Annotated in this window: 93 protein-coding genes, 8 tRNA genes and 2 pseudogenes (1 of these 103 running past the window's edge); 45 read left to right on the forward strand and 58 right to left on the reverse strand. The window is 59.4% G+C overall.

From position 1 onward, the window contains the following. From SNL23_RS03180 to SNL23_RS03190, 3 genes are all read left to right on the forward strand, one after another. Window positions 1-185 carry the final stretch of an asparaginase gene (locus tag SNL23_RS03180; RefSeq protein ID WP_076014615.1) on the forward strand. The gene continues 904 nt to the left of window position 1, outside the view, so 185 of the gene's 1,089 nt are visible here — the last part of the coding sequence; its start codon lies beyond the left edge, outside the window; the stop codon is at window positions 183-185. A gap of 228 nt (window positions 186-413) precedes the next feature. Next, a complete protein-coding gene (locus SNL23_RS03185; RefSeq protein ID WP_008438695.1) occupies window positions 414-665 on the forward strand; it encodes a DUF1654 domain-containing protein in 252 nt (83 codons plus the stop codon). 4 nt (window positions 666-669) lie between these two features. Further along, window positions 670-1,359 (forward strand): endonuclease, encoded by a 690-nt coding sequence (locus SNL23_RS03190; protein WP_076014616.1) that lies wholly within the window; start codon window positions 670-672, stop codon window positions 1,357-1,359. A 42-nt stretch (window positions 1,360-1,401) separates the two neighbouring features. Here SNL23_RS03190 and SNL23_RS03195 read toward each other — a convergent pair whose 3' ends face one another. Beyond that, window positions 1,402-1,794 (reverse strand): penicillin-binding protein activator LpoB, encoded by a 393-nt coding sequence (locus SNL23_RS03195; protein ID WP_076014617.1) that lies wholly within the window; start codon window positions 1,792-1,794, stop codon window positions 1,402-1,404. A 248-nt stretch (window positions 1,795-2,042) separates the two neighbouring features. Here SNL23_RS03195 and csrA point away from each other — a divergent pair, with 248 nt between their 5' ends. Continuing rightward, window positions 2,043-2,237, forward strand: a complete 195-nt coding sequence (gene csrA, locus SNL23_RS03200; protein WP_003192511.1) for a carbon storage regulator CsrA — start codon at window positions 2,043-2,045, stop codon at window positions 2,235-2,237. 119 nt (window positions 2,238-2,356) lie between these two features. Here the strand turns inward: csrA and SNL23_RS03205 are convergent, their stop codons facing one another. Further along, a complete protein-coding gene (locus SNL23_RS03205) occupies window positions 2,357-2,815 on the reverse strand; it encodes a DUF2214 family protein (RefSeq protein WP_318301587.1) in 459 nt (152 codons plus the stop codon). A gap of 169 nt (window positions 2,816-2,984) precedes the next feature. Between SNL23_RS03205 and SNL23_RS03210 the strand changes: the two genes are divergently transcribed. Further along, window positions 2,985-3,245: a hypothetical protein gene (locus SNL23_RS03210; RefSeq protein ID WP_076014619.1), complete on the forward strand. Its 261-nt coding sequence runs from the start codon at window positions 2,985-2,987 to the stop codon at window positions 3,243-3,245. 60 nt (window positions 3,246-3,305) lie between these two features. Here the strand turns inward: SNL23_RS03210 and SNL23_RS03215 are convergent, their stop codons facing one another. Beyond that, window positions 3,306-3,980, reverse strand: coding sequence for an HAD family hydrolase (locus SNL23_RS03215; protein ID WP_167665155.1), 675 nt, complete (start codon window positions 3,978-3,980; stop codon window positions 3,306-3,308). 243 nt (window positions 3,981-4,223) lie between these two features. Between SNL23_RS03215 and SNL23_RS03220 the strand changes: the two genes are divergently transcribed. From SNL23_RS03220 to SNL23_RS03240, 5 genes are all read left to right on the forward strand, one after another. Continuing rightward, window positions 4,224-4,436, forward strand: a complete 213-nt coding sequence (locus SNL23_RS03220; RefSeq protein ID WP_318301588.1) for a phage infection protein — start codon at window positions 4,224-4,226, stop codon at window positions 4,434-4,436. A 161-nt stretch (window positions 4,437-4,597) separates the two neighbouring features. Beyond that, window positions 4,598-5,368 (forward strand): alpha/beta fold hydrolase, encoded by a 771-nt coding sequence (locus SNL23_RS03225; protein WP_318301589.1) that lies wholly within the window; start codon window positions 4,598-4,600, stop codon window positions 5,366-5,368. Between the two features lie 111 nt (window positions 5,369-5,479). After that, on the forward strand, window positions 5,480-5,737 hold the full coding sequence (locus SNL23_RS03230) for a DUF2790 domain-containing protein (protein WP_169387664.1): 258 nt from the start codon (window positions 5,480-5,482) through the stop codon (window positions 5,735-5,737). Between the two features lie 51 nt (window positions 5,738-5,788). Further along, on the forward strand, window positions 5,789-6,460 hold the full coding sequence (locus SNL23_RS03235; protein ID WP_063031680.1) for a heavy metal response regulator transcription factor: 672 nt from the start codon (window positions 5,789-5,791) through the stop codon (window positions 6,458-6,460). After that, window positions 6,457-7,869: a heavy metal sensor histidine kinase gene (locus SNL23_RS03240; RefSeq protein WP_167665159.1), complete on the forward strand. Its 1,413-nt coding sequence runs from the start codon at window positions 6,457-6,459 to the stop codon at window positions 7,867-7,869. The genes SNL23_RS03235 and SNL23_RS03240 overlap by 4 nt, the downstream gene beginning before the upstream one ends. Here the strand turns inward: SNL23_RS03240 and pcp are convergent. The 3 genes from pcp to SNL23_RS03255 are packed head-to-tail and all read right to left on the reverse strand — an operon-like array spanning window position 7,862 to window position 10,177. After that, window positions 7,862-8,509 carry a pyroglutamyl-peptidase I gene (gene pcp / locus SNL23_RS03245; protein ID WP_167665160.1) on the reverse strand — a complete coding sequence of 216 codons (648 nt, stop codon included), beginning with the start codon at window positions 8,507-8,509 and terminating at the stop codon, window positions 7,862-7,864. The two genes, SNL23_RS03240 and pcp, sit on opposite strands and share 8 nt — an antisense overlap. Window positions 8,510-8,516: 7 nt before the next feature. Continuing rightward, entirely contained in the window at window positions 8,517-9,467 is a 951-nt protein-coding gene (locus tag SNL23_RS03250) for a DUF979 domain-containing protein (RefSeq protein WP_063031687.1), read from the reverse strand. Continuing rightward, window positions 9,464-10,177: a DUF969 domain-containing protein gene (locus tag SNL23_RS03255; RefSeq protein ID WP_076014627.1), complete on the reverse strand. Its 714-nt coding sequence runs from the start codon at window positions 10,175-10,177 to the stop codon at window positions 9,464-9,466. Before SNL23_RS03255 ends, SNL23_RS03250 begins: the two co-directional genes overlap by 4 nt. 332 nt (window positions 10,178-10,509) lie before the next feature. Here SNL23_RS03255 and SNL23_RS03260 point away from each other — a divergent pair, with 332 nt between their 5' ends. Continuing rightward, on the forward strand, window positions 10,510-11,055 hold the full coding sequence (locus tag SNL23_RS03260) for a DUF4410 domain-containing protein (RefSeq protein WP_076014629.1): 546 nt from the start codon (window positions 10,510-10,512) through the stop codon (window positions 11,053-11,055). 103 nt (window positions 11,056-11,158) lie between these two features. Then, a complete protein-coding gene (locus tag SNL23_RS03265; RefSeq protein ID WP_318301590.1) occupies window positions 11,159-11,662 on the forward strand; it encodes an SPOR domain-containing protein in 504 nt (167 codons plus the stop codon). 3 nt (window positions 11,663-11,665) lie between these two features. Here the strand turns inward: SNL23_RS03265 and SNL23_RS03270 are convergent, their stop codons facing one another. The 3 genes from SNL23_RS03270 to SNL23_RS03280 all read right to left on the reverse strand — a co-directional run bounded on the left by SNL23_RS03270 (window position 11,666) and on the right by SNL23_RS03280 (window position 13,483). Continuing rightward, window positions 11,666-12,091 carry a GNAT family N-acetyltransferase gene (locus SNL23_RS03270; RefSeq protein WP_318301591.1) on the reverse strand — a complete coding sequence of 142 codons (426 nt, stop codon included), beginning with the start codon at window positions 12,089-12,091 and terminating at the stop codon, window positions 11,666-11,668. A gap of 63 nt (window positions 12,092-12,154) precedes the next feature. Next, the gene (locus SNL23_RS03275) at window positions 12,155-12,673 is read right to left on the reverse strand and encodes a hypothetical protein (protein ID WP_318301592.1); all 519 of its coding nucleotides are present in this window, start codon (window positions 12,671-12,673) and stop codon (window positions 12,155-12,157) included. Between the two features lie 33 nt (window positions 12,674-12,706). Beyond that, a complete protein-coding gene (locus tag SNL23_RS03280) occupies window positions 12,707-13,483 on the reverse strand; it encodes an AraC family transcriptional regulator (protein ID WP_318301593.1) in 777 nt (258 codons plus the stop codon). Window positions 13,484-13,694: 211 nt separating this feature from the next. Between SNL23_RS03280 and SNL23_RS03285 the strand changes: the two genes are divergently transcribed. The 5 genes from SNL23_RS03285 to SNL23_RS03305 all read left to right on the forward strand — a co-directional run bounded on the left by SNL23_RS03285 (window position 13,695) and on the right by SNL23_RS03305 (window position 20,267). Next, the gene (locus tag SNL23_RS03285; RefSeq protein WP_318301594.1) at window positions 13,695-15,311 is read left to right on the forward strand and encodes an APC family permease; all 1,617 of its coding nucleotides are present in this window, start codon (window positions 13,695-13,697) and stop codon (window positions 15,309-15,311) included. 30 nt (window positions 15,312-15,341) lie between these two features. Next, window positions 15,342-16,268, forward strand: a complete 927-nt coding sequence (locus tag SNL23_RS03290; protein WP_318301595.1) for a 4-hydroxyproline epimerase — start codon at window positions 15,342-15,344, stop codon at window positions 16,266-16,268. 38 nt (window positions 16,269-16,306) lie between these two features. After that, window positions 16,307-17,254: a dihydrodipicolinate synthase family protein gene (locus tag SNL23_RS03295; protein WP_167665164.1), complete on the forward strand. Its 948-nt coding sequence runs from the start codon at window positions 16,307-16,309 to the stop codon at window positions 17,252-17,254. A 178-nt stretch (window positions 17,255-17,432) separates the two neighbouring features. Further along, window positions 17,433-19,004 (forward strand): aldehyde dehydrogenase (NADP(+)), encoded by a 1,572-nt coding sequence (locus SNL23_RS03300; RefSeq protein ID WP_318301596.1) that lies wholly within the window; start codon window positions 17,433-17,435, stop codon window positions 19,002-19,004. Between the two features lie 3 nt (window positions 19,005-19,007). Continuing rightward, the gene (locus tag SNL23_RS03305; RefSeq protein ID WP_318301597.1) at window positions 19,008-20,267 is read left to right on the forward strand and encodes an NAD(P)/FAD-dependent oxidoreductase; all 1,260 of its coding nucleotides are present in this window, start codon (window positions 19,008-19,010) and stop codon (window positions 20,265-20,267) included. A gap of 45 nt (window positions 20,268-20,312) precedes the next feature. Here the strand turns inward: SNL23_RS03305 and SNL23_RS03310 are convergent, their stop codons facing one another. After that, the gene (locus SNL23_RS03310) at window positions 20,313-21,404 is read right to left on the reverse strand and encodes an NADH:flavin oxidoreductase/NADH oxidase (RefSeq protein ID WP_258344694.1); all 1,092 of its coding nucleotides are present in this window, start codon (window positions 21,402-21,404) and stop codon (window positions 20,313-20,315) included. Window positions 21,405-21,462: 58 nt separating this feature from the next. On the opposite strand from SNL23_RS03310, the gene SNL23_RS03315 reads away from it, so the two are divergent. The 3 genes from SNL23_RS03315 (at window position 21,463) to SNL23_RS03325 (ending at window position 24,028) form a co-directional block, all read left to right on the forward strand. Further along, window positions 21,463-21,798 (forward strand): ArsR/SmtB family transcription factor, encoded by a 336-nt coding sequence (locus SNL23_RS03315; protein ID WP_010175700.1) that lies wholly within the window; start codon window positions 21,463-21,465, stop codon window positions 21,796-21,798. 175 nt (window positions 21,799-21,973) lie between these two features. Next, complete coding sequence (locus SNL23_RS03320; RefSeq protein WP_412104150.1) at window positions 21,974-23,146, forward strand: alpha/beta hydrolase; 1,173 nt, start codon at window positions 21,974-21,976, stop codon at window positions 23,144-23,146. 408 nt (window positions 23,147-23,554) lie between these two features. After that, complete coding sequence (locus SNL23_RS03325; RefSeq protein WP_318301598.1) at window positions 23,555-24,028, forward strand: hypothetical protein; 474 nt, start codon at window positions 23,555-23,557, stop codon at window positions 24,026-24,028. Window positions 24,029-24,164: 136 nt separating this feature from the next. Here SNL23_RS03325 and SNL23_RS03330 read toward each other — a convergent pair whose 3' ends face one another. Beyond that, window positions 24,165-24,968 (reverse strand): short-chain dehydrogenase, encoded by an 804-nt coding sequence (locus tag SNL23_RS03330; RefSeq protein WP_318301599.1) that lies wholly within the window; start codon window positions 24,966-24,968, stop codon window positions 24,165-24,167. Between the two features lie 203 nt (window positions 24,969-25,171). Between SNL23_RS03330 and SNL23_RS03335 the strand changes: the two genes are divergently transcribed. Beyond that, the gene (locus SNL23_RS03335; RefSeq protein ID WP_318301600.1) at window positions 25,172-25,690 is read left to right on the forward strand and encodes a hypothetical protein; all 519 of its coding nucleotides are present in this window, start codon (window positions 25,172-25,174) and stop codon (window positions 25,688-25,690) included. Between the two features lie 242 nt (window positions 25,691-25,932). On the opposite strand, the gene SNL23_RS03340 is transcribed toward SNL23_RS03335, so the two are convergent. The 4 genes from SNL23_RS03340 to SNL23_RS03355 all read right to left on the reverse strand — a co-directional run bounded on the left by SNL23_RS03340 (window position 25,933) and on the right by SNL23_RS03355 (window position 28,030). After that, window positions 25,933-26,514 carry a DUF4326 domain-containing protein gene (locus SNL23_RS03340; RefSeq protein WP_318301601.1) on the reverse strand — a complete coding sequence of 194 codons (582 nt, stop codon included), beginning with the start codon at window positions 26,512-26,514 and terminating at the stop codon, window positions 25,933-25,935. Continuing rightward, window positions 26,511-26,954 carry a DUF488 domain-containing protein gene (locus SNL23_RS03345; protein ID WP_318301602.1) on the reverse strand — a complete coding sequence of 148 codons (444 nt, stop codon included), beginning with the start codon at window positions 26,952-26,954 and terminating at the stop codon, window positions 26,511-26,513. Before SNL23_RS03345 ends, SNL23_RS03340 begins: the two co-directional genes overlap by 4 nt. A 15-nt stretch (window positions 26,955-26,969) precedes the next feature. Continuing rightward, entirely contained in the window at window positions 26,970-27,629 is a 660-nt protein-coding gene (locus SNL23_RS03350; RefSeq protein WP_318301603.1) for a dual OB domain-containing protein, read from the reverse strand. A 324-nt stretch (window positions 27,630-27,953) separates the two neighbouring features. Then, a tRNA-Val gene (locus tag SNL23_RS03355) sits at window positions 27,954-28,030 on the reverse strand. A 184-nt stretch (window positions 28,031-28,214) separates the two neighbouring features. On the opposite strand from SNL23_RS03355, the gene SNL23_RS03360 reads away from it, so the two are divergent. Further along, window positions 28,215-29,498, forward strand: coding sequence for an NAD(P)/FAD-dependent oxidoreductase (locus tag SNL23_RS03360; protein WP_318301604.1), 1,284 nt, complete (start codon window positions 28,215-28,217; stop codon window positions 29,496-29,498). A 164-nt stretch (window positions 29,499-29,662) separates the two neighbouring features. Here SNL23_RS03360 and SNL23_RS03365 read toward each other — a convergent pair. The 17 genes from SNL23_RS03365 to SNL23_RS03445 all read right to left on the reverse strand — a co-directional run bounded on the left by SNL23_RS03365 (window position 29,663) and on the right by SNL23_RS03445 (window position 46,597). After that, a tRNA-Asp gene (locus SNL23_RS03365) sits at window positions 29,663-29,739 on the reverse strand. Window positions 29,740-29,844: 105 nt separating this feature from the next. Continuing rightward, window positions 29,845-29,921, reverse strand: a tRNA-Asp gene (locus tag SNL23_RS03370). Between the two features lie 55 nt (window positions 29,922-29,976). Beyond that, window positions 29,977-30,052 (reverse strand) — tRNA-Val (locus tag SNL23_RS03375). Between the two features lie 107 nt (window positions 30,053-30,159). Then, window positions 30,160-30,924 carry an SDR family oxidoreductase gene (locus tag SNL23_RS03380; RefSeq protein ID WP_083676665.1) on the reverse strand — a complete coding sequence of 255 codons (765 nt, stop codon included), beginning with the start codon at window positions 30,922-30,924 and terminating at the stop codon, window positions 30,160-30,162. An 11-nt stretch (window positions 30,925-30,935) separates the two neighbouring features. Next, entirely contained in the window at window positions 30,936-32,147 is a 1,212-nt protein-coding gene (locus SNL23_RS03385) for an O-succinylhomoserine sulfhydrylase (RefSeq protein WP_076014696.1), read from the reverse strand. 186 nt (window positions 32,148-32,333) lie between these two features. Beyond that, window positions 32,334-33,839 (reverse strand): amidophosphoribosyltransferase, encoded by a 1,506-nt coding sequence (gene purF, locus SNL23_RS03390; protein WP_017478807.1) that lies wholly within the window; start codon window positions 33,837-33,839, stop codon window positions 32,334-32,336. Window positions 33,840-33,880: 41 nt separating this feature from the next. Next, window positions 33,881-34,438 carry a CvpA family protein gene (locus tag SNL23_RS03395; protein WP_003212681.1) on the reverse strand — a complete coding sequence of 186 codons (558 nt, stop codon included), beginning with the start codon at window positions 34,436-34,438 and terminating at the stop codon, window positions 33,881-33,883. 260 nt (window positions 34,439-34,698) lie between these two features. Then, the gene (locus SNL23_RS03400; RefSeq protein WP_201142511.1) at window positions 34,699-35,370 is read right to left on the reverse strand and encodes an SPOR domain-containing protein; all 672 of its coding nucleotides are present in this window, start codon (window positions 35,368-35,370) and stop codon (window positions 34,699-34,701) included. Next, window positions 35,354-36,661, reverse strand: coding sequence for a bifunctional tetrahydrofolate synthase/dihydrofolate synthase (folC, locus tag SNL23_RS03405; protein ID WP_076014698.1), 1,308 nt, complete (start codon window positions 36,659-36,661; stop codon window positions 35,354-35,356). The genes SNL23_RS03400 and folC overlap by 17 nt, the downstream gene beginning before the upstream one ends. Then, window positions 36,658-37,578 carry an acetyl-CoA carboxylase, carboxyltransferase subunit beta gene (accD, locus tag SNL23_RS03410; RefSeq protein WP_076014699.1) on the reverse strand — a complete coding sequence of 307 codons (921 nt, stop codon included), beginning with the start codon at window positions 37,576-37,578 and terminating at the stop codon, window positions 36,658-36,660. The genes folC and accD overlap by 4 nt, the downstream gene beginning before the upstream one ends. Before the next feature lie 243 nt (window positions 37,579-37,821). Beyond that, a complete protein-coding gene (locus SNL23_RS03415) occupies window positions 37,822-38,454 on the reverse strand; it encodes a phosphoribosylanthranilate isomerase (protein ID WP_318301605.1) in 633 nt (210 codons plus the stop codon). Between the two features lie 63 nt (window positions 38,455-38,517). Then, a complete protein-coding gene (gene truA, locus SNL23_RS03420; protein WP_017478802.1) occupies window positions 38,518-39,342 on the reverse strand; it encodes a tRNA pseudouridine(38-40) synthase TruA in 825 nt (274 codons plus the stop codon). A 208-nt stretch (window positions 39,343-39,550) separates the two neighbouring features. After that, a complete protein-coding gene (locus SNL23_RS03425) occupies window positions 39,551-42,100 on the reverse strand; it encodes a FimV/HubP family polar landmark protein (protein WP_318301606.1) in 2,550 nt (849 codons plus the stop codon). A 160-nt stretch (window positions 42,101-42,260) separates the two neighbouring features. Then, entirely contained in the window at window positions 42,261-43,271 is a 1,011-nt protein-coding gene (locus SNL23_RS03430) for an aspartate-semialdehyde dehydrogenase (protein ID WP_318301607.1), read from the reverse strand. 248 nt (window positions 43,272-43,519) lie between these two features. Continuing rightward, window positions 43,520-44,632 (reverse strand): aspartate-semialdehyde dehydrogenase, encoded by a 1,113-nt coding sequence (gene asd / locus SNL23_RS03435; RefSeq protein WP_010175747.1) that lies wholly within the window; start codon window positions 44,630-44,632, stop codon window positions 43,520-43,522. 64 nt (window positions 44,633-44,696) lie between these two features. Next, window positions 44,697-45,779, reverse strand: a complete 1,083-nt coding sequence (gene leuB, locus SNL23_RS03440) for a 3-isopropylmalate dehydrogenase (RefSeq protein WP_076014703.1) — start codon at window positions 45,777-45,779, stop codon at window positions 44,697-44,699. 53 nt (window positions 45,780-45,832) lie between these two features. Then, a complete protein-coding gene (locus SNL23_RS03445) occupies window positions 45,833-46,597 on the reverse strand; it encodes a class I SAM-dependent methyltransferase (RefSeq protein WP_318301608.1) in 765 nt (254 codons plus the stop codon). Window positions 46,598-46,636: 39 nt separating this feature from the next. Here SNL23_RS03445 and SNL23_RS03450 point away from each other — a divergent pair. Beyond that, window positions 46,637-46,726: pseudogene (locus SNL23_RS03450) on the forward strand (outer membrane lipoprotein carrier protein LolA); the annotation flags it as partial. Window positions 46,727-46,728: 2 nt separating this feature from the next. Here SNL23_RS03450 and leuD read toward each other — a convergent pair. Both leuD and leuC read right to left on the reverse strand, forming a co-directional pair. Beyond that, the gene (gene leuD, locus SNL23_RS03455) at window positions 46,729-47,373 is read right to left on the reverse strand and encodes a 3-isopropylmalate dehydratase small subunit (RefSeq protein ID WP_076014705.1); all 645 of its coding nucleotides are present in this window, start codon (window positions 47,371-47,373) and stop codon (window positions 46,729-46,731) included. A 10-nt stretch (window positions 47,374-47,383) separates the two neighbouring features. Then, window positions 47,384-48,802, reverse strand: coding sequence for a 3-isopropylmalate dehydratase large subunit (leuC, locus tag SNL23_RS03460; protein WP_076014706.1), 1,419 nt, complete (start codon window positions 48,800-48,802; stop codon window positions 47,384-47,386). 145 nt (window positions 48,803-48,947) lie between these two features. Here leuC and SNL23_RS03465 point away from each other — a divergent pair, with 145 nt between their 5' ends. Both SNL23_RS03465 and SNL23_RS03470 read left to right on the forward strand, forming a co-directional pair. Then, window positions 48,948-49,838 carry a LysR family transcriptional regulator gene (locus SNL23_RS03465; RefSeq protein WP_318301609.1) on the forward strand — a complete coding sequence of 297 codons (891 nt, stop codon included), beginning with the start codon at window positions 48,948-48,950 and terminating at the stop codon, window positions 49,836-49,838. Between the two features lie 63 nt (window positions 49,839-49,901). Continuing rightward, window positions 49,902-53,210, forward strand: a complete 3,309-nt coding sequence (locus SNL23_RS03470) for an EAL domain-containing protein (RefSeq protein WP_076014708.1) — start codon at window positions 49,902-49,904, stop codon at window positions 53,208-53,210. Here the strand turns inward: SNL23_RS03470 and SNL23_RS03475 are convergent. The 12 genes from SNL23_RS03475 to gltX all read right to left on the reverse strand — a co-directional run bounded on the left by SNL23_RS03475 (window position 53,196) and on the right by gltX (window position 63,858). Further along, a complete protein-coding gene (locus tag SNL23_RS03475; protein ID WP_318301610.1) occupies window positions 53,196-55,094 on the reverse strand; it encodes a hypothetical protein in 1,899 nt (632 codons plus the stop codon). The two genes, SNL23_RS03470 and SNL23_RS03475, sit on opposite strands and share 15 nt — an antisense overlap. Before the next feature lie 58 nt (window positions 55,095-55,152). Then, window positions 55,153-55,962, reverse strand: a complete 810-nt coding sequence (locus SNL23_RS03480) for a hypothetical protein (RefSeq protein ID WP_318301611.1) — start codon at window positions 55,960-55,962, stop codon at window positions 55,153-55,155. 260 nt (window positions 55,963-56,222) lie between these two features. Further along, window positions 56,223-58,046, reverse strand: coding sequence for a hypothetical protein (locus SNL23_RS03485; RefSeq protein ID WP_318301612.1), 1,824 nt, complete (start codon window positions 58,044-58,046; stop codon window positions 56,223-56,225). A gap of 566 nt (window positions 58,047-58,612) precedes the next feature. Continuing rightward, window positions 58,613-59,590, reverse strand: coding sequence for a tRNA dihydrouridine synthase (locus tag SNL23_RS03490; RefSeq protein WP_167662432.1), 978 nt, complete (start codon window positions 59,588-59,590; stop codon window positions 58,613-58,615). 40 nt (window positions 59,591-59,630) lie between these two features. Next, window positions 59,631-60,080, reverse strand: a complete 450-nt coding sequence (locus SNL23_RS03495; protein WP_076016080.1) for an acyl-CoA thioesterase — start codon at window positions 60,078-60,080, stop codon at window positions 59,631-59,633. Between the two features lie 50 nt (window positions 60,081-60,130). Next, on the reverse strand, window positions 60,131-60,964 hold the full coding sequence (locus SNL23_RS03500) for an alpha/beta hydrolase (protein WP_318301613.1): 834 nt from the start codon (window positions 60,962-60,964) through the stop codon (window positions 60,131-60,133). A 29-nt stretch (window positions 60,965-60,993) separates the two neighbouring features. Continuing rightward, window positions 60,994-61,533 (reverse strand): TetR/AcrR family transcriptional regulator, encoded by a 540-nt coding sequence (locus SNL23_RS03505; RefSeq protein WP_076016082.1) that lies wholly within the window; start codon window positions 61,531-61,533, stop codon window positions 60,994-60,996. 182 nt (window positions 61,534-61,715) lie between these two features. After that, a tRNA-Glu gene (locus tag SNL23_RS03510) sits at window positions 61,716-61,791 on the reverse strand. Between the two features lie 80 nt (window positions 61,792-61,871). Further along, window positions 61,872-61,947 (reverse strand) — tRNA-Ala (locus SNL23_RS03515). A 50-nt stretch (window positions 61,948-61,997) separates the two neighbouring features. Further along, window positions 61,998-62,073 (reverse strand) — tRNA-Glu (locus tag SNL23_RS03520). A gap of 80 nt (window positions 62,074-62,153) precedes the next feature. Further along, window positions 62,154-62,229, reverse strand: a tRNA-Ala gene (locus SNL23_RS03525). 147 nt (window positions 62,230-62,376) lie between these two features. Then, window positions 62,377-63,858, reverse strand: coding sequence for a glutamate--tRNA ligase (gene gltX / locus SNL23_RS03530; RefSeq protein ID WP_167662435.1), 1,482 nt, complete (start codon window positions 63,856-63,858; stop codon window positions 62,377-62,379). Between the two features lie 196 nt (window positions 63,859-64,054). On the opposite strand from gltX, the gene SNL23_RS03535 reads away from it, so the two are divergent. Both SNL23_RS03535 and SNL23_RS03540 read left to right on the forward strand, forming a co-directional pair. Beyond that, on the forward strand, window positions 64,055-65,101 hold the full coding sequence (locus SNL23_RS03535; RefSeq protein WP_318301614.1) for an HlyD family secretion protein: 1,047 nt from the start codon (window positions 64,055-64,057) through the stop codon (window positions 65,099-65,101). After that, entirely contained in the window at window positions 65,091-66,641 is a 1,551-nt protein-coding gene (locus tag SNL23_RS03540) for an MDR family MFS transporter (RefSeq protein ID WP_318301615.1), read from the forward strand. Before SNL23_RS03535 ends, SNL23_RS03540 begins: the two co-directional genes overlap by 11 nt. A gap of 276 nt (window positions 66,642-66,917) precedes the next feature. On the opposite strand, the gene uvrB is transcribed toward SNL23_RS03540, so the two are convergent. After that, window positions 66,918-68,933 carry an excinuclease ABC subunit UvrB gene (gene uvrB / locus SNL23_RS03545; RefSeq protein ID WP_076016086.1) on the reverse strand — a complete coding sequence of 672 codons (2,016 nt, stop codon included), beginning with the start codon at window positions 68,931-68,933 and terminating at the stop codon, window positions 66,918-66,920. Between the two features lie 343 nt (window positions 68,934-69,276). Here uvrB and SNL23_RS03550 point away from each other — a divergent pair, with 343 nt between their 5' ends. After that, window positions 69,277-70,473, forward strand: coding sequence for an amino acid aminotransferase (locus SNL23_RS03550; RefSeq protein ID WP_318301616.1), 1,197 nt, complete (start codon window positions 69,277-69,279; stop codon window positions 70,471-70,473). A 305-nt stretch (window positions 70,474-70,778) separates the two neighbouring features. Then, the gene (locus SNL23_RS03555) at window positions 70,779-70,988 is read left to right on the forward strand and encodes a hypothetical protein (protein ID WP_167662439.1); all 210 of its coding nucleotides are present in this window, start codon (window positions 70,779-70,781) and stop codon (window positions 70,986-70,988) included. A gap of 526 nt (window positions 70,989-71,514) precedes the next feature. Here SNL23_RS03555 and ptrR read toward each other — a convergent pair. Continuing rightward, window positions 71,515-72,390 (reverse strand): putrescine utilization regulator PtrR, encoded by an 876-nt coding sequence (ptrR, locus tag SNL23_RS03560; protein ID WP_076016088.1) that lies wholly within the window; start codon window positions 72,388-72,390, stop codon window positions 71,515-71,517. A 104-nt stretch (window positions 72,391-72,494) separates the two neighbouring features. Here ptrR and SNL23_RS03565 point away from each other — a divergent pair, with 104 nt between their 5' ends. Next, complete coding sequence (locus SNL23_RS03565; RefSeq protein ID WP_318301617.1) at window positions 72,495-73,886, forward strand: aldehyde dehydrogenase family protein; 1,392 nt, start codon at window positions 72,495-72,497, stop codon at window positions 73,884-73,886. A gap of 34 nt (window positions 73,887-73,920) precedes the next feature. On the opposite strand, the pseudogene SNL23_RS03570 reads toward SNL23_RS03565, so the two are convergent. After that, window positions 73,921-74,559: pseudogene (locus SNL23_RS03570) on the reverse strand (TetR family transcriptional regulator). A 129-nt stretch (window positions 74,560-74,688) separates the two neighbouring features. Here SNL23_RS03570 and SNL23_RS03575 point away from each other — a divergent pair. The 4 genes from SNL23_RS03575 to SNL23_RS03590 all read left to right on the forward strand — a co-directional run bounded on the left by SNL23_RS03575 (window position 74,689) and on the right by SNL23_RS03590 (window position 77,695). After that, entirely contained in the window at window positions 74,689-75,345 is a 657-nt protein-coding gene (locus SNL23_RS03575) for an O-methyltransferase (RefSeq protein WP_318301618.1), read from the forward strand. A gap of 97 nt (window positions 75,346-75,442) precedes the next feature. Beyond that, a complete protein-coding gene (locus SNL23_RS03580; protein WP_318301619.1) occupies window positions 75,443-76,654 on the forward strand; it encodes a YeeE/YedE family protein in 1,212 nt (403 codons plus the stop codon). Between the two features lie 76 nt (window positions 76,655-76,730). Beyond that, window positions 76,731-77,384, forward strand: coding sequence for a hypothetical protein (locus SNL23_RS03585; protein ID WP_318301620.1), 654 nt, complete (start codon window positions 76,731-76,733; stop codon window positions 77,382-77,384). Continuing rightward, entirely contained in the window at window positions 77,357-77,695 is a 339-nt protein-coding gene (locus tag SNL23_RS03590) for a hypothetical protein (protein ID WP_318301621.1), read from the forward strand. The genes SNL23_RS03585 and SNL23_RS03590 overlap by 28 nt, the downstream gene beginning before the upstream one ends. 116 nt (window positions 77,696-77,811) lie before the next feature. On the opposite strand, the gene SNL23_RS03595 is transcribed toward SNL23_RS03590, so the two are convergent. Beyond that, window positions 77,812-78,159, reverse strand: a complete 348-nt coding sequence (locus SNL23_RS03595) for a c-type cytochrome (protein WP_412104151.1) — start codon at window positions 78,157-78,159, stop codon at window positions 77,812-77,814. 144 nt (window positions 78,160-78,303) lie between these two features. Here SNL23_RS03595 and SNL23_RS03600 point away from each other — a divergent pair, with 144 nt between their 5' ends. Further along, window positions 78,304-78,840: a hypothetical protein gene (locus tag SNL23_RS03600; protein ID WP_167662446.1), complete on the forward strand. Its 537-nt coding sequence runs from the start codon at window positions 78,304-78,306 to the stop codon at window positions 78,838-78,840. On the opposite strand, the gene SNL23_RS03605 is transcribed toward SNL23_RS03600, so the two are convergent. The 3 genes from SNL23_RS03605 to SNL23_RS03615 all read right to left on the reverse strand — a co-directional run bounded on the left by SNL23_RS03605 (window position 78,837) and on the right by SNL23_RS03615 (window position 81,396). After that, window positions 78,837-79,730 carry an alpha/beta hydrolase fold domain-containing protein gene (locus SNL23_RS03605; RefSeq protein ID WP_318301639.1) on the reverse strand — a complete coding sequence of 298 codons (894 nt, stop codon included), beginning with the start codon at window positions 79,728-79,730 and terminating at the stop codon, window positions 78,837-78,839. The genes SNL23_RS03600 and SNL23_RS03605 overlap by 4 nt on opposite strands. A 146-nt stretch (window positions 79,731-79,876) precedes the next feature. Further along, window positions 79,877-80,317, reverse strand: a complete 441-nt coding sequence (gene tspO / locus SNL23_RS03610; protein ID WP_063034020.1) for a tryptophan-rich sensory protein TspO — start codon at window positions 80,315-80,317, stop codon at window positions 79,877-79,879. Window positions 80,318-80,694: 377 nt separating this feature from the next. Further along, the gene (locus SNL23_RS03615) at window positions 80,695-81,396 is read right to left on the reverse strand and encodes a hypothetical protein (RefSeq protein ID WP_318301622.1); all 702 of its coding nucleotides are present in this window, start codon (window positions 81,394-81,396) and stop codon (window positions 80,695-80,697) included. 131 nt (window positions 81,397-81,527) lie between these two features. On the opposite strand from SNL23_RS03615, the gene SNL23_RS03620 reads away from it, so the two are divergent. The 3 genes from SNL23_RS03620 to SNL23_RS03630 all read left to right on the forward strand — a co-directional run bounded on the left by SNL23_RS03620 (window position 81,528) and on the right by SNL23_RS03630 (window position 82,861). After that, window positions 81,528-81,800, forward strand: a complete 273-nt coding sequence (locus SNL23_RS03620; protein ID WP_318301623.1) for a DUF3630 family protein — start codon at window positions 81,528-81,530, stop codon at window positions 81,798-81,800. Between the two features lie 320 nt (window positions 81,801-82,120). Beyond that, on the forward strand, window positions 82,121-82,453 hold the full coding sequence (locus SNL23_RS03625) for a DUF6124 family protein (RefSeq protein WP_318301624.1): 333 nt from the start codon (window positions 82,121-82,123) through the stop codon (window positions 82,451-82,453). 171 nt (window positions 82,454-82,624) lie between these two features. Beyond that, complete coding sequence (locus SNL23_RS03630; protein ID WP_318301625.1) at window positions 82,625-82,861, forward strand: hypothetical protein; 237 nt, start codon at window positions 82,625-82,627, stop codon at window positions 82,859-82,861. A 122-nt stretch (window positions 82,862-82,983) separates the two neighbouring features. On the opposite strand, the gene SNL23_RS03635 is transcribed toward SNL23_RS03630, so the two are convergent. Continuing rightward, complete coding sequence (locus SNL23_RS03635) at window positions 82,984-83,217, reverse strand: hypothetical protein (RefSeq protein ID WP_318301626.1); 234 nt, start codon at window positions 83,215-83,217, stop codon at window positions 82,984-82,986. A 554-nt stretch (window positions 83,218-83,771) separates the two neighbouring features. Here SNL23_RS03635 and SNL23_RS03640 point away from each other — a divergent pair. The 4 genes from SNL23_RS03640 (at window position 83,772) to SNL23_RS03655 (ending at window position 87,607) form a co-directional block, all read left to right on the forward strand. After that, window positions 83,772-84,845 carry an HD domain-containing protein gene (locus SNL23_RS03640; protein ID WP_318301627.1) on the forward strand — a complete coding sequence of 358 codons (1,074 nt, stop codon included), beginning with the start codon at window positions 83,772-83,774 and terminating at the stop codon, window positions 84,843-84,845. Then, window positions 84,835-85,830, forward strand: a complete 996-nt coding sequence (locus SNL23_RS03645) for a nucleotidyltransferase domain-containing protein (protein WP_318301628.1) — start codon at window positions 84,835-84,837, stop codon at window positions 85,828-85,830. The genes SNL23_RS03640 and SNL23_RS03645 overlap by 11 nt, the downstream gene beginning before the upstream one ends. 14 nt (window positions 85,831-85,844) lie before the next feature. Then, window positions 85,845-86,390 carry a histidine phosphatase family protein gene (locus SNL23_RS03650; protein ID WP_318301629.1) on the forward strand — a complete coding sequence of 182 codons (546 nt, stop codon included), beginning with the start codon at window positions 85,845-85,847 and terminating at the stop codon, window positions 86,388-86,390. A gap of 272 nt (window positions 86,391-86,662) precedes the next feature. After that, window positions 86,663-87,607, forward strand: a complete 945-nt coding sequence (locus SNL23_RS03655) for a DMT family transporter (RefSeq protein ID WP_318301630.1) — start codon at window positions 86,663-86,665, stop codon at window positions 87,605-87,607. A gap of 139 nt (window positions 87,608-87,746) precedes the next feature. On the opposite strand, the gene SNL23_RS03660 is transcribed toward SNL23_RS03655, so the two are convergent. The 4 genes from SNL23_RS03660 to SNL23_RS03675 form a co-directional block, all read right to left on the reverse strand. Continuing rightward, window positions 87,747-88,211: a GNAT family N-acetyltransferase gene (locus tag SNL23_RS03660; RefSeq protein WP_318301631.1), complete on the reverse strand. Its 465-nt coding sequence runs from the start codon at window positions 88,209-88,211 to the stop codon at window positions 87,747-87,749. Between the two features lie 184 nt (window positions 88,212-88,395). Continuing rightward, on the reverse strand, window positions 88,396-88,917 hold the full coding sequence (locus tag SNL23_RS03665) for a DUF2846 domain-containing protein (protein ID WP_318301632.1): 522 nt from the start codon (window positions 88,915-88,917) through the stop codon (window positions 88,396-88,398). Window positions 88,918-88,982: 65 nt separating this feature from the next. After that, the gene (locus tag SNL23_RS03670; protein WP_017478760.1) at window positions 88,983-89,582 is read right to left on the reverse strand and encodes a hypothetical protein; all 600 of its coding nucleotides are present in this window, start codon (window positions 89,580-89,582) and stop codon (window positions 88,983-88,985) included. A 424-nt stretch (window positions 89,583-90,006) separates the two neighbouring features. Continuing rightward, the gene (locus SNL23_RS03675) at window positions 90,007-90,570 is read right to left on the reverse strand and encodes an NADAR family protein (RefSeq protein WP_318301633.1); all 564 of its coding nucleotides are present in this window, start codon (window positions 90,568-90,570) and stop codon (window positions 90,007-90,009) included. Between the two features lie 342 nt (window positions 90,571-90,912). On the opposite strand from SNL23_RS03675, the gene SNL23_RS03680 reads away from it, so the two are divergent. From SNL23_RS03680 to SNL23_RS03690, 3 genes are read left to right on the forward strand one after another with little or no spacing between them, the layout of a single operon-like run. Continuing rightward, complete coding sequence (locus SNL23_RS03680; protein ID WP_167662456.1) at window positions 90,913-91,365, forward strand: (2Fe-2S)-binding protein; 453 nt, start codon at window positions 90,913-90,915, stop codon at window positions 91,363-91,365. Then, window positions 91,365-93,617, forward strand: coding sequence for a xanthine dehydrogenase family protein molybdopterin-binding subunit (locus SNL23_RS03685; protein ID WP_318301634.1), 2,253 nt, complete (start codon window positions 91,365-91,367; stop codon window positions 93,615-93,617). The genes SNL23_RS03680 and SNL23_RS03685 overlap by 1 nt, the downstream gene beginning before the upstream one ends. 17 nt (window positions 93,618-93,634) lie before the next feature. Continuing rightward, entirely contained in the window at window positions 93,635-94,978 is a 1,344-nt protein-coding gene (locus SNL23_RS03690; RefSeq protein WP_318301635.1) for a c-type cytochrome, read from the forward strand. Window positions 94,979-95,077: the final 99 nt, after the last annotated feature.

Raw genomic sequence — 95,077 nt, forward strand, 5'->3', positions numbered from 1 at the left:
TCATTCGCTCTTCCCACGTAAATGCCGGCGGTTTCGTTCTGCGTAACGCCGAACAGCCTGACGACAAATACGACTGGGTCGTTGCCCATGATCTGAACCCGCAGAAAGCCCGCATCCTGGCCATGGTCGCCCTGACCAAGACTCAGGACAGCAAGGAACTGCAACGGATGTTCTGGGAATATTGATCGATCCCAGGCCTGACCATTAACGGTTGGGCCATCCCGCTCGTGGCGCACCGCGAGCGGTTGCAATTCACCCCGCTTTACCCCCGCGCAAAAAACCCTTGAAAAACAAAGCCCTCCTACACCAAATCGGCAAAACCATTGTCAGAAGAACTTCTTGGATTTTAAGCAGTTGCGAAATTGCCCACAGTTAAATACTGTATGCACGTACAGCCTAATAAGGAATACTCCGTGGCAAAGCCCTCTTCCGCAGCACCAGCAGCGCCTGACGCCTATCAACGCCTGGCCGTTCGTGTGCAAAAAATCATCAATTCCACCAACGCTCAAAAAAACAAGGCGGCGTTGATCTTCCGTTTGCCTGAGGAACCGGAAGACGAGTGGGCACGACTACTTGAGGAAATCGCAGAAAACGACAACGTCACCCTCGCTTATCGCGATGACGGTGGCGTGCAGATTTTCTGGGTAGTGCCGAAGGAAGATTGAGTCAATGAGTGTCCGTTTTATCAGCCTGTTGTGTGTATTTTTTGCTGTCACCGCTCAAGCCCAAGCCCCCAAGACGTTCAGCGAAGCCAAGAAAATCGCCTGGAAGCTGTATGAACCGCAATCCACGGAGTTCTATTGCGGCTGCAAATACAACGGTAACCGGGTTGACCTGAAAGCCTGCGGCTATGTCCCGCGCAAGAACGCCAACCGGGCGGCGCGTATTGAATGGGAACACATTGTTCCGGCCTGGCAGATCGGTCATCAGCGCCAGTGCTGGCAGGACGGCGGACGCAAGAACTGCACCCGCAAGGATGCGGTGTACAAACGCGCTGAAGCCGACCTGCACAACCTGGTGCCGAGTATCGGCGAGGTCAATGGCGACCGAAACAATTTCAGTTTTGGCTGGCTGCCGGTACAAAGCGGTCAATATGGATCGTGCCTGACCCAGGTGGACTTCAAGGCCAAGAAAGTCATGCCCCGCCCGTCCATTCGCGGCATGATCGCCCGTACGTACTTTTATATGAGCAAGCAGTATGGCCTGCGCTTGTCGAAGCAGGACCGCCAGTTGTACGAAGCCTGGAACAAGACCTACCCGGTACAATCCTGGGAGCGCCAGCGCAATCAAACCGTGGCGTGCGTGATGGGGCGCGGCAATGAATTTGTCGGCCCGGTGAACTTGAAAGCCTGCGGCTGAACGTAAAAACGGGAGCCTCATGGACTCCCGCTTGCCGGTCCTTTACTGCGCAACCTTGTGTTCGATGACCTCGGACACGGTGTCATTTTTCTTCGCAGTGGCCAGTTTCTCGGTCAACTGCACCTGCTTGGCCTCGGCCTCGGCCTTGGTGCTGAACGGCCCCAGCAGTACCTGGTCCTTACCGTCTTCCTTCGTCAGATAGAAACTGAAACCGTGTTCCAGCAACCACGCGGTCAGGTCAGTTATCGCTTGCAGCTTGTGATCCGGCGGCCCCACCCATACATCCCACTCTTGAGAGGCGATCGCACCGACCGCTGGTTGGGCCTGGGCGGGCGCCTCGGCAGCGGCGGGCCTGGCCTTGGGCGCATCGACACTTTTACCTTCACCGCAACCGGCCAATGCCAACACCGCAATTGCCATCGCTACTTTACGCACTACCCTGCTCCTTAGAGGATCAAAGAGGCGACTTTATCATTCACTGTCTATTCTGGCCGTCATAAACGTTGGCTTAAACAATGCGAATCATGTATCGCAGACCTGTATGATGGCGCCATGGGAATTAATGCCGCCTCTATGCGTCCTAAAAGAGGCAGCCACAGGGAAGCGCTTCGCAGTAAGCTACACACATCCGACATCTGCCCTGTCTGAAACATGTGTCCTTCAAAGCAATCAAGGAGAAGTCCATGCTGATACTCACCCGCAAAGTCGGTGAAAGCATAAACATCGGTGATGACATTACTATCACCATCCTGGGCGTTAGCGGCCAGCAAGTAAGAATCGGCATCAATGCTCCAAAGGACGTTGCCGTGCATCGCGAGGAGATCTACCAACGTATCCAGGCGGGCCTGACGGCTCCGGATAAAAACCAGACACCTTGAAGCGCCTCCAGTAGCCAGCCCTTTCGTTCACTGTAACGGCTGGCGAAAACCTCCTTTAGCCTGCTCGCGGCTTCCCGCGTCCAGCGCGTCCTATTCCCTATTCCAACGCCAGGCCAGCGTCACCCCAAGCTGACGCCGCGTGCCATACCACTTGCCGCAATCATCATCAGCACAACCAGCAACGCTTGCAGGTGGCTGATGCGCGCAAAAAGACCTGCCTGGTGAAAATCGAGGTGCGTGCCGCGCGCCAAGGCGATGCGCCATTTGATAAAGCGGATCATCGGCGCGAGCTCCAGTAACAAAATTAATACCAGCAGCGTCATCTTCACGTGAAACAACGGCTGGTGCAGGTAATAATCACCGCCTTTTTCATAGCCGCCAAAGGCTCGCAGGCCACCGGTTACCAACAACACCAGGGCGCTAACTCCCCAGATGTTGTCCGTGATCAATACGCGGCGCACGGTGGATGGTTCACTCTCCACCAGGCAGCGCAACGCCTTGCCCCGGGCGAGCACGGCCGACAACGCCATAGCGAATGCCAGTAAATGGACGGCTGCAAGTAACCACTGAACGAACATAAGGCGTACTCCCTTTGCGTGACGGACGGCAGGAACACTTCACAGTAATAGCCGCTGGCTGCCCTCTACGCATGAAACAGCTTGCATACAAATGGAACTTGTTGAGTATTCCAGAGCCGAAACTCGTGACAAATCCCCTACAGTCTGCAGCGCGCCGAGGAGCACGTTGATGAGGCGTCCTGTTAAACAGCCTTACTTATCCAAGTCCTGGGTGATCGCCGGGCTGATCGCCGTGGTTTTTTTCGGGTTGGAGTATGCCGTGCGGTACGAAATGGAAGGCATCTCCGAGAATGCTTACACCTGGCTGGACCTGACGCTGTTCCTGGGCGCGTACTTGTTTGTCTTCTGTCTCCAGCCGATTCAGGCAGCCATTCATCGAAAACTGTGTCGGCGAACCCATCGCAGTGATCGCCGGAAAGCCTCGTCCTGACCGTCTGTAGAGCCGTCCGTTTATGAAGAAGGCCGATCCGGTTAACCGGATCGGCCTTTTTTACCTCAGGCGCTGCAGGTGCAACATCCCGGCTTCGTCCCGCAAAACCTGTAAATGCTCGTACCCGGCAATCGAGGGGTGTTCCGTGACCATAGGCGTATGGTGCGTCGAGGTCACTACCATCACATCGGCCCCCGCCGCCTCTCCGGCACGAATCCCGACGCTGGCATCTTCAAACACCAGGCAGTCCTGCACCGGCACTCCCAGGCGTTGCGCACCGAGCACATAACAGGCCGGATCCGGCTTGCCACTGGCGACATCCTCCGCGGTGACCAACACCGCCGGCGGGTTGATCCCGGCCGCCTGCATACGGCGCAGAGCCAATGCCTTGGGTGCGGACGTGACCAGCGCCCATTGATCGCCGGGCAGCGCGTTGAGAAATTCCACCGCGCCGGCAATCGCCACCACCCCTTCTACATCCTCGAGTTCAGCCTCGGTAATCCATTGCGCCTGCGCCTGCGCGTCAACCCCGGGCAATGCCTGGCGGGTGATGGTATCGATGGCCCGGGCGCCATGAATGGTCTTCAGAAAGGCCGCGACATCCAGCCCGTGGCGTTCAGCCCAGGTCGCCCATACCCGTTCGGCAGCGGCAATGGAGTTCAGGAGCGTGCCATCCATATCGAACAGGAAGGCGCGGTAACGGTTGGCGAATACAGCTGAATCACGGGTGGACACTGCTCGGCTTCCTCATGTTTTCGTCACCCGGTCTTGGGTGCTGACGAACCACTTGCCCGATGCAATCTACGGATCGCCCCAAACGCTGTAAACCTTCCCGTGGTTTGTATCGGACTGTATGGAAAGCCTGCCTGGATACGCGAACCTGCATTTCGCCACGCCCGGGCACACATGGCGGATACACCCTGGGGATTAACTACGACCACCAGCCAATCCGGCTGACTCACTCGTAGGAGCCTCATCATGTTCAATCTCTCGAAAGCTTCGTCCCTGGTATTCGGCCTCGCTGTCGTCGCGGGCCTCGGGCTGTCATCCATGGCGTCGGCCGACACCCACACCGCCGTGGTCAAGGACCAGACATCCCACCTGCTCGCCGAGGGCGGCGCCGACCGCCTGCACGAACGCGGCCTGGCGGAAGGTGGCGCTGAACGCCTGCAGGCAGCCCGTACGGTCTGATGAATCTTCGCCCAACAAGGGCAGCTCCGGGCTGCCCATTGCATTACAAACTTGTCATGAAGCTGTCAGTGTTGCCAGCACCCTCACTTCATACAGTGAAGTCGTCAGTCACCCACAGCGGGTGACCCAACTTCCCACTGAAAAAGAAGCGAGCCCGCCCGATGAAACCTGTAAGCAAACTCTGCCTGATCGCCGCCAGCCTGTTGATGCTGGGCACCGGCACCGCCATGGCCGGCCCGATTGCCCCGGTGAAAGCCAACAACGTGGTACTGGTGCACGGCTCCTGGGCTGACGGTTCCAGTTGGTCCGAAGTGATCACCCGCCTGCAGGCCGCCGGCTTGCATGTAACCGCCGTGCAAAACCCGCTGACCTCGGTGGCGGATGACGTCGCCGCCACCAATCGTGTACTCGATCAACAAGACGGTCCTACCGTGCTGGTCGGCCATTCCTACGCCGGCACCGTGGTCAGCGACGCCGGGGTCAACCCCAGGGTCAGCTCTCTGGTGTACGTCGCCGCCCGCGCTCCGGACGCCAACGAAGACTTCGTCGCCCTGTCCGCCAAGTACCCGAGCACACCCGTACGTGCCGGTGTGGTGGAGCACGACGGCTACCTGACCCTGAACCAGGACGCCTTCCTCAAGTACTTCGCCGCCGACGTGCCCCACGCCAAGGCCATGGAGCTGTACGCCGTACAACAACCGATCGCCAAAACCCTGTTCAGCGGTCGCACCGTCAACGCCGCCTGGCACACCAAGCCGTCCTGGTATGCGGTGTCCAGCAACGACCAGACCATCAACCCGGACCTGGAACGCTTCCTCGCGAAACGCATGAACGCCACCACCATCGAGGTGCCGTCGAGCCACTTGTCGCTGGTTTCCCACGCCAAGGAAATCACCGACCTGATCCTCGAAGCTTCCGGTCGCCAGCCTTAAGCCCTTCATTACAACCTTGTCATCATCCTGTTGGTTGGCTGTTTGTGTCGCCTGGTTACTGTGAACTCACTGCCGGATACCGGCAGCCAACCCTTAAAGAGAGATACCGCCATGAAACTGTTTATCCTCGGCTTTGCTGCCCTCCTCGCCACCGGTTCGGCTTTTGCCGGCACCACTGCCGCTACCTCGGTGATCCATGACACGCCCGGCTTCTTCATGCACATGGACGTGGCCAAAGTGCTGTCGAGCACCGACACCTACGGCCAGTGCGGCATCGTCCCCGCCCGCCTCGACTACCTCGACAGCCAGGGCCGCGAACACGTGCTGGACTATCAGGTACAGGGCATCGGCTGCCCCAATGACAATTGATCGGGCTACACTTGCGCCACGAAACACCGGCACATCATCAGGGCAACTCCCATGAATATCCTCGTAGTCGAAGACGAGCCCAAGGCGGGCAACTACCTGCTTAACGGTCTGCAGGAACTGGGCTACTCCGTGAGCCTCGCCCGCGACGGTGTGGACGGTTTGCACCAGGCCCTGGAAACCCCGTTCGACGTGATCGTGCTGGACGTGATGATGCCGAAAATGGACGGCTGGGAAGTGTTGCGTCGCCTGCGCAAGGAGGCCGACACCCCGGTGCTGTTCCTCACCGCCCGGGACGACATTGCCGACCGCATCAAGGGCCTGGAACTGGGCGCCGACGATTACCTGATCAAGCCGTTTTCCTTCGCCGAACTGGTGGCGCGCCTGCGCACCCTGACCCGGCGCGGGCCAAGTCGTGAAGAAGAACAACTGCAGATCGCCGACCTGCAGATCGACGTGCTCAAGCGCCGCGTCACCCGCGGCGGCGTGCGCATCACCCTGACCAACAAGGAGTTCGCCTTGTTGCACTTATTTGCCACCCACCAGGACCAGGTGCTGTCGCGCTCGCTGATCGCCTCGCGGGTGTGGGACATGAATTTCGACAGCGACACCAATGTGGTCGACGTGGCCGTGCGCCGCCTGCGCCTGAAAATCGACGACCCGTTCCAGCTCAAGCTGATCCACAGCGTGCGCGGCATCGGCTACCGCTTCGATACGCAGCCATGAGCAAGCCTCGGCATTACTCCCTGACACTGCGCCTGGCGCTGATCTTTGCCTTGCTGGCGTTCGCCCTGCTGGCGACCCTCGGCGTGGCGCTGTACCGCGAGCTTGAGCGCGAACTGATCCGCCGCGATGACGCCGCGTTGATTTACCGCGTCGACCAACTGCGCAATCTGCTGAACGACAGCAACACCCTGGACCTGATCAAGACCAAGCCAGAGCTGTTCCAGAACATGCTGGGCAATCGCGAATCGGTGCTGAGCATCGCCGCGCCGGGGCAGAAGCCGTTGCTGGAGGTGAACCCCGGCAACATCGATATGCCCGCCGTGACACCGGTGCCCCGGAACCATGCCCTGGACTTCTCCGATGTGCAGCATTTGCCTGGCGTCAACGGAGTGCCCTTCTCCATGCTGGCTGCCACCATCGATTCCGGCGACCTGGGCAGCCTGCAAGTCACCACCGGGCGCCTGATGACCGAGCGCACCGCCGTGCTCGCCAGCTACCGGCTGAGTGTCTATATCCTCGCCAGCATCGCCGCGTTGGTACTGGCGGTGGTCGGTTACCTGATGGTGCATCGCGGCTTGCTGCCGTTGCGGCGCCTGGCGGTGCATGCCCAGGGCATCGGTGTCGGCAACCTCGCCGCGCGCCTCGACAGCCAGGGCGCACCGAAAGAACTGCTGCCGATGATTGACTCGTTCAACACCATGCTCGAACGCCTGGCCAAGGGTTTTGTGCAACTGGGGCAGGTCTCCACCGACATGGCCCACGAACTGCGCACGCCCATCAATAACTTGCTGGGGGAAACCCAGGTGGCGTTGCAACAACACCGCAGCGTCGAGGCCTATCAGCAACTGCTGGCCTCCAATGTCGAAGAGCTTGAACGCCTGGCGCGCATGCTCGACAACATGCTGTTCCTGGCCCGTACCGACCCCGCCAGCGCCCTGCGCCAACGCCAGGAACTGAATGCCGCCGATGAAGTGGAGCGCATGGCCGACTACTTCGAAGGCCTCGCGGGCGATGTCGACATCCACATCCTTGCCCAGGGCGAAGGCGTGATCTGGGCCGAACCGATGCTGTTGCGCCGTGCCCTGGCCAACCTGTGCGCCAACGCCATCAAATATGGTGCGCCAAGTTCTGAACTGCTGATCCAGGCCACACCCAGCGCCGAAGGCATCAGCCTGACAGTGACCAACCAAGGGGCAACCATCCCGGCGGAGCACTTACCGAGGTTGTTCGAGAGGTTTTATCGGGTGGATGAATCCCGGGAGCGATCGGCGCATTCCAACGGGTTGGGGCTGTCCATCGTCGCGACCATCATGCAGTTGCACAACGGGCGCTACAGCGTCAGCAGCGAGGACGGTGTGACGTGCTTCGCGTTGTTTTTCCCGGGACGCGAAGCCGAAAACCTCAGCTGACTTGCCCACCCGCTTCAGCGATATCCACCTGGGTATTCCAGGCGGTCAGCAGCGCAATCCGCAAGCCCTCAACCTGCATCGGCAATGCCATCGAGGCCGGCTCGGGCACGCGGCCCGCCACCTGTTCAGGCAGCCACGGCACATGGATGAAACCGCTGCGTACCGCTGACCCGGCGAGCGCGTGCTGCAAGAGATAGAACACCTGATTGCACACGAAAGTACCGGCGGTTTGCGACACGCAGGCCCCAATGCCGGCCTCGCGCACGGCCTTCACCATGGCCTTGCTCGGTAAGGTACCGAAGTAGGCCGCAGGGCCGCCGGGCACCACCTCCGTATCGATAGGCTGCGCGCCCAGGTTGTCCGGAATCCGCGCGTCGTTGAGATTGATCGCGACCCGCTCGATGGAAATATCACTGCGCCCGGGGCCCAGCCCGACAGCAATGACCATCTGCGGGCGATGTTCGGCCAACAGCTGAGCCAGACGCTCGCCCGCCGTGGCAAAGGCGCAGGGTAACTGCCGCGTGACAATCCGCACATCAGCGCCCAACTGCACACCCTCCAACAGGCGTACCGCCTCCCAGGACGGGTTGATAAGGTCGTGGTCAAACGGTTCGAAACCCGTCAGCAATACAGTGCGCATTACAGCCTCACATCAGCAGGTAGAGCAGGACAATATTCACCACCAGCATCATCAATGCGGTCGGCATCTGTGCCTTGATGACCGCGTTTTTATCCGGCAGCTCCAGCAACGCCGCCGGGACAATATTGAAGTTGGCCGCCATCGGTGTCATCAGCGTACCGCAGTAACCGGAGAACATGCCGATGGCAGCCATCACCGCCGGGTTGCCGCCGTAGATGCCCACCAGCACCGGCACACCCACGCCGCCGGTCATCACCGGGAAGGCCGCAAAACCATTGCCCATGATCACGGTAAACAGTGCCATGCCCAGCACATACACCATCACCGCAACCAGCTTGTAATCCAGGTTGATGTAGGTGGTGGTGATGTGCGCAACCGCCGTGCCCACGCCCGCTTCGTTGAACAACAGCCCGAGCATCGCCAGCATCTGCGGCAGCACCATCGCCCAGCCCAGCGCTTCGGTGAGGCGCCGGGATTCGCGAAGGGCTTGCACCGGGGTGTCCCGCGTCAGCCAGCAGGCCAGCGCCAGTGCAATCAGGCAGCCGATGCCCAGGGAAACAAAGGTGGTGTTCTTCGGGTCCAGCAGCGGCACGCCGCCGATCTCGGTGTGTTTGAGTAATACCGAGCCGATCACCGTGGTCAACGGAATGGCCAATGCAGGGATAAACAATTTATGCCCCAGGCGACCAGCGCTGGCCCGTGCGGCCTTGTCATGCAACTGGGCATGCGCGCCGCGGCCTACGCCGCCCAGGCCCGCGATGAGCGCCATCACCACCACGCCCACGCCGACCACCACCGAGGGCAGACGCTCCCCCACCAGGAACGGAATGGCAAACAGCAGCCAGAACAACGAACTCGACCAGCGCTTGGGGTGGGTGCGATCCATCAGGATCATCCCGGAGGTGATCACCAGCAGAATGCCGGCCAGCCAGTACAGGTATTCAATGGAAATGATCATTGCGCCGCCTCCGCTTTGTTGGCCGGTGACAGCTCTCGGGTCAGCATTCGGTCAAAGCGGTGCAAGCGGATGGCGTGAATGATGAAGGCGCAGATCGCCGTCGGGATGCCCCAGACCGCAATGTGCAGAGGCTCGACATCAATCCCCGACCCCAGCAGGAAGGTATGCATCAGCGCAATCGCACCAAAGGCGACGAAGATATCCTCGCCAAAAAACAGCCCTACGTTGTCGGTCGCGGCACACATGGCCAGGACCTTGTGGCGAAGCTTGTCGGGAAGTTTGCCATAGCGTTTTTCCGCCGCGCCTTCCGCCATCGGCGCCAGCAACGGGCGCACCATCTGCGGGTGCCCGCCCAGGCTCGTCAGGCCCATGGCCGCAGTGGATTCACGCACAAACAGATAGATGATCAGCAAACGCCCGACCGTGGCCCGCTCAAAGCGCGCGATCCAGTTTTGCGCATGCAGGCGCAAGCCATGGCGCTCCAGCAAGCCGATGACGGCCAGGGGCAACAACAGGATCAATTGCAAGGCGCGAGTCTGGAGGAAGCCGTCGCCCATGGTGGCGAGGATCTTTTCCAGCGGGAAGTGGGCGGCAAACCCGGTGGCAATCGCTGCCGCCGTGACGACCAACAGCGGATTGAAGCGCAACACAAAGCCGACCACGATGACGAGTACGCCAATCAGCGGCCATAGGTTCACAACAGTTTGCATGGTGGTGAGGTCCTTAAGTGCGCGCTGCGGCGCCAGTAAAGCAGGTAGTGAACAAAGGGTTCACTGCAAGAAAACGGCGTGCAGCCCGGCTCGATTTTTTATTGTTGACCTGGAAGGTCGAGCGTCAGTGGCGGCATCTTTGCTGCTTGGGGAGGGAGGTGTCCAACAAGAAAAATTGTTGCTGCAATCCAATAAAGTTTGTGGGTGTTTGAAGCGTTAGAGGGCATTTGGCAGTCATCGCTTGCCAGACGGCGGGAGGTTCAAGCATCGTAGCCGCCCCATCCGATGCGGTGGCCTCCCCCTTTCTCAATTGTTGTGGATACGGAAATTCAATGAAAACCTCCAAGGCGCTTTACGCCCTGTCGTTCGCTGTTGCCCTCTCGATGCTGGGTGGCTGCGCAGCCAAGGTAAAAAGCGGTGGTGCAGACACCCTGGCCATCCCGGAATCGGCTAAACAAAACCTGGTCGTGAGCTTCAAGGGCAACACCACTGTCGAGCAAAACCAGGACTGGCCACTGCTCAAGCAACAATGGGGCGCGGCCCTGCAAACCGAGGCGCAACAGGCCGGTTATAGCCTCAAGGAAACACCCACCATCAACACCGGCAGTGCCGACGGGGTTGGCATCACCATTAACGTCAGCAAGTTTCGCTACCTGACGGCTGGCAGCCGCTACGCTGCTGGGGCATTGGTGGGTAATGCCTGGGTGTTCTCGAAAGCTGACTTTTGCGACTTGAAATCCGGCGCACCGCTGGGCGCACGGACTTATGAAACCGAGTCATCAGCGTGGGAAGGCGTGGCGTCGGCCATGACGCAGAAGCAGGTCCAGGCGATTGCCAAGCAGGTGATTGCGGACATCAAGAACGCCAAGGCGCAGTAAGCACCTGGCGGCATCCATGTTGTTCGCGCTGCCGATGGCGACGCGGGGCTGAGCAGGCTCAGCGCCGCCATCGCTCCTGCTAAATCAAGACAAGGACGTGCACATGAGCATTTACCTTTCCCTATGGCTGGCACTCACCGTTGTGACTGCCTACCTGGCCAGTCAGCGCGGCAGGTCAGGGCCAAGATGGTTTGCGATTGGGCTGTTCGTGCCGGTGATCCCCCTGATCGCCCTCCTGCTGATGCCGCGCGTTCCCAAGACCGGTGTGGACGCCCTGGTACACGAAGACCTGCGCCCGTGCCCCGCGTGTGAAAGCCCGATCAAAGCAACCGCCGCGCAATGCAAACACTGTGGCGCCGAGGTGGAACCTATCGCCCTGAAATATCGCAGCGGCTGGGTGGTGCGCCTTACCGCCGATACCGACATAGCGTTCGGCGAACTGGTTGCGCAACTGCAGGCGCTCGATGTGCCCACCGTGCTCGATGAGCCGCCTCATGCCTTTGTCGGCCCGTTTGAAGAGAAGGCCCAGGCGCAGAACGTGCTCAGGTACTTGAAGTCCGATCAGGGGCTGGACGGCTTGGTCACGTGGCGGTCGGTGACCCGCTAGCCCTCAAGCCAGGTGCTTCTGGAAAAAGTGCCGTTTGTGTCCTGGCGGGTACTCGGCAATATGCCCGAACTCGCTGAAGCCCAGCTTCCGATAGAACCCGGGTGCCTGAAAGCTGAAGGTATCCAGCCAGATCCCCGCACACCCTTTCTCCCGTGCCAGCTCCTCAGCCGCGTGCATCAGCCGCGAGCCCATGCCTTGAGTGCGCATTGACTCAGGCACGCTCAACAGCTCAACGAACATCCAGCCATAGGAAATTTTCCCGTAGAGGCCGCCCACCACTTCCTGGCTGGCGGAATCACGCAGTAACAGCCCAAAGGTTTCGAACGGGTTCTCGCCGCATTGGCTGATGTTGTATGCCCGGAGCGGCTGAAGGATGGCCTGGCGCTCTTGCTCGGTAATGTCGAAAGATAACTCTATCCCTGATTCCATCTCGCTGAACTCCTGATAGTTTGAAGACGCCCACGTTTAAAGACGGGCACGCAGCTCATCTAGTCAAGGCGAACACCCACCCACGACCGCTTCTCTTCTGAACGAATCAGGCGAGCGCCCGGTAGTTTTGTCGGTGATATCCGCCACACAGCCACTCACCGGCACGGACTGGATAACTTGATAAGTCGCGCCAACGGCAGGGATAAAACTGACCAGGTTTGCGCAACTGCGAAGAGCGTTGGCGCCCTCCTTGTTGGCGCCACCGCTGCTCATGACATTTACGTAGATCCGTCGATCGGGGATCAGTAAAAACCGCTCGCTGACCTCGCCTTTGCGAGTGCCGAGCACGCCGGTTTCTGCCGTGTCGTTGCAACCCGGATCATAGTAGGCCCAGTACATTTGGACGCCGCCGTTCAACAGTGTGTTAGGTCCCTGGATGGCTTCGAGCGTTGCGTGGGGCGCAGTGGCGGCAGGTTGTTGATAGAAACCTATACAACCGGCACTCAAGCTGCAGCACAGCGCCAATAAGATCTTTTTCAAAGAAAAACCTCCCTGTAAAACAGCCCGGCCGACGTTGGCCATGGGCGATTGTACCCAGACAATATCAATTAGACATCACCGCACACTGGTCGCCTGCCGATACTGGCGCGGCGTAAACCCGGTCAACGCCTTGAACTGCCGAGTAAACGCGCTGTGGTCGGTATATCCACACTGCAACGCCACGTCAGTGATCGGCAGCTCGGTATGCAGCAGCCGGTGCGCATGCTCAAGGCGCACCTTCTGGATCATCTGGCGCGGCGTGAGGTGGAACACGCGCTTGCAGTAGCGCTCCAGTTGCGCCACTGAAATCCCGGCAATCCGCGTCAATTCACCCAGGGTGACACGCCGATTGAAATGCGCCCGGATGTGCTCGTCCACCGCCGCCAGCCGTTGATAGGCCGGGTGAGTTTCACTGGCCGTTTGCAGGTCGACCGAGATGCCCGCCAGGCCGATGATCGCACCGTCACGGCTGTACAGCGGCCATTTGTGGGTCAGGCACCAGCCCGGCTCGCGGGTGCCGTAGAGGTGCAATTCCAGCTGGTCCTCCAGGACAAATCCCTGCTCCAGCACCCGTCGATCCTGTTCGGTATAGCCAGGCCCCAACTGCGCGGGAAAGACCTCGGCGCTGGTTTTCCCCAGCAGCGGTTGCAAGTGCTTCAACCCGCACCGTTGCACCAAGGTGCGGTTGGCCAATACGTAGCGCGCCTGCACGTCCTTGATAAAAATCGCGGCATTCGGAATCACGTCCAGCATCGGCAACAACAGCCCTACGCTGGCCAGTAATTCTTCGATGGTGTGCGGGCGGTTGGCCTCGCTCCCTTGGCAAAGGGTCGCGAACGCGCTCTGCATCATGACGCTTTCTCCTGCTTTCAGCGGACAGGCCAGGCGCCCGGCGGGCGGTGCCTGGCGAGCAGATTGCCCCATGGGCGCCGGCATGTCGAGCGCTCGAAACTGTGCTGATTTCGTCATATCAGCCTGCGCAAAACATCAATCGCGGCGCCGGTGATGAGTTCACTGTAGGGCCACTGCATGCCTATCCAATAACCCACAAGAAGGCGCCGCCATGTCAGCCCAAGGCAAGTTCAAGAAACAGCTTTCATTGATCGACCTCACCTTTATCGGACTGGGAGCGATCTTCGGTTCGGGCTGGTTGTTCGCGGCCAGTCACGTCTCAGCCATTGCCGGGCCGGCGGGGATTTTTTCCTGGTTGCTGGGCGGGTTTTCCGTGCTGCTGCTGGGCATTGTGTATTGCGAACTGGGAGCGGCATTGCCCCGCGCCGGCGGCGTGGTGCGCTATCCGGTCTACTCCCATGGCCCGCTGCTGGGCTACCTGATGGGCTTTATCACGCTGATCGCGTTTTCGAGCCTGGTGGCGATCGAAGTGGTCGCCTCGCGCCAATACGCCGCAGCCTGGTTTCCCGAGCTGACGCAGGCGGGTTCCAGCAACCCCACCGTCCTAGGCTGGTTCGTGCAGTTTGCGCTGCTCTCGCTGTTTTTCGCCCTCAACTACCGCAGCGTGAAGACCTTCGCCATGGCCAATAACCTGGTCAGCGTGTTCAAGTTCATCGTGCCATTGCTGGTGATCGGCGTGCTGTTCACCTTCTTCAAACCGGAAAATTTTCACGCCCAGGGCTTCGCGCCGTTCGGGCTGTCGGGCATTGAAATGGCCGTGTCCGCCGGCGGGGTGATTTTCGCGTACCTGGGCCTGACGCCGATCATCTCGGTGGCCAGCGAAGTGAAAAACCCGCAACGCACCATTCCGATTGCGCTGATCCTGTCGGTGCTGCTCTCTACCGCAATCTACGTGTTGTTGCAGACCGCATTCCTAGGCGGCATTCCCACCGAAATGCTCGCCAACGGCTGGGCCGGCGTCGCCAAGGAACTGGCCCTGCCGTACCGCGATATCGCCCTCGCCCTGGGTGTGGGCTGGCTGGCTTACCTGGTGGTGGCCGACGCGGTGATCTCCCCCAGCGGTTGCGGCAACATCTACATGAACGCCACGCCGCGGGTGATCTACGGCTGGGCGCAAACCGGGACCTTCTTCAAGATCTTCACGCGCATCGATGAAAAGTCCGGCATCCCGCGCCCGGCGCTGTGGCTGACCTTTGGCCTGTCGGTGTTCTGGACCCTGCCCTTCCCGTCGTGGGAAGCGCTGATCAACGTGGTATCCGCCGCACTGGTGTTGAGCTACGCCGTGGCGCCGGTGTCCGTGGCCGCACTGCGCCGCAATGCGCCTGACCTGCCGCGCCCGTTCCGGGTCAAGTGGATGGGTTTGCTCGGCCCACTGTCGTTCATCATCGCCGCGCTGATCGTCTACTGGTCTGGCTGGAGCACTGTGTCGTGGCTGCTCGGCCTGCAAATCCTGATGTTCGTGGTGTACCTGCTGTGCGGCCGTTTTGTGCCGACCCTGCACCTCAGCCTCGGCCGCCAGGTTCGCTCCTCTGCGTGGCTGATCGGCTTCTACGCCGTGACCATCATCCTGTCGAAGCTCGGCAGCTTTGGTGGCCTGGGCATCCTCAGCCATCCGTTCGACACCGTGGTCGTCGCCGCTTGTGCACTGGGGATTTATTACTGGGGCGTGGCCACCGGCGTGCCGGCGCATCTGGTTCGCCTGGAAACCGAAGATGACGAAAGTGAAGTGCCTGAGCCCGACATCGGCCGCGTGCAGTTGGCTTCCTGAGCCTCAGCCCACCCCTGAATGGACACTGTTATGAAACGAGTTCACATCATCGATTCTCACACCGGCGGCGAACCCACGCGCCTGGTGATGACAGGTTTCCCCACGCTTGCCGGCGAGAGCATGGTCGACAAGCTCGACGACCTGCGCACCCAGCATGACCAATGGCGCAGGGCGTGCCTGCTGGAGCCCCGTGGCAACGATGTACTGGTGGGCGCGCTGTATTGCGCGCCGGTCTCGGCCGATGCCACCTGCGGCGTGATTTTCTTCAACAACGCCGGCTACCTCGGCATGTGCGGCCACGGCACCATCGGCCTGGTTGCCTCGTTGCATCACCTGGGGCGGATCGCGCCGGGCGTGCACAAGATCGACACGCCGGTGGGCCCGGTCAGCGCCACGTTGCACGCCGACGGCGCGGTGACGTTGCGCAATGTGCCTGCCTACCGCTATCGCCAGCAGGTGCCAGTGGACGTACCTGGGCATGGCCGGGTCTACGGCGATATTGCCTGGGGCGGCAACTGGTTCTTCCTGGTTTCCGAGCACGGGCAAGCGCTGCAAATGGACAACGTCGAAGCCCTGACCGATTACACCTGGGCGATGCTCAAAGCCCTTGAGGCCCAGGGCATCCACGGTGAAGACGGTGCCCTGATCGACCATATCGAACTGTTCGCCGACGACGACCAGGCCGACAGCCGCAACTTCGTCATGTGCCCGGGCAAAGCCTACGACCGCTCGCCCTGCGGCACCGGCACCAGCGCCAAACTGGCGTGCCTGGCGGCCGACGGCAAACTCGCCGCCGGTGAGCCGTGGGTACAGGCCAGCATCACCGGCAGCCAATTCGAAGGCAGCTACGAATGGGAAGGCGAACGTGTGCGCCCTTCCATCACCGGCCGCGCCTACATGACCGCCGACAGCACCTTGCTGATCGACGAACAGGATCCCTTCGCGTGGGGCATCTGAACCGCCCCCGCCCCTACAATCAAACTGGAGCTGAAACCATGAACACCAACATCTTCACCGGCTGCATCCCCGCCCTGATGACCCCGTGCACTACCGAGCGCAAACCGGACTTTGACGCACTGGTCGCCAAGGGCCGCGAACTGATCGATATCGGCATGAGCGCGGTGGTGTACTGCGGCTCCATGGGCGACTGGCCGTTGCTCACGGAAGCCGAGCGCCAGGAAGGCGTGGCGCGCCTGGTGGCTGCCGGCGTACCGACCATCGTCGGCACCGGCGCGGTCAACAGTCGTGAAGCGGTGGCCCACGCGGCGCATGCGGCGAAAGTCGGCGCCCATGGCTTGATGGTCATCCCGCGTGTGCTGTCCCGTGGCGCCTCGGCGACGGCGCAGAAGGATCACTTTGCGGCCATCCTCAAGGCGGCGCCGAACCTGCCGGCGGTGATCTACAACAGCCCTTACTACGGCTTCGCCACCCGCGCCGATCTGTTCTTTGAGCTGCGTCGCGAGTACCCGAACCTGATCGGCTTCAAGGAATTCGGCGGCGCGGCAGACCTGCGTTACGCGGCCGAACACATCACGTCCAAGGACGATGACGTGACCCTGATGGTGGGCGTGGACACCCAGGTGGTCCACGGTTTCGTCAACTGCAACGCCACCGGCGCGATCACCGGCATCGGCAACGCGCTGCCACGGGAAGTCCTGCAACTGGTGGCCCTGAGCAAGAAAGCCGCCAAGGGCGACGCCACCGCGCGACGCCAGGCGCGGGAGTTGGAGTCGGCGCTGGCGGTGTTGTCGTCCTTCGACGAAGGCTGCGACCTGGTGCTGTTCTATAAACATCTGATGGTGCTCAACGGCGACAAGGAATACACCCTGCACTTCAACGAGACCGATGCCCTCAGCGATGCCCAACGTCGGTATGCCGAGAACCAGTACGCGCTGTTCCGCCAGTGGTACGCCAACTGGTCGGCCGAGCAGAACGTCGCCTAACACTATTCAAGGCAGCAAAGATAAATGTGGGAGCTGTCGAGCCCCGGCGAGGCTGCGATGGGATCATCGCGGTGTACCTCCCAGAGCACAGTGCCTGCATCGCAGCCTCGCTCTGGCTCGACAGCTCCTGCAGTAGATTCTCTTTGTCTGCCTCTCTTTACTTTCTCAGGACTACGCCATGACTCTGACGGGCACCATGCTGATTGGTCAGCATTCCATTCCAGGCAGCCGCGAGGCAATCCGGGCGATCAATCCTGCCACCGATATTGCGCTGGAACCTGCCTATGCCGGCGGCACCGCCGAGCATGTCGAACAAGCCTGTGCGTTGGCATGGCGCGCCTTCGATACCTACCGCGAAACGCCGTTGGCCGCTCGCGCCGAATTCCTTGAAAGCATTGCCAATGAAATTGAAGCCCTGGGCGATGAGCTGATTGAACGGGCGATGGCCGAGACCGGCCTGCCCCGCCCACGTATCCAGGGCGAGCGCGGGCGCACCTGTCACCAATTACGCACCTTCGCCCGCACGGTGCGCGCGGGCGAATGGCTGGATGTGCGGGTTGATTCCGCTCAGCCGGATCGCCAGCCCCTGCCCCGCGCTGACCTGCGTCAGCGCCAGGTACCTTTGGGGCCGGTGGCGGTGTTCGGCGCGAGTAATTTTCCTTTGGCATTTTCAGTGGCAGGCGGAGATACCGCTTCGGCACTGGCGGCCGGTTGCCCGGTGATCGTGAAGGCACACAGTGCGCATCCTGGCACCAGCGAACTGGTGGGCCGCGCGGTGGCCAAGGCCGTTCAGCAATGTGGTCTGCCTGACGGTGTGTTTTCGCTGTTGTACGGCTCGGGCCGCGAAGTCGGGATCGCGCTGGTGTGCGATTCACGCATCAAGGCCGTGGGTTTCACCGGTTCGCGCAGCGGCGGCATCGCATTGTGCCAGGCAGCCCAGGCACGTCCCGAGCCGATTCCGGTGTATGCGGAGATGAGTTCAATCAATCCGGTCTACCTGTTTCCCGCCGCATTGAACGCGCGCGGTGAAGCATTGGCCCAGGGGTTTGTCGCATCCCTGACCCAGGGCGCCGGCCAGTTCTGCACCAATCCCGGACTGGTGATTGCCGTTGCGGGGCAGGCGCTGGACCACTTCATCGACAACGCCGCCAATCTGCTTCAGCGCAGCGCTGCCCAGGTCATGCTTACACCGGGAATCTTCAAGGCTTATGACGACGGCGTCAGCGCCCTGGCCAAGCAGGCTCATGTCGCAGGCAAAGGGTTGGCGGCACAAGGCCCGAACCAGGGCCAGGCCCACCTGTTCGTGACCCACGCACAAGATTTTCTCGCCAACCACAGCTTGCAGGCCGAGATATTCGGCGCCGCCTCCTTGATCGTGCAATGTGCCAATGCCGATGAGGTCCGCCAAGTCAGTGAGCACCTGGAAGGCCAGTTGACCGCCACCTTGCATCTGGATGACGACGATCTGGAAACCGCCCGCGCGCTGCTGCCGACCCTGGAACGCAAGGCCGGTCGCCTGCTCGTCAACGGCTGGCCGACCGGCGTGGAAGTCTGTGATGCGATGGTGCATGGCGGGCCTTTCCCGGCAACGTCAGACTCGCGCACCACCTCGGTGGGCACGGCCGCGATCCTGCGATTCCTGCGGCCGGTGTGCTACCAGGACTTCCCGGATGGCCTGCTGCCGACGGCGCTGCAACACGGCAATCCATTGCTGCTGCGGCGCCTGCTCGACGGTCAGAGAGAAGCCTAGGCCATGACCGACAACGTCATTCCAGACATCGCCGTGGTCGGAGCCGGGATCATCGGCGTCGCCTGCGCGCTGCAACTGGCACGCCAGGGGCGGCGAGTGGTGGTCATCGACCAACAGCAACCCGGCCACGGGGCTTCGTTCGGCAACGCCGGTCACCTGGCGACCGAGCAAGTGTTTCCCATCGCGGATGCGTCGATCCTTGGCCGCTTGCCGGCCATGCTCATGGACCCGATGGGCCCGCTACGCCTGGACTGGAAATACCTGCCGCGCGCCCTGCCATGGTTTACCCGGCTGCTGTTGAACCTGCGCCCGGCGCCATTCCAGCGCACCGTCGCCGGGATCCGCGCGCTGAATGAAAGCAGCCTGGGGGCCTGGCATCGTCTGCTGGAGAGTATCGACCGTACCGAACTGATGCGCGAAGACGGCTCATTGCTGATCTTCGAGCGCCCCGACTCACGTCAGGCCATCGACGCCTTGCAGGCACGCATGCGCCAGCAAGCAGTGCCGGTGCATTACTGGCAGGCCAGTGCGGTACAGGAGGTGGCGCCGCAACTCAGCGAAGGAATTCAGGGCGGGTTGTTCTTTCCGCGCACCGGGCATTTTCTCGATCCCTACCGGGTGGTTTGCGAACTGGTGGAAGCGGCCAAGGCCTGTGGGGTGCAATTTCTCGAGCAACCGGTTTTGGGTGGGAAGCTGGGCGAGCACGGGGTTTCGCTGAGGACTGACCAAGGCGTGGTCGCGGCGCGTCAGGTGTTGATCGCCTGCGGTGCGCATTCGGCCAAATTGACCGCCGAACTGACCGGCAAAAAGGTCCCGCTGGATACAGAGCGCGGCTATCACTTGATGCTGCCCAATGAGCATGGGCGGCTGCCGTTCGCCGTCACGTCGCTGGAGCGCAAGTTCATCATGACGCCCATGGATGGAGGATTGCGCCTGGCAGGTACCGTCGAGTTTGCCGGCCTCGATCGCCCGCCGAACATGGAGCGCGCGTGGCAGTTGCACCGGCTGAGTCAGGGGCTGTTTCGTCGTGATTTGAGTGCTGAAGATGCGACGCCGTGGATGGGGTTTCGCCCTTCCCTGCCAGACTCGCTGCCGATTATCGACAAGGTGTGCGATGGCAAGGTCTTGCTTGCGTTTGGGCACCAGCATCTGGGGCTGACGCAGGCGGCGGTGACGGCGGAGTTGATTGGCCAACTGGTGCCGCCGGGACCCTACAGCCACGGCTTGCCGGCGCTGGAACCCTATCGGCTGAGTCGTTTCTGACCGGAGCGGCACCCAAATTCGGGGCCGCCCGTCTGTTGGTGCTACTTAGCGATAACGTTCCAGCCAGTGCGCGTAGGGCGCGGGCAAGGTCCAGGACGACTTATCGACCCCCAGTTCCTTGGCCGCAAAGTACGCCCAATGTGGATCGGCCAAATGGGCGCGCCCTACCGATACCAGGTCAAGTTGCCCGGCCTGCAACGCACCTTCTGCCAGTTGCGGCGTACCAAAGCCCCAGGCGGAAGTCACCGGCAAACCGGCCTCGCGACGCACACGCTCGGCGATCGGCCCCATAAATGCCGGGCCCCACGGAATGTTGGCATCGGGCGTGGAGAAACCGACGCTGACGCTCAGCAAGTCCAGGCCACCGGCCTTGAAACGACGGGCAAGCTCGATGGATTCCGTCAGGGTCTGCTCGTCGCGACCGTCATATTCGATCACGCCAAAACGTGCGGTCAGTGGCAGGTTTTCTGGCCATACCTCGCGCACTGCGGCAAGGGTTTCCAACAGGAAACGGCTGCGGTTATCGAAGCTGCCACCGTAGGCATCGGTGCGTTGGTTGGAATGCTCGGAGAAAAAGCTCTGGCCCAGGTAACCGTGGGCGAAATGCAGTTCGATCCATTCAAAACCGGCGTCACGGGCACGGCGAGCAGCATCGACGAAGTCCTGGCGAACCCGTGCGATGTCTTCCAGGGTCATGGCGCGTGGGACATTCGGCAGGTGTGCGCCAAAAGGGATGGCCGAGGGTGCAATGGTCTGCCAGGACCGGGCATCGGAAGCCGGGATATGGTCATCCCCTTCCCACGGACGATTGGAACTGGCCTTACGACCGGCGTGACCAATCTGGATGCCCGGGACCGAACCTGCGGCCTTGATGGCGTTGACCATGGGCACGAAGGCTTGCGCATGCGCGTCGCTCCAGATCCCCGCACAGCCAGGTGTGATGCGCCCTTCAGGCGCTACAGCGGTCGCCTCGACCACCAGCAGACCCGCGCCGCCACGGGCCATACTGGCGAGGTGCACGTGGTGCCAGTCGTTGACCATGCCGTCGTCAGCCATGTACTGGCACATCGGCGGGATAGCGATCCGGTTGCGCAACGTCACGTCTTTCAGCTTGTAGGGTTCGAATAATGCAGCCATGAAAAGTCTCCTGAAGCGAAGGTGGGGTAGCTTTCGATTGTTCGATGTTAATCGAACTATGGTGTTAAGCGATAGCCCTGTTATCATTCGCTTCATGCGAGCCTTCAAACACCCCAATGCCGAAGACCTGATTCTCGAACGCGTGCTCTACGCGTTAAGTGACCCTGTTCGGCTTGAAATCGTTCGCTGCCTGGCGGGAGTTACCGAGGCCACCTGCGGCGAGCTGGACGGCGGACGGCCGAAATCCAGCGTCTCCCATCACTTCCGGGTATTAAGGGATGCGGGGCTTGTACACACCCGCAGTGTGGGCACGACCCATATGAACTCGTTGCGCACTGATGTAATGGACAGCCGGTTTCCAGGGCTGGTCCAGGCGATCCTTTCCCAGCAGTGAGCATGCCCGCTGCGGTGGCGCCTTTTACGGCGCCGGCCAGCGCTACAGGCGAAATGTCTTGCGACTGTTTTGCACTACCAGCAGCGGCAGCCCGGTGATTATCGTGCATGACTTTACGGTTACGCGACGCCGGGAACCCGCCTTGAACAACACCCACTCCTTTTCCATGCGCACGATGCTGCGAAGCGCCGCCTTTGCGATCATTGCCCTTCTATTTGCCAATAGCGCCATCGCCGAATCGGCCATGCCTTTGGGCCAGAAATCGTTCGAGTCATATCGCCTCGATACCTTGCAATGGCTGCGGGAGCATCGCGACTTCCAGGGCACCGACAGGGAAGCCGAACTCAACTGGAACGCGCCGCAGGAATGGCGCCCGGCGGGAACAGCCAAACGCGGGATCATTCTCGTGCACGGCCTGGGCGACTCTCCGTGGTCGTTCCACGATATCGGCAGCGCACTGGCTGCCCGCGGCTTCCTGGTGAGGACCGTGCTGCTTCCCGGCCACGGCACACAACCGGCCGACATGCTGCAAGTACGTATGGAAGACTGGCGCCGGGTGGTGGACGAACAGGCCGCGATACTTCGCGCGGAAGTGGGCGAGATTTACCTCGGTGGCTTCTCCACCGGCGCCAACCTGGTTCTTGACTACGCTTACCAACACGACGACGTCGCCGGTCTGCTGCTGTTCTCCCCCGCTTTCCAGTCCAGCATGACCTACGACTGGCTGACGCCGCTGATCAGCTGGGCACGCCCGTGGCTGCTGGCGCCAGACGCAAGCCGGCCACAACAGAGCCTGGTGCGCTACATGACCGTCCCCACCAATGGCTTCGCCCAGTTCTACCGCAGCAGCCGGCTGGCCCGCCAGGACCTGGAGCGTCGTCCCTACGATAAGCCGGTGTTCATTGCCGTCGCAGCCCACGACTCAGTGCTCGATACGAACTATGTGCTGGAGACCTTCCAACAGCGCTTCAGTAACCCCCACAGCCGCTTGGCCTGGTACGGAACACTGCCGGAGAGCGCCTGGGACACACAGCGGGTAAAAGCGCGCACCGACTACGTGCCGGAACTGCGGATCAGCCAGTTCTCGCACATGGGGTTGCTGTTCTCACCCGACAACGCGCTCTACGGCGAACAGGGCAGCCTGCGGTTTTGCTGGAACGGCCAGACGGAAGACGCCACCCGCGCCTGCGAGCAAGGGTCAGAGGTGTGGTATTCGGACTGGGGTTATCGCGAGCCGGGCAAGATGCACGCGCGGTTGACGTTCAATCCGTACTTCAACTGGCAGCTTGGGCTGATTGATGAGGTGCTGGGTAACCTGGCTCTGGCGAGCGAGAGCGTTGGACGCTGAAACCCTTTCACATTCCTTTCACAGATGAACACCTATGGTTTGCCTGCTCCTGGTGAAACCCTAAAGCCCGCGCCCCCATCGCGGGCTTTTCTTTGCCTGTGATTTTAGTCAGGCAGCGCCAAAGCGGTACGCCTTCATAAATGGCATGCAACGGCGTTACCCTGACTGCTTTGCGCCCAGGCTAAAGATCAGCGCCAACATGCGAATTCAAAGACCTCCTGCCGTGGACCATCTGGATATCTCCCTGCGACAACTGGAGCGATCAGATATTCCTGCGTGGTATGCCCTCAAGAGCACGACCCTCGCGGCGCGGATTTGAGAATTCACTTGGGAAATGCCCTCCTACCTAGACAGCTTTCGTATCAATCTGCCACCATCGCTCCCTCTAATTATTTCAAGGATTGAATCATGGCGGGAAGCAGAACCATCGGGATCGTTCTAGCAGTGGGCTTGGGTGGACTCGTGCTTAAAGGGATGCTCGACGCACCTGCAACGCCCACATCTTCATCTGCCTCTCAGCATTCATACTCCAGCACCCCAGCAGCTCCAACCTACCCAGATAGCTCCATCAGCTACGCACAAGCCAACGCAGAAGTAGGGTGCAAAAGCACCTACAGCGACCAGAAGAAAGACGACATTTTTAACGCAAAGTACAAAGACCACTGGATGACATGGAGCGGCCAAGTCGTGCTGCTGGAGTCCGACGAAGTTTCATTGAACGTAGATCACGTAGGGACGCAAGACTTGCAGGTTCAATTTGCAGACAAACAGGCTGGATACAACCTCTCCAAAGGCAAAGAGCTGAAAGTCCGATTCCTGATGAAGAGTGGAGGCGGGTGCTTCCTGCCATTCGGCGGGCGAGAGGCAACGGTTATTCGATAGCCCATCGGCGCCTCTGGCTGCTCACCGATTACTTTGGACGTAGCAACCGAAGATTGTTCCTAGAGTGCGACCCTGCTATGGCGGCAGTGGTGATTTTCCGCCATAAACGCCTATTTGGGCAGCACTCGACTTCGATCTACTTTTCAGCACCCGCTTTGCTGACGAGACCGTGAATAGCCTTTTTTGCCTGCTCTAACTTTTGCTGCTTTGCCTTGGCCGCTAATTGCTCGTCAAGCACTAATTCGATCCCCATTTTGAGGATAGGGAACGCTGACAGGCATTCTTTTTCAGTCAACTCATGCAAGCCTTGGCTGAGAATCTTGTACATCGAACGATTTTCCACAAGGAAGTCAGGGAGGTGCCCTGCAAGCAGTTTTATCCGATCAGCCATACGCCCGTTGAGGTACGCATCATCATCCCAGCCATCTTCTTTTTTCGCGTTTTGGTACGCAGCATCGACAAGATTCTCAAAAATTCGTCTTAAGTAAACAAACGAGCCGACGCCCACGCCATGAGCAGCCAAACCAATGGCTTTAGTGAATTCTCTGAAATCCTCTGTGGATAGCACAGCAGCGTACTGACGCACATCGAACGTATTGAGATCGGCAAGGGACGGATACTGCCCGATCTTCTGCACATTCCTGCCCTCCACGTCGAACAGAAAGAACAGCTTGTGATCCGCGTCCCTAGAGCATTTCAGTATGACGGCATAACGCTTGCTCCCCACCCATCCTGCGGAATAACCGGGAATGTCGGCAAGGTTATTCTGATGGAAAATGCTGTGTGCGTTACATCCTGGGCAGTACGTGTCGATTGGCTCTTGGGAAAAGAATACGTTCCACCCTTCTTGGTCATGCTCCTCAGCAAACGTGAATTCTTCATAGAGGGGGTAGTCGATGCAAAACTCTTTCTTCGTTGGTGGTGCGTTGTTTGCGGTCATGCGGGCTGGCTCTGAGTGGCTGAAAGGCCATCATAGTATATCGGCGCCATCAGACTACGAGGGCACCACAAGCGAGCGATTGGAGTTAAGTCCAATCCGTCTGACGGCAGCACGATCTACATCCCACGCCAAACGTATGACTTACGTCTGCTGGGCAGCGATTCGGATTAAACTGGGTCGAGACAACTTGTTAGGGAATGAATATGAGTGAAGCGTGGAACCTGCAAGCGTTACGGGCACAGGTCAAGATTCGCCTGCCTGACACAAGCGACAGGCTTGTTCAGGTCATCAATTCCCTTGGTCGATCACGTGGTATCTTTGAGTACCATAAGTGCCTCGCCCGCGATGCGTTCACTGCATTCAACGTCGAAAATGACCCGCACGGATTAAAGTTTGCAGAGCGAATATTCGGGTGCAAGGACGATGATGGTGTCGTTCATAACGCTGGCCTAATCAGTGAAGCCAACCTAATAGCCTGCGTTGCAATCACCTGCAATTCGTACGATAGCTTTGGGCAATTACTGAATGCCGTTGTGGTGCCCGTGCCCCTCACAGGCAATTTCTACATCCACAACGTCAGAGACGCCCTTCCGGCTGGAAAGCTTAGAGATCGCCTGAATGACGCCCTCACGTCAGAGTGGTTTGGATACACACACGCCTTCATGAACATGGTCAAGTATTATCAATTGATTGTTCACAATGTCGATCTCACTCATAGATGATAACAGTGGCGGCAGGTCCAGGGCTTTAAGCACAAGAAGAAAGACTACCCTGCGTGCTGGGTTCGAGAGGCGCTAGAGGGAACCGTAGAGTTTCAGAATTCGTTAGGTAACTGCGGTTTAATGCCGAATCGTCTCTACCTCGGAGAAAGCTCTACAGAAACTGGGATTGGTATGTAGAACCGGCTTAACGATTGATGCAAATCACTACAGCAGGGCTGGACACTGAAAGTTAGCCGTCGGGACTACTTTCCGTCATCCCAAGAGTTGAGATATGCAGCAATGACATCGCCATGGCACGCTGCAGGTTTACAATGGCAGGCAATCACCTTGCCCCGAACGATATCAAGGTTTTTCTCAAGATCGTTGGATGCTTTGAGCATTCCGTTCTCAAAGTCATATTTAAACTTTCGGATGACTTCATCCCTGTCGCCGTCCACCCCCATCTGATAGGGATTTCCCCAGATGGTTCCTCTGCCGATGTATACCTCGTATTTGTCGCCTCGGTCCTTGTTCACTACTAATGTCAAGTCCAAAACGATAGTACGGTATGGTATACCAAGATCAAACACCCGTTGCTTCATCGTAAAATAGGAATCACGATCTTCGAAGAATACTGCGTGTGTCGACTCCTCTATCGCGTGTTCTGCTTTATCAAAAAACTGTGCGATGAATCCATGTGTCTCGCAGAACTTTGAAATATATCCATTCACATCTTCGTTGTACGCAACGCGAAACTCCCGACTTTCAAGAATGCGACCAAGCTTTCTTTCGAACTTGGCGTAGCAGAGAAACTCAGCTGGATATACGATGAAGACTGTTTTCACGTTAGATGCTTCACTTCAAATTTCAGATTCGGCCACTGTGACTGCAAGTACTCAACTACTAACCTTCTGTGGCATTGATGAGGCAGATGCTCGCTGCACAACAAGCATGTCCCGTCCAATGATTCCGGCGTCAGGATTTTTTCGATTTTCCTTTTTGCCATAAGTTCCATAAATTGGTCAGCATATTTATCCCAAGTGATCTCTTTCTGCTGATATGGTTTCAACATCTGTTTGGTGGGTGCGAGATCAGGCTCGTGCCTGTAGTCGACATTGCAGATTTCTGAAAGAAAATATTTCAAATCTTCTTTTTTTGCAAACCCAGCCAACTGGGAAACGTTGTTGAGTCTAACATCAATCAGCTGCCTGCAATGCGAAAGCTGGATAAGAGAAAAGAAGGTTGCAGCCTTCTTTTCGGTAAATCCAATAGTGGATATTTTCATTTTGCCCTCGCCAACTCAGAATACTGCCGCAATAAGTTTGTACGCGTAGCCTTCGAAGGCTTCGCCTAGACTTATTGTTAGGAAGTCGGTGCTAATATCATATGTGCCCGCCTTATCGAAATGCTGCTCAAACTTCGGATCAGTGATCTTCAGTTTATACTTCCCGTCATTGTAGACGAATTCGCCCCGAACCTTGCGCTTTTCGTCAATGAACTCGACGTGCGTAATGAGTTTGGTAACGGGAATCAGGTAAAGGGAGTCATCTTGTTGGGGCAGTTTCGCTACAGACACTCGGTCATTCAGTCCTTTGGATGAGGCTAAGCATGTATTCGTCCAAAGACTGGCGGGCGTATCAACTAACTTAGCCAGAATCTCCTTGGGCTGCTTCTCTTTTCCCGCAAGCTTCCAGTGGCTGGGTTGCAAGATCAGATGATTTTCTGATTGGAATCCACCTGTTTCTTGCCCTGTGAACTCAGCCGTAACGTAGTCCAAAACCACAGCACTGTACCCGTCAGGGTATTTGCGTTGTTCGTTGGTGATCGCCGAATGATCTCCCGGCGTAACCGGTCTGATCCAGTCTCCGAATGTGCCGTTGATCAACTCCTTTCCGGCGACACAGCGACCATCAGGTTTGCGAGAACAAGCCAGACAGATGAATGTCTTCGAATACGACATGGGAACCTTCCTTGGAATGATGGCAAATAGACTTCACTTGTACCCTCGAAAGGGTCACAACATCAAGCAGTCAATGAGTCAGAAATGCGAGAAATAGCCGCCATCACATCACGCGCCCACCAAGACCTCTCGACAACACAACGCCCCATTCCCTCCTGTGATATATAGAAAAATCACAGCTCAGAACAGGTCTTGTAGCCGTTCACATTGCCCAGTGTGAACGAACCCGATATTTTGTGAACGTTCTGATGAAATCCAAGACAACAAAAAAGGGCCCACCTTTCGGTGAGCCCTTCTAGACCGCCCAGCAGAGCGGATTTTGTTTGGTAGGCGCGATTGGACTCGAACCAACGACCCCCACCATGTCAAGGTGGTGCTCTAACCAACTGAGCTACGTGCCTGCTGTGAGGCGGCATTCTACGGAATTCCCGAGGGGTGTCAACACCTTTTTTGCAGCTAAGCCTATGAATATGCGAATTTTTTATTTGTGCGCGGCACGACAGTATTTTTCCGGTGGCTGGCAGCGGATTTTCAACTCAGGTAGGATCGGCGCACTCGTAAAAAATATAAAACAGAGGTTCCAGGATGGCGAACACCCCCTACCCCCAGTCGTATTACGCCGCGTCTGCGAATGCGGTACCTCCTCGCCCTGAGTTGCAAGGTGAAGTCGAAACCGATGTGTGTGTGATTGGTGCTGGCTATACCGGTCTTTCCAGCGCGCTGTTCCTGCTGGAGAACGGTTTTCGCGTAACGGTGCTGGAAGCCGCCAAGGTGGGGTTTGGCGCGTCGGGCCGCAACGGTGGGCAGATCGTCAACAGTTACAGCCGTGATATCGATGTGATTGAGCGCAGTGTCGGCCCCAAGCAGGCGCAGTTGCTGGGCGCGATGGCGTTTGAAGGCAGCAAAATCATTCGGGAGCGTGTGGCCAAGTATCAGATCCAGTGCGACTTGAAGGACGGCGGTGTGTTCGCAGCCCTGAACAGCAAGCACATGGGCCACCTGGAGTCGCAAAAGCGCCTGTGGGAGCGTTACGGGCACACCCAACTGGAGTTGCTGGATGAGCGCCGCATTCGCGAAGTGGTCGCCTGTGACAACTATGTAGGCGGCCTGCTGGACATGAGCGGCGGGCACATTCACCCGCTGAACCTGGCGCTGGGCGAAGCGGCGGCGGTGGAATCCCTCGGCGGCACGATCTACGAGCAGTCGGCGGCGATTCGCATTGAACGCGGCGCTAATCCGGTGGTGCATACAGCCCACGGCAAGGTCAGGGCCAAGTTCATTATTGTCGCGGGCAATGCTTACCTCGGGAACCTGGTACCGGAGCTGGCAGCCAAGTCGATGCCGTGCGGTACGCAAGTCATCACGACCGCGCCACTGGGCGATGAGCTGGCGAAGACGCTGCTGCCGCAGGATTACTGCGTCGAGGACTGTAATTACTTGCTGGACTACTACCGCCTGACCAGCGACAAGCGCCTGATTTTCGGCGGTGGCGTGGTGTATGGCGCGCGGGACCCGGCGAATATCGAAGCGATCATCCGGCCGAAGATGCTCAAGGCGTTCCCGCAGCTCAAGGACGTGAAGATCGACTACGCCTGGACCGGCAATTTCCTGCTGACCCTGTCGCGTCTGCCGCAGGTCGGTCGCCTGGGGGATAACATCTACTATTCCCAGGGCTGTAGCGGCCATGGCGTGACCTACACCCACTTGGCGGGCAAGGTGCTGGCGGAAGCACTGAGAGGCCAGGCTGAGCGTTTTGATGCGTTTGCCGACCTGCCACACTACCCGTTCCCGGGCGGGCAACTGTTGCGCACGCCGTTTGCGGCGCTGGGGGCCTGGTACTACGGGCTGCGGGACAAGCTGGGGTTCTAATCCCGGATCGCAGGGCTGCCTTGCCGGCCCTGCACACCATGCTCCTAGCCAAATCGCGGACACAAAAAACCCCGGTCTTTCGACCAGGGTCTTTGCTATCGATCCAACCAAGCCAGCGGCTTGCTTTGGCGTCTCAGGGCGTTCAGTGGGCCCTGGAACAGATATGGCGCAGCGGACGGGACTCGAACCCGCGACCCCCGGCGTGACAGGCCGGTATTCTAACCGACTGAACTACCGCTGCGTATCGCTCAGACTGCTGAAGTGTCACCTTCAACCGTCTTCAAACATCTGACTGATCAGCCTTGGCTGTTCAATCTCAAATCTGAAACATCAGACCTGGAAAATATGGCGCAGCGGACGGGACTCGAACCCGCGACCCCCGGCGTGACAGGCCGGTATTCTAACCGACTGAACTACCGCTGCGCGTCGGTGCAACCTTTAACGTTGCGTCTTGCCCGAAGGCAAAACTCTCAAGAAGTGGTGGGTGATGACGGGATCGAACCGCCGACCCTCTGCTTGTAAGGCAGATGCTCTCCCAGCTGAGCTAATCACCCTTTGCTTCGTTGAGGCCGCGAAATTTACGCAGGTAGCGGACCTAAGTCAATAGCCTGCTTGAAGTTTTTCTGAAAAAGACAAAATCACTTCAAGACCGTGACCCACCCTACTCGCTGTAAATCATCTTCTTGCTCATGCCACCGTCGACCACGAACTCCTGCCCCGTGACAAACCCGGCATTGCGCGACAGCAACCATGCCACCATCGCCGCCACGTCTTCCACAGTGCCTACCCTGCCCGCCGGGTGCTGGGCGTGATCGGCATCCGTCAGGGGCTCGGCACGGCGTGCAGCCGGGTCACGGGCATCGATCCATCCCGGGCTGACGGCATTGACCCGCACTTCCGGCCCAAGGCTCATGGCCAGCGCATGGGTCAGGGCCAGCAAACCACCCTTGCTCGCCGCGTAAGCCTCCGTATCCGGCTCCGACTGACGGGCCCGGGTCGACGCCAGGTTAACGATGGCACCACCATGGGCCCGCAGATACGGCGCACAGTGCTTGGCCAGCAGCATCGGCCCGCTGAGGTTGACCGCCATTACGCGGTTCCAGTAAGCCAGGTCGAGACTTTCCAGGGTGATGTTGCGTGGATCGGCCACCGCCGCATTGCACACCAGCGCATCCAGGCGCCCGAACTGGCCGAGCACCTCGGCCACGCCCAGGGCAACCTGCCGCTCATCCGCCACGTCCATGGTGATAAACCAGGCGTTGTCGCCCAGCACCTTGGACACCTTGGAACCGCGCTCGCGGTCCAGGTCGGTAAGCACCACCTGCCAGCCTTCGCTGATCAGCCAGGCGGCAATCCCCAAACCGATGCCCCGCGCCGCGCCAGTCACCAATGCGACGCGCCCGTTACTCGCGCCCGCCGCCTCCATGGACCACTCGATCACAGGGCAGCCAACCCACGGGCCAGATCGGCCTGCAAGTCAGTCACGTCTTCCAGGCCCACGGCAATGCGGATCAGGCTGTCGCGGATACCGGCCGCTTCACGCTCCTGCGGCGCCAGACGCCCGTGGGACGTGGTGCTTGGGTGCGTGATGGTGGTCTTGCTGTCACCCAGGTTGGCGGTGATGGAAATCAGGCGGGTTGCATCGATAAAGCGCCACGCGCCCTCTTTGCCGCCCTTGACTTCGAAACTCACCACCGCGCCAAAACCTCGCTGCTGGCGCTGGGCCAACGCGTGTTGCGGGTGGCTCTTGAGGCCAGCGTAGTGGACTTTCTCGATGCCGTCCTGCTGTTCCAGCCACTCGGCCAGGGCCTGGGCGTTGGCGCAATGGGCCTTCATCCGCAGGCTCAGGGTTTCCAGGCCTTTGAGGAAGATCCAGGCATTGAACGGGCTCAGGGTCGGGCCGGCGGTGCGCAAGAAGCCCACCACTTCCTTCATCTGCTCGCTGCGACCGGCAACCACGCCGCCCATGCAACGACCCTGGCCGTCGATGAACTTGGTAGCCGAATGCACAACGATGTCCGCACCCAGCTTCAGCGGCTGTTGCAGCGCCGGGGTGCAGAAACAGTTGTCGACGATCAGCATCGCGCCCTTGGCGTGGGCCACTTCGGACAATGCGGCAATATCCACCAGCTCAGCCAAAGGATTGGACGGCGACTCGACGAACAGCAATTTGGTGTTGGCCTTGATGGCCGCATCCCAGCCGGACAGGTCCGCCAACGGCACGTAGTCGACTTCAATGCCAAAGCGCTTGAAGTACTTCTCGAACAGGCTGATGGTGGAACCAAACACGCTGCGCGACACCAAGACGTGATCGCCGGCGCTGCACAGGCTCATGACCACCGCGAGAATCGCGGCCATGCCGGTGGCAGTGGCGACAGCTTGCTCGGCGCCTTCCAGAGCGGCGATACGCTCTTCGAACGCACGCACGGTAGGATTGGTGTAGCGCGAATACACGTTGCCCGGCACTTCACCGGCAAAACGCGCAGCGGCGTCGGCGGCAGTGCGGAACACGTAGCTGGAGGTAAAGAACATCGGGTCACCGTGCTCACCTTCCGGGGTGCGGTGCTGGCCGGCGCGCACAGCCAGGGTATCGAAAGCTACGCCATCGAGGTCGCTGTCCAAGCGACCGGCATCCCATTCCTGACTCATGCTCTACTCCTCAACTCGAATGCTTTAACGATTCAAACGCCCCAGGGATAACCTGTAGGAGCGAGCTTGCTCGCGAAGAGTTCAAGGATAACGCGCTCATTCAGAATGCCCGCGTTATCGTTGATGACCTTCGCGAGCAAGCTCGCTCCTACATTATCAGCCACCGGTATCAGGGCCAGTGTCTACTCAGTTGTTGTACAGATCGATGATCGCACTGACCGCCTGGGTCTTGATCTTCGAGGAATCGTTACGGGCCTGCTCGATCTTGTTCAGGTAGGCCTCGTCGACATCGCCGGTGACGTACTTGCCGTCGAACACCGCGCAGTCGAACTCATCAATCTTGATCTTGCCACCACCGACGGCCTCGATCAGGTCCGGCAGGTCCTGGTAGATCAGCCAGTCGGCGCCAATCAGGTCCGCAACGTCCTGGGTTGAACGATTGTGGGCGATCAGTTCGTGGGCGCTCGGCATGTCGATGCCGTACACGTTCGGGTAACGCACGGCAGGCGCGGCAGAACAGAAGTAAACGTTCTTCGCACCGGCTTCACGGGCCATCTGGATGATCTGCTTGCAGGTGGTGCCGCGCACGATGGAGTCATCCACCAGCATCACGTTCTTGCCGCGGAATTCCAGCTCGATCGCATTGAGCTTCTGGCGCACCGACTTCTTGCGAGCGGCCTGGCCGGGCATGATGAAGGTACGGCCGATGTAGCGGTTCTTGACGAAGCCTTCGCGGAACTTCACGCCCAGGTGGTTCGCCAGCTCCAGCGCTGCGGTGCGGCTGGTATCCGGAATCGGGATAACCACGTCGATGTCGTGATCAGGACGCTCGCGCAGGATCTTGTCCGCCAGCTTCTCGCCCATGCGCAGACGCGCCTTGTACACCGAAACACCGTCGATGATCGAATCCGGACGCGCCAGGTAGACGTGTTCGAAGATGCACGGGGTGAGTTTCGGGTTCAGCGCGCACTGACGGGTGTGCAGCTTGCCGTCTTCAGTGATGTAGACCGCTTCGCCTGGCGCCAGGTCGCGGATCAGGGTGAAGCCCAGCACGTCCAGGGACACGCTTTCGGAGGCGATCATGTACTCGACGCCTTCGTCGGTGTGACGCTGGCCGAACACGATTGGACGGATGCCGTGGGGGTCGCGGAAACCGACGATGCCGTAGCCGGTCACCATCGCTACGACGGCATAACCACCGACGCAACGGTTGTGCACGTCAGTCACGGCAGCGAACACGTCTTCTTCGGTCGGCTGCAGCTTGCCGCGCTGGGCCAGCTCGTGAGCGAACACGTTCAGCAGGACTTCGGAGTCCGAGTTGGTGTTGACGTGGCGCAGGTCAGATTCGTAAATCTCCTTGGCCAGCTGTTCAACGTTGGTCAGGTTGCCGTTGTGCGCCAGGGTGATGCCATACGGCGAGTTGACGTAGAACGGCTGGGCTTCGGCCGAGGTCGAGCTGCCCGCTGTCGGGTAGCGCACGTGGCCAATGCCCATGTGCCCGACCAGGCGCTGCATGTGGCGCTGATGGAACACGTCACGCACCAGACCATTGTCCTTGCGCAGGAATAACCGGCCGTCGTGGCTGGTCACAATACCGGCAGCATCCTGGCCGCGGTGCTGGAGGACGGTTAGCGCGTCATACAGCGCCTGATTCACGTTCGACTTACCGACGATACCGACGATGCCACACATGCGACGCAACCCCTACTTAATGAATCTTGACTGAACACAACTTACTGAGGCGTTTTGGCCGGCAAGAGGTGTTCCTTGAACGGAAGATCAGCGGGTACGCTGATCCCGCTGGCCAGCCACTGACTGCTCCACCCCAAAATGAGGTTTTTGGACCAATCTGCAACCAATAGAAATTTTGGCACGAGTACAGACTCCTGCCACCACGAATCCTGCTGTACCGGCCCCAGGCTCAACAGCCCGACCGCCACAACCACCAGCAAGCCGCCACGCGCGGCGCCGAAGGCCATGCCGAGAAATCGATCGGTCCCGGAGAGGCCGGTGACGCGTATCAATTCGCCGATAAGATAATTGACCATTGCCCCCACCAACAATGTGGCGATGAACATGATGGCGCAGCCCGCGATGACGCGAGCCGAAGGTGTTTCGATGTATCCGGCCAGGTAGACGGACAATGAACCGCCGAACATCCAGGCTACAACCCCTGCGATGATCCATGTCAGCAGCGACAATGCTTCTTTAACGAAGCCGCGGCTCAGACTGATCAAAGCGGAGATGGCGACGATTGCAACGATCGCCCAATCAACCCAGGTAAATGGCACAGTTCAGCCTACAGACGGATAAGGCGGCGCATTTTAGCAGAGCGCCGGGCTATCGGTAAGCTGTGATTGGCTGTGCATTTGAAATCAATGAGTTATAGGGGAATGGAAACCGACCTGTCGCGGCACACCCAAAACACCTGTGGGAGCGGGCTTGCTCGCGAAGGCGGTGGGCCAGCCAATAAATCTGCTGACTGATTCACCGCATTCGCGAGCAAGCCCGCTCCCACATTGACCGCACTCCAGCTTGAATCCTTGCAGCCTTAGCCTTTTTCAGGCTGGAAGCGAACCACAAAACCCTTGAGTTTTTGCTGGCGATCCAGCGAGTCACGCAGGCGATCCGCCTCGGCGCGCTCGATCAGCGGTCCGACAAATACCCGGTTCTTGCCGTCAGCACTGCGGATATAGGCGTTGTAACCCTGGCTGCGCAGGGTTTTCTGCAACGCTTCGGCGCTTTCGCGATTAGCCAGGCTGGCCAGCTGGATCGACCAACTGATCGGCAGGCCATTCGGATCAATGCGGCTTTGACCGACGTCTGGCTTGCCCGGTGCAGCCGGTTGCGGCGCCACAGGTTTTGGCGCTGGTGCCGGCGCAGCAGGCTTGGCCGCGACTGCCGGAGCAGCCGGTGCAGCCGGTGCAGGCTTCACCACCGGCACGCTCGGCTGAATCGGCATCGACGGCGCCTGCTGCGCAGCCACTTCGTCATCGGTCGGCACCGGCTCTTCTTCCGGCAGCGCCTGCGGCTCGGGAACCACCACCGGCTCAACCTGAACCTGAGGCACCGCGGGCGCCTGGGGCGCAGCGGGGGCCTCGACGGTCACCTGGCGCTGCTCGTCCTGGCGGGAAAACAGCATCGGCAGAAAAATCACCGCCAACGCCACCAGAACCAGGGCTCCAACCATTCGCTGCTTGTATGCGCTATCCAGTAATGCCATGTGCAGCTTCCTCCGTGGAGCGCCGGGCCAACCACTCGAGTGCCTCGGCAACACAATAAAATGATCCGAACAACAGAATCTCATCCTCAGGCGTCGCAACCGCACACTGGGCTTCCAGGGCGGCTGTCACGCTTGCATGGGACGTCACCGACGCGCCAAGGTTCTGCAACGCAACCTGCAACTCGACAGCGGGACGACTGCGGGACGTATCCAGCGGTGCAACCGCCCAGGCCTGGATGTCACCCAGCAATGGCGCAACCACACCGTTCAGGTCCTTGTCAGACAGCAACCCGAACACCGCGAGGCGGCGACCGACGGGCGGCGTACGTGCCAGGCGCTTGGCCAGGTATTCGGCGGCGTGAGGGTTATGCCCCACATCCAGCAGCAGGTTCAGGCGCTTGCCCTTCCAGTCGAAGCTGCGCCGATCAAGACGCCCCACCACACGAGTAGCCTGCAACGTAGCGGCAATCTGCTCCGCATGCCAGGGCAAATCCAGCAACAAATAGGCTTGCAGCGCGAGCGCGGCGTTTTCCATTGGCAGGTTCAGCAGCGGCAGGTTGCGCAATTCAACGGTTTGGCCGCGCGCATCGAGCCCGCGCCATTGCCAATGCAGGTCGCCAATCTCGAGATTGAAATCACGTCCACGCAGGAAGAACGGACAGTCCAGCTCGCGCACCTTGTCCAGCAAGGTATGCGGCGGATCCAGGTCACCGCACAGTGCAGGCTTGCCCTGGCGGAAAATCCCGGCCTTTTCATAGGCCACGGACTCACGGGTGTTACCCAGATAGTCGGCGTGGTCGACACCAATGCTGGTGATCAGCGCAAGGTCAGCATCTACCACGTTGACCGTGTCCAGACGCCCGCCCAGGCCGACTTCCAGCACCACCACATCGAGTTGCGCACGCTCGAACAGCCAGAACGCCGCCAGGGTGCCCATCTCGAAATAAGTCAGGGAAATCTCGCCACGCCCGGCATCGAGTGCGGCGAAGGCTTCGCAGAGTTGCTCGTCAGTGGCTTCGACACCATTGAGTTGCACCCGCTCGTTGTAGCGCAGCAGGTGCGGCGAGTTGTACACGCCGACCTTCAGGCCCTGAGCTTGCAGCAAGGCCGCGACAAAGGCACAGGTGGAGCCCTTGCCGTTGGTGCCGGTCACCGTGATCACGCGCGGCGCCGGCCGGCCCAACCCGAGGCGGGCCGCTACCTGTTGCGAGCGCTCCAGGCCCATGTCGATGGCTGACGGATGCAACTGCTCAAGGTAGGCGAGCCATTCGCCCAGGGTACGTTGGGTCATATGTTTGCAGGCACCGGCGGCACGATGATCGGCTCGATTTTAGGCGCAACGTACACAGGCGTCGGCAGGCCCATCATCTGGGCAAGCAGGTTGCCCAGGCGTGGACGCAGCTCGGAACGGGCAATGATCATGTCGATCGCGCCGTGCTCCAGCAGGAACTCGCTGCGCTGGAAACCTTCCGGCAGTTTTTCGCGAACGGTTTGCTCGATAACACGTGGGCCGGCGAAACCGATCAGGGCTTTTGGCTCACCGACGATCACGTCACCCAACATGGCCAGGCTGGCGGAAACGCCGCCGTAGACCGGGTCGGTCAGCACGGAGATGAACGGAATACCTTCTTCACGCAGACGCGCCAGTACCGCGGAGGTCTTGGCCATTTGCATCAGGGAGATCAGCGCTTCCTGCATCCGCGCGCCGCCGGAGGCTGCGAAGCAGATCATCGGGCAGCGGTTTTCCAGGGCGTAGTTGGCGGCACGTACAAAACGCTCACCGACGATGGCGCCCATGGAACCACCCATGAAGGAGAATTCGAAGGCCGAAACCACCACGGGCATGCCCAGCAGCTTGCCGCTGACGGAAATCAGCGCGTCCTTCTCACCGGTCTGCTTCTGGGCAGCGGTCAGGCGGTCTTTGTACTTCTTGCCGTCGCGGAATTTCAGACGGTCAACCGGCTCCAGGTCAGCGCCCAGTTCAGCGCGACCATCGGCGTCGAGGAAGATATCAATGCGGGCGCGGGCGCCGATACGCATGTGGTGGTTGCACTTGGGGCAAACGTCCAGGGTCTTTTCCAGCTCCGGGCGATACAACACCGCGTCGCAGGATGGGCACTTGTGCCAAAGACCTTCAGGAACCGAGCTTTTCTTCACCTCGGAACGCATGATCGAGGGGATCAGTTTGTCTACTAACCAGTTGCTCATGCTTTCTTTCTCCAGTACCGGTGGCTTGAACACAGCCCCGCGTATGCCCTTGAGCTAAATTCATATGTGGCGATGACACAAACTGGACGGGGTCAGACGTTCGACCTGCCATTTCCTGCCTGTGCCCTCAGCCTTCCAGACAACCTGCAGTGCAGGGTTGCCACTTCATTTCCGGGCCTCCCACAGGCGGCGCCGGGCTGTTTTACACAGTGGTAGTTATGGACGGCGGCAGACTGCCAGCCGTCACATCGTGCCACTGCTGTCGCGCACGGCCTGCATGAATGCGCGAATCTTTGCGTGATCCTTGATGCCTTTGGCCTGCTCTACCCCACCGCTGACGTCAACGGCGTAAGGCCGAACCTGCTGGATGGCGCTGGCGACATTGCCCGGATTCAGGCCGCCCGCCAGGATGATCGGCTTGCTCAGGCCTTCGGGAATCAGCGACCAGTCAAACGCCTCACCGGTGCCACCGGGAACACCTTCGACGTAGGTGTCGAGAAGAATCCCGCGCGCCCCGGTGTAGGCAGCGCATGCCGCAGCGATATCGTCGCCGGCTTTGACCCGCAACGCCTTGATATACGGACGCTGATAGCTCTCGCACTCATCAGGGCTTTCATCGCCATGGAACTGCAGCATGTCCAGCTGCACCGCATCGAGGGTTTCATTGAGTTCGCAACGGCTGGCGTTGACGAACAAGCCGACAGTGGTCACGAACGGCGGTAACGCGGCAATGATCGCCCGCGCCTGCAACACATTCACCGCCCGCGGGCTTTTGGCATAAAACACGAAACCGATGGCATCGGCCCCCGCCTCGACCGCCGCCAACGCGTCTTCTATGCGGGTAATCCCGCAAATCTTGCTGCGAACGGCAGACATGTCGATTAAACCTCAGGGCGTGTCCGAGAAAGTCCCGGATGGTAACAAATGCTTTTGAGGGCGTCAGCCGCCAAGTTCGCTGAAACCTGTGAGGAAGTGTGGCCCGATGAACCGCTGCGGCAACTCAAACTCGTCGCGGTACTCCACATCCACCAGGTACAGGCCGAACGGATGCGCCGTGACGCCGCCGGTGCGACGAATCCGGCTTTCCAGCACTTCCTTGGCCCACTCCACCGGACGCTCGCCGGTACCGATGGTCATCAGCACCCCGGCGATATTGCGCACCATATGGTGCAGGAAGGCACCGGCGCGAATATCCAGCACGATCATCTTGCCGTGGCGCGTCACCCGCAGATGATGGACTTCCTTGATCGGCGACTTGGCTTGGCACTGGCCGGCACGAAACGCGCTGAAATCGTGGATACCCACCAGATGCTGGGCGGCCTCAGCCATGCGCTCGGCGTCCAGGGGGCGGTGGTTCCAGGTAATTTCTTCGTTGAGATGGGCCGGACGGATCTGATCGTTGTAGATCACATAGCGATAACGCCGGGCAATGGCCTTGAAGCGCGCATGAAAATCCGCCGGCATCACCTTGGCCCAACTGACGCTGACGTCGTGGGGCAAGTTGATATTGGCGCCCATCACCCACGCCTTCATCGAGCGCTCGGCCTGGGTATCGAAGTGCACCACTTGCCCGCAGGCATGCACGCCGGCGTCGGTACGCCCGGCGCACATCAGCGACACCGGTGAGTCGGCGACTTTCGACAGGGCCTTCTCCAGGGTTTCCTGCACCGTCGGCACGCCGGAGGCCTGGCGCTGCCAGCCGCGATAGCGTGAGCCTTTGTATTCCACGCCCAGGGCGATTCTGAAAAAGCCTGCGGCCGCCATTTCGGCGGCCGCGTTATCTATATTTGCCAAGAACTGAGAGCCTGATGAGTTGCGCAAAGGCGGCCATTATAAGGCCGCGCGCCGAGCTTGGGGCTTTTTGTAGGAGCGAGCTTGCTCGCGAAGGTCGTTAACGATAACGCGCCCATCCTGGATGAACGCGGTGCCTGGGAGTTCTTCGCGAGCAAGCTCGCTCCTACAGGGGAAGGGATCAAGCCAGCCGGCTGAGCATTTCCTTGGCTTCGCCTTTTTGACCGTCGTCGCCTTCCTTAAGCACTTCGCCAAGAATGTCCCGCGCGCCATCGGCATCGCCCATGTCGATGTAGGCCTGGGCCAGGTCAAGCTTGGTCGCCACTTCATCGGTGCCGGAGAGGAAGTCGAATTCCGGCTCATCGCCACCCAATGCTGCGTCTGCCTCGGTGAAGGACGGCTCGATGGGCGGATGCTCCAGGCTTTGCGACAGGCGATCCAGCTCGGCGTTGACGTCGTCAAGTTCCGAGGCGAATGCATCCGGCTTGGCCGCGGCAGGTGCCTCGGGTTCGTCGGCCAGGGACAGGTCGAAATCTTCCGGCAGCTCGAGGTCGTCCAGGTCGGCTGGTGTCAGGGTCGGCGGCTCTACCGGTGGCTGGCCCTTCATCTGGTCTTCGAGACCGGAGAGGAACTCGTCGTCGGACTGGGTCGACGATGGCGGGTCGAGCTGCAGGTCCAGGTCGAAGTCCGAGAGGTCTTCCTCGCTGGCCTTGGCCTCGGTCTGCTGTTGCAGCACCGACTCAAAGCTCAGGTCGTCCGACGCTGGCTTGACCACGGCCGGGGAAGCGGCTTCCAGATCGTCCAGGCTCAGGTCGAAGTCGGTATCAAACGCGTCAGGTTCCGGCGCAGGAGCAGGCGGCGCAGGTTCGTCCTTGAGCAGGTCCTTGACGTATTGGGCGTCGAGGGCGGCCGCAGCAACGGCAGCGCTGACGCCAGCCGCGAGCACGGCCATGGCCGGGAAGCGACTTTTCAGCTGTTCAACCTGGGCATGGTTGTCGCCATTGGCGACCAATTGGCGCTCCTGGGTGACAAACCCACCCTTGTTGCCCTGCAAACCGTGGACTTCCATCAGTTTGAGGCGCAGGTCGCTGCGGGCTGGCTCTTGCTTGATCGCATCTTCCAGTACTTCAGCGGCCTGGTTCAGGTGGCCACGGTCGATGTGCGACTGGGCTTGAGCCAGGGCGTCGGCCGGGCGCTCAGCAGCAACAGGAGCGACAACCGGTGCAATCACCGGAGCAACCACTGCTGCCGGAGCTGGAGCTGGAGCCAGCTTGACGTTCGGCGGCGGCACATCAAGGCCTTCGAAACTGTCGGATGGCAGATCGTGATCAATGTTCGGCGCAAATTCCGGCTCTTCAGCCAGGGCCCGCGCCATGCGCAGGTGCTTTTCTTCTTCAAGGCGCGCATTGCGATGACGCGCCCACAGCAGCAGAAGCAACAGCACCAGCAAACCCGCCGCGCCGCCGATCACGCCGAGCACAATCGGGTTGGTCAGCAGGTCGTTGAATTTACCTTCGGTGGTAGCAGGCACCGCGTCAGCCTTGATCGGCGTCTCGACCGGCGCAGCCGCGGGGGTTGCCGCCGGGGTTGCCGCAGCCGGCGCGGCCGGTTGTGCAGCCACTTCAGCCAGTATCGCGGCCGTGGCAGCAGGCTGCGCCGCAGCGCCACCTGGGGTCTGCAGCTTGGCCAATTGATTGTTCTTGAGCTCGATCAGCCGCTGCAGTTTGTCCAGCTGACTTTGCAGGTCAGCCATGCGGCTTTTCAGTTCTTCATTCTCGCGACGGGTCGAATCCAGGCTTTCCTGGGTCACCGCCAGCTTGTTGTTCAAGGCCCGGCTATCACCAGCCCCGCCCTTCACGCCTTTCTTGGCGGCTTCGGCGGAAACCAGGCTCAAGTTGTCCTTGGTATTGGTCTGCGCAGGTGCGTTACCGGCCTGGGTACGCTTGGTGGCGTCGAGTTGCGCCTTGCCGGCGGGCTGATTGGCGCCGCGACGCCCCTCGCGCCACGCCGCATTTTGCGCAGTCACTTCAGCAACCGCCTGGGGCTGCGGCAGGCTGGTGCTTTGCCCAGAATCTGGCAGGCGCAGGACATGGCCGGTTTTCATGCGGTTGATGTTGCCGCCGACAAAGGCATCAGGGTTCAGTGCCTGAATGGCCAGCATGGTTTGCTGCACCGAGGCGCCGTTACGGTTCTTCGCGGCGATTTCCCACAAGGTGTCGTGGGAAGTTGTGGTGAGTTCCTTGGGCTTGGTGACTGGCGGAGCCGACGTCACAGGCGACGTCAGGCGCGGTGCAGGTGCAGGCGCGCCGGCCGTCGGGGTCGACTGGTCGAACTTGGCCGGGTCCAGCAACACGCTGTAGTCGCGCATCAGGCGGCCGTTGGGCCATTGCACCTGCAACAGGAAACGCACATAGGAATCAGGCAACGGCTGGCTGGAGGTGACACGCACCACACTGCGGCCGTTCGGGTTGACCACCGGGGTGAAGGTCAAGTCATTCAGGAAAGCCTGGCGATCAACGCCCGCATCCACAAAGGCCTGGGACGAAGCGAGGCTGGGGGTGATCTCGGAGGCGGTCAGGCCACCGACGTCAAGCAACTCGATCTCCACCGACAGCGGCTGGTTCAGCTTCGACTTGAGAGTCATCTCCCCAAGTTGCAGTGCTTGCGCCATACCGGAGGACAGCGCCGAGGCGGCCGCTATTGCTAACACCAGTTTGCGAACTTGAACCATAGCCTCATCCTTTTTGAACACTCCCCGGCCTGCGAGAAGGGTGGTAACCGCTGCCATAAGGCATGGCGAGCCGATAGGTCACCGACGCGCAATCTTTCCAGCTTGGGGCCAAGCATAGCGCTTGGCTAGAATCAATCTACAAATTGCCGCCAAGTATCTTTTACACAAGGCCTTTTATCAACAACTGCGCCAGCTGTACGGCGTTAAGTGCGGCGCCTTTGCGTACGTTATCTGACGTCAGCCACACATTTAGTTCCGCCGGGTCATCGACACCGGCACGCACCCGGCCAACGTAGACCACGTCCTGACCGACCGCATCGCCAACCGCTGTGGGGTAATCACCCTCTTCCACCAGCTCGACACCCGGCGCCGAGTCCAGGGCAAGGTTGACGGCGGCAAGATCGACCGCCGCCCCCAATTGCAGTGACACAGTCAGGCTATCGCCAAAAAACACCGGGGCTTGAACGCAGGTTGCGGAAATCTTTAGCAAAGGCATTTCCAGCACCGCGCGCAATTCGTGCACCAGGCGCTTTTCCAGGGCAGTGTGGCCTTGGGCGTCAGGCTTGCCGACCTGGGCCAGCAGGTTGAAGGCCATCTGCCGATCGAAAAATTTTGGCTCCAACGGGCGCACGTTCAGCAATTCGGCGGTCTGCCGGGCGAGTTCGGCGACCGCTTCACGGCCCTGGGCGGAAACAGCGAGATTGGCCGTGACGCTGACGCGCTGGATATCCAGCAAGCCGCGCAGTGGCGCCAGCACCACGGCCAGGGCGGTGGCCGATGGGCTTGGGCTGCTGACCTGATAGGGCCTTTTCAGGCCATCCAGGACGTGGGCATTGGCTTCCGGAACCACTTGCGGCGCCTGATCGGCCGGCAAGGCGCCGGACAGGTCGATCAGCGTGCAGCCAGCGGCGGTGACGCGCGGGGCAAAACTCAAGGTGACCGCAGGGCCGGCGGCGAAGAACACCAGCTGGACTTTGCTGAAATCAAATTCGTCGACTTCCCGTACCCGCACGTTCTTGCCCCGAAACGGCACCGAATGCCCGGCCGACTCGCTGCTGGCCAACAGGTGCAGGTTGCCTACCGGGAAGTCCTGCTCTTCGAGGATCTGCACCAGGGTTTCGCCAACGGTGCCGGTAGCGCCGATCACGGCAATATCAAAGGTCTGGGTCATGGGGGCTGCCTCGGGCATTGCGGGGGGAGCGGCACTTTACCGGGTGGTTGGGGGTGAGGCAATTAACCTGGGGGTTGTGGTGTGGCTGATGGCCTCTTCGCGAGCAAGCCCGCTCCCACATTCGACCGAGTTTCTTCAGTTGAAATGCGATCAAATGTGGGAGCGGGCTTGCTCGCGAAGAGGCCCGAGCGCGCAATAAAAAACCCGCGCCTGTCACCAGAGCGCGGGTTTCCAATTACCAGCAGCGATTACCGCTCCAGCAAGATCCGCAGCATGCGACGCAACGGCTCAGCCGCGCCCCACAGCAGTTGGTCGCCAACGGTGAACGCGCCCAGGTACTGAGTCCCCATGTTCAGCTTGCGCAGACGGCCAACCGGCACATTCAGGGTACCGGTCACCTTGTTCGGGCTCAGTTCCTGGATGCTGATATCGCGGTTGTTCGGCACCAGCTTGACCCAAGGGTTGTGCTGGCTGATCAGCCCTTCGATATCGGCGATCGGCACGTCTTTGTTCAGCTTGATGGTCAGCGCCTGGCTGTGGCAACGCATGGCGCCGATGCGCACGCAGATACCGTCCACCGGGATCGGGCTCTTGAAGCGACCAAGGATCTTGTTGGTCTCGGCCTGGGCCTTCCACTCTTCACGGCTCTGGCCGTTAGGCAGTTCCTTGTCGATCCACGGGATCAGGCTACCGGCCAAGGGCACGCCGAAGTTCTCGGTCGGGTAGGCTTCACTGCGCATGGCTTCAGCCACACGGCGGTCGATGTCGAGGATCGCGCTGGCCGGGTCAGCCAGTTGATCGGCAACCGCAGCGTGGGTCGCGCCCATTTGCTTGATCAGTTCACGCATGTTCTGCGCGCCGGCACCGGAGGCCGCCTGATAGGTCATGGCGCTCATCCACTCCACCAGGCCGGCTTCGAACAAGCCGCCCAGGCCCATCAGCATCAGGCTGACGGTGCAGTTGCCACCGATGTAGTTCTTGGTGCCTGCGTCCAATTGCTGGTCGATCACCTTGCGGTTGACCGGGTCCAGGACGATGACCGCGTCATCCTGCATGCGCAGGCTGGAAGCGGCGTCGATCCAGTAACCCTGCCAGCCGGCTTCGCGCAGCTTGGGGAAGACTTCGCTGGTGTAGTCGCCACCCTGGCAGGTCAGAATGACGTCGAGGGTCTTCAGTTCTTCAATGTTATAGGCGTCCTTGAGCGGAGCAATGTCCTTGCCCACAGACGGCCCTTGACCACCTACATTGGAAGTGGTGAAAAACACCGGCTCAATCAGATCGAAATCCTGCTCTTCCAGCATCCGCTGCATGAGCACGGAACCGACCATACCGCGCCAACCGATCAGACCTACACGTTTCATCGCAACTACACCTTGTTCAAAAGTGGGCCGCCTTGCAGCAACATCTGCAAGCGGGCCCGAGAGATTACAGATTCCGCAGCGCGGCGACTACTGCGTCGCCCATTTCTTGCGTACCGACCTTGGTGCAACCCTGGGACCAGATGTCACCGGTGCGCAGGCCTTGGTCCAGCACCAGGCTCACAGCCTTCTCGATGGCATCCGCCGCGTCGGTCAGGTTGAAGCTGTAACGCAGCATCATCGACACCGACAAAATGGTCGCCAACGGGTTGGCAATGCCCTGCCCGGCGATGTCCGGCGCCGAACCGTGGCACGGCTCGTACATGCCTTTGTTGTTGGCATCCAGGGATGCCGACGGCAGCATGCCGATGGAACCGGTGAGCATCGAGGCCTGGTCGGACAGGATGTCGCCAAACAGGTTGTCGGTGACGATCACGTCGAATTGCTTGGGTGCACGCACCAGTTGCATGGCGGCGTTGTCGACGTACATGTGGCTCAGCTCGACGTCCGGGTAGTCCTTGGCGACTTCCTCGACGATTTCACGCCACAGCTGGCTGGACGCCAATACGTTGGCCTTGTCCACCGAGCAGACCTTCTTGCCACGCACACGGGCCATGTCGAAACCGACACGGGCGATACGGCGGATTTCACTCTCGCTGTACGGCAGGGTGTCGTAGGCCTGACGCTCGCCATTCTCCAACTCGCGCACGCCCCGTGGCGAGCCGAAGTAGATACCGCCGGTCAGTTCGCGGACGATCAGGATGTCCAGGCCCGCGACGATTTCCGGCTTCAGGCTGGAAGCGTCCGCCAGTTGCGGGTAAAGGATCGCCGGGCGCAGGTTGCCGAACAGGCCCAGTTGCGCACGGATCTTCAGCAGGCCGCGCTCCGGGCGGATGTCACGTTCGATCTTGTCCCATTTCGGGCCACCCACGGCACCCAACAGCACGGCGTCGGCTGCGCGCGCACGGTCCAGGGTCTCGTCGGCCAGGGGCACGCCGTGCTTGTCGATGGCCGCGCCGCCGATCACGTCGTGGCTCAGTTCGAAGCCCAGGCTGTACTTGGTGTTGGCCACTTCCAGGACCTTGACCGCTTCGGCCATGATTTCCGGACCAATGCCGTCGCCAGGGAGAATCAGAATCTGCTTGCTCATGGGTTCCTCATTTCATCAAGCGACCCGCCCGTGGGCAGGTCGGGAAAAATTAATCAGCGTTCGGCCCACACCACCAGCACGTCGGTGCTGAAGGTGCCGTCGGCTTGAATCTCGAAATAATCGCGCACTTCCTGGCCCATCGCCTTTTGCAGCTCCAGAATCGCGGCGCGCAATACCTCTGGGGTGCGCATGCGCTCAACCCACGAGGTGTATTCCAGGCGCAGGCGCTGGCGGCTGCTGTTGCGTACATGCAAACCGGCTTCGCTGAGCTGGTGCATCCACTCGCCGGCGGAATAATCGCGCACATGACTGGTGTCGCGCAGCACTTCCACGGTTTGCAGGTAAGTGTCCAACAGCGGGCTGCCCGGTGACAAGACGTCCACAAACGCGGCCACGCCGCCGGGCTTGAGCACCCGGCGCACTTCACGCAGGGCCAGGCCGAGGTCGCTCCAGTGGTGGGCCGAATAGCGGCTGAACACAAAGTCGAACTCGCCATCGGCAAACGGCAGGCGCTCGGCGGCGCCGTGCACGGTGCGGATGTTGTCCAGGCCACGGTCCACCGCAGCGGCGGCGACCACGTCGAGCATTTGCTGGGACAGGTCGTACGCCACCACTTCTTTAACCAACGGTGCAACGTTGAAACTCACATGACCGGCGCCGCAACCCAGGTCCAGCAGTCGCGCAGCGCCCTGCCCGGCCAGTTCGGCCTGGAGTAGCGCGAATTCGGTGCCTTGAGCGTGAACTGCGCTGCTCAGGTAGGCCGAGGCCTGTTCGCCGAATTGTTTTTGCACGACTTGGGTGTGGGCGGTGCTGGTCATGGGAAGCTCCTCGTTGTTGTGCTTTTTGTAGGAGCGAGCTTGCTCGCGAAGGTCGCCAACGATGACGCTGGGCATCTGACACCCCGTGGCGATCTCAGGTTTTTCGCGAGCAAGCTCGCTCCTACAGTGGGTTACGCGTCGCGAAACAACCAAGGCTGGCTCGCCCGGTGCTTGGTTTCAAACGCTGCAATCGCATCACCGTCCTGCAAGGTCAGGCCGATGTCGTCCAGGCCATTGATCAGGCAGTGCTTGCGGAAGGCGTCCACTTCAAAGTGATACACCTTGCCGTCCGGACGGGTCACGGTCTGCGCGGCCAGGTCGACGGTCAACTGGTAGCCCACATTGGCTTCCACTTGCTGGAACAACTCATCCACTTCGGCATCGCTCAAGATGATCGGCAGCAAGCCGTTCTTGAAGCTGTTGTTGAAGAAGATGTCGGCGTAGCTCGGCGCGATGATGCTGCGAAAGCCATATTCTTCCAGGGCCCACGGCGCGTGTTCACGGCTGGAGCCGCAACCGAAGTTTTCCCGGGCCAGCAACACGCTGGCACCCTGGTAACGCTCGGCGTTGAGCACAAAATCCTTGTTCAACGGGCGCTTGGAGTTGTCCTGGTAGGCGTAGCCCACGTCCAGGTAGCGCCACTCGTCGAACAGGTTCGGGCCAAAACCGGTGCGCTTGATCGACTTCAAGAACTGCTTGGGAATGATCTGGTCGGTGTCCACATTGGCACGGTCCAACGGCGCGACTAAACCGGTGTGTTGGGTAAAAGCTCTCATCGGGTATTCCTCAGATCAATTCGCGAACGTCGATGAAACGACCGTTGACGGCAGCCGCAGCAGCCATGGCCGGGCTAACGAGGTGGGTACGGCCACCGGCGCCCTGACGCCCTTCGAAGTTACGGTTGGAGGTGGACGCGCAATGCTCGCCTGACTCCAAACGGTCCGGGTTCATTGCCAGGCACATCGAGCAGCCCGGCTCGCGCCATTCAAAACCGGCTTCGAGGAAGATCTTGTCGAGGCCTTCGGCTTCAGCCTGGGCCTTAACCAGACCCGAACCTGGCACCACGATCGCCTGCTTGATGGTCGAGGCGACTTTGCGGCCCTTGGCGATCACCGCCGCAGCGCGCAAGTCTTCGATCCGCGAGTTGGTGCAGGAGCCGATAAACACGCGATCCAACTGGATGTCGGTGATCGCCTGGTTGGCTTTCAAGCCCATGTACTTCAAGGCGCGCTCGATGGAGCCGCGTTTGACCAGGTCGGTTTCCTTGGCCGGGTCCGGCACGTTCTGATCAACGGCCAACACCATTTCCGGCGAAGTGCCCCAGCTGACTTGCGGCTTGATCTGCGCGGCGTCGAGGGTAACCACGGTGTCGAACACCGCGTCGGCATCGGACACCAGGTCTTTCCAGGCTTCGACAGCGGCGTCCCAATCGGCACCGCTCGGTGCGAATGGGCGACCCTTGACGTAGGCAATGGTCTTTTCGTCCGCCGCCACCATGCCCACACGGGCACCGGCTTCGATGGACATGTTGCAGATGGTCATGCGGCCTTCGATGGACAGGTCGCGAATCGCGCTGCCGGCGAATTCGATGGCGTGGCCGTTACCGCCGGCGGTGCCGATCTTGCCGATCACCGCCAGGACGATGTCTTTGGCAGTGACGCCGAAAGGCAACTCACCTTCCACCGACACCAGCATGTTCTTCATTTTCTTGGCAACCAGGCACTGGGTGGCGAATACGTGCTCCACCTCGGAAGTGCCGATGCCGTGCGCCAACGCGCCAAACGCCCCGTGGGTGGAGGTGTGGGAGTCGCCGCAGACCACGGTCATGCCGGGCAAGGTGGCGCCCTGCTCCGGGCCGATCACGTGAACGATGCCTTGACGCACGTCATTCATCTTGAATTCGGTGATGCCATATTCGTCGCAGTAATCATCGAGGGTCTGCACCTGGAGGCGCGACACGGTGTCGACGATAGCTTCGATCCCGCCTTTACGCTCCGGGGTGGTCGGCACGTTGTGGTCCGGGGTGGCGATGATCGAGTCGACGCGCCAAGGCTTGCGCCCGGCCAGTCGCAGGCCTTCGAACGCTTGAGGCGAGGTCACTTCATGGATGATGTGACGGTCGATGTAGATCAGCGACGACCCATCATCGCGCCGTTTCACTTCATGGGAATCCCAAAGCTTGTCGTAAAGCGTTTTGCCGGCCATCACGCGGTCCTCATCAGGTGTTTCTATGCCCCGGGCCTTGAACGATTCAATAACCCTTTGGCTTGTGAGGCTGATGGTATGGCGCTACATTAAATAACTCAAATTCATATTTTTTATGCTTTGGATTACCAACTGGAATAGCACAATGGACCTGGCCAACCTCAATGCCTTTATTGCCATCGCCGAGACTGGCAGCTTCTCCGGTGCCGGCGAACGCCTGCACCTGACCCAACCCGCCATCAGCAAGCGCATCGCCGGCCTGGAGCAGCAATTAAAGGTGCGTCTGTTCGACCGGCTGGGGCGCGAAGTCGGCCTTACCGAAGCCGGGAGAGCGTTACTGCCGCGGGCTTATCAGATCCTCAACGTGCTGGACGACACCCGCCGCGCCCTGACCAACCTCACCGGCGAAGTCAGCGGGCGCCTGACACTGGCCACCAGCCATCACATAGGCCTGCATCGCCTGCCGCCCGTACTGCGAACGTTTACCCGGGAATACCCGAACGTCGCCCTGGATATTCAGTTTCTCGATTCAGAAGTGGCCTACGAAGAAATCCTCCATGGCCGCGCCGAAGTGGCGGTCATCACCCTCGCGCCGGAGCCCCACACACTGGTGCGCGCCACCCCGGTGTGGGACGACCCGCTGGATTTCGTGGTGGCACCGGAACACAGCCTGATCAGCAACGGCAACGTCAACCTGGCGGACATCGCCCGGCACCCGGCGGTGTTTCCCGGCGGCAACACCTTTACCCACCATATCGTGCAGCGGCTGTTCGAGGCCCAGGGCCTGACGCCGAATATCGCCATGAGCACCAACTACCTGGAAACCATCAAGATGATGGTCTCCATCGGCCTGGCCTGGAGCGTGTTGCCGCGCACGATGCTCGATGATCAGGTGGCACGCGTCGCTTTGCCGGGCATACAGCTCAGTCGCCAGCTAGGCTATATCGTGCACACCGAAAGGACGCTGTCGAACGCTGCGCGGGCTTTCATGAGCCTATTGGATGCACAGGTCGATCTGCCAGGGAATCAGGCATGAATCGCTGTGGCCCGTAGACCATGAACCCGCGCCGAACGCCCATCGAGCCAAGGCCCTGTGATAATGCGCAACCCCGTCAATTCCGTGCCACCTCTGCCTCGCATCTACGCCCTGGACCCACAGGAGGCGGAGCAAAGCTGGGACAGCGCGCCGCAACTGCTGGCGGCGCTCAACGCTGCCCGGCTGGGCGCCTGGAGCTGGGAAATCGATACCGGCCGGATAAGCTGGTCCCGAGGCACCCAGGCACTGTTCGGCTTCGACCCGCGCCACCCACTGCCTAAAGACCTGGAGTACCTGGACCTGCTGGCTCCCGAGGACCGCGCCAAGGTGGTCCGGGCCTTTCATGCGGTGCTGGCCGGCGAGCCCGCAGCCCAAGCCATGCACCACCGTATCCAATGGCCCGATGGCAGCCTGCATTGGCTGGAAATCAACGGCAGCCTGCTGCCGGACAAGGCCGGTCGCCGGCGGATGATCGGAGTGATCCGCGAAATCACCCACCAGCGCGAGCGCGAACACGCCCTCAGCCATTCGGAAAAGCGCTTCGCCACCCTGTTTCATTTGTGCCCGCTGATGGTCCTGCTGACCCGCCAGGCGGACGGCCTGATCAGCGAAGCCAACCAGTATTTCGAGAGCCTGTTCGGCTGGCCGCTGGCCGATGCCATTGGCCGCAGCACGCTGGAGCTGGGCCTCTGGGTACACCCCGAACAACGCGCGCTACTGATCAAGGCCACCCAGCGCAAAGGCACCCCCATCACCATGGAGGTGCAGTTTCGCGCCAGCAACGGGCAGATCCACGATGGCACCCTCAGCGCCCAGAAAGTCGAGCTGGACGGCGAGGACTACCTGATCAGCACCTTCCTCGACACCACCGACCGCAAGAACGCCGAGCAAGCCCTCAAGGACAGCCAGGAACGCCTGGACCTGGCCCTCGACTCGGCACAACTGGGTACCTGGGACTGGCACATTCCCAGCGGCATGCTCTACGGCTCGGCCCGCGCCGCGCAATTGCACGGGCTGGAACCCCAGCCGTTTCACGAATCCTTCGAGGCGTTTTTTGAAGGCATGCCTCAGGAAGAGCGTGAGAGCATGCGCAACGCCTACCGGACCCTGCGCGAAGGCCCGGCGGGCAACTACCAACTGACCTATCGCGTGCAACTGGAAGATGGCAGTTCGCGCTACCTGGAAAGCCGCGCCCGCCTGTATCGCGATGACTTGGGCGTGCCCCTGCGCATGGCCGGCACGCTGCTCGACATCACCGACCAGGTCGAGCGCGAACAACGCCTGACCGCGTCGGAAGAAAAGTTCGCCAGCCTGTTTCTCGCCAGCCCCGACCCGATCTGCGTGACACGTCTGGAGACCGGCCAGTTTATCGAGATCAACCCGGCCTTCACCCAGACCTTCGGCTGGACCGCCGCCGAGGTGCTCAACAACAACGCCGAACAGATCGGCTTGTGGGATGAACCCAGCAGGCGCCTGCAACGCATCGAGCAGGTGATTCGCGAACAATCCCTGAGCAACGTGGCAATCACCGTTCATCACAAGAACGGCCAAACCCTTAACTGCGTGATCTCCAGCCGCCTGATCCAGGTCAGCGACCAACCCTGCATCGTCACCACCTTGCGGGACATCACCCAGCAGCAACGCTCGGAAGCGGCGCTCAAGGCCAGCGAAGAGAAGTTCGCCAAGGCCTTTCATTCCAGCCCCGACGCGGTGTCGATCACCGAACGCGATACCGGGCGCTATGTAGAAGTCAATGACGGCTTCTGCCGCTTGACCGGCTACCGCGCCGAAGAGGCGATCGGCCTGACGCTGTATCAGATCGGCATCTGGGCCGACGAAAACCAGCGCGCTGCATTATTGGCCGAGCTGCAGATCAAGGGCCGCATTCATCACCTGGAAATGCTCTGGCACAACAAGCGCGGCGAAGTACTGGCGGTTGAAGTGTCGGTGGAACCCATCACCCTCAATGAAACCCCGTGCCTGCTGCTGACCGCCCGGGACGTGAGCCTGTTGAAAAACGCCCAGGCGCAGATTCGCCACCTGGCCTATCACGACCCGCTGACCAACCTGCCCAACCGCGCCCTGCTGATGGACCGCCTGAGCCAGCAGATCGCCTTGCTCAAACGCCATAACCTGCGGGGCGCCCTGCTGTTCCTCGACCTGGACCACTTCAAGCACATCAACGACTCCCTCGGCCACCCGGTGGGCGACACCGTGCTGAAAATCGTCACCGCTCGCCTCGAAGCCAGCGTGCGCATGGAAGACACCGTGGCGCGCCTGGGTGGCGATGAATTTGTAGTCCTGCTCAGCGGCCTGGAGGGTTCGCGCCAGCAGGTCAGTGCCCAGGTTTCGGAGTTGGCCGACACCCTGCGCGAACTGTTATCCGAACCGATGTTTCTGGATGGCCAACGCTTGCAAGTCACGCCGAGCATTGGCGTGGCGCTGATTCCCGATCACGGTTCAACCCCGGCGGACTTGCTCAAGCGCGCCGATATCGCGCTGTATCGAGCCAAGGACTCGGGACGCAACACGATCCAGATGTTCCACAACAGCATGCAGAAAACCGCCAGCGAGCGGCTGCGTATGGAAACCGACCTGCGCCTGGCCCTGTCCCGCGGTGAATTCAGCGTGCACTACCAACCGCAAGTGGATGCCCGGGGTAACCAAATCGTCGGCGCCGAAGCCCTGGTGCGCTGGCAGCACCCGCAGTTGGGCGCGCAATCGCCGACTGAATTCATCAAGGTGCTGGAAGACAGCGGACTGATTCTGGAAGTCGGCACCTGGATCCTCGATGAAGCCTGCGGGACCTTCGCGCAACTGATCGCCGAGGGCCTGGTGGACCCGCTGAATTTCAGCCTGTGCGTGAACATCAGCCCGAGGCAGTTTCGCCAGAACGATTTTGTCGAGCGGGTGGAGCGCAGCCTGCGCACCCACCAACTGCCTTTTACGCTGTTGAAACTGGAAATCACCGAAGGCATCGTGATTCAGAATCTGGACGACACCATCAGCAAGATGCGCCGCCTGAAAAAACTCGGCGTGAGCTTTGCGATGGATGATTTCGGCACCGGCTACTCGTCACTGACCTACCTCAAGCGCCTGCCCGTGGATGCGCTGAAAATCGACCAGTCGTTTGTGCGCGATGCGACCCATGATCCGAACGATGCGGAAATCATCCGCGCGATTGTGGCCATGGCCCGCAGCTTGAACCTGGAGGTGATTGCCGAGGGAGTGGAAACGACCGAGCAATTGGCGTTCTTGCAGGGGCTGGGGTGTCATTTGTATCAGGGGTATTTGCACAGCCGGCCGCTGCCTATGGAGGGTTTCCGGCAACGGCTGGTGCAGGCCGGGCCGTTGCAGTTAAACCAACTTTAGTGCGATGCCATCGTCACGCATCCAGCCCGATGTCTTCAGTGAGGTTTTGGCCCCGTAATCATCAAAAACGCCATCAACAACCGCTACAGAGTGCCCGAAGTTTGCCAGCGTACCGGCCACGCCGCTGGCCAGTTCCTGGACGCTGCTCTGCCGTGTAAAGGCATACAGTCCCAGCCGCAGCAGCGCATCACCGGGGCTCTCGCCATCATTGAGCGTGCCCATGGCCGCTTCGAAACCGGCGGCGGCGCGAAACTCGTGATTCTCCATTTGCGCCCGCTTGGCACTGACGGCGTACAAGAACGTCGCGTCCTTGAGCAACCCGGGGTCAGCGCCCTTGAAGTGTGAGCCTTCCCGGGCCTTTTTCAGCTCTTCATGGGTCAAGCGCACCGTACAGGCATCGCGCATGGTCACGGTATAACCCTCGCGCGTCGGGATGATGCTTTTATAGATGCCCCGGGGATTTTGACCGTACTTCATCATCGCCGCCTTGATCGCGGATACCGTGACGCAATTACCCTCGACCCCTTGATAAAATCCGCTCCAGATATTGGCGGGCTTGATCCCCACCGGGACATCGGACGTCGGAGAAACCGTGGGAATTGAATCAATCGGTAATCCGGCAGGCACCTCCTCGGCGAGCATGTAGCCATACGACCTGGCGACAGACGCTGGTTTTCCAACACTGTGCTGGACGCCATCCAGCACTAAGGCGCCCGAATAGCCGAAGGTATTGATTACCGCGACAGCGCCTTGCTTCATCATCTTGCCGGGGGGAACGAGCCGCAAAAAACCGACCATCCCAAGCCCCTTCAAGACCCTGTAGGGCGTATCGCCTTCCAGGGCGTTTGATAAAGCCCTGCCAAATGATTTGTCCGGCGCGGGATCAAAACGGGTCAGTTGCCTGCGTTTCACGTAGGCCGCCCACATGAAGTTGGCCTGGTTCAGGGCCTGCCTGTCAGGTCCGGCAAACCGGGACGCTTCGCTCGCCTGGTTCAATTCCTGTTCGGAAAGGTGAATCGCGAAGCCGTCCTTCATCGTGATGTTATAGCCCCCTCCTGCCGGGATGACTTTCTCAAACATATCCGCCGGGCTTTGGCCAAATCTCAGCATGAGCATCTTGATCACGGCGGCGTGGCTGCTGACATCAAACGACTCGCCAAACCTTGGTTCAACCGCATTAAAACCATTCAGGATGCCGGAGGGTTTCTCAGGGTTGCGCCTCGCCTGCTCGGCGTTGTCCAACACATAGACGTAATGGCGGTCGGGGCGGTATTGACGGTCAAACCGATGCGCCACCCCATTACGGATCAATGAGGCGCCAAAGTCATGAGTTTCCATAACACCAACGGCGTCCTTGCCGATGAGCTGCTGCGCAGGTATACGCCGCATAAACTGCTTCATCCCCATGCCTTTGAGCAGATTAAAGGTGGTCTCTCCCTGTAAAGACGTCGACAAGGCCGCATCAAAGTTGCTGTTGATACTGCTGTCCGCGCTGGACAACTGTTTGCGTTTGATAAAGACCGCCAACGCAAAATTGGCATTTTCCATTGCGCCTGCATCGCTGCCGACAAACCTCGACGCGGCCGTGGTGCGGCGCAGCTCATGTTCAGCAAGATGCAACTTGTAGCCGTCTTTCAGAGTGATGTCGTAGCCGCCGCCGACGTGCCGGACCTCGCTGAACATATCGGCGCGGCGAGACCCGAATGTAACCATCATCATCTTGATGACCGCCGAATGAGTACTGGTATCAAAGTGCTCAGCAAATCTACGTTCGGTAGAACTGAAGGCATTGACGATATCGGCCGGCCTTTCTTGTGCTTCCTGCAAGCCATGAAAAACGTTGCGGCCGACCCTCATCGCAAAACCGGAGTTCAAGACATTCATGCTCACAACCCTCTGAACACCACCACACGCTGAATCCAGGTGTGAACCTGCGAAAACGTCAGATCAACGCGATGGCATCTCCGAAACGCGGCGCCCCCCCCTTCTTGCCGTATAGCTCCTCACACCCGTCAATCACAGCCACCGAGTGACGCTGCCTGTTGACCATCCCTATCAATGACTTATCTCGAAAGGCTGTTACCGAGACCGTCCGCATGTGTTGGCGCAAGCCCAGCCGCAAGAAGCCTTCACCCGCCACCAATTCATCCTCACCATTGTTAAGGCTGTGTATGGCATGCTCAATGCTTTTCCCGGCAGTCCCGTCGTTGTTTTCCATCATTGCCCGTTTGGCACTGACAGCAAACAGGAAGTGCGCGTCCTTGAGCATGCCGGAGTCAGTCATTAGGACAAACCTTGAAGCCCTTGTCGCCTTTTCCAGCTCATCCTTTTTCAGGTCCAGCCTGTATCCGTCACGCATCTCCACGTGATAGCCATCACCTACGCCTCGAACAGACTTGAAAATATCGGTCGGGCTTTGCCCAAACTTCATCATCGCCGCCTTGATCGCCGAAATCGTCACGCAGTTACCATCGGGGCCCTGGCGAAAACCGTTCCAGATATTGTCGGGCTTTGCGCCATTACGCTTGCTGGAAAGGTCTCGAAGAACCTGTGCACGTGGATCAGGGAGCGGTAAAACAGGACGGGGGATCACCGGAGGCGAGGGCAACGGTGTTGCCGGAAGGGGTGTCACCGGAGGCATAGGCAACGGTGTTACCGGGGTCGGAACCGTGTTCGTCGGATCCGTCCCGGCCAGGACACGTTGCAACAGGGAAAAGAACTGCGTAAAGACCTCGAGCAACTTCGTCAGCATCGGGCCGTTGTTTGTTGCATCGCCAATGCCGCCTCGATCGTTATTGTTGAATGCCGGGACAGGATCCCTATCAACTTTCCTCTCGTCCGTCGAAACCGTCCTTGGTCGTACTGGACACGAGGCCAGATGCTGATACTCCGTGCTTGCCTGCATCCTTTGTCTAATAGGTAAACAAGACATAAATCCACTCTTTTCCAGAAGCCCCCCGGTCTTGACGACCGGGAAGCAATTTCCTTGATAAACCTTGAGAGGTTGCCGTTTTATCGACTTATCCGACGACCTGGATTGAAGCGCCAATCGTTGTTGGAAGCCTGTTTCCCGCGGTTGCCGGACGACTCAAAAAAGTCGTTCTCTGCAGGTCCTGGAGCCGTCACGTCCGGCGTTACTGGAGGCCGGGGGGCGATTGGCGTCTTGTCATCAACGACTGGTGTTACTGGCCTGTTAGGAATAACTGGCACCTGGTTATCAACACCTGGCGTTACTGGCCTGTTGGGAACAACTGGTACCTGGTTATCCACACCTGGCGTTACTGGCCTGTTGGGAACAACTGGTACCTGGTTATCAACACCTGGCGTTACTGGCCTGTTGGGAACAACTGGCGTCCGGTTATCAACACCTGGCGTTACTGGCCTGTTGGGAACAACTGGTACCTGGTTATCAACACCTGGCGTTACTGGCCTGTTGGGAACAACTGGTACTTGGTTATCAACACCTGGCGTTACTGGCCTGTTGGGAACAACTGGTACCTGGTTATCAACACCTGGCGTTACTGGCCTGTTGGGAACAACTGGCGTTCGGTTATCAACACCTGGCGTTACTGGCCTGTTGGGAACAACTGGCGTCCGGTTATCAACACCTGGCGTTACTGGCCTGTTAGGAACAACTGGCGCCTGATTATCAACACTTGGCGTTGCTGGCCTGTTAGGAACAACTGGCGCATGGTTATCAACACTTGGCGTTACTGGCCTGTTAGGAACAACTGGAGTCTGGTTATCGACACCCGGGGTTACTGACGTGTTAGGAGTAATCGGTTTTTTGCCATCGACTCGCCGCGTCATTCGATCTTGCGACCCGGGTTGCACCTCGGGATGAGGGCAGGGACAGTTCATAACTTGAACGGTGACATTGGTAGTCACCCTATTGTCCGGGAATGCGTCCGGCCGGAAGCCAGGGTCGATCCTGTGTCGCGTTGATAACGCATTCGTTTCAGGCGCGACGTTAAGCGTCGGCGCCGGAACTGCTGGGTTGACACCCGGCTTGACGTTAGTTGCCGGGGTCGGCACCGCTGGATTGCTGTCCGCCTGAACCTTGGGCGCAAGGTCCTGAACCGCTGGCTTCACATCCGGCTTGATGTTGGTTGCCGGGGTCGGCACTGCTGGACTGCTGTCCGCCTGAACCTTGGGCGCAAGGTCCTGAACCGCTGGTTTCACATCCGGCTTGATGTTGGTTGCCGGGGTCGGCACTGCTGGACTGCTGTCCGCCTGAACCTTGGGCGCAAGGTCCTGAACCGCTGGTTTCACATCCGGCTTGATGTTGGTTGCCGGGGTCGGCACCGCTGGATTGCTGTCCGCCTGAACCTTGGGCGCAAGGTCCTGAACCGCTGGTTTCACATCCGGCTTGACGCTGGTCGCCGGGATCGGCACCGCTGGATTGCTGTCCGCCTGAACCTTGGGCGCAAGGTCCTGAACCGCTGGTTTCACATCCGGCTTGATGTTGGTTGCCGGGGTCAGCACTGCTGGATTGCTGTCAGCCTTGACCTTAGCCAACGCATCGCCGCTCTGCTCGGATTTATTGGACTGCGGTGCTGCATCGGGCATCGGCCTGGGCAGGCCTCCCTGGCCCGACAGCATGTTGCGTATCGCCTTGAACGCAAACTCAAACATCTCGAACAACTTTTCAAGCGCGTCCTTGTTAAAGGTCACGGTGCCGTCTTTTGCAACAGCCGTACCGTTCTTCAGCAAGTTACTGACCGTACTTGCAGGGGAATCGCTGGCAGTATTAGGCACCGGCTTGGACGTATCCGTCACCTGCGAGTGAAGATCATTATTTAAGCGCGGAAAGTTATTAACTGACAAATTGGACATTGATAAATCCTTATTAAGCGATACCCCAAACACCGTTACTGGCCTGGGGATCAATTGATCTGATGTTGAACTGAAAACAAACACGAGCAATGCACACTCCCTACTTTCGTGGGGGTTGCAGCCATCGAGTTCCGATAATCAGCCCTCACATAAGGACATCAAAATTAAAACCGGGACGTTATCCTATGGACATTCCAGAAAATGTCGTGTTCTTACTCGACTTCCGCCCCCCAGAACCCGATACATTGAGCAATACTCAGCGCCATCGGCAAATCGATGAAATCAGTCACTCATACAATCAAACCAGACTTATGTTATCGGGCGCGCCCACATACCCAACTAACCAATCCAATAAAATACGTCAGCCCCAACAGTAAAAACATGTAGCAAATACGCACCACCTAACACATATCAAGCAAATATAAGGCGGATAAAAAACAACAACACAAGATTAAAAACCTGCCGCGCGCCCGCGTACTCCGGCGATGAGACACTTTATCGCAAGCACAAAAAAGGGCGCCAACGGCGCCCTCTCATGCAGGCTTGAAATGCTTATATATATGAACTCAATCTTTCAGTGCCAACGCCTGCGCGCCAGCATCCGGTATTCCCAGTAATCGTCCGACCTGCTCCAGGTCCGTTTCCCGGCGCATCGCCGTGAACAACTCCACCGCCTCGGGGTAGTTGCGGGTCAGCATCGCCAACCATTGCTTCAAACGGCCAGGCGCCTGGCGCTCGGTCAGTTGCTCCACCGATTGCCTCCAGAACTCATGAAGCATCGGCTGCATCTGCGCCCAGGTCATCTCCACGACTTCTTCGCCAGCACGTGCGGCAGCAATCTGCCGGGCCAGGTCGGGACGGGCCACCAGGCCACGGCCGAGCATGATGTCTTCCACGCCGCTGATTTCCCGGCAACGTCGCCAGTCTTCAACGCTCCAGATATCACCGTTGGCGAAAACCGGCACCTTCACTACCTCCTGCACACGCGGGATCCACTCCCAATGCGCGGGCGGCTTGTAGCCGTCAACCTTGGTGCGTGCGTGCACCACGATATGCGCCGCGCCGCCTTCGGCCAGGGCCGTGGCGCACACCAGGGCACCGTCCGGGCTGTCGAAGCCCAAGCGCATCTTGGCAGTGACCGGAATATGCGCCGGCACCGCACGCCGTACGTGCTCGACGATCTGGTTGAGCAGTTCCGGCTCCTTGAGCAGCACCGCCCCACCCCGTGACTTGTTGACGGTCTTGGCCGGGCAACCGAAGTTCAGGTCAACCACCTGCGAGCCCAGCTCGCACGCCAGGGCCGCGTTTTCCGCCAGGCACACCGGGTCTGAACCGAGTAACTGCACGCGCAGAGGCACGCCGGCAGCGGTCTTGGCACCGTGCAGCAACTCAGGGGCGAGTTTGTGGAAGTAGGCAGGCGTCAGCAGGCGGTCGTTGACCCGGATGAATTCGGTCACGCACCAATCAATACCGCCGACCCGGGTCAGCACGTCCCGCAGGATGTTGTCGACCAACCCCTCCATGGGCGCCAAAGCAATTTGCATGGAAAACACTCAACGAAAAACGTGGCGCAGTTTACGGGTTTCAGGCGCCGGAGGGTAATTCGCCTTGCAGCGCAGGGCCGTAACCTTCAAGAAATTCCGCCGGCATGCGCTTGGGCTTGCCGCTGGACAGTTCGATGCAGACAAAGGTGGTTTGCGCCCGCAGCAAGGTGGCGCCGTCACGCGGGCGTACCAGTTGGAAGCGTCGGGTCATTTTCAGGCGCTGGTCCCAGTCGACGATCCAGGTCGCCAACTGCAGCTCGTCGCCTTCGTAGCCGGCGGCGAGGTAATCAATCTCATGACGCACCACGGCCATGGCACGGTCCAGCCGGCGGTACTCGGTGAGGTCCAGCCCCAAGCGCTGGGAATGGCGCCACGCACAACGCTCCAGCCAGGACACGTACACCGCGTTGTTGGCGTGCCCCAGGCCGTCGATGTCTTCGGCACCGACCTGAAGATCGATGATAAACGGCGTTGCCAAATCCCAGCCCATGCGGTGCTCCCGGTCGATTAATGTCGGCGGCGAGCAGTGTAACCCATGGCTCAGGCGGTTTGGCGCTCTGGCACGTGGCGGCCGGCCAGCAGCGCCAGGACGCCTTCGATCACGCGCGGATCTGCCAGCACCTTCTGGTGCCCGCCTTGCTCCAGGCGCAGCAGGCGGCTGTCGAACCAGGCGTCGTGGATGACCTGGCAGGCTTTGACCGAAACGAAAGTATCGTCTTCGGCATGCACGATCAGGCCCGGGATATTCATCTGATAGTGGGCGACGTCGAGGTGCTTGAGCGGCATGCCCATCGTCAGCTCCACCTCCTGGATAAACGCCGAATGCGCTCGCGCCGGTAAACCGACCATGCGGGCAAAGCCGCGCAATACGTCGAGAAAGCGCGAGGGTGCGGCGATGCTCACCAAGGCTTCGGTGCGCAACCCTAACTGCACCGCGAGCATCGCGCTGGCGCCGCCCATGGAGTGGCCGACGACGGCATGCAGCGGTGGCAGCTCGGCAGCGGCTTCCAGCATGGCGCGAGCGAACAGCAGCACGTGGGCTTCGCGACCCGGCGAACGGCCATGAGCCGGACCATCCAGCGCAACCACCGAATAGCCCGCCGCAACCAATGCCGTGATCAGGCTGGCGAACTGCGTCGGGCGCCCTTCCCAGCCATGCATCAACAGCACCGCAGGGCCTTGGCCCCACTTCAGCGCCGACAGGCCGAAACGCAAGGTGATGCGCTCGGACTGCGCCAGCAACGGCAACTCCCAGTCACGGGGCGGCAGATCGCGAGGCGTCATAAACACCCGACGCATCTTGCTGGCAACGGTGTGCGGCGCCAGCCGGCCCAAGGTGCCATTGACGCCACGAACCCATTTCAACGTGCCCATCGCTTATCCCTCAGGCCAGAAGGCCGCTCTTAACGCACCGCGGACTTGGCCGCACGCAACACACGGTCCGACAACTCACCTGGGCCCAGGGCGCGGGCCAGCGACAGGCCGCCGATCATCAGTGCCATGTCGGCCAGGGCCTTGTCGGTTTCTTCGGGGCTGGCGGCCAGCTGTGCGGCCATCAGCTCACAATGCTCGTTCAAGGCCTGGCGGAATTCGTCCGGCAGGCGGCTCATCTCGCCCACGGTGGCCGGGATCGGGCACGCTTGGGCGGTGGAGTCACGGTGTTTGCGCGACAGGTAGAACGCTGCCACCAGGGCGCGGCGCTCTTCACCGGTCAAGGTCGAGTCCATGTCATCGATGGACGCGCGACGCCGGGCCAACAACGCGGTGAAGGCCTCCAGCATCAACGCATCCTTGCTCTCAAAGTGCGCGTAGAAACCACCGACGGTGAGCCCCGCCGCGCCCATCACTTCGCCCACACTCGGCTCGGCCGGGCCACGCTGCACCAGGGCGGCGCCGGCAGCTTGCAGAATACGTTCGCGGGTTTGCGCTTTTTTATCGTTCATCGTTGCCTCCGAATCTCATGCTTCGAATATTATTACCATAATAATATTTCGCAAGCCACAGCCATGACCATTGGTCAGAAGAACATTCGGGGAGAGGAAGGAAGATTGGCCAAACGCCAGACAAACAAAAGGGCCATTCAATAATTGAATGACCCTTAAAAATCCCGCAGAGCGGGTAATCGTGGCGTCCCCTAGGGGACTCGAACCCCTGTTACCGCCGTGAAAGGGCGGTGTCCTAGGCCACTAGACGAAGGGGACACAAACCTTCTATACAACTGATCAGCGCTGAGACCTGATCGAATTCAAGGACGGTGTGGCCAGACCTTGAACCTGTAAATTGGTGGAGCTAAACGGGATCGAACCGTTGACCTCTTGCATGCCATGCAAGCGCTCTCCCAGCTGAGCTATAGCCCCGGATTTTTCGCCTCGCGGCGCAGCAGACCTTTCGAACTGCTTGTTGAAACTGGCGTCCCCTAGGGGACTCGAACCCCTGTTACCGCCGTGAAAGGGCGGTGTCCTAGGCCACTAGACGAAGGGGACACAAACCTTCTATACAACTGATCAGAGCTGAGACCTGATCGGATTCAAGGACGGTGTGGCCAGACCTTGAACCTGTAAATTGGTGGAGCTAAACGGGATCGAACCGTTGACCTCTTGCATGCCATGCAAGCGCTCTCCCAGCTGAGCTATAGCCCCTCGTCGGTGAGGACGGGGCGAATCTTAATGGCGTATTTGAAACGTGTCAAATTTATTTTCAACAATTTTCAAAATTTTTTGCCGAGATAACAATCACTTACCGAGCAAACCCCGGAAAACCGGGGTTTGACCGTTACAACAGCTTACTTAAGCGATAGCGCCCAGCAGCTTTTCCCATTCCTTGTTTTCTTTCTTCGACACACCACCAAGCAAATCAAGGGCTTGGCGCAGACGGAAACGGGTCAGGTCCGGGCCCAGAATTTCCATCGCATCGAGTACCGACACCGAACTCGCCTGCCCGGTGATCGCGGCAAACATCAGCGGCATCGCATCGCGCAGTTTCAATTCCAGGGATTCAACCACCGCCTGGATAGTCGCGGTGATCGCATCCTTCTCCCACTGGCGCAGGCTTTCGAGCTTCCACAGGATCAACTGCATCAACTGGCGAACCTGGTCACCCGAGAGTTTCTTCGACTCAAACAGCTTCACGTCCGGGTTCACGCCACCGGCAAAGAAGAAGCTCGCCAACGGTGCGACCTGGCTGAACGTCTCCACCCTGCCCTGCACCAGCGGCGCGATCTTCATCATGTACTCGGGGTTCAACGCCCATTGCTGCACGCGGCTGGCGAACTCTTCCACCGGCAGGTCACGCAGCCACTGGCCGTTGAGCCACGACAGTTTCTCGATGTCGAAGATCGGCCCGCCCAGGGACACGCGGGACAGGTCGAAGTTATCGACCATTTCCTGCAACGAGAACTTCTCGCGCTCGTCCGGCATCGACCAGCCCATGCGGCCCAAATAGTTGAGCATCGCCTCAGGCATGAAGCCCATGCGCTCGTAGAAGGTCACCGAAGTCGGGTTCTTGCGCTTGGACAGCTTGCTCTTGTCCGGGTTACGCAGCAGCGGCATGTAGCACAGCTGCGGTTGTTCCCAGCCGAAGTACTCGTAGAGCAGGATCAGTTTCGGCGCCGATGGCAGCCACTCTTCGCCACGCAGCACGTGGGTGATACCCATCAGGTGGTCATCGACCACGTTGGCCAGGAAGTACGTCGGCAGGCCGTCGGTCTTCATCAGCACTTGCATGTCCATGCGGTCCCACGGGATCTCGACGTCACCGCGCAGCATGTCCGGCACCACGCACACGCCTTCGCTCGGCACCTTCATGCGGATAACGTGCGGCTCGCCGGCGGCCAGGCGCTGGGCCACTTCTTCTTTCGACAGCAGCAGCGCGCGGCCGTCATAGCGCGGGGTTTCGCCACGGGCCTGTTGCTCGGCGCGCATCTGGTCCAGCTCTTCGGCGGTGCAGAAGCACGGGAAGGCGTGGCCCATGTCGACCAACTGCTGGGTGTACTTTTTGTAGATGTCGCTGCGCTCGCTCTGGCGATACGGGCCGTGTGGGCCGCCGACATCCGGGCCTTCAGCCCAGGTAATGCCCAACCAGCGCAGGGCATCGAAAATCTGCTGTTCCGACTCACGGGTGGAACGCAGTTGATCGGTGTCTTCGATCCGCAGGATGAATTCACCGCCGTGCTGCTTGGCAAAGCAGTAGTTGAACAAGGCGATGTAAGCAGTACCTACGTGGGGATCCCCAGTAGGCGATGGCGCGATGCGCGTGCGGACGGTGGTCATGGCGGGTCTCGAATTGGCGATAAAACTGAAAATGAAACAAGGGGCGAATGGTAACAGCCCCAAGCCCTTGGGCTCCAGCGTGGGGAGGCGAACAAAGGGCATATGAGACAAGCTCCGGTCTCAAGACTCGCCATGGCTATTTGCCAGACGGTTCGCTGGCTATATTCCATTACCTTTTGTTACCGACATGATCGCCATGCCTGCCCCGCTCAAACGCCGCCTGTTTATCTTCCTGTTGATCGTGGTCCTGATTGCCGCGGGCTTTTTCGCCCAGTGGTTCTTCAAGGGCCGCTTTTATGAGAGCACCGACAACGCCTACGTCCAGGGCGAGATCACCCGGGTCTCCAGCCAACTGGGCGCGCGCATCGTCGAGGTGCTGGTGGGCGACAACGAACACGTGGAAAAAGGCCAACTGCTGGTCAAGCTCGAAGGCGACAACTTCCACCTCGCCGTCGACCGCGCCAACGCCGCCCTGGCCATGCGCGAAGCCGAGCGCGTGCAGGCCCAGAGCAAACTCACCCAGCAAGCCAGCCTGATCGCCGCCGGTGCAGCCAAGGTTTCTTCCAGCCAGGCCACCCTCGGCCGCTCGCAGATCGACCTGAACCGTGCACAAACCCTGCGCAAGCCCGGTTATGTCTCCGAAGAACGCGTCACCACCCTCGACGCCGACAACCACATCGCCCGCTCCCAGGTGACCATGGCCCAGGCCGACCTGCAGGGCCAGCGCCAGCAAGTCAACGCCCTGAACGCCGAGATCAAGCGCCTCGACGCGATGATCGCCAACGCCAAGACCGACCTGGCCCAGGCCGAACTGAACCTGACCCGCAGCGAAATCCACGCGCCCATCAGCGGCCTGATGGGCCAGCGTGCCGCGCGCAACGGCCAATATGTGCAGGCCGGCGCCTACCTGCTGTCGATCGTCCCGGACCGGGACATTTGGGTGCAGGCCAACTTCAAGGAAACCCAGATCGGCCACATGCAGCCCGGGCAAAAGGCCGAGCTGACGTTCGACGCCTACAGCGATACCCCAATCGAAGGCCGTGTCGCCAACCTGTTCGGCGCCTCCGGCGCGCAGTTCAGCCTGCTGCCGCCGGACAATGCCACAGGCAACTTCACCAAAGTCGTACAACGGATTCCGGTCAAACTGACCTTCGCCGCCGACAACCCGCTACAGGGCAAAATCCGCCCGGGCATGTCGGTGACGGTCAAAGTGAATATCAAAGACCCGCAAGATGGCCGGTGATCAACTGCTGGCCCCGATCGGAGAACCGACCCGGCGCGACTGGATCGCGGTCATGAGCGTGATGCTCGGCGCCTTCATGGCAGTGCTCGACATCCAGATCACCAACTCGTCCCTCAAGGACATTCAGGGCGCACTGTCGGCCACCCTTGAAGAAGGCTCGTGGATTTCCACCTCCTACCTTGTGGCCGAAATCATCATGATCCCCCTCACCGCCTGGCTGGTGCAGCTGTTGTCGGCGCGCCGCCTGGCGGTGTGGGTGTCCGGCGGGTTCCTGATCGCCTCGCTGATGTGTTCCATGGCCTGGAGCCTGGAAAGCATGATCGTGTTCCGCGCCTTTCAGGGGTTTACCGGCGGCGCGCTGATCCCGCTGGCGTTCACCCTCACCCTGATCAAGTTGCCCGAGCATCACCGCGCCAAAGGCATGGCGATGTTCGCCATGACCGCCACCTTCGCCCCGTCCATCGGCCCGACCATCGGCGGCTGGTTGACCGAGAATTGGGGCTGGGAATACATCTTCTACATCAACATCCCGCCGGGCCTGATCATGATCGCCGGGTTGCTGTACGGCCTGGAGAAAAAGGATTCCAACTGGGACCTGCTCAAAAGCACCGACTACCTCGGCATCGTCACCATGGCCGTGGGCCTTGGGTGTTTGCAGGTGTTTCTTGAGGAAGGCCATCGCAAGGACTGGCTGGAATCGAGCCTGATTGTCAGCCTTGGCACCGTCGCCCTGCTGAGCCTGATCACCTTTGTGATCGTGCAGATGTCCAAGCCCAACCCGCTGATCAACCTGCGCATCCTCGGCAATCGCAATTTCGGGCTGTCGAGCATCTCCAGCCTGGGGATGGGCGTGGGGCTGTACGGCTCGATCTATCTACTGCCGCTGTACCTGGCGCAGATCCAGAACTACAACGCCCTGCAAATCGGCGAAGTGATCATGTGGATGGGCGTTCCGCAGCTGTTCCTGATTCCGCTGGTGCCCAAGCTGATGAAATACGTGTCGCCCAAATGGCTGTGCACGCTGGGGTTCGGGCTGTTTGGATTGGCGAGCTTTTCATCGGGAGTGCTGAACCCGGACTTTGCCGGCGACCAGTTCAACCGAATCCAGATCATCCGCGCGCTGGGGCAGCCGCTGATCATGGTGACGATTTCATTGATTGCCACGGCGTACATCATGCCGAAGGACGCGGGGTCGGCGTCGAGCCTGTTCAATATTTTGCGAAACCTGGGTGGGGCGATAGGGATTGCGTTGCTGGCGACGCTGCTGGATGCACGCACCAAGACCTACTTTGATTACCTGCGTGAGGCGATTGTGCCGACCAATCCGCAGGTGGCGGAGCGGATGGCCAGGCTGACGGAGACGTTTGGCAGCGAGACGGCGGCGTTGGGCAAGTTGAGTGAGATTGCCCATCAACAAGCGCAGATCATGGCCTACAACGATGCGTTTCACTTTGTGGGGTTGGCGTTGGGGATCAGTATGGTGGCGATCTTGTTGACCAAGGCGTTGCCGGCGGGGCTTAAGGCTGGGGAGTCACACTAAATAACTGTGTATACCAACCCTGTGGCGAGGGGGCTTGTCCCCCGTTGGGCTGCGCAGCAGCCCCCATAAGAATCACCCCATTCTTTCAGAAAGACCGAGGTAGCAGGTTTTGGGGCCGCTTCGCAGCCCAACGGGGGACAAGCCCCCTCGCCACAGAAGCCGCATGAAGATCGTTCCCACGCTCTGCGTGGGAATGCCTCATTGGACGCTCCGCGTCCGCTCTTGGGACGCAGAGCGTCCCGGGCTGCGTTCCCACGCAGAGCGTGGGAACGATCATCACACTGCCAGCAACCGCTCCCGCAACTTGCCGATCTCATCGCGCATCTGCGCCGCCGCTTCAAACTCCAGATCCCGCGCCAACTGGTACATCTTCTCTTCCAGCTGACGAATACGCTTGGTGATCTCGCTCGGCGAACGCAATTCTGCTTCGTACTTGGCATTCTCCTCCGCAGCCTTGGCCATGCCCTTGCGCTTCTTGCTGCGCGAGCCCGGCACGGTCGCACCTTCCATGATGTCGGCCACATCCTTGAACACGCCCTTCGGCGTGATCCCATGTTCCAGGTTGTAGGCAATCTGCTTGTCGCGACGCCGCTCGGTCTCGCCAATCGCGCGCTCCATGGAGCCGGTAATCCGGTCCGCATACAGAATCGCCCGGCCATTCAGGTTCCGCGCCGCTCGGCCAATCGTTTGAATCAACGAACGCTCGGACCGCAGGAAGCCTTCCTTGTCAGCATCCAGAATCGCCACCAGGGACACTTCCGGCATGTCCAGACCTTCACGCAGCAGGTTGATCCCCACCAGCACATCGAACGCACCCAGGCGCAGGTCGCGGATGATTTCCACGCGCTCAACGGTGTCGATGTCCGAGTGCAAATAACGCACGCGCACGCCGTGGTCGGCCAGGTAATCGGTCAAGTCTTCGGACATACGCTTGGTCAGCGTAGTGACCAGCACCCGCTCTTCCAGCGCCACGCGTTTGCCGATCTCCGACAGCAGGTCGTCGACCTGAGTCAGCGCCGGGCGGATTTCGATTTGCGGGTCCACCAGGCCGGTTGGGCGCACCAGTTGCTCAACCACACGCCCCGCATGTTCGGCCTCGTAGTTACCCGGCGTGGCCGAGACAAAAATCGTCTGCGGGCTGATGCCTTCGAACTCGTCGAAACGCATTGGCCGGTTATCCAGCGCCGACGGCAGGCGGAAGCCGTATTCCACCAAGGTTTCTTTACGCGAACGGTCACCTTTGTACATCGCGCCCACCTGCGGCACGCTGACGTGGGACTCGTCGATCACCAGCAAGGCGTCGTCCGGCAAGTAATCAAACAGGGTTGGCGGCGCCTGCCCGGATTCGCGGCCCGAAAGGTAGCGCGAGTAGTTTTCGATGCCGTTGCAGTAACCCAGTTCGAGGATCATCTCCAGGTCGAAGCGGGTGCGCTGTTCCAGGCGCTGGGCTTCCACCAGCTTGTTGTTGGAACGCAGGTATTCCAGGCGCTCCACCAGTTCGCCCTTGATGCCCTCAATGGCGCCCATCAGGGTTTCCCGCGGGGTCACGTAGTGGCTTTTCGGGTAGAAGGTGAAGCGCGGCAGCTTGCGGATCACCTCGCCGGTCAACGGGTCGAAGGCCGACAGGCTCTCGACTTCATCGTCGAACAGCTCGATGCGGATCGCTTCCAGGTCGGATTCCGCCGGGTAGATGTCAATCACATCGCCACGCACGCGGAAGCTCGCCCGGGCGAAGTCCATGTCGTTGCGGGTGTATTGCAGGCTCGTCAGGCGCCGCAGCAGTTCGCGCTGGTCGAGTTTGTCGCCGCGGTCGACGTGCAGCACCATCTTCAAATAGGTTTCCGGGCTGCCCAGGCCGTAGATGCACGACACCGTGGTGACGATGATCGCGTCCTTGCGCTCCAGCAGCGCCTTGGTCGCCGACAGTCGCATCTGCTCGATATGGTCGTTGATCGAAGCGTCTTTCTCGATAAAGGTGTCGGACGACGGCACATACGCTTCCGGCTGGTAGTAGTCGTAGTAGGAAACGAAGTACTCCACCGCGTTGTTCGGGAAGAACGCCTTGAACTCGCCATACAACTGCGCGGCCAGGGTCTTGTTCGGCGCCAGCACCAGGGTCGGGCGGTTCACCTGGGCGATCACGTTGGCGATGCTGAAGGTCTTGCCGGAGCCGGTCACCCCGAGCAAGGTCTGGTGTGCCAGGCCGGCTTCGATGCCTTCGACCATCAGGCGGATGGCTTCCGGTTGATCGCCGGCAGGCTCGAAGCGGGTGACTAGCTGGAAATCCGACATAACGTACCTCTTGAGTCACCCCGGGGCCGGAAAAAGCAGCGGGGACGAAAAAGACCGCGACCCGCGACTGTTCGGCGCAGGTTGCAGGAAAAAACCATGATAGCTGTAGAAGTGGAGGCAAATGTCACGGGTTTCAAGGCAAACGTCCTACATGCCATTGCCGATCAACGTTGCAATAAGACTAACGGTCGGTAAATAAACCGAAAAACTTGGCCGAAAAGCCGTTTCGGCTGTCGCCGTGAGCAGTGATGGCCTCTATACTAGCTCCCCGTTTGTGCACCGCTCTAGTGCATTCGGCTGGAGCGCGACACGTCCCTCCACTCTCTATAGAGCTGCCGCAAAAATGAGCCTGTTCTCCGCTGTCGAAATGGCACCACGCGATCCAATCCTGGGCCTCAACGAAGCATTCAACGCCGATACCCGAACCACCAAGGTGAACCTTGGCGTGGGCGTTTACTGCAACGAGGAGGGGAAGATTCCACTCTTGCGTGCCGTTGCCGAAGCGGAAGCCATTCGAGTGGCGCAACACGCCGCCCGTGGCTACTTGCCGATCGACGGCATTGTCGCCTACGACCAGGCCGTGCAAAAGCTGCTGTTTGGCGCTGAATCACCACTGATCAGCTCCGGCCGCGTGATCACCGCCCAAGCGGTCGGCGGCACCGGCGCCCTGAAAATCGGCGCAGACTTCCTCAAGCAACTGCTGCCCAACGCCGTCGTCGCCATCAGCGACCCGAGCTGGGAAAACCACCAGGCGCTGTTCGAAAAAGCCGGCTTCCCGGTACAGACCTATCGCTACTACGACGCCGCCACCCACGACGTTAACCGCGCCGGCCTGCTGGAAGACCTCAACGCCCTGCCGCCCCAGTCCATCGTCGTGCTGCACGCCTGCTGCCACAACCCGACCGGCGTCGACCTGAGCCCGGCCGACTGGCAACAAGTGCTGGACGTGGTCAAGGCGAAAAACCTCGTACCGTTCCTCGACATGGCCTACCAGGGCTTTGGCGACGGCATCGACGAAGACGCCGCTGCGGTGCGCCTGTTCGCCGAGTCGGGCTTGACCTTCTTTGTGTCCAGCTCGTTCTCCAAGTCGTTCTCGCTGTACGGCGAGCGCGTGGGCGCCCTGTCCATCGTTACCGACTCCAAGGAAGAAAGCGCGCGCATCCTGTCCCAGGTCAAGCGTGTGATCCGCACCAACTACTCCAACCCGCCGACCCACGGCGCGGCAATCGTTGCAGCGGTGCTGAACGACCCTGAGCTGCGCGCCCAGTGGGAAGCCGAACTGGCCGAAATGCGCCTGCGCATTCGCGGCATGCGCGAGCAGATGGTGGCCGACCTGGCCAAGGCGGCTCCGGGCCACGACTTCAGCTTCGTCGGTCGCCAGCGCGGGATGTTCTCCTACTCCGGCCTGAGCGTTGAGCAAGTGACGCGCCTGCGCAACGAGTTTGGCATCTACGCGCTGGATACCGGCCGCATCTGTGTGGCGGCGTTGAACCAGAAGAACATTGATGCAGTGACCAAGGCCATCGTTCAGGTGCTGTAAGCCTGTTGTGATGCGAAAAAGGGGAAGCCGATGGCTTCCCCTTTTTCATTCTGCGCGCGCGCTCAACGTGGCGAGGGAGCTTGCTCCCGCTGGGCTGCGCAGCGGCCCTAAAACCTGCCACCCTGAACTTTCTGAATGAATGCGGTGCCTGAATGGGGGCCGCTTCGCGCCCCAGCGGGAGCAAGCTCCCTCGCCACAGGATGGGTGGCTTGCTTAAGAAGTGGGGCATTGCCCTGAAAAATTCGCTGCTTTCGGTCCGCTACCCCTAGACTGACAGCAAGACAGTCCCTTCCCTCGAGTACCCTATGAGAAACGACGACCTGGACCTGCGTGCCGACCGCGACGAACTGGACCACTTCACCCCGCGCCCACCCCCCGTCAAGCGCCAGAAAAGCCTGGTACTGCAAGTCGCCCTCGGCGTATTCCTCGGCGGTTTGGCCCTGTGGCTGGTGCAACTGGGCGCCGGCGCGCTGATGGCCAAACTGGCCATGGGCACCCTGCAGTTCGGCGGCTGACAAAGCCTAAAATGTGGGAGCCGTCGAGCTTTAGCGAGGCCGCGATAGCGGTGGGTCAGGCACCATCAATATCGACTGTGCCGACGTCATCGCAGCCTCGCTAAAGCTCGACAGCTCCCACAGGGGACCTGTGTGACTGATGCAACTGGGTACCGGCGCCCTGATCGCTAAATTGGCCATGGGGCACCCTACAATTTGGCGGCCGACCAAGGCCAAATGTGGGAGCCGTCGAGCCTTAGCGAGGCCGCGATAGCGGTGGGTCAGGCACCATCAATATCGACTGTGCCGACCTCATCGCAGCCTCGCTAAAGCTCGACAGCTCCCACAGAAAACCTGTGTGACTGATGCAACCGGGCGCTGGCGCCCTGATCGCCAAACTGGCCATGGGCACCCTGCAATTTGGCGACTGACAAAGACCAAATGTGGGAGCCGTCGAGCTTTAGCGAGGCCGCGATTGCGGTGGGTCAGGCACCCTCAATATCGCCTGTGCCGACCTCATCGCAGCCTCCCTAACGCTCGACAGCTGCTACGGCGTCAGGGCCAGGCCGCGCTCTTCCAGCAACCGCACAAAGCTGTTCAAACTCTGTGACACCGTACCCCGGCGCCAGATCAGCCAGGTATTCAGAATCCGGAACGTATCGGCCAACGGCCACACACTCACCGTTTTAAACCCGGGCATGCTCTCCAGCATGCTCCGCGGCATCAACGCCAACCCCGCACCAGCGCTCACGCAAGCCAGCATTCCGTGATAAGACTCCATCTCGAAGATCTTCCCCGGCACCGCGCCATCCTGTGAAAACCAGCGCTCAAAGTGGTGCCGGTACGAACAGTTCGAGCGAAACGTGTAGATGCTCTCCCCGCTCACATCCTGCCCCCGGGTGATCGGCGCGTGGTGCAGCGGCGCAATCACCACCATTTCCTCCTCAAACACCGCCACGCCTTCCAGCGTCGCGTGCAGCACCGGCCCATCAACAAACGCCGCCGCCAACCGCCCCGACAACACGCCCTCGATCATCGTCCCGGACGGCCCGGTGGTCAGGTCCAGCTCAACCTTGGCGTGCTTCTGGTTATATGCCGCCAGCAATGCCGGGATGCGCACCGCCGCCGTGCTCTCCAGCGAACCCAGGGCAAACGCGCCCTGAGGCTCCTCCCCCGCCACCGTCGCCCGGGCTTCCTGCACCAGGTCAAGAATCCGCCGGGCATACCCGAGGAAATTCCACCCGGCTGGCGACAACCGCAATCGGCTCTTCTCGCGAATAAACAAATCCACGCCCAGGTCCTGCTCCAACTGCTTGATCCGTGTGGTCAGGTTCGACGGCACCCGATGGATCAACTGCGCGGCGGCGCTGATGCTGCCTTGCTCGGCAACGGCTTTGAAAATTTCCAGCTGGACCAGATCCAAGTCATTCTCCAAACGTGAACGTATTGCTTAATATTATTCAGTTTCCGAAAAAGATACAGCCCCGTACGCTGACCTCCATCCCATTCACTGCGCAGGACGGTGCCATGAACCCCATTTCTTCCCAGACCCACGCCTTGTCGATCAACCCCGCCAACGGTGAAACGGTCGCCAGCTACCCGTACGAAACCGAGGCGCAGCTGGATGCCGCCCTCACCCGTTCGATCAACGCCTTCCGCAACGGCCGCACTACCCCCGTCGCCCAGCGCGCCGAGTTGCTGCTGGCCCTGGCCAGCACCCTGCGTGATCAGGCCGAAGAAATGGCCCAGATGATCACCCTGGAAATGGGCAAACCCATCGCCCAGGCCCGTGGCGAAATCGAGAAATGCGCCCAGTTGGCCGAGTGGTACGCCGCCCACGGCCCGGCCATGCTCGCACCGGAAGCCACCCTGGTGGACAACGGCACCGCCCAGATCGAATACCGCCCGCTGGGCCCGATCCTCGCCGTGATGCCGTGGAACTTCCCGGTGTGGCAAGTGCTGCGCGGCGCCGTGCCGACCATGCTCAGCGGCAACACCTACGTGCTCAAACACGCGCCTAACGTGATGGGCAGCGCCTACCTGATGAAACAAGCCTTCCAACGCGCCGGCTTCGCCGATGGCCTGTTCGAAGTGATCAACGTCACCCAAGACGGCGTGTCCAAGGCCATCGCCGACCCACGCATCGCCGCCGTCACCCTCACCGGCAGCGTGCGCGCCGGCATGGCCATCGGCTCCCAGGCCGGTGCCGCGCTGAAGAAATGCGTGCTGGAGCTGGGCGGCTCCGATCCGTTCATCGTGCTCAACGACGCCAACCTCGACGAAGCCGTGCAAGCCGCGCTGATCGGCCGCTTCCAGAACTCCGGCCAGGTGTGCGCCGCTGCCAAGCGCCTGATCATCGAGGACGGCGTGGTAGAAGCCTTCACCGCCAAATTCCTCGAAGCCAGCCGCAACCTGGTGATGGGCGACCCGACCGCCAGCGAAACCTACATCGGCCCGATGGCCCGCTTCGACCTGCGGGACGAACTCGACGGCCAGGTCCAGGCCACCCTGGCTGAAGGCGCCACCTTGCTGCTGGGCGGCCATAAAGTCGAAGGCGCAGGCAACTTCTACGCACCCACCGTGCTGGCCAACGTCACCGACCAGATGACCTCGTTCAAACAGGAACTGTTCGGGCCGGTCGCCTCCATCATCACCGCCCGGGATGCAGAGCACGCCGTGGCCCTGGCCAACGACAGTGAATTCGGCCTGACCGCCAGCGTGTTCACCACCGACCCGGAAAAGGCGCGCTACATCGCCAACCAGCTGGAAACCGGCGGGATCTTCATCAACGCCTACAGCGTGTCCGACCCTCGGGTCTCGTTTGGGGGTGTGAAGAAGAGTGGTTTCGGGCGGGAGTTGTCGCACTTTGGTGTGCGGGAATTCTGCAATGCGCAGACCGTGTGGCTGAACCGCCGCTAAGGCAAGCGCTGCAAACGATGGCCCCCCCTGCGGGTCATCGTGCTGCCTGGTTAAGCACCGTCACATACGCACCGAACATATCCGCCATCGCGTCCGCGTAGGCAGTAATTTGCGCTTCGGTGCGCGGGCTTCCCGAGAATTCCTTGCCCACCGAACTGAAGGTGGTGACGATCAAGTCGCACGCCAGGTCGCGGGTCGCCTCAGGAACTTGCGGCAGCAGTTCAAGCATGAACGTCTGAAAGATCTGTTGCCCTCCCGCCCGAACCTCATGGGCTTCGGGCGCATCTCGATAAAGCGGTGCCGCGTCGCTCAAGGCGACCCGCATCTGCGCCTCCTCACACTCCGACCGAATAAACGCATGCACCAGCGTGCGCAGCCGCTCAAGAGGCGGTTGGCTCACGTCCTCCAGAATCCGGCTGAGCATTTGCGAGGTTTGCTGCCATTAATCGGTCTGCAGCCGGAACAGAATGGCCGCCTTGTTGGGGAAGTATTGGTACACCGAACCCACACTCACGCCCGCCTTCTCCGCGACCCGGGCAGTGGTGAAACGGCTGGCGCCTTCCTTGGCCAAAACCTGAATAGCCGCTTCGAGAATGGCCGACACCAACTCGGTGGATCGAGCCTGTTTGGGCTCTTTGCGTGAGGAAATCTGCGAGGTCTGGCGGTCGGTCATGGGGCGTTCCTGCGGCGGTTCGAATGCGAATAGCGAATGTGACGAATTGTTCGCATACTTTAAATGCGACGAATCATTCGCATACTAGCCCGGCGCCTCACGGCGCTCAACCAGCAACAGGACATCCCCATGAATACGCTTACCTCGGCCCCGATGGCGGCCCTGATTGAACGGCTGTACACACAGGCCAATGCCGCCACCAGCCCCGTCCTCAACACCGTGACACCTGAAGAACGTGATCGCCTGATGCGCAGCAAAACCGACTACCTGGAACTCTACGGGATGCTGAAAGACCTGTGGCTACCGGTCTCCCGCGACACCGGCACCCTGCTCTACATGCTGGCCCGCAGCACCAAAGCGCGGGCTATTGTCGAGTTCGGCACCTCGTTCGGCTTGTCCACCCTGCACCTGGCAGCCGCCCTGCGGGACAACGGCGGCGGCGCGCTGATCAGCAGCGAGTTCGAGCCCACGAAGATCGCCCTCGCGCGGCAACATCTGGAGCAAGGCGGCGTGAGCGACCTCGTGGAGATCCGCCAAGGTGATGCCCTGGTCACCCTGGCCAGCGGCCTGCCCGACACCATCGACCTGCTGCTGCTCGACGGCGCCAAAGCCTTGTATGGCGATGTACTGAACCTGGTGGAAAGCCGCCTCAAGCCCGGCGCGTTGATCATCGCCGACAACACCAACTACTGCCCCGACTACCTGGCCCGGGTGCGCTCTCCGGCAAATGGCTACCTGTCGGTGCCGATCGGCGATGACGTCGAGCTGTCAGTTCGCCTCGGCTAATACCCCTCATTGGAGGATTCGAGACGCCAGTGGAAGGGTGCGAGGTTTATACTCGGACCCTCGCCTTTAACCCACGGCCTACGAACCGAGATACCCGATGAGCCTTTCCCTCTCTACAACCCCTGCGCGCAAGCCGCTCGCGCCCCTGCTGGCGTTTGTCATCCTGCTGCTGGGCGCCGCCTTCCTGCAAAACAGCGTCGGCTCGCGCCAAGTGCTGTTGCTGGTGGTCGGCGCCGCACTGGGCCTGACGCTGTACCACGCCGCTTTCGGCTTCACCTCGGCCTGGCGGGTGTTCATCACCGATCGGCGCGGCGCGGGCTTGCGTGCGCAGATGGTGATGCTGGCGATTGCCGTGGTGCTGTTCTTCCCCGCGCTGGGAGCCGGCACCTTGTTCGGCCAACCCGTGGTCGGGCTGGTGGCGCCGGCCGGGGTGTCGGTGGTGTTCGGGGCATTTATCTTCGGCATCGGCATGCAACTGGGCGGCGGCTGTGCGTCCGGCACCCTGTTCACCGTGGGCGGCGGTAACGCGCGCATGCTGGTGACCTTGTTCTTCTTTATCTGCGGTTCGTTGATCGCCACCCACCACGTCGACTGGTGGTTTGCCCTTCCTTCGTTCCCGGCGGTTTCCATCGTCAAAAGCTTCGGCGTCGTGCCTGCGTTGCTGCTGAGCCTGGCCGTATTCGGCATCATCGCAGCAGTCACCGTGCGCCTGGAAAAAGGCCGTCACGGGCAACTTGAAGCCGGCATCACCAGTGAACACCAAGGCCTGCGCCGCTTCCTGCGCGGGCCATGGCCATTGGTGTGGGGCGCAATTGGCTTGGCCCTGCTCAACTACGCCACCCTGGCACTGGCCGGGCGGCCGTGGGGCATCACTTCGGCGTTCGCGCTGTGGGGCGCCAAGGTCGCCAGCGGGTTGGGCGTGGACGTGGGCAGCTGGGTGTTCTGGCAAATGCCGGGCAATGCCAAAGCCCTGGCAGCGCCGGTGTGGGAAGACATTACCAGCGTGATGGACATCGGCATCATCCTTGGTGCGCTGTTGGCTGCGGGCCTGGCCGGGCGCTTTGCCCCAAGCCTGAAGATTCCGGCACGCTCGCTGTTCGCCGCGGTGATCGGTGGCCTGCTGTTGGGTTACGGCTCGCGACTGGCGTACGGCTGTAATATCGGCGCGTACTTCAGCGGGATTGCGTCGGGCAGCCTGCATGGTTGGGTGTGGTTGGTGGCGGCGTTTATCGGCAACAGCGTGGGCGTACGGTTGCGGCCGTTCTTCTTTGCAGGTGAGCGTCCGCAAGTAGCGTTGAGTGGTTGCTAATTGATCGTTCCCACGCTCCGCGTGGGAACGATCACATAACCGCAGCCGATTACTAGGAGAACAAGGAGCCAGGGCAATGATTTTGGTGGTCGAGGGCATCAGCGCCTGCGGGAAAACCACGTGGAGCGCAAAGCACGGTGGGCGGCATGTCATCGCTGAAAACGGACGCTTCGAGGGCGAACCGGATCGCCTGAAAGACCCGCTCGGCGCGGCAGCTTTCTGGGCAGAGCGAAACGTAGATCGTTGGCAGGCAGCACTCGCCATGGAAGAAACGTCTTCGTGGGCGCTGTGCGACAGCGACCCACTCAAGCTTCACTACATTTGGAGCTTGTGGCAGATCGGCGAGGCGAGCGAGCAGGACTGGCTATTGGATTTGGCGGCCACCAGAGAAACGATCGCACAAGAGCGAATCGGCTTTGCCGACGGCTACATCGTTGGCCGGATCGACCCAGCGCTGGCGCGGCAACGCGCTCAGGCAGATTCGACCCGCCGCCGGGGAAAGTTCGAGCTGCACGTGCGCCTGCAAACCGCCCTTTTGACCTGGTACGCAGCCCTCGATAAGGCACTGCCAGGCAGAGTGCGATTCGATTTTCCGGCAGGCATTCCAGCGGTTGAAAACCTCGATGGGCGCTATGCGTTGAGCGCCTTTGACCAGATGATCGCGTCGCTCCCGCGTCCATCCAACCAGAAGGAAACCACCCAATGGAATTGGAACGTGCGCGGAAATTGATTCATGAAGGGATAGATCATGACTTCCCGGCTGACGGCCTCATCCTTGTGCTGGAAGCCGCTATTGAGCTGATTTCGCTTCCAGACAATGACTTCTGTTGGTCGAGGTGGGACGACGCAGTCCAGGCAAAAGGAGAGTTACTCGGCATGATCAACAGGCTCAACGCAGGTGCGTTACCCGAAAAGATGAGTGTGAGTCTGCTGTTTGCGCCAACTGGGCCGCTGCAAGAAGTCAGCCTTAGCAGCGGCTGGGGGGAAGCTTTCCTCAGAGTGGCTTCGAGATACGAAGAAGTTGAAGCGTTGCTGTGGTGATTTGATCGTTCCCACGCGCAGCAAAGGAATGCCGCCGGGGACGCTCTGCGTCCCGCACTGGGTGACGCGGAGCGTCACGGTATGCATTCCCACGCGGAGCGTGGGAACGAGCAGCATCATCGGCTTTTTGAAATCACACCACTCATGTACTGATTCAAGTCGCGAAAGTCCTGAACTTTCCAGGTGAACGGCGACAGCTTTACACCGTTCTCCCGCAACGTTCTGGGAATCAGGTCGCCATTTGGACGAAGAATGACGGACGACACGATAACGCCCGGATAATCATTCATGCGTTTCTTGAAAGCGGCTGTTGTAAGGTCAGGCGTAGGCGGATTGCTTTTGTTGGCCAAGGGCCCTGAGCCCTTGATATCGGCTCCATGGCACATGCCACATCGCTGCACGTAGATATTTTTGCCGTTCACATTTTCCGCGAAGGACAGTGATGTTTGAACGAGCGATAACATCCCCAACGAAGCGATGAATAGTATTTTTGTTTTCACTGTTCCCTGTGACCTTGTTATATAAACCGGATGATTTTCCTTCTGGCCGCACTTGCTTGCAAGGATCGCCAAGAGAAACCAATAAACACTCAGCAGGGAGCGAGTCGATTGAAAGCCTTTAGATTCCTGGCCCTTTTATCACTGCCACTATTTTCCGGGTGCTCTACCCTGGACAGCCTCAAGTCATTCACCACTGCGTATCAAGAACCGCAAACCCCGACCACCAGCAGACTTCGAGTGATCACTGACCAGGTAGTCCGGTTGATACCCGATACCCGCTGCGTCAACTGGGATTTGCCGGGGGCCGGCGCGGTCAATTCAAGGAGCTCAGCCCCGCTGAATGATCAAACCCACAATGACAAACGCTTGGGAATTCCGGGTGGCGAGGCTTTAAAAAACAGCGCCGAAGTGTATGTCCAACCGGACACACCGCTGACGGTGGTGTACTCAGGCACTACCAGAAGGCATCAGTGCTTCTACAGCGTTTCCTTTGTGCCGGAAGCCGGTACCGACTATGAGGCAACCTCAGAGATGTGCACTGTCGCCATTTATAAGGTCGTCAAGAATGGAGCCACAGGCGAAGTCAGCCACAAGCAGGTTAAAAGCGACCAGGCAAAGGTGTGCCCCTCGGTGTCCCCCCTCTAAGCCTCGACTCGAGCCGTGATCCACTCGCGGCTGTAAGCCAGCACCCTGCCCGACATCGCCGTCGGAAAATGAATAAACCCATGAGCCGCCTGCGGTAACAAAAACACCTCAGACCCCGCCCACCGCTCAGCCATCTGCAGCGTGTCATCCAGCAGCGGGTCCAGATCCCCCACAAACATCAGCGCCGGCGGCAGCCCCGCAAGGTCGCCATATAACGGGGACAACGACGGCTGCCGACGCTGCTCATCACTCAAGCCCGGCGTCAGCAAGCGCAGCGCCTCCACCATGCCCGGCCCATCCAGCAACAGCGTTTCCCGCTTCGCCGTGCGCACGCTCGGTGTGCCGGTCAAATCGTAGACGCCGTAATACAGCACCGTCCCGCTCACCCGCGCCAGCAACTCGGGCCATTGCTTCAGCGCCAGCAACGTCGCCGCCGCCAGATGCCCTCCGGCAGACTCGCCGACGACGATCACCGGCAGGCCGGCAAACTCCTCACAGTCCGCGAGCAACCAACGCGCCGCAGCCAGGCAGTCTTCCAGAATCCCTTCCACCGGCGTGTTCACCGCCAGCCGGTAATCCACCGACACCACCGCCACGTCGCACGCGTTGACCATGGCCACGTTGAGGTCGTCATTCATCTGCGCATTGCCGATCACCCAGCCGCCGCCATGGATATCCAGTACCACGCCCTTAGCCTTGCCCTTCGGCCGGATGATGCGCAGCGGCACCGAGCCCACCCGGCGGCTTTCTGCCTGAAGGCCATGCTTGAGCAACTTGTTGCCGGCCACCATCTGGCCGGAGCGCAACAGCGCCTGGATCACCCGGGGCGTCACGCGGTTGCGGATGCGAAAACGCGGCAACCACGCGAGCCTTTGGTTGAAGCGCTGCATTTGCGCCAGTTCGTGTTCTTCAGCAGGCCACAGCGTATGAGTTCCCAATCTGTATTCCCTCTATCTCTAAAAGAGATGTTCACCTTGGCCAGTGTGCGTGGGCATCATGGCAATGATGTTTCCGCCCTCTCCCCACGTCGCCAGGCTCAGCGGTTATTGCGCAGGATGGAGAAATTCAACGCTGCCGCAACGCTCAGCCACACCAGGTACGGGAACAGAATGAGCCCGGTGATCAAATCCAGCCGCACGGTCAGCAACACCATGGCGGCGACCACCAGCCACAGCAGCGTGATGATCACCATCCCGGCGAGAATGCGGTGGGCGCCGAAGAACACCGGGGTCCACAAGGTGTTGAGGGCGATCTGCGCGGCCCATAGCGCCAGCACGATTTCGCTGCCGGGGATCAGGGTCAAGCGGTAGCCGGCCCAAGCCAGCAGCAGGTAGATGATGGTCCAGGCGACCGGGAACAGCCAGTTGGGTGGCGTGAAGCTGGGTTTGACCAGGGTGGCGTACCAGTCGCCCGGTTTGAAGATGATGCCGGTGCTCGCAGCAGCACCGCAGGCCAGAAGAAAAATAAACAACGTCACCATAATCGGTCCTTAGCTGAGAGCAGCTGCCTGGAGATGAAAGCCTTGACGGCGGTTTCAGGGTTGGACGCCCCGCGCAGCAAAAAGTGTATTTTTCTTTCCTCTGCGCCCTCGGCACAGAACGGCTATCGGCCCGCTTTATCCTTATCTTCCAACGGCGGGTCTTCAGCGTGTTCCCACTCCAGATACCACTCGTATATTTCTCCGTCAGCCACGAACTCATGTTTAACAGTCCAGCCTAGCGCCACCAGCTGTTGAGCTCGTTGAAGCGCGTGTGCCTTGGTCATTCTCGGAGCTTTCATAACGGTCATCGCGTGGAATGTTGCGAGTGAATTTAACGCAGCAAGCGTCTCAAATAGTCATTCATATGCGCCCGGTTACTGACTTAACCCCAGGCGCTTTTTCGCCTTGTAGCAATCATTGATCGCGATCGCCTGCTGGTAATACTCCGTACGCTGCGCACGGTTACTGTCCCCCAGCAGCCGGTACATTTCAGCCTGATAATCCCGACTGCTGCCCCACTGCAACGCCATGCCCTGAGGCATCTCGGCCCTGCATTCAAGCTTCACCGCAGGCTGCGGGAAATATTGCTCATACGCGGGCGCGCTGGTCGCAATGGCCTTCAGCGTTGTCTGGAATTCAGGCGTGTCCGTAAATTCAAAGCAAAAGGATGAAAGCTGCAGCGCTGGTGGTGCAAAGCCTTGTAGGAAGCTGCTTTGGAGCAACGGGCAGGCCTTTTCCTTGATCTCGTCGACCGGGTAGAACATCACGTAGATCATCGCGAGGCGATGCTGGGCCACCGGGTGGTCCAGCGCGGCAGCTTGTTCAAGCAGCTTGATCGCCGGCTTGAGCAACTCGCCCGCCTCCTCCACCAGCACTTGGGTACGCTTTTTCTCGTCTGCGCTGGCGGTGGGAAAGTTCGCAGGCACCGCTTCCAGCTTGGTGTTTGCTTGTTGCAGGTACGGCACAGCCTGCTGATAGAGGCTCTCGGCGTGCGGGTCGATGTGCGGGGTGTTGGCCGTGCACAGTTGCGGTAACAGGCAGCCCAGGAACAGGGCAATCCAGTGGGAGATTTTCATCAACAGGCTTCCGTGCGGTGGCGCGTGGCTTGCCAGGGGTTCATTCCTTTGAAAGCTGCGCAGGTTCTGTCACATTCTACGACAATCACCTCACGGCGAAACACGCCCTTTCACCCTATCGATGATCCCTTATGGAAATACAGATTTCGGAAACGTCCGACTGGCAATTGTTCGCGACCATCGCCGAAACGCTGGAGCACGTTTTAAAAGGTGAATGGACCATGAAGGCCGACGGGCTGGATCAGCGCTATTGGGATTTGTGCGTCGATGGCCAGACCCTCACCCTGCACCTGGAGCATTATTTGGGGATCAGCCTGCTCATGCCTGGCCAGGGCGAGAGCCTGGAGGGGTTGAGTGATTTGGGGTTGAGGGCGTACCGGCTGGTGCTTCCATTTGCGGGATAAAGGAGACTTTGCGTAAGCCGTAGCACCTTGCTCCTTTGCCTACGCTTGCGTCAGAATCCGCCGGCTTGTGCACCTGGGTGGTCATCTCTAAGGTTGCTCGGTCGCTGAAAACTCAGTGATCGGGTTTAGTAGCCCTGCTTTGAATACTTACGTGCATGAACCTCATCTTCCAGACGTCCTGTCTGTGCTTGATGGTGGCTGTGCGTAGGGCGCCCTCGGGCGCGCCGGCTTTAAGTATTCACCGGTCTACTAACCTGCGCACAGCTGCCACCCTATCGTTTAGTAGCGACGAGGTGGCGGCCCGACTCAGGAATACTTATATGTTCAAGATAACGCCGAATCCGCCAAACAAGCCTGACCTAAAACTCCACCAGGCTGCCCAGCGCGCCATTGATCACTACCTCAATCCCGGCACTGATGCCAAGACAGTCCCAGAGACAACCGCCCTCTTCAGCGTCACCTCCGGCATCAGCAGCGAAATCCTGATCGCCAACAGCTACGAAACCGTTTCCTCCGTCAGCGCCCTGCTGCTCGACCTGTCCGACGAACTGACCGGCAAAGACCGCGACGTGGCATTGGCCATACACCAGCTGAGCGAATTGAGCGTACTGCTGATCGGCAAACTGATGGACCGCGAAACACCTCGGGCGTAGCGCCCAACGCGGTCCTGCGGCGCTAGCCCTTCAACTCACCCAACCGATTACTCGCCGCGTCGTCGTATGCCATATACAGCGACTCGGCGAGAGGTGCGCGGTGCATTCAACCATTGCTGAACCCCGCCTGGTTCGTTGTAATGGGCCGAGTCGAAACCCAACAGGTGATTCATGGACGCTGATCCGCTGTGCCTAGTATTTGTACCAGCCCTCGTAGCCGTTCTCACCGCCGCTGAAGACAGAAAGGGCTCACCTCTTACCGAGGCTGAGGTCTGTGATATTCGAGACCAGGCGGTTTGTATCACCCTGCCATTCAGCGTGGCGCTCGATATGGAAAGGGAACGCGGCTATCCCGATCTGATTGCGGAGAATTGCTGGAGTGAATGGCAAAACCACAAAGGTCGTTGATCTATAAAGACTGCGACGTGGCATAGGCCATTCACCCGCTGAGCGAATCGAGCGTATAGCTGATTGGCAAATTGATGGACCGCGAACACCTCGGGCGTAGCGCCCAACGCGGCCCTGCGGGATTAGCCCTTCAACTCACCCAACCGATTACTCGCCGCGTCGTCGTATGCAACGTATAGCGACTCGGCAATTTGGCTTTTGATAGCTTTAGCGCTTTCCAGCCCCAATACAAAACCTTCTGCTTTGCCACCTGCGCGGTTCAGGTCATCTTTGGTGTCAGCACCGGTGATGGCGTCGAGGAGTTTGAGGGCTTGAGGGCCTACGCCTTTGGGGAGGCTGATTTGGTCGATGCTCACTGGGATGCCTCGCATGAGGTGCGGGATGGGGTGGTGCGGGTGAACGAGGTCATGGGCGATACCTTGAGATTGAGGTCGGTAGCGCGTGGAACCACTGCCGGGGTGAGCATGGTAGACCGGTATGGGAATTAAAGGAGCCTTTCGACCGAAAGAGGTTTGCGAGTTTCACATCTCTTGGGGATAGACAAAGCCTTTTACAATTTTGGCCCGACTAGAAATCGCGTGCAAAACTGATTGCAACTCCTATCGAGGACGACGCTCGGGACCGACATCCCAGCGCCGGAAAGGCCGCCCGTCAGATACCAGAAGCACGCTAGACATTTTTTTGACAAGAGCTTCGTCAGGGACTGATAATCCAGATCATTTAGGATTGCGGAGTTGTGAAAAAATGATAGGCAATTGCAATGCTATAGAAAGTTTTGCGAGCCTATTAATTAATATAGCAACCCCTTTAGCGCAAGATGCATGGTAGGAATCAGGATATATACTCTTATGGAATTTTGGCTTGAGGTAAATCATGACGCCCCCTCATTGCAATCTTTGATGTCTCAAGAATGAATTATAAATTTTCTGACAATATCGCAATGTGGCCATCGGCCATAGATGATCCTGACACCATTAACTACTGGATTAACACAATAGTTAGTGACGAGATCATGTCACTCATCATTCAGTCCAAACCTTTTAAAAGATTATACGATATATCTTTTCTTGGCGCGCTAGACTATACATATCCAGGAACTGAAAAAATCTCTAAACAAAGTCGAAGTCGTGCAGAGCACTCACTTCATGTAGCAGCACTCGCAGCTTACGTTGCAGAAAAGCGCAATTATTCTCCCGATTTAAAAAGGCAACTAGTAATCGCGGCCCTTTTGCACGATATAGGCCACGCCCCATTATCACATAGTGCTGAGCCTTTAATAAAAGAAACGATAGGCTATGGTCACCATGAAGCTGGCGAGCAAATAATTGATGGAAAACAAAGGCTTGGCAAAGATCTCAGCCTAATACTCAAAAAATATTGCGACCTGGGTTTTATTCACAAACTTTTGAACATGAACGCATCCAAAGAAGATGGTGGAGACCTTTTTTACAGCCCCATAAATATCGACACCATCGACGGAATAACACGCTCACACACATACTTTACTGGATTTTCTTCAACTCACTCAAAGCTAGCTATTGCACACGCATCCTTTATTGACACTCCAAAAAAAGACCACCGCACCCTAGATGCTTTTTGGATTATGAAAGAAAGAGTGTACTCTGGATTAATAAACGATGAAATTGGTATTATCTCAGATAAAACAAGTGAGATATTTTTCATGGAGTCTTCCATCCCTCTAGAGGAAGGAGATCTGTACAAAAGTGAAAAAAGCTGGCAGCAAAAGCACAAGTCATTATTCATCCAACTAAATGAAATTTTAAAAAGCAAAGTAATTCCAAGCTGTATTTCAAATTCAAAAATAAGCTTCACCAAAAGAACATACTCCATATTGCCCGACAAAGAAGACAGCAGCAGATACAGCTGCAAAAAAGAAAGTAAAGTGAAAGTTTTTGCACAAGAAACCGAAGACGAAGACAAACAACAAATAATAAATTTAAATGGAATTAAAAATGACCACTGACCGATTCTCAGGCTTTCAATCTATAGATAAAGCATATAAACACTCCCAAGCTATTATGGAGTCAATGAGGAGCGATTTACAGAAAGCGCTAGCAGAAAGTCCGTTTAAAGATAGACTAACCATCGTAACAACTGGCTCCTTCGGAAGGGGTGAGGCTTCAAAAGAATCAGACTTAGACTTATTTATTTTTTTCGACTCTGATAAATCTGAAGATAGCTTACAGACTGAGCGGACTTTAATACGAGCAATAGTTGAGCGCTATATCAAAAAACCTGCTGGAGACACTGGAACATTTGGCTCTGATGTAGTAGTAAACTTCAATGAAATGTTACAAAACATAGGTGGAGACAAAGATTTCAACATACTTCTGACTAGAAGAATGTTGTTTTTACTTGAAGGGAAATGGCTATATGGTGAAGAGCGCTTCAAAGCATATAGAACTGACCTTTTGAATAAATATATCAAAGCAGGCGACCCTGAAAGACAAATTTCTCGGTTCCTACTCAACGATATAATTAGATACTACCGAACAATTACAACCGACTTTGAATTTAAAGTAACGGAGAGCAGCAAGTCCTGGGGACTAAGAAATGTAAAGCTCCGCTTTTCACGAAAACTATTATATTTTGGCGGTGTAATCTCGATAGCTGAAACAGCACTTTCTGCTCAAACAGAAAAAAACGAGCTACTCGCAAACATTCTAGACAAGACAGTGTTAGAGCGAGTCCAAGATATCGGAATCGACAACGCATACACACCTGAAATCCTTGGAATATACCAAGATTTCTTGCAAACAATAGAATGCCCAAAAAACAGAGAAACGTTAGAAAAAATAACAAAAAACAACCGCGCCGAATGCCCTCTATTTTTAGAAATGAGAGAAAAAAGCAAGGAGTTCTCTAAAGTCCTCGATAGTTGGCTGAAATTGCAGTATCCAGACAACACCAATCCGCCACACCCAATTCATAATGCTTTAATATTTTAAACAGGAGATACGTCTTGATATTGTATATTCGACACGGACAAACGGATTACAATATCAATAATTTATGGATGGGGAGCATTGACACTCCGCTTAATGATGACGGCCGCGCGCAGGCGAAGAATGCTGCTATAGAACTGTCCAAAATCCATTTAAAAAAAATCTATAGCAGCCCTCTGATTCGAGCTTATGAAACCGCACAAATCATAGCAAAGCAGCAGAGTATTACGCCTGAAATCTCAATTCTCCCGGGAATACAAGAGCGCTGCTTTGGAGAGCTTGAGGGAACTTACAAGAGCCTAAACGCCAGAGCCAATATTAACTTTTACTCCAGCGTAGAAAACAAAGATCTCTTTAAGAGACGTATAATTAGCAGTATAAACTCCATCAACAAACATGAAAATATTCTGATAGTCTCTCACTCAGCTGTATTTCGGTGCTTAATCGAAGAACTGGGATACCTAACAGTACCACCATCAACAAACATCAAAAACTGTCAAATAGTAAAACTAAAAACACCCACATCTGAAATCATAACCCAAATAGAGGAAAGTGCATTTTAGATCTAGTTAATCGTGCCATTTTTTATAAACGTATATCAGGCACTTTGTACCACTCCTAAAATAGCTCATAAAACTTTCGATACACTACCTGTGCAACAACCCTCATCTCTCCTCTCTACGAATATGCACAAAAACTATCACTAGCGCTCCTTCAATACCCTCCGTCCCACCCAAAAAACGTCCCTTGCCCTCGCGAACCAAACACGCTACAACCTCCACCTTCAAGTTGTACGACAACCTCCCCCCTGGCGCCAACTCCCCGAGCCCCCACCATGACTCCCCCTGCCCCCACCCAATTCCCCCGCCAAATCGCCGTCCTAATCCTGCTCTGCATGGGCTGCGCCTTCGCTGGCAACCACATCGCTGCTCGCGTAGCCTTCGACGACGGCGCCGGAGTCCTGCTGGCAATCCTCATGCGCTCCGGCGGCACCCTGTTAGTTCTGGCGATACTGGTCCTATACCAACGCCAAAACCTCCGCCTCCCTCCAGGCGCATGGCGCTGGCAAGTCCTCTTGGGCCTGCTCATCGCCACCCAAAGCCTCTGCCTCTACTCCGCCGTCGCCCGCGTCCCGGTAGCGCTGGCCTTATTGGTCGCCAACGTCTTCCCCATCCTGCTGGCCCTGCTCACCTGGGCACTCGGCGGCCCACGCCCCACCGCACGCACGGCCTTGCTGATGGGCCTGATTCTGGTGGGCCTGGTCTTTGTGCTGGACGTACCCGGCCGCCTCTCCACCAACACCACCCTCGGCCCGGAATGGCTGGTCGGCGTCTCCCTGGCCTTTTGTGCCGCCTTCGTATTCGCCTGTGCGCTGTGGATCACCGACCACAAGCTGTCTCAGGTGCGCGGTTCAGTGCGCAGTCTGCTGACGATTTTTATCGTGTTCAGCAGCGTCAACCTCGCGGGCTTGAGCGGTGCGCTTGTCGATGGCCTGAACCTGCCGGCCACCAGTACCGGTTGGTTGGCATTGGCCACGTTGGTGGTGCTGTATGGCACGGGGTTTATCGTGCTGTTCATTTCGGTGCCGCGCCTGGATATGCCGCGTAATGCGCCGGTGATGAACATTGAGCCGCTGGCGACGTTGTTGATGGGCTGGATCGTGCTCGACCAGATGCTCAGCGCCGGCCAGGTGGTGGGCGGGGTTATTGTGGTGACGGGGATTGTGTTGCTGACTTATCGCAAGTCTGCCCGGCCTTCCGCCAAGGCCCAGGTCGCGTAAGTCGAGAGATGGAATGAAAAAGGGACGGATCCATTTTTAATGAAACCGTCCCCTTTATTTGCTGGTTTCAGGCTAGCGCTTAGAGGCGCTGATAAGCGGAATTCCTGCATCCCGTCAACCCACTAACACGTTGGGCCGCTCACCGTAGATTCAGACGGACATAATAATTGTCGAACTCACTGCTTTCGACGAACTGGAAACCATGGCGGGTGTAAAAACGATTCGAGGCGCTTTCTTTGAGGGCACCTACTTTAATCGGGAGTGCCGCCGCATCTGCCTCTTTGAAAATCTGAGTGAGCACAGCAGAGCCGATCCCTGATCCTTGCGCGCTCGGCCTCACGTATAAGTGGTCGAGCACGAGTTCATTGGGGTGATGCTTGACCACTACAAAGCCAACCCTCTCCCCAGACACCTCAATGTGATGTATGCTGTGGACTTCAAAACCGCTAACAAATCGCTCGCGCGCCCGTACCGGATCAAATCGCCCGACGCGCTCCAGACTTTCGCGCATGGCCTCAATTCGAAGGGCAACAAGGTCGTCCAAGTCGCTTTGTTGAGCGCGGACTAGCGCCACTGGGGAGTTTTGATTGGGTTCGATGGGCATAGGTTGCGCTTCGCCTGGCATGCTGGGATGGCCAGTATAGGAAGATCGGATCACGTCTCACGATTTTCTATCGTGGTCACGCTCTCCAATGCAGCCCCGTAGGGCTGGTCGGATTTTCCCTCAACAATCTATTTTGCCACGGCAGGCTTGGAACGAGGCTGGCCGGAGCATGGGTTACGCATGGCTACGGTGCGGTTGCCGGCAGCTCCTGGCACCACTTGATAGAACGCAGCGCTTCCTCGGCAGGTACAAGCGCGTAGCGCGAGTAAAACATTGTTCCACCGAAACGACCCTCATCTACTTCGCCCAAGGTCTGTCCGTCCTTGTAGACAGACGTGCTGAGTTGGTCTGCGATGTAATACACCTTTCCATTCTCGACGGTGATATCGAAACGTTTGTTAACCATACCGCTGATGATAGGTGGCGAGGTGGAGGCGACGCTGTGCTTGCCGGCGGGAATGCCGGCTTTGAAAAAACTACCGGAGGGCAAGCTGCCGATGGCGCGGCCATCGACCAGAATGGTCGGGGCGACCCCTTTACCGATGCTGGCCGACGTGCGATAGAAGTACACCGTGGCCTGGTCTGGACGGGGTTCTGCCGGTGACGTAAAGAATGGTTGGCCTGTCAGGTCCGGACCGCTGATGCAGCCGGTCAGTGGGGCCAGGGCCGCGAACAGGCTGGCCCAGAGTAGCGTGCAGCGCTTCATGGCATGGAACTCCTTGAACTTGGATCAATGGGCGGCGGTATCGGTGACTGTCACCGGTACCGGATTCAGAGCGTGCAGAGCCCTTTACCGAAGTCAGTGGCATCAGAACTCGGCCAAGGCGCAAAACCGCTCTTTGCCGTCAAATTCACGATGTTCCGGTCCTTGAGCATCCGGTACTTGCGCTTCAGCTCCTCCACAGTGTTCTCGGCGTTATTCACGTTGGACAGGCAGAAGCGCAGGGCATCGGCGCGCAGATCGCCGATATAGAGGGTTTCCCCGGCCTTCACCGAGAACACCGCAGGCACAGGGCGCGGCATGGATCTTCCCGCGTAATACACGTAACTCCACTGCGTGTACTCATACTCACCAGGCGGCACTTCATACATGAAGAAATGGCCCAGTATATTTGGTGACGGCTGGTCATCTTCATTGCCCAACGTCGTCAGCCGCAGTACGGTGCCTGGCCCTCCCTTTTGCCTGATCTCAACCACCAGCCCATGCGGCTGCATCAGATAGCTCTCACCAATCGAACCCACGATGATCGCCTTACTCGGGTCCGGTGCGTGCTTGCCGTCGTAGCGCGACGTCGCGCACCCGGACAGAAGGGTCGCGCAGAGTGCAACCGCGCCCCAGACGAGATATTTTTTGCTGACTTTCCCTAGCATTGGTCTTTTTTCCGATCAGTAATCTTGCAGTTCGTAGATCCCAGCCGAGCGAACCAAAAGTACGCACACTTGGTCCATGGTTGCCGGCTCGTCCGGACCTATTGTCCAGCTACCAGCACCTTGATAACAACCCACTCTTGACCAATCAACGCCAGGCTCCTCGACCGCAAAGCGCCCTGCCCTGGCTAAGTACTAACCCTGCAACTCACTAGCCCGATGACTCGCCGCATATGGCGTCGAGAAGCTTGGCGGGGACGACTAAAGCGGTGATTGCTTTCGGCCAAAAGCCGCCGCTCGAACGCATCGACGAAAACTCGGGCGACTCAGCTTCTGTTGATTAACGCGCTGTCTTCGATAAGGCCGCATGCAATAAGCCCTGGCGTATACCAGGGCTTGTGCGTTTTCCTTGAGTAAGCTCAGGGCACTACCTTGGGTTTGGCAGACTTGTCCCGTCCCGCACCTGCATCAGCGCAAACCCCAGCAGATTCAAACCCTTCCACAGATTCGGATTGTTCACATCCGCGTTGTCCTGTGCGAGCCCTATCCCCCAGATGTTATCAACCGGGCTGGCTTCGACAATAACCCGCGAACCGGTTTGTAGAAGGTATTCGTTCAACGGTGGATGCTGAGAGAACTTGGCCTGGTTCGCTCGAACGACGATGTCGTATCGGTGTTGCAGCCAAACCTTGTCATTGAATCCGCGCACGTTGCGGCCAAGTGCTTTGGCGGCATTAGGTGTAGGAGCGCGGAGCACCTGCGCACGAATTTCCTGATCGTCGAACAAGGCCGCTTTCTCGGCCATCATGAAGTGTTCGGCTGTAGGGTAATGTTGCCCCTCGACAATGAACCCAGCCTCGAACCATTGGCTGAAGCACGAAGCGGTGACGGCCGTTTTGCTGCGTTGGTGCCCCCAGAAAAACGTAAAACTCAGCTGTTCCCCGGAGTTGAAACGGGCGCACAGTTCTTCCAAATGTTCAGAGTCGTTCAATGAAATATCCTCGCTAACTGAAGAACGAAATTACAGCTACTGTGCTGACCAAGGCAACCACGAAGCTTCGTAGATCGAACGTCCACCGATTGACGCTTACGCCCATACTCCCGCCTCCCCTATCGCATTCCTGTCGAATACTTGCCTAATCCTCCGACCTTTCACCCTCCGCATAGCGCCCCCCTGACCTACGGTCTAGAGTCAATCCAAACGCCCGCTAAACTACTCAAACCACGCGCGCGTGAACCATAACGGGCCAACGATGCCCTGCGGCGAAGCCCCACTTCACCGCCCAAAAATACTAAAAAAATGCAACACCAACCGATGATCAGCGGGTGAGCCATGGAATTACGAATTAACCAGCAGACCCACCAAGTCGATGCAGAACCCGACACGCCTCTGCTCTGGGTCATCCGCGACAACCTGGGCATGACCGGTACCAAATATGGCTGCGGTCTGGCGCAGTGTGGTGCGTGCTCTGTGCTTGTGGACGGCAATGTGGTCCGTTCCTGCGTCACGCCGGTCTCCGGGGTGGTCGGTCGGGAGATCACGACCATCGAGGCGATCGAGTCCGATGATGTCGGTAAGCGGGTGGTGGCGACCTGGGTCGAGTATCAGGTCGCTCAGTGCGGTTACTGCCAGTCCGGCCAGGTGATGGCGGCGACGGCGCTGCTCAAGCAAACGCCGAAGCCGACCGACGCGCAGATCGACGCGGCGATGGTTAATCTCTGCCGCTGCGGCACCTATAACGCGATTCATGCGGCGGTGCATGACCTTGCGAAGGGAGACGCCTGATGAACGTTCGCATTGATCCCGCTGCCCTGCCTTTGGTCGCGGCGTTGAATGACCCGGTGAACCTGTCCCGCCGTCGTTTCCTGGCCAGTACGGCCGTGGGTGCGTTGGTGATTGGTTTTGGTCTGCCGTTGGGTTCTGGCCGGGTGCAGGCGGCCACTGCGGCGGCGGCTGGTGAGCGCGGTACGCAGGTGCCGGCGTTCCTGGAGATTCGTCCGGACAACACGATTCGCTTGCTCAGCCCTTTTATCGAAGGCGGCCAGGGCACGTTCACGGCGATGGCGCAGATTGTCGGCGAGGAGTTGGACGCCGACCCGGCCACGTTCCTGGTTGAGTGCGCCCCGCCCGGTGAAGCCTTTGTGGTGATGGAGAACGGCATGCGGATCACCGGCGGCAGTATGTCGGTGCGCATGAGTTACCCGACGATGCGCCGGCTGGGTGCGTTGGCCCGGGCGATGTTGCTGGAGGCCGGGGCACAGGCGCTGAAGGTGCCGGTGGGTGAGTTGTCGACCGAGCCGGGCAAGGTGGTGCACGCGGCGTCCGGGCGTTCCCTTACGTATGGCGAGTTGGCCGGGCGGGCGATGGACCTGCCGGTGCCGGACGTGGCCAGCGTGAAGCTGCGGGATCCGAGCCAGTTCCGTTGGATCGGCAAGCCGGTGAAGCGTCTGGATGCGTATGACAAGTCCACCGGCAAGGCGCTGTACAGCATTGATATGAAGGTCGACGGCATGCTCCACGCGGCGGTGCAGCATGCGCCCCGGTTGGGCATGACGGTGGGTAGCCTGCGCAATGAGGACCAGGTCAAGGCCATGCCGGGGGTGCATTCGGTGCATCGCCTGCCGGGTGCGGTGGCGGTGGTGGCTGAGCGTTGGTGGCATGCCAAGCGTGCGGTGGAGTCGATTCAGGTCGATTGGCTGGAGCCGACGGCGGATTCGAAAGTGCGCGGGATGCCGAAGGACTTTTCCAGCGACGAGCATTTCAAGCGCCTGGCCGCAGAAACCGGCCCGGCCCGGGATGATGAAAACGAGGGTGATGTGGCCGGCACGCTGGCCAATGCCAAGACCAAGATCGAGGCCACTTACCACAATCAGTATCTGCACCATGCGCAGTTGGAGCCGCCTTCGGCGCTGGCGCGTTTCAATCCTGATGGTTCGCTGGAGATCTGGTTGCCGAATCAGGCGCAGGATATGTTCCTGGCCGATATCGCCAAGCGCACCGGTCTCGACCCGTCGAGGATTAACCTGCATTCGCCGCTGTTGGGTGGGTTTTTCGGCCGGCACTTTCTGTATGACTCCGCCAGCCCTTACCCACAGGCCATTGAGTTGGCCAAGGCGGTTGGGCGCCCGGTGAAGTTGATCTGGAGCCGTGAAGAAGAGTTTCTGCGGGATGTGCTGCGCCCTGTCGCGGCGGTGAATTTCCGTGGGGCGCTGGACAGTGATGGCTGGCCGGTGGCGATTGAAGCGGTGAGTGCCACGGAGGGGCCGACCGAGGCTCTGGCCGGTAAACAGGGCGAGAAGCTCGACCCGACGGCGCTGGAGGGGTTGTCCGGGAAGTCGTATGCGATTCCCAACAAGCGCATCGCGCAGATTTATGTGAAGGGCCCGGTGATGCTGGGTTACTGGCGCTCGGTGGGTAACTCGCTGAATGACTTTTTCTATGAAGCCTTTCTGGATGAACTGGCTGACAAGGGCGGTAAAGACCCGTTCGAGTTGCGCCTGCATCTGTTGCGGGATAACCAGCGGCTGACCACGCTGCTGAAGGCGGTGGGCGAGTTGTCGGGGGGCTGGAAACGTGGTCCGTTTACCGCCGAAGACGGCAGCAAGCGCGCCCGTGGGGTGGCAATGGCGTCGCCGTTCGGCACGCAGACGGCGGTGATCGCCGAGGTGTCGATCGAGAACGGGCAGGTCAAGGTGCATGACATCTGGCAGGCGATCGACCCGGGCAGCATCGTCAACCCGGCGATTGTCGAGGCGCAGGTGCATGGGGCAGTGTCGCTGGGCTTGTCCCAGGTGCTGTTGGAAGAGGCGGTGTATGTGGACGGCTTGCCTCGGGCGCGTAACTACGATTTGTATCCGGTGCTGCCGCCTTCGCGGATGGCGCGGGTGCATGTGCGCGTGATCGAGAGCGGGGAAAAAATGGGTGGCATTGGCGAACCGCCGCTGCCAGCCGTGGCACCCGCCGTGGCCAACGCCGTGGCGACCTTGACGGGGCAGCGCATTCGCAGCATGCCGTTAAGCCGCTACTCCTTCACCTGACCGGGGCCTGAGCACTTATGAACAACCGTCGATTCGCAAGAACCGTTGGCTGGCTGGCGCTGCCGTGCCTGGTCGCGGCAGGCCTGTTGGCCTGGTATGTCACCCGTGAGCCGGTTTCGCCGCTGGGCGCCGAGCCTGTCGCCGCAGACCCGGCGCTGATCGCCCGAGGCGAGTATGTCGCTCGGCTCAGCGATTGTGTGGCGTGCCACAGCGTGCCCAACGGCGCGCCTTTTGCTGGTGGGCTGGAAATGGCCACGCCGCTGGGGGCGATCCATGCCACTAACGTCACGCCGGACCCGGAAACGGGTATTGGCCGCTACAGCCTCGCCGACTTCGACCGCGCGGTGCGCCAGGGTGTCGCGCCGGGTGGGCGTCGGCTGTATCCGGCGATGCCGTATCCGTCCTATGCCAAGCTCAGCGACGAGGATGTGCGCGCGTTGTATGCGTTCTTCATGAAGGGCGTGGCGCCGGTGCGGCAGGCGAATATCGAGAGTTCGATCCCGTGGCCATTGAATATGCGTTGGCCAATCGCGCTGTGGAATGGCGTGTTTACCGACAGCAAGCCCTACGTAGCGAAGGCTGGGAAGGATGAACTGTGGAACCGCGGCGCCTACATCGTGCAGGGGCCGGGGCATTGCGGCAGTTGCCACACGCCACGGGGTTTGGCCTTTAACGAGAAGGCGCTGGATGAGAGCGGTAAACCGTATCTGGCCGGTGGCTTGTTGGATGGCTGGTACGCACCGAGCCTGCGGGACGATCACAACACGGGCCTGGGGCGCTGGAGTGAGCCGGAAGTGGTGCAATTCCTGAAGACCGGTCGCAATAAACATGCGGTGGTTTATGGCTCGATGACCGAGGCGTTCAACAACTCCACGCAGTTCATGACCGACGATGACCTGGCGGCGATTGCGCGGTATCTCAGGTCGTTGCCGGGGGACGAGCAGCGTGATGGTAAGGCCTGGCAGTATCAGGCAGTGTCGGCTGCGGAACGCCTGGATGCACCGGGCGCCCATACCTATGTGACCCGTTGTGCGTCGTGCCACGGGTTGGAAGGTAAAGGGCAACCGGACTGGATGCCGCCGCTGGCGGGTGCGACTTCGGCGTTGGCCAAGGAGAATGCTTCGGCGATCAATATCACCTTGAATGGCTCGCAGCGGGTGGTGGCGGCGAATGTGGCGGATGCTTATCGCATGCCGGCGTTCAGGGAGCAGTTGTCGGATCAGGAGATTGCCGAGGTGCTGACGTTTGTGCGCGGTACCTGGGGCAATCAGGGCGGTGCGGTGGATGCGAAGGCGGTGGGCAAGTTGCGTGAGCACACGGGCCCGGCGAGCAGTAGCCCGATCATTCTGCAGATGCGCTGAGGGGAAAGGCGCCTTGTGAGATAAGCGCCTTGTGAGAGAGACGCTTTGTGTAGGAGCTGCTTTATGTGGGAGCGGGCTTGCTCGCGAAAGCGGTGGGTC

The sequence above is a fragment of the Pseudomonas sp. SED1 genome, assembly GCF_034044025.1.
Classification (GTDB): Bacteria; Pseudomonadota; Gammaproteobacteria; order Pseudomonadales; family Pseudomonadaceae; genus Aquipseudomonas.

Bases quoted from the DNA above. Each gene is read 5' to 3' on its own strand.
- SNL23_RS03685 (WP_318301634.1), top strand. From the start codon at position 91,365: ATGAACGTTCGCATTGATCCCGCTGCCCTGCCTTTGGTCGCGGCGTTG.
- SNL23_RS03445 (WP_318301608.1), bottom strand. From the start codon at position 46,597: ATGACCAGCACCGCCCACACCCAAGTCGTGCAAAAACAATTCGGCGAA.
- SNL23_RS03190 (WP_076014616.1), top strand. From the start codon at position 670: ATGAGTGTCCGTTTTATCAGCCTGTTGTGTGTATTTTTTGCTGTCACC.
- SNL23_RS03335 (WP_318301600.1), top strand. From the start codon at position 25,172: ATGAGTGAAGCGTGGAACCTGCAAGCGTTACGGGCACAGGTCAAGATT.
- SNL23_RS03590 (WP_318301621.1), top strand. From the start codon at position 77,357: ATGGAATTGGAACGTGCGCGGAAATTGATTCATGAAGGGATAGATCAT.
- SNL23_RS03320 (WP_412104150.1), top strand. From the start codon at position 21,974: ATGCTGCGAAGCGCCGCCTTTGCGATCATTGCCCTTCTATTTGCCAAT.
- SNL23_RS03655 (WP_318301630.1), top strand. From the start codon at position 86,663: ATGACTCCCCCTGCCCCCACCCAATTCCCCCGCCAAATCGCCGTCCTA.
- SNL23_RS03625 (WP_318301624.1), top strand. From the start codon at position 82,121: ATGTTCAAGATAACGCCGAATCCGCCAAACAAGCCTGACCTAAAACTC.
- SNL23_RS03470 (WP_076014708.1), top strand. From the start codon at position 49,902: ATGCGCAACCCCGTCAATTCCGTGCCACCTCTGCCTCGCATCTACGCC.
- SNL23_RS03275 (WP_318301592.1), bottom strand. From the start codon at position 12,673: ATGGCCAACGTCGGCCGGGCTGTTTTACAGGGAGGTTTTTCTTTGAAA.
- SNL23_RS03305 (WP_318301597.1), top strand. From the start codon at position 19,008: ATGACCGACAACGTCATTCCAGACATCGCCGTGGTCGGAGCCGGGATC.
- SNL23_RS03225 (WP_318301589.1), top strand. From the start codon at position 4,598: ATGAAACCTGTAAGCAAACTCTGCCTGATCGCCGCCAGCCTGTTGATG.
- SNL23_RS03270 (WP_318301591.1), bottom strand. From the start codon at position 12,091: ATGGAATCAGGGATAGAGTTATCTTTCGACATTACCGAGCAAGAGCGC.
- purF (WP_017478807.1), bottom strand. From the start codon at position 33,839: ATGTGTGGCATCGTCGGTATCGTCGGTAAGTCGAACGTGAATCAGGCG.
- SNL23_RS03630 (WP_318301625.1), top strand. From the start codon at position 82,625: ATGGACGCTGATCCGCTGTGCCTAGTATTTGTACCAGCCCTCGTAGCC.
- SNL23_RS03350 (WP_318301603.1), bottom strand. From the start codon at position 27,629: ATGTCGTATTCGAAGACATTCATCTGTCTGGCTTGTTCTCGCAAACCT.
- SNL23_RS03555 (WP_167662439.1), top strand. From the start codon at position 70,779: ATGAGAAACGACGACCTGGACCTGCGTGCCGACCGCGACGAACTGGAC.
- SNL23_RS03205 (WP_318301587.1), bottom strand. From the start codon at position 2,815: ATGTTCGTTCAGTGGTTACTTGCAGCCGTCCATTTACTGGCATTCGCT.
- SNL23_RS03645 (WP_318301628.1), top strand. From the start codon at position 84,835: ATGACCACTGACCGATTCTCAGGCTTTCAATCTATAGATAAAGCATAT.
- SNL23_RS03505 (WP_076016082.1), bottom strand. From the start codon at position 61,533: ATGAACGATAAAAAAGCGCAAACCCGCGAACGTATTCTGCAAGCTGCC.
- SNL23_RS03220 (WP_318301588.1), top strand. From the start codon at position 4,224: ATGTTCAATCTCTCGAAAGCTTCGTCCCTGGTATTCGGCCTCGCTGTC.
- leuC (WP_076014706.1), bottom strand. From the start codon at position 48,802: ATGGCCGGCAAAACGCTTTACGACAAGCTTTGGGATTCCCATGAAGTG.
- uvrB (WP_076016086.1), bottom strand. From the start codon at position 68,933: ATGTCGGATTTCCAGCTAGTCACCCGCTTCGAGCCTGCCGGCGATCAA.
- SNL23_RS03285 (WP_318301594.1), top strand. From the start codon at position 13,695: ATGTCAGCCCAAGGCAAGTTCAAGAAACAGCTTTCATTGATCGACCTC.
- SNL23_RS03465 (WP_318301609.1), top strand. From the start codon at position 48,948: ATGGACCTGGCCAACCTCAATGCCTTTATTGCCATCGCCGAGACTGGC.
- SNL23_RS03300 (WP_318301596.1), top strand. From the start codon at position 17,433: ATGACTCTGACGGGCACCATGCTGATTGGTCAGCATTCCATTCCAGGC.
- accD (WP_076014699.1), bottom strand. From the start codon at position 37,578: ATGAGCAACTGGTTAGTAGACAAACTGATCCCCTCGATCATGCGTTCC.
- pcp (WP_167665160.1), bottom strand. From the start codon at position 8,509: ATGCGCACTGTATTGCTGACGGGTTTCGAACCGTTTGACCACGACCTT.
- SNL23_RS03230 (WP_169387664.1), top strand. From the start codon at position 5,480: ATGAAACTGTTTATCCTCGGCTTTGCTGCCCTCCTCGCCACCGGTTCG.
- SNL23_RS03670 (WP_017478760.1), bottom strand. From the start codon at position 89,582: ATGCTAGGGAAAGTCAGCAAAAAATATCTCGTCTGGGGCGCGGTTGCA.
- SNL23_RS03605 (WP_318301639.1), bottom strand. From the start codon at position 79,730: ATGCAGCGCTTCAACCAAAGGCTCGCGTGGTTGCCGCGTTTTCGCATC.
- SNL23_RS03500 (WP_318301613.1), bottom strand. From the start codon at position 60,964: ATGGGCACGTTGAAATGGGTTCGTGGCGTCAATGGCACCTTGGGCCGG.
- SNL23_RS03430 (WP_318301607.1), bottom strand. From the start codon at position 43,271: ATGACCCAGACCTTTGATATTGCCGTGATCGGCGCTACCGGCACCGTT.
- SNL23_RS03385 (WP_076014696.1), bottom strand. From the start codon at position 32,147: ATGAGTCAGGAATGGGATGCCGGTCGCTTGGACAGCGACCTCGATGGC.
- SNL23_RS03680 (WP_167662456.1), top strand. From the start codon at position 90,913: ATGGAATTACGAATTAACCAGCAGACCCACCAAGTCGATGCAGAACCC.
- SNL23_RS03265 (WP_318301590.1), top strand. From the start codon at position 11,159: ATGAGCATTTACCTTTCCCTATGGCTGGCACTCACCGTTGTGACTGCC.
- SNL23_RS03540 (WP_318301615.1), top strand. From the start codon at position 65,091: ATGGCCGGTGATCAACTGCTGGCCCCGATCGGAGAACCGACCCGGCGC.
- SNL23_RS03295 (WP_167665164.1), top strand. From the start codon at position 16,307: ATGAACACCAACATCTTCACCGGCTGCATCCCCGCCCTGATGACCCCG.
- SNL23_RS03665 (WP_318301632.1), bottom strand. From the start codon at position 88,917: ATGAAGCGCTGCACGCTACTCTGGGCCAGCCTGTTCGCGGCCCTGGCC.
- SNL23_RS03565 (WP_318301617.1), top strand. From the start codon at position 72,495: ATGAACCCCATTTCTTCCCAGACCCACGCCTTGTCGATCAACCCCGCC.
- SNL23_RS03315 (WP_010175700.1), top strand. From the start codon at position 21,463: ATGGTGTTAAGCGATAGCCCTGTTATCATTCGCTTCATGCGAGCCTTC.
- SNL23_RS03250 (WP_063031687.1), bottom strand. From the start codon at position 9,467: ATGATCATTTCCATTGAATACCTGTACTGGCTGGCCGGCATTCTGCTG.
- SNL23_RS03330 (WP_318301599.1), bottom strand. From the start codon at position 24,968: ATGACCGCAAACAACGCACCACCAACGAAGAAAGAGTTTTGCATCGAC.
- SNL23_RS03620 (WP_318301623.1), top strand. From the start codon at position 81,528: ATGGAAATACAGATTTCGGAAACGTCCGACTGGCAATTGTTCGCGACC.
- SNL23_RS03290 (WP_318301595.1), top strand. From the start codon at position 15,342: ATGAAACGAGTTCACATCATCGATTCTCACACCGGCGGCGAACCCACG.
- SNL23_RS03380 (WP_083676665.1), bottom strand. From the start codon at position 30,924: ATGGAGGCGGCGGGCGCGAGTAACGGGCGCGTCGCATTGGTGACTGGC.
- SNL23_RS03580 (WP_318301619.1), top strand. From the start codon at position 75,443: ATGAGCCTTTCCCTCTCTACAACCCCTGCGCGCAAGCCGCTCGCGCCC.
- SNL23_RS03475 (WP_318301610.1), bottom strand. From the start codon at position 55,094: ATGAATGTCTTGAACTCCGGTTTTGCGATGAGGGTCGGCCGCAACGTT.
- leuB (WP_076014703.1), bottom strand. From the start codon at position 45,779: ATGAGCAAGCAGATTCTGATTCTCCCTGGCGACGGCATTGGTCCGGAA.
- leuD (WP_076014705.1), bottom strand. From the start codon at position 47,373: ATGAGAGCTTTTACCCAACACACCGGTTTAGTCGCGCCGTTGGACCGT.
- gltX (WP_167662435.1), bottom strand. From the start codon at position 63,858: ATGACCACCGTCCGCACGCGCATCGCGCCATCGCCTACTGGGGATCCC.
- SNL23_RS03345 (WP_318301602.1), bottom strand. From the start codon at position 26,954: ATGAAAATATCCACTATTGGATTTACCGAAAAGAAGGCTGCAACCTTC.
- folC (WP_076014698.1), bottom strand. From the start codon at position 36,661: ATGACCCAACGTACCCTGGGCGAATGGCTCGCCTACCTTGAGCAGTTG.
- csrA (WP_003192511.1), top strand. From the start codon at position 2,043: ATGCTGATACTCACCCGCAAAGTCGGTGAAAGCATAAACATCGGTGAT.
- SNL23_RS03400 (WP_201142511.1), bottom strand. From the start codon at position 35,370: ATGGCATTACTGGATAGCGCATACAAGCAGCGAATGGTTGGAGCCCTG.
- SNL23_RS03425 (WP_318301606.1), bottom strand. From the start codon at position 42,100: ATGGTTCAAGTTCGCAAACTGGTGTTAGCAATAGCGGCCGCCTCGGCG.
- asd (WP_010175747.1), bottom strand. From the start codon at position 44,632: ATGAAACGTGTAGGTCTGATCGGTTGGCGCGGTATGGTCGGTTCCGTG.
- SNL23_RS03585 (WP_318301620.1), top strand. From the start codon at position 76,731: ATGATTTTGGTGGTCGAGGGCATCAGCGCCTGCGGGAAAACCACGTGG.
- SNL23_RS03260 (WP_076014629.1), top strand. From the start codon at position 10,510: ATGAAAACCTCCAAGGCGCTTTACGCCCTGTCGTTCGCTGTTGCCCTC.
- SNL23_RS03255 (WP_076014627.1), bottom strand. From the start codon at position 10,177: ATGCAAACTGTTGTGAACCTATGGCCGCTGATTGGCGTACTCGTCATC.
- SNL23_RS03615 (WP_318301622.1), bottom strand. From the start codon at position 81,396: ATGAAAATCTCCCACTGGATTGCCCTGTTCCTGGGCTGCCTGTTACCG.
- SNL23_RS03310 (WP_258344694.1), bottom strand. From the start codon at position 21,404: ATGGCTGCATTATTCGAACCCTACAAGCTGAAAGACGTGACGTTGCGC.
- SNL23_RS03640 (WP_318301627.1), top strand. From the start codon at position 83,772: ATGAATTATAAATTTTCTGACAATATCGCAATGTGGCCATCGGCCATA.
- SNL23_RS03480 (WP_318301611.1), bottom strand. From the start codon at position 55,962: ATGCTGACGAAGTTGCTCGAGGTCTTTACGCAGTTCTTTTCCCTGTTG.
- SNL23_RS03360 (WP_318301604.1), top strand. From the start codon at position 28,215: ATGGCGAACACCCCCTACCCCCAGTCGTATTACGCCGCGTCTGCGAAT.
- SNL23_RS03535 (WP_318301614.1), top strand. From the start codon at position 64,055: ATGCCTGCCCCGCTCAAACGCCGCCTGTTTATCTTCCTGTTGATCGTG.
- SNL23_RS03210 (WP_076014619.1), top strand. From the start codon at position 2,985: ATGAGGCGTCCTGTTAAACAGCCTTACTTATCCAAGTCCTGGGTGATC.
- SNL23_RS03575 (WP_318301618.1), top strand. From the start codon at position 74,689: ATGAATACGCTTACCTCGGCCCCGATGGCGGCCCTGATTGAACGGCTG.
- SNL23_RS03235 (WP_063031680.1), top strand. From the start codon at position 5,789: ATGAATATCCTCGTAGTCGAAGACGAGCCCAAGGCGGGCAACTACCTG.
- SNL23_RS03495 (WP_076016080.1), bottom strand. From the start codon at position 60,080: ATGGGCTGGGATTTGGCAACGCCGTTTATCATCGATCTTCAGGTCGGT.
- SNL23_RS03240 (WP_167665159.1), top strand. From the start codon at position 6,457: ATGAGCAAGCCTCGGCATTACTCCCTGACACTGCGCCTGGCGCTGATC.
- SNL23_RS03690 (WP_318301635.1), top strand. From the start codon at position 93,635: ATGAACAACCGTCGATTCGCAAGAACCGTTGGCTGGCTGGCGCTGCCG.
- SNL23_RS03280 (WP_318301593.1), bottom strand. From the start codon at position 13,483: ATGATGCAGAGCGCGTTCGCGACCCTTTGCCAAGGGAGCGAGGCCAAC.
- SNL23_RS03595 (WP_412104151.1), bottom strand. From the start codon at position 78,159: ATGTTATCGCTCGTTCAAACATCACTGTCCTTCGCGGAAAATGTGAAC.
- SNL23_RS03485 (WP_318301612.1), bottom strand. From the start codon at position 58,046: ATGTCCAATTTGTCAGTTAATAACTTTCCGCGCTTAAATAATGATCTT.
- SNL23_RS03325 (WP_318301598.1), top strand. From the start codon at position 23,555: ATGGCGGGAAGCAGAACCATCGGGATCGTTCTAGCAGTGGGCTTGGGT.
- SNL23_RS03415 (WP_318301605.1), bottom strand. From the start codon at position 38,454: ATGTCTGCCGTTCGCAGCAAGATTTGCGGGATTACCCGCATAGAAGAC.
- SNL23_RS03490 (WP_167662432.1), bottom strand. From the start codon at position 59,590: ATGCAAATTGCTTTGGCGCCCATGGAGGGGTTGGTCGACAACATCCTG.
- SNL23_RS03550 (WP_318301616.1), top strand. From the start codon at position 69,277: ATGAGCCTGTTCTCCGCTGTCGAAATGGCACCACGCGATCCAATCCTG.
- SNL23_RS03660 (WP_318301631.1), bottom strand. From the start codon at position 88,211: ATGCCCATCGAACCCAATCAAAACTCCCCAGTGGCGCTAGTCCGCGCT.
- truA (WP_017478802.1), bottom strand. From the start codon at position 39,342: ATGGCGGCCGCAGGCTTTTTCAGAATCGCCCTGGGCGTGGAATACAAA.